Source organism: Lysinibacillus sp. NPDC047702 (assembly GCF_050272555.1).
Lineage (GTDB): Bacteria > Bacillota > Bacilli > Bacillales_A > Planococcaceae > Lysinibacillus.
This window is the reverse complement of record NZ_JBNNMG010000002.1, coordinates 115344-203973: the sequence shown is the minus strand read 5'-3', so window position 1 is coordinate 203973 and position 88630 is coordinate 115344. Positions and strand designations below refer to the sequence as shown.

Below are 88630 nucleotides of genomic sequence, written 5' to 3'. Positions count from 1 at the left end.
GAGGAGTGTGGCAATTTCAAAACGTGCCATCACAAGACCTTCTGTCACTCCAATGGAGCTTTCTGCTACCTCGACCAATTGCTTTGCCTTTGGTAGTTGGGGACTTTTCATTCCCTCTACTTGGCGATAAAGGAAGAGCAGTTCTTCCGGTGTTTTTCCATTGATATCCGATGGTAGAGGTGTTTTTTCAAGCACCGCATAGGCCATCTTCCCAAAGCTTTTAAATACTTGAGTAAATTCAGGAAAAAAGCGATCGAGCCAACGAATGATCCGATTTTGAAGCGCATTTAAGTCTTCTTGTATTTTGGTACGCAATGTCGCGCCGTTGCGAAGTTCTGCTTCTACACCCGCTAAAATACGTGGATAGCTGAAGCGTCCATCGCGCATTAGACGAGCAATCACTAGTGCATCCTTTTGGTCATTTTTCGTTTGCAGGTTATCATCGAGTTCCTTCGAGCGATTGACGTGCATCGGATTCACCATCACAAAAGGAATGCCGTAGTTTGTTAAAAACGCAGCTAAGTTCATCCAGTAGTGACCTGTTGGCTCGAAACCAACAAGGATTTCCTGTTTATCATGTATCGCCTTTAACGCAAGTAATCGTTCATAAAAAGCTTCAAATCCCATGTGTGATTGAGCAATCGGAAATGATTTTTGAAGCACACGACCACGATCATCGATGGCACATGCAAAATGTTTATACTTCGCGATGTCAATACCGATGACAAGCGTATTTTCAGAAACTTGATTAATTTTTTCATTCGTATTAAAATTCATTGTTATAGAGTCCTCTCTGTAGATGTGCGAGTCAATTGTCTGTTGATACTCAAGCATCATACAAGAGGGCTTTTTTTATTTCAAGTCCCCGAAAACGTTTCTAACAGGAATGCTCCCTTATCCTAAAGATAATAATAATATATAGAATGAAGTGAAGAGAAATGATAGCCTTTGAAGGATAGCAGGGACAAGTGACAGATTAACCCTATTATCTGCATAGCCTTCAAAAAATATTTTCTATTACTTGAGATTTTTTTTAATACTATGCGTTTTTAAGATAAAGGAGTGTATTTCATGAATGAGCAGCTTATCCAAAAGGTCTTGGCTGGTGATCAACAGGCTTTTCGTTTTTTATGGTCAAACAGAATTAAAATACGTATATTTCGATAAACCAATTTCTGTAGATATTCACTGAAATTATTTGAAATCATTCCACCTTCTGAAATGGATAAACCAATTTCAGAAGGTTTTTTAGATGGTCATGCATCAGGTTAAACTAATTTATTTCACAAAATAGTATAATATAATAGTAATCAATATATTAGGATCAGCCATTAGAAACGAATTAGCCTTAAATTTATTACGCTCATCCCTATGCTCCCTTGTTTCAGTAGCAAAGTTTGCGCGCATACGATCTCCACTCACCATTGAACCTGACATAATCATAGCTACTACAATTAAGATGCAGCCAATGATTCCTGAAATGAAATAAGCTCTCTCCATACCCCATAAAAGCATTGATATAGAAACACCTATGATGGATAAAATTGTGCCAATGAAGAAATATTTCATCTAAACACCCCCATTACCTATTATACGGTTGCCTCCCATATTTTGTTTCAACGATCTACTGGAAAATTTCATCGAAAAGACGATAATAGACAATGAAGAAGATAGTATATATTTACATAAAGTGAGGTGAATATCTTTGACGATAAGCTCATTATCTAGTGAAAATTTATTGATTACTCAAAAACTATTACAAGATGTTTCTGATAACAAAAAATTAAATTTATCTGCAGAACAAAAAATTGCCTTCAAGGAAGTATTAACGGAAGCTCTTTTAGGCAATGGCATTAATACCATTTCTGACATACAAAAACAATCCATCATCAATGAACTAAAAAATTCAAATGGTCTCAATAATTATCTTAATGGTCTTAATCCTAATACATTGGGTAGCAGCAGTGTATCGAGCATTCAACAACAGATTTTTAACAGTTTAGGACTAACGAATAGCAACACCCAATCCACTTCTAATCTTTTATTGGCTGCTCTTAGTAATCCTTCTGTAGCAAGTGAAAGTGCTACCTCAAAAATTGGGAACAATACTGCGGCAAAAACAAAAGCAATGGCATCCTATCAACAACAAACTCCTATGAATTTGAGTACAAATATGGGTGCGTTGGTCTCAAGGATTGGCGACATTAGATCAGGCTTTTTTATTTAAAAGGTTATCTTCTTCTCGTTAAAGAGACGGCATAATTACCTTCCCTTTAACTCTCTTTCCATCACACTAAAAAGCAGGAATCTCTTTTTAAAAGGGGAATCCTGCTTTTTAAGTTTTGTTTTGATTGGATTTTGTGTAAGTTTCCAAAGATTGTAGTAAAGGACTGTAGGATCCTTATTTAACATATTTTAAGTACTTTTTAACAAAATCTACGATGTAATACACTTCTTCTTCGGTAATATTTAATAGATTAGAAATTCTTTGTCGTTTTGCAGTTGATTTTAATTGTTCCTTCACTTGATCGATTCTCATATATTTACACTTCCGTGGATTAACATGATCTCTTATTTGCTTGTATCGAATGTAAGCGTAGCGAGCAAGTGCATTCAGCATTTCACGCTCCTGCTCATCTCGTTGCTGATTCTTTGCAACTACATCGATTACCTCGGTATCGAATGTCCATGTACCATCTGTAAATTGCATATTACCACCTCACTTAACACTGTCATGGTCCTTAAAACCCTTTTTGATTTTCAGCATTCTTTTAACCTTCTAATTATTAAATGCATTATAAAAAGCCACATCTAGTTAGATGTGACCCCTTTTTAATTTTTAATTGTATCTTACCTGAATGATTTTTCTGTGGAGTCGAGCGGTTGGAATTGGAGCATTTTCTGGGGAGACCCGAGCAGTTTTTCTGACAACCGAGCAACTTCTGGGTTTACCTGAGCAAATTTTCTGTCGAGTCGAGCAATTTCTAGGGGGACCCGAGCAGTTTTCCTGCCAAGCCGAGCAATTTCCGGGGGGACCTGAGCGGTTTTCCTGCCAAGCCGAGCAATTTCTAGGGGGACCCGAGCGGTTTTCTGACGAGCCGAGCAATTTCTAGGGGGACCCGAGCGGTTTTCTGACGAGCCGAGCAATTTCAAGAGGGACCCGAGCAAATTTTCTGACCAGCTGAGTAATTTCTAGCTGCTAAGCCGAGTTCTTGGTTTGCCTGAGCAGTTTCCACTGACCCGAGTAACTGTTAGTATGTAACTTTAAAAGCCCTTTATTCTTTATATAATTTTTAAATCTATTTCATAGACACTTCACTATACAAATATAGTTATCAAATCATAGTAATAGTAGTGTAAAGCTAATTTAGCTTTGCACCTCCTAGTTTAGTGGTTTAGGGTCACTTTGGTTCGAGTGACCCCTTTTTTATTTTATATCGTAGATGAATAACTCCCCTCCTATCAATTGCTTAACATATTATAGATTGTAGAAAGGAGAGGTAAATTATCGGTTACTGGCAATGTGGAAATGTAGGCAGCTGGAACGATATAATTGTGGAGGCAATAACAATGGCTACAGTCTAACATTTGCAACTTTTATTTGTTAACCATTCATATTTAGCTACGAATATGAATAGGAGAATTTTAGTACCTTCATCAATGTCACAAAAAATACTCCATACAAGCATTAACTAGTCAACCTTAACTACTACAGTAAACAGGGTCACTTTTAAATGAGTGACCCTGTTTTATTGAGGACGCACCATGAGCGCTGATTATTTCCCTTCTTTTGTATTTAACCTTTGTATCTCAAGAAGCTCTGAAATCGTGACAAATTTATATCCCTGCTGTTCAAGCTCTGGTAAAACTTTTTTTAAAGCTCTTACAGTTTGATCTCGATTTCCTCCACCATCATGAAATAACACAACACTTCCCGGCTTTGCCCCTTTTAATACAGTATTGATTATCTTTTTTTCTCCTGGACTTTTCCAATCAAAAGTATCCAAATGCCATGACCACATCACCACTTTATAGCCTTCTTTGTTGATTGCGTCGATCATAGCATCCGTGTATTGTCCTTCAACTGGTCTAAATAAAACAGGGGAGTATCCTGTAATCCCATAAATAGTTGCATGCGTTTGCTTGATTTCTTTTATTAAATTAGAAACATTTGTTTTAAAGGGATGTGTATACGTATGAATGGCAAGCTCATGATTTTCATCGTGTATACGTAAAGCAAGCTCCGGATATTTTTCTGCATTTTCTCCCACAATAAAAAAAGTGGCCTTTGCATCGTATTTTGATAATAGATCTAATATTTCAGGTGTATACTTTTTATGAGGACCATCATCAAAGGTTAGGGCAATTACTTTTTCATCCGTTTTTATTTCCCACAAAATTTGTCCTGCTTCTTCGTAATACCTTCTTCCTTTGTCTGCAAAAGATTTATCATTTATCACGAATACGAATAGTGCTAAAATACATAATGATAGTAAAAGATAACTTTTCCTCAAGTTTTCACCTCCTGCAAATACTTTCTATCCCTTATTATTTGAGATTCAAACTAAAAAATGCTTTGATTTTTGTTTTATTAAATGCCTAAAATGACAATTATTAAAAACAATTCTGCATAGTGTGCTGTTAAATGGTATAGTGGTAGTTAGGAGTAGTTTTTGCAAATAAAGGTAAAACGTCTTGAAAGAAAAATCTCTAGGTATTTACTTTTTATTACTTTTAGCAATTCATATTATTTCACAAAAGGAGTACTGTAATGGCAACTATAGAGGACTTTGTTAATCTTGATATTCGAATCGGTACTGTTATCCAAGCAGAAGAACTTCCAAAAGCTAGGGTTCCTGCAATTAAAATGAACATTGATTTTGGGGAGACTTTAGGAATTAAGCAATCATCTGCACAAATTACTAAACGCTATACACCTGAAGAGATTATAGGGAAGCAAGTTGTAGCTATTGTCAATTTCCCTCCTCGTCGGGTGGCAGGCTTTAAATCTGAAGTTTTAGTAATCGGTGGCGTTCCTACAGAAGGAGATGTCATTCTCCTAGTTCCCGATCAACTTGTCCCTAATGGAACTAAAATAAGCTAAAAACAATCTCCCTTAGCAAGAATTAGTGAAAAACACCAAAAATTATCATCATTTTTCACCATAATGAGCTATAATTTATGTAAAAAGGAGCTCGTTATGGAACTAATTTTTGCACTATTACCTCTTGTAGGCATTTTTATTTTTTATCTTATTCCTGCTATTTTTATCATTTGGTTTTTAATAAAATTTATTAAAATACAGCAGGAGCAGACTGCAATCCTTAAAAGTATTTCAGATAAATTAAATAAAAATATTTAAATTGATAGAAGACTGCAGCTAAACTGGAGGAGTTTGCTAACAGTCTTTTTATATGCATAGCCTCTACCACAATAATATGGATATTAGAAAGAAGGAGTTTGTATGGGCTTTGTTTTGAGAAAGGATTTTCAAGTAGGAACTTATGATCTTGTCTTATTGATTGTAAGAATCAGTACTGGCTTTGCTGGATGGGCTCTCAATTATCATTACTTTAGACTTCGATTCAAAAACACCAACAAACCATACATAATCGTTTGTCAGTGCTTTTGAATTGCATCATGTACACAGAGCCTATTTCTTCACTTTTGAAATTGCCATGCCATCACCGATTGGCATAATAACCGACTCTAGCTGAGGATGGTTTGCTACTGTGACATTGAATTCTTGCATTAATACTGTATAGCGTTTAGGTGCCACATTCGAATCAGCCACGCTGCCAGAAGCAAGGACATTATCAGTAACAATAATCGCATCATCATTTGCAAGCTGCACACAATAATGTAAGTAATTCTTATAATTTTCTTTATCCGCATCAATAAAGAAAAAATCAAATCTTTGTTTATCTTGAACTAACTTTTTTAAGCTTTGTAAAGCAGGTCCTGTCATATAGCTCACTTGTTCACCAAACCCTGCTTTTGATACATTATTATAAGCTAACTGAGCGTATTTTTCCTCTAACTCTAAAGACATTAATGTACCCTCACAATCAAGACCTCTAGCTAAACAAATCCCACTATATCCGCCAAGCGCTCCTATTTCAAGAATACTTTTAGCTTTAGTCATGGAAACAAGTATCGTTAAAAGCTTTCCAGATGAAGGTGAAACAGAAATAGCCGGCATTCCATGTTCTGTAATAGATGAAATGACCTCCTCTAAAATAGGATCTTTCCTATTAAAGACAGTATCAATGTATTGATTAACTATTTTCATTCAGGCTATTCCCTTCCATATCAGCAGCTGGTTTTAACGAAGAATTTTCCTTTTCTTCATTAGTATCAGAATTTTCCTCTGTTTCACTTTCATGAATATCAAATAATTGGATAAATTCATTAATAACCATATCAATAGCCTTTAACTCTCCTATTAAAATAGGCTCAATGGATTGAAACTCTGGTTGTTCTAATTGTTGCTTAATCGTCGCACGCTTTAAATTCATCATTTCTAAAAATGCAATAGCTCTTCCACGACGGAATGTTTTAGGACCTCGGTGTGAAGAACCATCCCTACCTCTATGACGCTCCCCGCGATGATGCCCTTCTTTTCTAAATTCCTTATATATCTCACTTCTCATATTAACAATCTCCCTTTCCGTTGTATACATATGTATACGTTAAATCACAACTCAATTGTATACATATGTATACATATTGTCAATTATCTTTACTACTCAATATTTGGATCGAACATTTTTAATAATTTTTATATCTAAGGCAAATGGCTGAGCTAAGAGTTTTTTTACATCATATTTATAGTAGTATACCAGCGCTTTAACCTTACAAAGGCACTCCTTTCAGACGGTCACTTTCTATCTTTGAAGGTGACCCTTTATGTTCGAATTCCAAAATAAAAAGACGTCATTTAGACGCCTTTAATGTCTTATCTATTTCCTCAATTAACCTATCAACATGTTCCTTTGTTATGTTTATTACATATAATTGTGTCGTTTCTCCAGTTTCATATAATTTTTTATGCATAGGATATTTGATTGCAATTGAAATATCTTTCTCCATAACAATCACCTCTTAAAAGATATATTCGACATAAAGTATAATTCACCTTCTATAAAAAGGAAAATATACGCTCCATTTTACTCTTTTTATAGCCATAAAACAACAGTTATAGGAGAGTATCATATTGAATTATAGGAAGTTTAATTGGGAATAAATTTTCTAAACTATAGGGCATCAGCTAATCTTTATTATACTACCCTAGAAAATGACCGCTCCGTTTGAAGGCACAGCTAAAATCCTTTTATGCTTCAAATATACTTGGCAAAAAACCTTCCATGAATAAAAAACATTATAGTAACACCCATTCTTGTGAAATATTAGTACGCAATTCCAACACGAGCTTTAAAATAATCAGTATTTTGGATTTGTTGGTAAGTAAATTCTGCCGTATCTGCTACAGATATCTCTGTCCCACCCTCAGGTAAAAAGCTTTGTTCGATCCGATAGTGACCAGTATACGCTCCATCAGGTAAATAGGTAGGGCAAACAATTGTCCAATCCAACTCTGATTGTTTCAATATTTCAAAGACCTGATGATGCTCCTGAGCGGAGAACGTAGTTGTTCGTCTTGATTCACTTGACTGGTAGCGTAATAAATTTGGATGCAGACGACTCTGTAAAATTCCAGCAGTTCCAACTGTTATAATTCGTTTAACATTTTCTTTTTTCATAACGTCAAGAATTACAGGTATACTTTTCGTTAGTGTGGTCGTCCCATCTGTACTTAAGGCACTGATGACAATATCTATATCTATCATAGCCTCTTCGATTATGTGTTTGTCAGTGACATCCCCTTTAATAATATGTAAATTTTCATGACATAAATTTAGCTTATTTGGCGTGCGAACTACAGCTGTCACATGGTGATTATCTCGTAACGCAAGTGAAACTACATGACTGCCTACACGGCCTGTTGCCCCAAACACTAAAATTCTCACAATACTCACCTCTTCAATCGATTATAACATACAATTATTTCACTATTTTTTACACAATAAGGATATATAATTCATTTTTAAAGCTTTTTCACCCTATCTTTGTATATTCATATCTACCAGTCGAACATTAACGATAAAGTTATGAAGATTATTATTTTTTGCAATACTATTTACAATATATTGAATTTCGCTTTCTGTACTCTTATCAATTTCATCAATGTTATGTAGGTGGATAGTCATTACTTGATTTGTTGGGGATTCGATTAAATAACCAATCGTACTATCTGGAGAATAGCCTGCTGCTCTAAGCGCGACAATCGTTTTTTTTGTAAAATCGGAGGCTTGTAACTTGTCACCAATTTCTTCAGCATAAACTGTAGTGGGAGGAGTTTGAATGGTAGGTACGTATAAGGGTTGTTTAGTTTCAAGCAGTACCAAACTAATGAAAATGATGAAAAATAAAATTGAAATACTTTTTATTAATCCTTTCATCAATTCTCTCCATTCCATCGATTATTACCCTAGTCATAATCTTTATTGAAAAAACAATCTATTTACTACAAAAGGATTTTAAGAGTAACTGTCATGATCACCTATAAATTGCCAGGCTACACATAAAGCTGCCTGGCAGATTCTTTATCGAAAAAGCTTTCTTGAACGGTTTTTTACAATTACTTTGACAACAGGTTCTAGTTTTCCAATAGATGTATCTCCTAAATAATCCACATCTATTACGATAGCGCGTGGCTCAAAGCGTTGGATGCTCTCAATAAGACGTGCCGTATTACGTCTTTTGACAAGCTGGAAAGGTGTAAAAGAACTTGATCTAAAATCAAATTCTCTTGAAAATGGGCAAGAAATTACGAAAGTAGATAAGATTAAAGCTACATTTTGTAAAATTTCTTCAACGCCTGTAGCACTGAAGTCAATATTACTTGCAGCGGTTACTTGATGTGTCATTCTATCAACCTTTCTTCTGCGATGCATACTATTATTCTGAAAAAAGAGCACTTAAATATGTATGCTAACTGCTCAAAAGATATGAACGATGTATCTTTTCTCTTTAAACTGTACCCTTCACCATTTTCCTTTAAACTCTTACCACATGCTAATGAATACACTGTTGCTAGCTTTCTACCTTACGAAAGCATAGTAGACAACATACAACCAGCTTAAACAGCCGTGTATAATAGCCCACAGTATTGAATGATTGACACTCCAAGAAATTGTAATAGCCAGAACAGAGCCAAATCCAATTCCGTTTTTCACAACTGTTTTATTTTCCAATTTTAGCACCTTCCTTGTTTTATTATTTTCTAACATATGACGCCTCATCATCTTTCCTCCTTTAGTAATTTTATAATAACTAACGTATGCACCTGCTATTTATCCACACATTTGATAAAGCAAAGGGAGGGGACCAACTTAAAATTCACTATTTAATTGGTCAGCTCTGTTGGAATTTCTTTGGTAAATGGTGAAGGAACATCAGGTTTATTATTTGGCATATCCAGAGGGAAACTAATGGTACTTGAATATTTATATCAAGCTCAATTTGCGTTAAAGCAATTTGATTTTCAAACGATTCAAGACGTTAACGGTTTCCCTCCCTGCCAAATGTAACTTACAAACCTTCGACTATTGCGAAGGCTTTTTGTTTATGCGTAACTGCCATGAATACATACTTTCAATTATCAAGTTAATGTAGAGAGTGTGGGATTTATGCCAGGTAAGGACGCTGTAAGCAGGGGATGATATTATGTTTAATAAAAATCACAATGAACACGCCATTCATTTAAAATTGGGTTAAAAAAGAAATAGAAATTCCCATCATCCACAATATTAAAATATGCCTTTTCGTCTGAGGCAATCTGTAGGACAAATGGATAGTCCCCGCCATAATCATGACCGCTTTGGCAAAATGCTGGATAGCCACCTATTTTATGAACAGCGTAAATTTCCTCCACAATATCATCAAAGTAATCTAGCTCTTCATCGTTTTCGAGCCTTAAAATTTCATCCTCCACATCACAAGGGATACCTCCCCCATCCCATGCTGGATAATCATTTACTATTAGCTTAGGCATAAGAGGAAATGCGCGAATATGGTCATGCTGCCAATTTCGCTGTATCAAACCCTCTAATGATGTATAGGCTCTAATTTCAAAAAATCGACTAAGATCAGCCTCTATTAAATGATGAAATATTTCCTCGTGGATAAATACAGTCAATAGCTCTATTGATTGTAGTGATTCTGGTACAAAAGGTAGCTCCTTCAAAAACAGTGTAGCAAGCGGCTGAAACTCTTTAGGTCTCTGTTCCTCAGGTAGTGACCATCCTACAAAGCCAATCCAGCTTTCAAGAAGGGCATGGGTAGGGCGAATACCACCTGTTACAAAGATTGTTGCCTGTCTCACTAGCTGTGCCTTAATATCATCAATGTTCATCATCAGACCCCCCTGTGCGACAAAAACAATCTGTTACATGATCATTGACCATCCCTATTGCCTGCATATAGGAGTAACAAATCGTACTACCAACAAATTTAAAGCCATCCTTTTTCAATTGCTTACTCATTCTATCGCTAATCTCTGTCGTGACAGGTACTTCAGCAATAGATGACCACTCATTTACAATTGGCTGGTGATTTACAAAGTCCCAAATATAATGAGAAAATGAGCCATATCTTTCCTGTATTTTTAGAAAAGCTTGTGCATTTGAAACAACACTCGCAATTTTTAGTTTATTACGAACGATACGAGTATCCTGACGAAGCTCCTCTAGCTTGTCCTCGGTATAGAGAATGATTTTTGAAGCATTGAATTGGTCAAAAGCAGCTCGATATCCCTTTCTTTTTTGAAGAATGGTCCACCAGCTAAGTCCAGCCTGAGCCCCTTCTAGACATAGCATCTCGAATAAATGCTGATCATCATAGACAGGAACACCCCATTCCTTGTCATGATACTCTACGTATAGAGGCTCCTCTAGCTTTACCCATTCACATCTTTTCATTTATAGTCCCCCCATTTTTCTATGTATCATTTAACGCCTATTATACAAAGACATCCTTTACGCGCATTTTCAATAATTTGAATCCTTTGAAACCCTACACATTCGAATAGCTGTTCAATTTCTGATTTTGTTTTATAGGCTTTCATATGATAATTAATTTTATAGAGCTCTGACATAATAATAAATTTTCCACCATGCTTTAATACTCTAAAGACTTCCTTCACATCATTTGCTAAATCTGGCCAAAAATAATGTGTTTGGAAGGCTGTAATCGTATCAAAAAACTGATCTGTGTATGGAATGTTTGAAACACTTGCTTGCTTAACAATGACCTTACCATTTGTCACATCCATTTTATTAGTTTTTATGGAGTCCTTGATAGCCTGCTCAGAAAAATCTATACCGTAGATTTTACCACTTGGATTAATCTTCGATAAAGTTTGAAGTGTTTTTCCACCTCCACACCCAATATCTAAGATCGTATCACCATCATATACATCACCATGCTTAATCAACCATGTATTCATACCACTATGTGCAAGATTCATAATGCGTAACATTACTGACCCTACAAATCCATTTGGCTTCTTAGCTTGTTCAATCAAGCGTTGTAAAAGTGTCAATTTCAACTTCCTCTCTCCCTAAAATCCGTTGTGACGTGCAGATTAAGACATCTTTTTTCGCTAACTTCAATAATGCAGCCGCTTTGCTTTTATCCGTGGCTCCCCCCACTGCATCATCTACAACAATTACCTTAAAGTTCCTTGCTAATGCTCCGTTAACCGTTGCATTGACACAGCCTTCAACAAACACACCCGTTACGATTAATTCATTAATTTTTTGTTGGGAGAGGTAAGTTGCTAAATCTGGATTACTAAACGCATCCGCTTTATTTTTTGAAAAATATGCACCATCCACCATGACTAATCTTTCATCAAATTCAGCCCCTTTCGTTCCTTTCAAAGCAGTGAATTTTCGGAAAAGGTTCGAGATTTGTGTTTGTTCAAATTCATTTCTAATATAGACAATTGGAATTCCTTGCTCTCGCGCCTTTTGGATGAGAACATTAATGCAACTTATGGTAGACTGCATTTGCTGCTTTGCTATAGGCAGTCTGGCTTGATCACTTATGTAATCGTTTTGAATATCTAGTATCAGCAAGGCTTTTTTCAAGTTCTATCCCCCTTACGTTTTATAACGCTTACTATCTTTACGTTTTAAAAAAATAATTAGTTTCATTATTTACCATTTCAATATCACGGCAGGCTATGATTTACAATAGCTGGTGTATAAATAGTGATATTATATTGGTCGAACTATTCAATAGAGGTACGAAACTGCTAATTGTATTGGAAAATGCAGCGGTATCAAGGCTTTACAAAGGGTAATTGCATTATTTTGCTTTATAAAAAAATAAGGTCACCTATAATGAAATGACCTTATTTTGAGGTTAATATTTATCTGTGATTACTCCAATTGAGGAGGCTTTTATAAAATCAAGATTCTTCAGATTCGTTAATGTCTTCTTATTACCAGTGACAACTGCCCCATAGATAACAAGGTCATTCACAGACAGCCCATCAACACCACCAATTTCTTTTTCCAATCGTTTATATTCATCTTTTAAACTTGATGATTGCCTTGCCCCACTTGATATAGCTTGGACAAATAGCTTTGCTGGGTTCTCTGCTACATCACCGTTCGCGTTTAAAAGGGAGAAACCATATACATCTTGTTCTGAACGAAACACATTGTAACTATCTATAACCTTTCCATTTTGTTCAATTTTGCCAGTATGATCGTCTGCTTCATTCACATCTTTAACCCATAGCCAAGTAGTACTCACATCTTTCGGCAGTTTCGCAAGTGCTTCCCGCATTGAATAACCTTTATCAAAAGATAAAGCAACTTCCATTACTTTTTGATCATTAATTTCGGGTAACAACTCTAAATCATTTTGCGTCTTTTGATAATTTATAAATGGATAGAAAAACAACATTTCACGCTGTCCAAATTCATTATAACGTAGAGAATTTAAATCTTGTTCACTGTTTCTCATTCCAAATGTTAGATGAGATTTAGCTCCTTCATATAACACCTCGTTTCGTAAAAAACCGTAGCCCAATGCGTCATCTCCAGTGAGAACAACCTTTCCTTCAATGTATTTAATTGTTTTATAATGCATTTCACCGCCTAAAATGCCAGGGTAATTCCTGATTGATCCAATAAATTCATTTGCACCTTTCACTTGATGCAAGGTGTAAAAGGAATTTTGAGCGTGACTTTGTAAAAATCTAGTAATTGCGTCATTAGCTATTTTCCCACCAAACAATGTCACAACCATTACGACAAACGTGATGATAATCGTTTTCCATGTTGCGCAACGTTGGGCTTTTTTCATTGTTTTTTTCATCTGTTCTGTATCAAAAAGATTGTCCATCTTCTAACATCTCCCACTGTTTTTTAAATGCTTTACGTGCTCGCTGTAAATAAGTTTTTACATGCGACTCACTCACCACTAGAATCGCAGCGATTTCTTTATAGGACAATTCCATATCGTATTTCATTAAAAGTAATTGCTGAAATGCTGGCTGTAGCCCCTGCAAGGCTTCATTAATCTTTGCATTTTGCTCTTTTTGTAAATAATGTTGTTCTGCATCATCCAATGCAATTTTTAATTTTTCGATTTCATTGTCACCGATTAATGTTGCGCGTTTTTGCTTGTTATACAACGTATAGTAACGATTAAGGGCAACCTTGAATAGCCAAGCTCGTAAATTATCATGTCGAATTGTAGACAAACACTCAATCGTTTTAATAATTGCCTCTTGTACAACGTCCTCTGCATCTTCTTTTGTAGCCCCTATTTTTATCAAATATTTGAAAACGACTTCTGCATGCGCAAGCAATAGACGCTCCCACTCTTTATTCATACTTCACCAACTTTTTTGGATATCCATTTCGTAGTTAACTCATCTATATAACCATTCAACCCCTAAAATGTATACAGTTAATTGGGATTAAAAGAAAAAAATCACAAGTGCTAGTTAAAAACACTTGTGATTGTTAAATTGAAAGACTATTAAATTCAAATATGTTGATTTCAATCAATAAATCAAGCCGAAGTCAAATTTCTCGTTCCTTCGACATTTTTTAATTTAGATATGTATTGTTTGAAATATTTCGTTCACGCTCATCTATGACTAGATGAATAATAAATGCCAGTTGTTGCTCAATTCGCATATTGTTAAGCTGTAGAATTTCAGCAATTGCACTTTTTTGATTCTCTTCTAACTCTGCCTTCTCTAGCATTAACATAATTTCTTCTTTCGAAAGCCCAAACATGCTCTTTCACCCCTAATTTACGCATAAATTTATTATTCCAAAATCATTATTATCTTTACAAACACAATGTTAAATGAACCGTTTTTACTAATTATAGGCTAAAACATGGAAATTAATCAATCCAAATTCTACATTTTCTTAATAATATTATTACTTTCTTCAAAAAATATTATTATTTTTAAAAATAACTTTCCTTTTAGGAATTGGAATAATTCTTTTCCTCGATTAATTCTCTTACACTACTAATTATAAAAATAATATACCTTTTTGTCGAATTTTGTGAATCTGCGTCATTTTGATAATTAAGAAACCGTTTACAATTTTAATTCCTCTATATTTTATCTATCCCGTTCAATAGTCATCTATTTAAAAAAGCTGTCGACGATTTTTTAAAAAGAACAGTAAAGGTACTTAATTTTACCCTCTTTTTTACCAGTCAAAATCAAGCAGAGATTTTCAATTTCGCCACTGTATTTTCACCACTTTGTTTCATGTCATAAAAAAAGTAATTTCAACAATAGTGAAACTACTTATCCTACTCATTTATTCGGTTATTATATTGTTTTTTTAATATTATTTTGTTGAAGTATTAAAGTTACTTGTTGCAATACCTCAATCGGTATTTGCAGCTTTTCATTGAGACTGTGCAAATTTATTGATTCTGCTTGATTGATTTGGTTCACCATTTGCTTCATTTTATCGTTAACATTTGCAGATATAGAAATGATTTTAGATGTGTCATCACTCTTCCACATAGTTCCTCTAGTTGTACCTTGAATAAATAATTGACTCTTCTCTTGCACGATAGCTGGTATCTTCACAGTCGTCAGATCAATACTCTCCATCTCCAGCATTGATTGATTAGACAACGCTAAAAATGTACGTTCCATTTCATCAACCGAACAATGTTTAATACGCCCCATCGACTTATCTGACCAAATGAGTGCATAGGGGCTTTGCTTACCGTTGTTTTTGAATGCACTATTGGCAATCTCAAAAATAGCCTTGATACATGTGATTGCGTGACCGATAATAGCGTCAAATGTACACCTATCTGCAAATAAACGAGCATTATTAATATAAAGATGATGTCCCTCAAGCTCCAGAATGGTCGTATGATGAAGCATTATTTTTGCGTGGTCATTACCAAAAATACCACCTGCTTTCCCATATTGAAGGACAGACTGATTGAGCTTTAGGTAACTAGCATCGACGATAAAATGAAATTGCTGATGGTCCTGGATCATACATTCTGACATAGATACATTTGCTTCATTTACAATTGTGACACCGGTTGTCTGTCCCTTCATCACACTGCATTTACAAATCTCTGCCTTACTGTTTTCAATGATTAGCTGTGACTTATAATGTTCATGGACCTTGCAATCAAACAGTTTTGCGTTAGATTGTTCTGCGATATAAATACCATGGCCCTGTCCATCAGAAAAGATAGAATCCATAAGCCAGACCTCACTGTTATGAACAACCAAATTTGTATCCAGATGCCGCTTTATTTCACAGCCATCCATCGTTAATGTCGATTGATCGAGTAGCTGAATCCCTAAATCTTGCCCCTGATGAATAAGTGTATTTGTCATCGTCATAGTACTGGCAGCTGCAACAATTTGTGTTTGCTGATGACCATGAATTTCACAATTCACAATATCTATTTTTACATTGCGAATCGCAAAAATACCATTTGTTTGTCCTTCCAAAAGCATGCAATTGGTTAATGAAATTTCACTATTCTGCACCATAATTTGAGCCTTTGTATGGTGCTGAATTGTCGTATCCACAAGAATAACGCTTGAGCCATTATCAATGTGCAAACCATAATGATTAACTGGACCAGCTAGGATATCGACATTTTTCATCATTAGACTACCAAAGCTAACAGTCACCTGTGTTTGCACCAATTGCTGTTCAATCACACAGTTTTCCAGCTGTAAATCTCCTTTAACATAAATCCCCTGCCCTTGTGTAAAGCGTAAATTACGCATATTGGCATGTCTATTATAGCGGATAAATACACCACCTTTAATCGTCACATTTCCAACTCCATAAAGGGTCAGCCTTTTGGAAATTTCAAAGCTTTCCTCATAGATCCCATCTCGAATTTCAATAAAATCCCCTGGTTCAGCATCTCGAATCGCATCTTCAATACGCTGGTAACGATGCATAATACTTCTCTTTACAACAAGCGTCGCCATCTCCACACTCCTCTGCCGCAATCAAGCCACGATTATTATTTGCCAGACCAAATCGTTCTCATGTTTTATTATATTTATATACCCATTGAACTTCCTATTATTCAATTTTGTACAAATAATTTAGAAGTAATTCTTATGAGGTAGGTGATTGCTAATAATTTTGAGCGTACTAAAGCTATATGGTGGTTAAAACCCGAATGTTAATTCTATAGGCATAGAGGACTCTTGAACACATTTTAAGGTGGAGAAGATGGTGTTATTTCAATTAATACTCTTCATGTAGAGAGTGACAATTTATCGTACAGCAATTTACCGTTTTGCAAAAATTTCAATCCACACTCTCCATGTAGAGAGTGACGCTGATTATTTAACTCCTCCAGTAACGAAAGTTTTATTTCAATCCACACTCTCCATGTAGAGAGTGACACGAAGCATCAATTCCTTTTAACACACGTTCATGATTTCAATCCACACTCTCCATGTAGAGAGTGACTGATTACATGGTTTGGACGTGTATCACTAAAATATTTCAATCCACACTCTCCATGTAGAGAGTGACATATATCACCCCTAAAGATTTATTTAATTAATCATTTCAATCCACACTCTCCATGTAGAGAGTGACCAATCCTTCTTGTTCTAGCCATTTACCAAATTCGTATTTCAATCCACACTCTCCATGTAGAGAGTGACGTGATTACGTTTTCTTTAGCACGTTAGCATGGACAGATTTCAATCCACACTCTCCATGTAGAGAGTGACACACAGTCGATGATAAAGAGGCGGTGCAATCCTTTATTTCAATCCACACTCTCCATGTAGAGAGTGACAGATGCTGAAATAGACCGTATCAAACGTTGGCAAATTTCAATCCACACTCTCCATGTAGAGAGTGACAAGCATTGGATATTCATTCTCCATCACGTATTTTCATTTCAATCCACACTCTCCATGTAGAGAGTGACACATTACGCGACACAATCGCGGCAATTCCACAAACATTTCAATCCACACTCTCCATGTAGAGAGTGACGGACCACATAGCAGCACACTATTATGATTTAACAATTTCAATCCACATGGTCTTCTGTCAAGAAAGTGGACATAAAAAAGTGAGAGCTTTAAAGCTACCGCACTGCGTTTGGTGGGCGATGGAAACGGTTTTGAGATTAACTTGCGTGTTTCTGTAACGTCAAGCGTTCAAATTGGTTCGGTGAACGATAGCCAAGGGTCGAATGTCTTCTACGTTCATTATAAAAATTTGAAATATAGCCGTTTATCGCTTTGAAGGCTGCTTTCTTTGTTTGGAATTTTTGACGATAAATCATTTCTTTTTTTATGGTCGCATGAAACGATTCGATGCAGGCATTGTCATACGGATCACCTTTTTTACTCATGCTAATTTGGCAACCATGCTTTTTTAAAAATCCGATATATTCCGTTGAACAGTATTGCGCCCCTCGGTCTGAATGATGAATGAGTCCTTTTTTTGGTCGGCGTATTAAGAACGCTTTTTTCAAAGCTATTAACACTAAATCTACTTTCATATGATCGGCCATTTCCCACGCTACAATTTTACGAGAATACAGATCCATAATACTCGCTAAATACACCCATCCCTCCAACGTTCGGATATAGGTAATATCAGCGACCCATACTTGATCTGGTTCTTCCACATAAAACATGCGTTTCAGTATATTAGGATACACCAGTGCGTCATGACTTGAATCTGTTGTCGTCACATAGCTTCTTGGTCGTGTTGCGCATAGTTCCAGTACCCGCATGATGTTTGCCACTGTTTTTTGTGAAAGAGGATAGCCCCATCCCAACAAATCTTTATGTACACGCGGGCTGCCATACGTACCATAACTTTCATGAAACGATTGTTTTATTTTTTGTGTGACTTTCATTTTATATTCTTCTTTTTCAGTTATCGGTGCAGCCTGTTTTGCCAACCATTTATAATAGCCACTCGTCGATACCTTTAGAACACGGCACATCTTTACAATCGAAAACTCCCGTTTATGCGCTTCAATAAATTCAAACACTACTGCGGGTTTTTGGCAAAGATGTGCATCGCCTTTTTTAGAATGGCATTCTCCTCTTCTAAGTCACGAAGTTTCTTTTCATAAATCGCTTCTAACTTCTTTAGCTCCGAAGGGGTTATATATTTCACGTCACCATTTTCTTGCTTTTTTCCATCACGATACTTTTTTACCCAGCGATGAATAGAAGATTCCCCAATCCCTAATTCATATGATAAATCTGTTACTTTTCGATTTTCTTCTACTACTAATTTCACAACATAATCACGATATTCTTGCGTTATTTTTTTAGTCATTCGGTACACGTCCTTTAAAATAGTTATTTCTATAATAGCTACTCTCAGTTTTCCGTGTCCACTTTTTATACTAACCTCAACACTCTCCATGTAGAGAGTGACGAAAACCAAGTTTGCGCGCTTCTGGATTATGATATTTCAATCAACACTCTCCATGTAGAGAGTGACGTACACCCATTTATGACCATCGCGTTCATTCTTTATTTCAATCCACACTCTCCATGTAGAGAGTGACAAGAGCAGCATAAGCAAAAAATAAAGATGTCATATTTCAATCCACACTCTCCATGTAGAGAGTGACAAGCACGTCATCATAAAATTCATCACCACGAATGTATTTCAATCCACACTCTCCATGTAGAGAGTGACGTACAACAATGATTGTCAATAAAGATGGGTCTGCTATTTCAATCCACACTCTCAATACAGAGAGTGACTATGTAATTGAAACTGGTACTAATCCTGCAACCGATTTCAATCCACACTCTCAATACAGAGAGTGACAAAAAGAAAGAACCTCGCCCCTCAAACCACCTACATTTCAATCCACACTCTCAATACAGAGAGTGACGCTTTCGTATGTGATACTGCGCCCAAATTCATTATTTCAATCCACACTCTCAATACAGAGAGTGACTCCACCCTGTTCATCCCCCTACCGCTTCTAAGTAGTATTTCAATCCACACTCTCAATACAGAGAGTGACGTTAAGTGCAGCACCATCTAAATTACCAAACATCGATTTCAATCCACACTCTCAATACAGAGAGTGACGAGATTGCAAAAATTGAAAAAGACAAGGCTACTATTTCAATCCACACTCTCAATACAGAGAGTGACTTTAAATAGATTGGCTTCAAATTGGTCACGTACTATTTCAATCCACACTCTCAATACAGAGAGTGACGATTTAAAGCAATCTGTAAGTAATGGTAAAGTAATTTCAATCCACACTCTCAATACAGAGAGTGACGGAACACAATATGACACGTGATGAGGTTAAAAAATTTCAATCCACACTCTCAATACAGAGAGTGACCCTTCCACAGATTTTAGGTATGTGTCGATTTCACCATTTCAATCCACACTCTCAATACAGAGAGTGACGGTGCTTGTTGCTTACTAAATCAAACAATCGCCAATATTTCAATCCACACTCTCAATACAGAGAGTGACTCTATTGCGAGTGACATTGTGGCTTGCTGTGATATTTCAATCCACACTCTCAATACAGAGAGTGACGTACCAAAAATAGTGACCACCTGGTGGTTCATCATTTCAATCCACACTCTCAATACAGAGAGTGACCAAAAGCGTCACCACCCATAACGTCATTGCTACTATTTCAATCCACACTCTCAATACAGAGAGTGACTCAACTGCTATCCTATCAGGTGATTTTAATGATATTTCAATCCACACTCTCAATACAGAGAGTGACTAGTTCGGCAATCATCTGTAGACCTACCCAATAAATTTCAATCCACACTCTCAATACAGAGAGTGACCTCGGTTAATCACTCGAATCACCCCAACTAACTTATTTCAATCCACACTCTCAATACAGAGAGTGACGTTACTGCAAAATATGGAACGTAGTATCCATACTCATTTCAATCCACACTCTCAATACAGAGAGTGACGATTGTGGTTCACTCCAAACCCATAAATTAGGAATTTCAATCCACACTCTCAATACAGAGAGTGACAAAAAGGCATACCCTGATAACGCCAATGTGGCAATTTCAATCCACACTCTCAATACAGAGAGTGACCTAATGCCTCATATACCTCGTCATTTTCATCAAAATTTCAATCCACACTCTCAATACAGAGAGTGACAATCATTGTTATTCTTCATCATCTCTAACATAAATATTTCAATCCACACTCTCAATACAGAGAGTGACAGCAAAATTTAATGTAATATTAACAAACATATCATTTACTTAATTTAATTAAATTTATTATAGGTAATAAGAATTGTGATTTTAAAAATAAAACATATATAATCCATTAAATTTCGGTGCGAATCTCTCTATATAAATATGTTTACTTGCTATTCGCACCTCTCCATACTATAACAAAATATCATACGTTAAATTTAATTTAGTTAGTATTTTATATTTAATTAGTATTATATATCCAAAATTTACATATCTCTAATATATTTTACATTCCAGTACATCTGTTGAAAAAATAAAACCAGCAATAACCGATTATTTCGGTGTTGCTGGTTTAGTCCGATTATTATTTTTTCCGTTTCACAAATAAAAAGCCCATTATGACAGCTACTAGAACAAGAATAGCTGCGATCCATATATTGTTTGATGAAGTTTCGTTTGACTCATTTGTAGATTGCTGCTGGTCAATAGGTGTAGCGTTTTCCGATTGTACTTGTGTCTTACTCGTAGCTTGTGCTGGCGAACTAATTTGGATGTACTGAAGGGTAGGTGTGTTGGCAGACTGTCCTTCATGATGGTTGTCGCCTTGATCATGCCCATGTTGATGACTACCACCTGTAGTTAAAATCGATTTTTCTACTGTTTGGCCTACCCAGCTTTTTGCGTCTGTTGAATCTGCGAAAATACGTGGATGCCCTGAAAGCATATAGGTTGTGCCTTTGATGACTACTCCTGTCTCATCGCCTGTCACGACATCTTCAATTGTTCCAGTTGGTCCTTCAGAAAAGCCTCCCATTTGAATTAATGAGTGTCCACCCATATCAACATCAAGATGATCTGTTAAAAAAGAAATATACTCTTCTTTCGTTAAAGTTGCATCTGGTTTTTCCAGCTCTAGTTTATGATGAAATAAGGCTGTATTTATTTCTTTATACGTAATGTCACCCTCCAACGAAGACACGTAGTCCTCATTTTTGGCTGCTTGTGCTAGCTCATCAACAGTAGCGCCTTCAAGTCCAAAGAAACCGCCTACCCAGCCAGCAAAATCTTTACGTGATAAATTTCCTGTTGGATTTAGATTCATATCTTTGCCATTATAGCCCAGTAATCCAATGCTATGAAGCACCATGATTTCCTGTATCGTTGGAGCAGTTTCTGATACATCCGCATAGAGCGTACTTTTATCCATAGTATGGGCGTAGGCTACTGGTGCCATAAACAATGTGCTCATTAGTATTAATAGTAAATATTTTCTCAAAATGATTCCACCTTCCAATGCAATAGTATACAAGCTAATTGTGATGAAAGTATGAAATTCCGATAGATTTAATACTAATTTTATAATTTAAATTTTTGAATGATTTCATTTAAATTTTCTGCCATCTCCGCTAAATTAGCTGAACTATTTTGAATTTCATCCATGGAGCTAGCTGCCTGTTCGATTGTGGCGGATGTTTCTTGTATACCTGCAGCGGATTGTTCCGATACAGCAGCAATTTCATCCACTGATTTATGAATGCTAGCCGTATTTTGGACTACCTCCTCTAGCTTCGTGGACATGCTGTCTATGTTGTCTGACATCGAGGAAACCGCCTCAGTAATTTGATTAAATGTTTCATTCGTTGAAGCTATTTGCGTTGTACCTTTTTCAACCTCGCCATAGCCATTCTCCAGTGAAGCCGTAACTGTCTTAGCATCTAATTGAACCTTCTGAACAATTTCTGTAATATCGTCAACCGAAACGGCTACTTGTTCAGCAAGCTTACGTACCTCATCAGCAACGACTGCAAACCCTTTCCCATGCTCACCTGCTCGTGCCGCTTCAATAGCTGCATTAAGGGCTAATAAGTTCGTCTGTGCAGCTATCTCCTGTATGACTGCAACGATTTTAGAAATATTCTGTGTTTGTTTACTTAACCCATCCACCTTTTGAACAGCATCTTTCACGATAAAATGGATTGAGGCCATCTGCTCTGTAGATGTGTTCATTAAATCCTTGCCTTCCTTCGTTAATGCCATGACATCCTGTGAATACTGATAAACATACTTGCTGCTATAATTGACATCTGTCATTTTCGTATTAAATTCCATCATATTTGTGGCTACATCTGATGCATTACTTGCCTGCAATTCTGTGCCACTTGCAATTTCAGTGACGGTATCGACAATTTGTTCTGTACCTGTCTTGACCTCTGTTGCTGATTGCATAAGCTCTTCACTATGAGCAGCTACATCGTTCGATACTCGTTGAATATGTGCTAAAAAACGATTCAAAATATCCGACATTGTATTGGTCGCTTCTGTTAGATGCCCTACCTCATCACTTGATTTCACTATCAGTGCAGGCTCACTTAAATCGCCGTCTGTAATACGTTGCATACGATTCGTCACTGTAATAATAGGTCTTGAAATGACACGTGCACTAATAAAGGCAATTCCAATTGACACAACAACAAGGATGATTCCAACGATAATACTGGTAATCTGCTTATTATCTCCGGCAGTAATAATGTCTTTGCCTACAGTCGTTATGGATTGCTTACGATTTTCTGCTAAGCCTTCATAGCCTTCTCTTATTTCGGTAGCCTTTGTATCCATAGTAGCTAAATTTTTAGTCGCCGTTTCAATATTGCCCTGATCATAAACATCAAAGACATCTTTTTCAACATAGCTACTCCATTCCTTGGCCATTGTCGCAAACTTGTTAAATTCTACTGATTCTGATAGAGCTAAACGAATTTTTTCATTTTTTAATGCACGTTCAACATTATCATCAAAAATATGCCTATATTTTTCATCACCCGAAAGCACATAGCCTCTCGCAGCTGCTATTCTTAGGCTAATCGTTGAAGCGAGTTCATAGTCTGTAATTAAAAGTTGTAATTCCTCTTCAATAATTTGCTCCGTTGCACTATTGCTCTGATTAACTGAATAAAAATTGTATCCTATGTACAAAATCACAATTGCTACTACAATGCTAAAGGAAAAAACAATTCTTTTACTAATTGACTTAAATTTCATGTATAAATTCTCCTTATTTTTTGAATGAGGACCTTCTTTATTACTATTAGTAATCTATCATTATTAAATTAAACAAGGGTAATTTAATAATTTTTTCTATATTTAAAGAAATAACTCAGCAATTTTTAAGTAATTTTCAGCATATTTCGATTTTATTTTACAAATCCAAATGCACTAATGAATTTTTATAACCGGGATTTTTGAACTAAAAAGAACAGCCCTACTTTGTAAAATTAAAGATAAGTGAATGTATGTTTTTATTATAAAAACAGTAACTTATCTTTAATGTCACACATTATATGATAATTAGTACATCACTTATATATTAGTGGTGTACTTTTTTATTTTGTAGACCTCTTAAATGACCCCATTTACTACTACATCAGTAGTGTTGTATTTGTTGAGTTTACAACGACATTTTTTGTATAACGAACAAGAGCATACATTCTTAGAACATATATTCTTTAAAGGTGGTGTAAGTGTTGAAAGAATACACTGTAAAAGAGGTAGCAGAACTCTTAAGTAAACATGAAGAAACCATTAAGCGTTGGATTCGAACGAGAAAGTTTCCTAACTCATACAGAAACAGTGACAAGGAAGGTTGGAGAATACTTGAATCAGATTTATTGAAGTTGGAATACTATTATCCCGAACAACAAAACAGAGAAACAGAACGATGAATTAAGTTTTTCTGGGTCTGATGAAACGAAGTTAGTTAAATTAGCATATGAAGCTGTCACTCTCACTTCTCCCACCAATGAAATTCTATCTATCCTTTCTGTTGTAGGTATAAAAAGAACTTTAGAGATACTCCTGATTATGTAACAATCAGCTACCAAGGTTAAAAATCCTGACGGCTTTATCCGTAAAGCCATTCGAGAAAATTGGAGTCCTACTTCAATTCCATTTAAACTAAAAAAAGAACAAAGTAAATCACTTTATGATTTAACACAACAAAATAATGACAATAAAATAATTGCTGTGCAAAATCAACAAGCAAGGGCTTTTTTCCTTTTTATGACTGGCTTGAAGAACGAGAGTGATAGGTAGGTGTTATTCCATGTTTGAATATTGGTATGATTATTATCCTGATGGTGTTGAAAGTCGTTTTGAGTTATTAGTTTTTAATAGTAACAATCAACCGTTTCTACCATTAACCGAGCATTATCATGATTCTCTTAGGAAAATCAGGAAAAGCACTGCTCTTTCGTATGTCCAATGCCTACTCCCCTTCTTTAGACCAATATAGCAACTATCAGGGTAGCCGAGTTAAATGGGATGATTCGCCAGACATCATACGAATAGCCGTTGAAGATTACCTTATTAAAGTAAGAGATAATGATACTTTTCGATTTGTAAATCGAACAAATAAAAGTCCGAATACAGTTAATCGTTTTCTTTCAGCATTAAAATCATTCTATAAATCTCTAATTCATTTAAAGCAATATAGGTATTTAAATCCTCTAATAGATTCATATGCAATTTTAAATGATTATAAGAGTAATACAGAAGGTGTGAGAAAGGATAAACCGTATGCCATCAGTAGCAGGAACAGAGGATACCACCATAGAAGATTAACAGATTCTTATTTCAAACTAATCAATGAAGAATGGTAACCTGAAATTATTGGTGATATTCACCTTCCTTATCAGGTTTATCAAGCAGGAAAAAAAGTAAATTGGTCATTAAGAAAAGTTGTGATAGCCCGTATGCTTTTTGAAACGGGGGCAAGAGCTTCGAAGTGAGTGGAATCGGTTAAATCGACTACGACAAGCATTTTTAAAAGCGTGTGGACAAGCTAAATCAACCAATTGCGATTTACCTTTAGACTTTCATTATGATGAACCGGAACGGGTAGGAGAACGTTTTTATTTTCACTTGTGGGACAAACCAGCATTCGTTTTAAATCATCAAGAGCAATTCCCTGCTTCATCGTTAAAATTAGCATATAAACAGTAAAAGTCGATAATAAAGTAAGATTTTCCTTTCATGCTATTCCAAAAGGACAAATAGTTTTGTAAGCTTATTACAAAACTATTTGTTCAATAAAGTTTTATTATTCAGCTTCTTTATTGTTTCTGTAATTCCCCCTATTCAAAGAACATAACTAGATCAAAAGCTTTACGTGAACTACCCACCACTTAGTAGCTCTTACAGCTTACTTGAACAAATCCCTAGCATTTCTATACAATTATTTAATTTTTAAAGGTATCGTTTCTGATTGATTATCCCATGTTAATGTTATTTCAATTTCTGAGTTTTCCGTTTCATATGTACATCCATTTGGTAGCACAAAAACGCCATGTTCATCTAATGGCGCAACACCTGATGCTTTATCATAAGAATATTCTACTTTTTCTGGAATAGGTTCATTTCCAATAAATTTTATTGTCCCACTGGTTGATTGACAACTATCCCCTTTCATAACTTCATATTTTACATTCCAATTATCACTTTCTCCCGAAAATATAAAAGTTTCTCCTGCACAAGCTGATAAAAGTGTAACAATGAAGAAAATGATCCAAAGTCTTACTCTTTTAATATTCATATAATTTCTCCCTCCAATTATTAATCTCAAAAAAATACATATAAATAAATCTACACTAACGTCGCGTGAATTTTAATTGAATTTTCTGTTTTCTATTTCTTCCGTTTTTAAAGAAAATGAAAGACACTTAAATAGAGATAGTAAACATCCATTTTTTTACTATAACCATTGACTGGGGCAACTTACAGTTCAAAATCCTTATGGTACTGTATTTCCTTCTATTTTCCGAAGCCAAATACGTGCCGGTTTCCATAGTACTGCTTTTAAGTACCTAGTAATTTGTAGATACGTCCGTGAACTGTTTGTGTGAAGCTGTGCTAGCACGTTTAAGCAGTATACGATCATTGCAATGTACACCTGATTGTGCACAGCTTGCTCACTTTGCCCGTAGAACTTTTTAATGTTCAGATGCTGTTTCATCCATTTGAAAAACAGTTCGATTGCCCAGCGTGACTTATAAAGTTCAGCGACTTCATCTGCACTTAAATCAAGACGATTCGTCATCAGATATAGCTCTTTACCAGTTGGATCCAGTACTTTGATACGGCGAAATACATTTTCAGCACGATTTTACGTGTTGCCAATCAGAATCATTTCATCCGATAACACAGATGACTGTTCAGGTACTTCGAATGATTCAATCACACGTGTTACAGCGTTTTTTCGTAAGCGTGAGACAAAGAAAAATCCATCATCTGTCATGCGGTCAAAGCGCTCATAATCTAGGTAGCCTCGGTCAAACACGTACATGCATTCCTTGTCATCAACGAGAATTTCAAGCTGACCACGATCATGTTCTTTCGCGTTCGTTAGCACCGCTTTATCAGGGTACGAACAACCTTTTTCTAGATAAACAAGGCGCAAATGCAACTTCACACCTGATTTTGTTTTACGGAATTCAGCCCATCTATGGTTCTTTAAGTTCAATGGCAGTGTGCTGGAATCGATGATTTTCAGTGGTGTTGTGATTTTTCGACGCTGCTCAAAATGTGTTTTCTTATGGATTTGCGTGACTAAGTCTAGAAAAATCTGTTGGAAAAACTCAGATGGCACTTGATTTAATCGACGGCCTAGCTGCGAAAAGCTGATGGACTCTAAATGCGTTGCTTTTTGTAAGTCGTCTGATAACAGCGTATCACTGATGGCACGTAGACTTTCGGTTTCATTCAGCTGGGCAAACAGTAATAATCTCAAGAATGAAGCGATGTGATGCTTCTTTGTATAGGTATTTAATTGATGATTTTCAACTAATTTTTCCATTTGTGTAGAAGAAATAGGTGAAAACCATTGTTCAAATGATGTTTTTCGTGTAAACTTATCCATGCTTATGTCCTTTATTTTGGATTTGGATGGTTTACTACCGCCAAACCATTATAAAGGCTTTTTTTATGCATGGATAATATTGCGGAAAATTCAGTTTTTTGAAATACGTTGAATTATTTTAATGCGACGCTAGTGACTTTTAATAAAATAAAAATTGGCTGCTCCTGTTATTTTTTCTCGATTTGATAATCAATTTGTAAAAAGGGTAATCCAAAAAAGCGCATTTTATGAACAGCTGTTAGTATTTCATCTTTTGCAGTTATCACAAAATGTTCCTGTAAGGGCAATTGAAATAAAAATTGATGGATGGCTAAATAAATGCCTGCATCCCCATTATGAGCACTAGTCAAGTGCAAACGTCCATTCCCTTCATATAAATACAATACCCCTATCATCGTTGAAAATGGTAATGGCAGTGCAATATTCATATAGGTTGTTTGATTTGTAGTATGCTTTGAATAAATGGCTACAAAGGTTGTTTGTTTATCGATTGCACGAATCCAGGCACGTGGGGCAGAACGCCCATCTTGCTGTTCGTCTACTTTTACAATCCTCCCTGTCATCTCTATTTGCTGGCTAGATAAGGGTAAATTTAGCTGTTGTATATAGCGACTAAAGCCTTGATAAATCAAAGCAAATGGTTTAAACCAGGCTTTCCATTTGACAGATGCCTTTAAACGATACTGTTCTGTTTGCTCATAAAAATGCGGGATTGCAGGAGGTAATGCTGTAGTATCAACAAAATCATGAAGTACATCAACTAATCCTGGATGAGGATCATTTTGCTCACGTAGTTTCCCGCGAATTTGACTAACTGGAAATTGTACAGGTTGATGACTGGTTTTAGGAACAGCGGCAGCCCACGCTAACACACCTACCGCTCCAAAGAAAACACCATTGATAACACCATGAAATTTTAGCATTTCTGGTATCCCAACAGAAAAATATCCAAGCAAATTACCTAATGCATACATGATTGACCATAAAATTGTGATACATAAAGAACCATAGGAGACACGTAATAGTAATCCTTGTATTGCAGTAAGCTTAGTTTTTAGCACAAGTATAAATAAGCTGTAAATAGCAATGATGTATAATCCCACAGAAAAAACCTCTAGTATTGTAGAGAACGTAATGCCTAGAGCAACAAGAAACGGTCCACTCCATATAACGACAAAAATCCAATTGAATAATCTGCTTTGATGAATACGTCCAAAAAGACCAATTGAAATGGCTAACAGGCAGGCTGAGTAATGAAAATGGATGGCTGTTAACCATGTAATTAATGGGGAAAAGCCTGTATCGATTTTTGCAATAAAAGCAAAAAACCAAAGTCCCCCTATAAATAAGTACATAAGTCCAAGATCAATCGAAATTTCCGCTAAATTTGTAAAGCCACGTTGTAAAAACCGATTTACCCCTTGGAGTGCTATAAACACTGTATAGAAAACATAGATAAGAGCTAGAACAATGGCTAGCCACCCTTCCGTCCACCAGTGAAGCATCGTAACTGCAACCATCATTGCGGCAATGATTACATCGCCGCCTCTAGAAATGTTCACCACCATTTTTATCATTGCAGGTATAAAAATTAGCTGTGCAATGGTAAGTAACAACATAAAGTTAGGCTGCTCGCTAAAGCAAAAACAAATAGCTGACAGCATAAAACCTAGTATTATAATAGGATTAGCCAGATTGTTGCGTAAATTCGCCAGCATCCATCATCAGCCTCCCTATCAACGGATTATGGATGGACACATGAATTGTAAACACATTTCTTTTGTCATCAAAACCTTCCTCCACCACAACATGCCCCTCCAAAAATTTTGGAAGCACACACTCTAATTTGGACAAAACCAGACGTTGAAGACCTGAACGAATGACCAATCGACCTTCACGCGTCACAGAAAAGTGCAAATCAGAATAAAAAAGAGCTGGTGCACCTAAATAATCCTTTACTATTTTATTAACTAAATCCACTGTCATTCTTGCATTAAAATATCTTGTTCTCTTTGGAAAGTGGAAGGCGCGTTCCCATTCAACTTCCAGCTCACCACTTGGTAGCGTTCGACAAGTATTACAAATTGTAAACGGGATATTCTCACCTGACTCAGGGAACAGGAATTTTGTTACAGTCGCCACGGAATAAAAGGGACGTAGCCACTTTGCTCCCGATTCAATTTTATGCATAACCCCTGTCGCATAAAATGGTTGATCTACTGGCAATGCATAACGCTCTTGAAGTTTTGGATGCAGTTTTGTAAAATCCTCACCTAATATGGTTCGATAAATGGTCATATTGACTCCCCTCTTTTCCGTATGCAGCTTCTGGCACTTGGCATATCTTTACTAATTATTAAACCGACTATGGACAATACCCATAACGCTAGATTAAAAGTCACTGGATTAAATGGTGCAGCAGCTATCGTCATATCTGTAAATACAGCCCCTATTGTTAAAAGTGGAAACAGAATAATTTGCGCTACAAACAATAAGCGCTTTCCTCGTGGTAATAGCCAGCAAAGCCCGAACAAAACCTCTGCTATGCCAATCCCAATGACAATTTGGTTAGCATTACTCGAAGAAACAGCTTCTTCGTTTGGCTTTACTGTTATTTTACTCAAATTCATCTCGATTTTGCTTGATTCAGCATTTGTTTCGCTCAGCTTGTTCTCGGATTCGCTCAGCTCTACCTCGGTTCTGCTCGGATTCACCCCAATTTCGCTCAGCTCCACATCAGTTTTGCTCGGCTCCACCCTATATCCGCTCAGCCCCACATCAGTTTTGCTCAGCTCTACCCTATATCCGCTCTGCCTCACACCAATTTCACTTGGCTCCAACTCAATTTCGCTCAGCCCCATCTCAGGCTCACTCAGTTGATGTAAATCTCTTTCTAGTATTTTCTCCATCAGCATGACCTCTGTGGGATGCTGCACAATGATTTTGGGAACAAGCCCGTGATATAACCATACAAAGCAAAAGAGGACGCTTATTAAGGTTGTTAAAAAGAATCGTCGATACTGGGAGGCAGGGTTTTCTCCCTTTTCAAGCCATCTCTTTAAAACATCGAAGCTCAGCGCTGTTGCCCAGCCCATAATTGGACGAAACATAACGTCCAATAACTTTCCTAATTTTCCATAGCGAACATCATAATCATACTGTGTTAAAAATGTCAGCCCCTTTTTATGAGGGATATACTGCCAATAGCCTCTTCCCTCCGCAATAGGAGAAATTTTTTGTGGTGTCCCAAAATGCAATGAGGATGTTTTAGTACCATCCTTTTTCTGATGCTCTCCCTTACTTTCACCCCAGCCACGCACCACTACACCTGATATTACCTTTGTTTCATAGGTAAATCGCTGAGGCTCTTCCACAGATTTTTTTTCAATGTAGGTAATGGAGGTAAAACGTAGATCCCACTGCTCATGAAGCTTCGGATTTTGTGTGTAGGTCCATGCCTCCTCAATAGGTGCAAGTATATCCACCTCCACATAAATAGGCTTTTTCTTCATGCCTTACCCCTCCTTAATGATCAGCCCTATTTAGATATATGGTCCTTTACAAGTGTAGTCGTTGCTTGAAGAAGCTGAGTATCTATTACAAGACTTCCTCCATTATTTTTCTTTGGGGCACTACCGTAAAATGATAGGCTATCCCTTTTTCGAAAGAATCAATCTGCTGTCCTTGTATTCTATATCTTCTATTGTGAATCTATCATTGACTCAAGATAGTTATTTTTCTCGTCTTCTTTAAAACTAACAACCTACAATCGCTAATCATATTAACTCTTTTAATTTGTTCATTCACTTTTTATGGATCGTTTTTTATGTAGACGCTAATATTATTTTTTTCATCATCGTCAAGACTATCCTCCATTTTCAAATCGATTTATACTACTATTAACATTATAGCAGTAAATTGATTTATCACCATAAACTGGACAGTATTATCAAATTTGGCTCTTCACCATAACTTGTGGTTGACTTCCGCTCCAGTCAACTACTATTACGATTAAAAATGTCAACCACATCTTTTGGTGATGAACCTCAAATTTACTATTTTTTAAAAAACTTGAATCGAAATGGGCGTTCGCGAAGTCTAATGGGTGGAAGGAGGCGATTTTCATTACTACACAGCGCGTTTCACTAGTAGAGTTAGCTCAAAACGGAGATGAGCAAGCATTTTATCAGTTGATTGAACAGGAGCAGCATAAACTTTATCGCATGGCTTATGTCTATGTACAAAATGAAAATGACGCCGTAGAGGTTTTCCAGCAAACAATCATTCGTGCCTATGAGGGACTGCCACAGTTAAAGGAGCCACACTATTTTTCAACCTGGCTAACGCGCATTATTATTAATGTTTGTAAAACCTATATAGCAAAGAAAAATTCGGTACAACTTGTCGAACCACATACTTTAGAGGATTTTACTAGTACAACACCTACATATATCGAGGAGGAGCTGGATCTTTGGCATTCTCTTTGTAAGCTTGAGGAAAAATATAAAACCGTTCTGCTACTTCGTTTTTATCAGGACTACTCAGTAAAAGATATTGCTACAATTTTACAATACCCAGAAGGCACTGTGAAAACAAATATACGACGCGGCTTACAGGCTTTACGACAACAATTAAAGGGGGCATATATAGATGAATGGGTGCAATCCGTTGAAAGAGGTCATTAATACGATTCCAATACCTGAGGGACGATTAAAAGAAGTGTTACGTGTTGAAGGGATGTCCAAAGTCTTTCAACAAAAGCATCATACAGTACAAGCATTGAAAAATATCCATTGTACCATCTATCAAGGCGAAATGGTGGCTATTATGGGGACAAGTGGTTCTGGTAAAAGTACATTACTGAACATGATTAGCGCCATCGATGAGCCAACTGAAGGTGCGCTATTTTTATTTGGCAAGGAAGCACATGATATTTATCAGGAGCCAAATGCATCGAAATTTCGCAAAGAAAATATCGGTTTTATTTTTCAATCCTTCCATCTGTTAAAAGATTTATCAGTTGAAGATAATATCGCACTTCCACTTATCCTCAATGACCTGCCAAGTAAAGACATAAAAGTGCGCGTCCAGCACATGATGGAAAAGCTTAATATTGCCGCATGGGCAAAGCATCGACCAAGTGAGCTGTCAGGGGGGCAAAAGCAACGAGTCGCTATAGCTCGTGCCGTTATAGCAAATCCTCCAATTCTGCTGGCAGATGAGCCGACTGGTGCACTGGACGTGAATACGACGGATGAAATTTTAGAGCTTTTAGTAGATTTGCAAAAAAATATGAATCAAACGATATTACTCGTTACACATGATCCTTATGTCGCAACCTACGCGAATCGTGTATTATTCTTCCAAGATGGGGCCATTGTGGATTCCTATCAGAATCAGCAAACGGCAGAGGATTTGGATTGTATTTTAGCGAAGTTCAAGCTCATTACTAGAGGTGATCTTTAATGTTTACGATGCGTAGCATTGCCGTGAAGCTATTTCGTGCAGCTTGGTCAAATGTATTAACGAGTATTAGTATTATTACAATTTCTATTTGTCTTGTGATGACAATGAGTGTTTATATATGGAATGCAAACACACAAATGAAGGAAGAAATTCAAGCACTGTTAGGTGAAATGGATTTGATGGTGGGTTATAATCCTGAGCAAAATAAGCTATTAACAAAGAGCCAAATTGAAAGTTTCGAAGAAATCTATGGTGTGACAAAAGTGTCAAGTGTATCTCTAGCTCATACAATCATTGAAAATGAAAAAAGCACAAGTTTTTATACGGTTGGCGTTGAAAATGATGTATTAGTAAAAAGCCGCTATCATTTTACTGTTAATCTTGGTCCAAAAGATGTTGTCATTACTGAAAATGTGGCACGCCTCTTTAAGAAAGAGGTTGGCGATACGCTAAACATTACTTTCAATAAAACAATTGGAGATGAAATTGAAGCAGACATAGTCAACTTTACGATACAAGAAATTCTTCCAGCTTTGAAAGGTACAGATAGCCCTAATATGATTCTTCTGCAAAATGAAGTCCTAAAAACATGGATGAATTATAGTGACGAACAAACCGCTGGTCAGTTTGCCTTATTTAAAACAGAAAATAATATGGCAACCTCTGTAGGGATGGAATTAAAGCTGCATGATGAAACTTTACGTGTTGATATTATGAGTGAATATGATGAATTTAAGAAAAATTTCCAGGCTTTAATGATTTTTATAATTGTCCTGTCATTCTTTATCTTACTTATTTCAAGTGTCCTATTGCTGTCAACGTTCCAGCTGTTATTTTACAAAATTAAAGAACAGTTAATGGTATTAAGAGCACTCGGTGCCTCCACAAAACAAGTACGAACTATTGTACAATTGCAGCTATCTTCCATTGTCATTTTTGGTGTGTTGCTCGGCACTACTGTCAGCTTGCTCGTTATTAAAAGTTGGTTACCACAATTGATTATCTTAATGAAATTACCAAGCGCACGAACAGATCTACCAATTGTTTTTGTACTCATCATAGCCGTGTCGAGTTTTTTAATTCTACAATTCATAACTCAGTGGCAGGTTAGAAAAAGTGCAAGTCTATTGCCTTTACAAATTGCAACAGAGAACGAAACATTAAGTCTGCGCTGGACAAAATGGAAAACAATCGTCGTGAGTGGCGTTATAGTTATATCCCTATTTTTATTTTTAAATGCACAATTTACAGATACAGAGAGCGGTAAAAGTGCCTTATTATTTTTAATAGCGACACTACTACTTTGTGGGATATTGTTGTTTATCATGCCATACCTGTTTACAGTATTGTTAAATATTTCATTAAAGCCTATACGGGCAGTTTTTGGCAAAGAAGCTTATTTAGCTTGTCAGCAGCTTATGCCACAAGTGCGTAAAAATATGCCAATTGTTCTAAGTATTATTGGATTAATGGTTATTTTGGTATTTGGTAGCTCATTATTTAAATCAGTTCAACAAACTTCCTATCAATATATTAATTCTCAATATGAAGCTTCCATTAAAATTGATAATGAATTATATGATCCAACCTTTAAATCTGATTTGGTTAAAGAAATTGAATCATTGCCGAGCGTGACCTATGCCTATGCTAAGAGTGATAATTCTTTTATTGCATTGCAGCTCGAGAATGAATGGATACCAGAAAACTATACAACCGTGGATTTCGAAAAATATACTCAATTGGGGAAGCTTAATAAAATTAACGGTAATTACAAAGATGGGGTCTTAATAGCTGAGAAATTTGCTAAAAAGCACCATCTATCTGTAGGTGACAGTTTAACAATTGGTAAATTTGATTATACACTGCAGCAATATATCACTTCTGGTCAATTGCAGATTATCGGTATTATTGATTCACCTATTCAGCATGTAAATTTAGTGATGGACTGGTCATCTACTTTGATAGAGATTGATAAACCCATAGTGACAACTATTATGGTAGAAGCTGATAATACTGAACAGGCTCTAGCTGACCTTGCCTATTTACAAGAACGATGGCCGGCATTGAAATTAACGGATAAAGAGTCAATTATTCTACAGAATGAAGAAATGACCTTCCAGCGCTGGAGTCTATTTGTTGGTGTCTTTGTGATTTTAATTGCTGCTACTTGTCTTGGTGTATTACAGACATTGCTGCATACCATTTATGCCAAACGTAGTGATTATGCTATTCAGCGACTTATTGGCCTTTCTCCAAATGGACTAATAAAGCTGATTTTGACACAAGTGCTGTCATTTGTATTGTATGGACTGGCAGTTGGCACCATTATTGGCTTAGTGTTGACAAGATTGCTGGGCTTTATTGATGAGGGCTCAGCAATCTATTATGATTTCTTTACTTTAGGTATGACGAGTCTCGTCTTTTTAGGTGCAACATTTGTTGTGTTCACTTTACAAGGTTACTGGATTAGTCGCAGAAAATTAGCAAATGAAATGATAGAAATGTAAAATGAAAGCAGACCCTCAACTGACTTGAAGGGTCTGCTTTCATGTTGTTGAAATACTATTATGTCAATGAAATCAAGGTGACAAATTAAAAAGTATAGCCCTTTTTCAAAACGAGGGGTTGATCTCCGTTCCGACTGAGTGCTTTCCTGGGGGCGTCCGATGAGCCGCTTCACTCGCATAGCTCGCTCCAGGGTCTCATCTGTGACGCTGAATCCCCGAGGAGTCACTCAGTCTACACTCCAATCAACCGTTGCTCATCGTATTTTCTTCTGGCAATTCACACAAAGATATAGTGATAAATTTGAAGTCTTAGCCATCATTTATTGTGCAAAAATGGAGTTTTGATAACATTTTTCTATGCGAAAACAGAGGAGTACTTTATGTAAAGTTACAAAGTAGTTTTACACATAAAATGTAGGTTAACTGCTGTAGAATTTGTACCAATATTCTATCCATTTAATGATGGTGAGTAACATGCTTTTACTTTACTTTTCTTTTGAGGGAAGAAAATATTTAAAGTTCTACACTATTGCTGATTGGAGTGCAAGGCTACTCGACTCCCGTGGGATAGCGAGACAGACGAGACCCTGCACGGAGCGTCAGCGCAGGAAGCGGCTCGTCGCTCGCCCACTGGAAAGCGAGTAGCCTGGAACGGAAATCACCTTCATATTGACTAAATATTTACAAAGAGTCCCTTGACTATTTAATTTTTCAACACTATGAAAGCAGACCCTCAACTGATTGAAGGGTCTGCTTCATTTATCACGACCATTTTAAAGTTTATCACCCTATAATTTAGATTTATCGCCCAACTTTTTCATTTTATCGATATCTACCACTTTTACGCTCCTACAAACAACACAGCCTGTCCAATCGCTATAAAAAAGGCTTCATGCTGAATCGGACTAGCGTCTTCAATTTGAAGCGTTATATCAAAATGCGTTTCCTGAAAAACTGCCTGCCAGCGCGCAATGAGTTGATCTTCAAGAGAAAATACTGACCAATCCTCCATTTCCTTGTTCAGTTTTATTTTTTTGGCGCCGCCATCTGTAATGATCAAATCAGGAAGCATGATTTGCCAGCCATCATAGGCAATCATATATTCTTTGCCTGTGACAAAATCCTTTCCTTGAAAATGCACGCGCCCACGACGGGACACCTTTTTGCATGTGAAAAGAGGCTGATTAGCGACATCACTGACATCAAAGCGTACAAAATAGCGATAGTCCATTGTATGGTCAAACGCTTTTTTCAATCCATTCGTATAAATACGTTGAACCGTAGAGGATACTTCCCCTGCATAATTAAATATAGCTATTTTTTCTGTTGATTCAATTGCTGCTGGCTGCTTATATGTATAAATTTTCAATACTTTCGCTCCTTCAAAACCAATGCTTCCTTAAAGCTAACATAAAATAAGCGCCACATACAAAGAATCTATGGGCGCTACTGTGATTATTTTATTGTGAAGGTACTTCTATTGTAAACGACTGGAATTTCACTTCTTTTAGCGATGACCCATCAAATGGAATTTCTGTTTCTGTACCATCTTCATTCATTTGCACACCACCTCCGCCTGTGGGAAGACTTAAATATGGCGTAACGATTAATTTTTGAACGTCTATTGAAATTGGATCAAAATTCTTCGTGCTACTAAATTTCCATTTATCATCTTCGAATTGCCCTTTTCCAGCTCCCGAGTATGAAGTGACCTCCTTACCATTTTCATCTGTAATATGGAATTCCATAAATGCTGAGCTCACTTGCGGGTTATCTATTGTTCCCTTTTCAATAGCTTGATAGTCCAGTGCAATACCTGTAGGACTTATTGACATTTTGGATACCTCCAGTTGAATGTTATCTACTATCTCCTGATGATTTACAGGAACATATACTATGTCAGTTATCTTTTTAATTGGTGTTGTAAACTTCCATTTCTCACCTTTTTCTCCTTCTAACGTAAGACCCATTTCAAAGGAATCAGGCATGTTGTCAATTTGTTTAACATCAAAGGTACTAATTGCTGTTCTAGTTGTAGGGCTTATAATTTTCTCAGAATAGCTTCCGCCACCTATAATTGGTTGTTCTCCATTAATCGTAAAATCCATTCCTGCTCCGAAATAGAGTTCGTTCAATTCTTGTTCAGATTCAATTGTCATTCCAACTGTTATCCGTGATTCATCATAGAGTACTTCATCTACCGTCACAGAAATACCATTAATTGTATGCTTTTCTCCAATAGTGCTTGTTAGCCCTAGTTCACTTGCTTGCTTTAGCCCAAGTACACCCGAGTCACTGAATACAGACCCAACAATCGGTAGCTTTGATAATGTATTTGCGAATGTTGGTGATACATATGCAGCGGAACCAACCATAATACTAAACGCAGCTGCGGCACTTGCTACATATAGTAATGGTTTACGTTTACTTTTTCTATTAATTTGTAAAGGTGTTTGTCTCATATTTGTTTGCTCCTCTGCTTGTTGTATGCCCTTTGTAATTGCTGCACGTACCTCATCTCTTGGGAATGCTGGAAGATTTCCATTTTCATTAAATGACTTTTTCATTGAACGTTGCACTCCTTTCTAATTCTCGCTTTAATTGTTTTTTTCCACGATGTAAATATATTTTAATCGTGCTAACAGGCTTTTCCATTACTTCTGAAATTTCTTTCATCGGCAAATCATGATAATAAAATAAAATAATGGCCATTTGCTGAGAATGATTTAATTGCTTTATGGCTTCCGGTAAGTCGATTGGATTCACAATGACATTTTCTTCATGTTGTAAACGATTTAATAATTCACTTTCTTCGTAAGGAATCATTTTTTGCCCTTTTTTTAGTAAGCGGTAGCATTCATGGATTAAAATGCGAAATAACCATGTGGAGAAAAATTCCGGTTGCTTTAGTTGGTGAACACTTATATAGGCTTTACAGGCTGCCTCTTGAATCGCATCCAGTGCATCTTCTTTTTGGCCAACATAAGAAAGCGCGGTATAAAATAGCTTTTCTTCCTCTAAAATGAGTAGCTGCTCAAACGCTTCCTTATTCCCTGCAATAGCCTGTTTGACGATAGCAATATCATGTTCCATGCTGCTTCCCTCCTTTCAATACTTAGAGTCATTCACTAACGCAAAAGGTTTCACTTTCATCGATTTCTTTTTTTCTTTCCGTCTATTTGCCTTTTCTATCGATCAGTATGGTTCTTCTATCCGTCACTTTGATGCTTCTATCCATCTCTTTTCAGCAAAAAAAGTAGACTACTTCATCTAAAGTAGCCTACTAAACTTCTATTTATCCAATTTAAAGGTTATATCGCCAACACCGATTTCCGAGTTGACTTCTAATACAACATCAGCATTTTCATAAGCTTCATTCACATAAACACCTTTGCCTTTTGAAATTAAGCCTTCTATGCTTGAAGAACCTATCCCTTCTTCTGTTGTTAGTTTTACCCCAACCGTTGATGGTAAAATGACAGTAGCTGCACCAACGCCTGTTTCAATGTTCGTTTCGAAGCTTTTCTTCCAATCGCCACTTAAATCTACCAGTAATTCACCAACGCCTGTTTCTATATCTAAATTTTCAAGCTGTAGGCCTCGTAAATCAAGCTCTGCTGTTGAAGCACCTGTTTCAATAGAGAGATCTATTGGAATATCCTCATTTAGTTCAATATCCCATGTATTTTTCATTTTTCCAAGACGAATGTTCGTTGAGCCTTTATGTTCAATCTCTACAGTTCCTGTTTTACCTTGTAGATCATAATGTACCTGTGGCGCCAATTTTTTAATATTATATTGAGCGGTACCTTCAACCCAATCCTTGGCGCCTTTTTTAACAATCAATTCTCCTACACCAAGATTGATATCAACCTCTAACTTTTTTGCTTTATCCTTCTCTACAAGAATCGTATCATCTCTGGTCTTTTCTGGTAAAACTGAGTAGCATCCCGATAAAAGTAATAACGAAGCACCCATCATTACACCAATTCCAATTATTTTTTTCAATTTTATTTCCTCCCACTATATAATTTACCAATAAATTCATTATATAGGAATACAAAATAATAAAAACGACCCTCCGCTTTAAATTCGTCTAAGACCTGAGACGTAGTAAAGACTCATTCAATATGAGAAAATATCTAAAGATTTGTAGGGAGAAAATTTATTTCCATCATGATCATAAGCATCGATTATTAGCTGTGAAGGAGCTACGGTTGCCTCCAATTCCACTGGCACTAATTGTGCACCATTTGAATCAATGGCTATCTCCATACGCTTTGGTCCAGTGTTTATTACTAATTTTTCGATATGATGATTTGCCAATAAAGGTAAAACAATAAAATGGTTTTCTCGAAAATAAATGATATTCATATAATCTAATTCACTTTGTATATTAAATTCTAATGCATACCCTTTCCCATCATGCTTGAAGATTGAAATACCCTTAATATTATCCCTTGAAAAGTAGCCTATTCTATAAGGGGGTATCGTTAATGTGTCATGCATTGTCATGGTATTGGGTTGAAAAGGACCCCAGTGAATTGCCTGTTGAATTTCTGCTTCATTTTGTACGTAAACACGATCACCAATTCGTTCAGACATATTTCCCAAAATGGCAATAATAATGATGATACATAGTAGTAATCGCCAATACCATTTTTTCATGATTGCCAATAAAGCAAGGATAGATAATATGAAGCTCGAAAATAATCCGACTACCATCCATGGTCGTTGTAATGCCGTATAATCTTTCACCACACCAGACTTTTCTGGATAAATAACCGCTGATGCGGACTGTATAACATTATCATGTTGTTCAAGCATTGTCTTCAAGCCGAACAACAGACATCCTGTGATAAAGATTGAAAGAATAACAGGCATAAACGACTTTCTAGTTGTTTTTTCATTGATTTTTTGAAAGGTTTTCAGCTGTAGCTCCTGAGAAAATGTAGCATCCTTATACAAATTGTTCATGGCACTACGAATCTGATCCATATTCAAATCCCTCCTCCATAAGCGTGATTCCTACCATTTGACGCGCTCGCCTTAATCTTGTCTTAACGGTATTTTCAGGTAGCTTTAACAGATTCGCAATTTCCTTTAACGAAAACTCAGCAAAATGAAATAATAGTAGTACATCTTTATATTTAATAGGCAGTTGCTCGATGGATGCAACAAGCATTGCCTCTGCTTCATTTTCAAGTACTTCCCACTCTGGATTATCGGAAAGGCTTATGAATTTGCCCCAAAAATCAATAACTTGAATTTTTTTATAGCGCCAGCTTGAAAGATAACTATGACAATTATTAATGGCTATACGATATAAATAGGTTTTAACAGAGGCTTCCTCTCGAAATTGCTCCATTCTTTCGTAATATTTAACGAATGTATCTTGAACTAAGTCCTCCGCCACGGTCCAATTTTTCACATATGTATAACATATGCGCAATAAATAATCGCCATAAGTTGTCATAGCACGAGATAGATGAGCATCTTTTTGCTCTTTTATCACCTTTATCATCCTCCCTCGCTCAACTTTCTTGAGAAGCATTTATAGTTAGACCCTCGACTAACGAAAAAGTTTCATGAAAAATAAAATTTCATGAAACTTTAAAAGTCTATTATTTAATTTCCTTCCACTAAAGCTTTTAAGTTGGCGAGTGATGCCTCATAGCCACTCATATTAAACGCAACAGTAGTACCATTTTGTGCTTCCTCTAATAATATAGCAATCAAGGTTTCTTTTATATCTAAATAAAACGAAAATTCCTGATTCTGTAATACATTTTCGATCGTTAATATCACCGGTAATTTTTCAGTTAGTCCATTATGAGTATTTGGCATTAATGTGAAGATTATTTTTTCACCGGCCGCCAATGATGAAATCTCCCATGTAGAGCCTGGAGCATACCATTGTGACAACTGCTCTTCTTCAGTAATAGCTTGCCATACCTTATCAATACTTGCATCAATCCAAATCGAACTATTTTCTTTCATTTCATGACGCCTCCATTTACAGCACATTCTTCTTCCCACTATTTTATCCCATTAATGGAATGGATAACAGCTAAAAGTTATCCCGATTAATCACAAGTTTTATTGGTAAACCTATATAAATTCAATGCACCGAGAGCAACGATTACTGCTATACTGTCCATAGCTAACTGATAACTAGATAAAATAGTGACCAAAAAGCCGTATAAGGATGGTGCAATCACAATAAATAGTTGATTGATGGTTAAAGCTGCACTCACAGTTAAGCCAACATAATGTGGATTGGATTTCTCTGTCACACATGTGATGAACAAAGAATACCAGCCAAGTGCTATAAATCCGAATAAAAAACTATAAATAATCATTAAGTTCTTTAAAGGAAGAGCCAGTGGTAAACTTATGGTAAATATCACCGTGCTCAGCATCACTAAAATTAATAATTGTTCACGCTTTTGTGCAAATTGGTCACTAATCCACGCAAGTCCTACTCTCCCTACCATCCCACCAAGCAAAACAAGGCTTAAATATATACCTGCCTCTGTTAATGAATAATGCCCTTCCTTATGTAAATATCCCATGAAATGGGCGATAAGAATCATTTGTAAGGTCATCATTACGATTCCTACTATATAAATCGGATATAAGTCTTTATTATTTTTTATGGCCTTGATCTTATCACTAAACGTATAAGACGAGCTTGCCATTTCTATACGATTTTTAGGTTCTTGATATATCAGTAAAAATAATAGACCACCGGCTATTGCCACAATGCCTTGCATAATGTGAACCGAGGATAGAGAAAAATGATTGTACATATATGTTAGAAATGCCGATGCTAAGGCACCACCGATTGGAATGCCTGTTTGACGAATGCCAATTGCCAGCCCTCGATGCTTGTCTGGAAACCATTTTACAATGGCTGTACTACCTCCAGTTTGTGCACTGCCATACCAGATTCCAACAACTACTAATACAAGTAATAATGTCGTATAATTGTTGACGGAGACAAGTAGCAATGCTGATAGCCCTAATAAAATAGAGCCCCAACCGATTATATGCTTTTCTCCCTTTTTATCCATGATATAGCCAAAAACAAGCATTGAGAAAATGGGACCTATATTAACGGCTGAAACAATCAGCCCTGTTTCAAAAGATGATAAATTCCATTCAATTTGATAAAACGTGGCAATTGGTCCCATGCCATATGTGACAAATGTTGCCGCTGTTTGAGAAAGCGTAGCCACTAGTAAGATAACCCATTTATAATAAGTATTCATAAAACCCTCCAAAAGCATTACACTGTTTTATTTGTGCAGTATAATTTTATTTACCTAGAGTTTACGCTCGTCACTTACGTGCGTAAAATGGAGGAAAATGATAGGGCTATCAAAATATTTAATAGGTGTGTGACAACAGACATGAATATAGAAGAAATCGCCTTAAAAATTGAGCTATTGGAAAGGCAAAATTTAAGTAAATCCGCTGAAATGACGAATTACACACAATCAGCATTAACATCAAAAGTGAAGAAAATGGAGGCGGAAATTGGGCAAGAGGTTTTTAAACGAACAACGCAAGGCTTAAAAATTACCGATGTGGGAAATCAATATTTACATTTTTTAAAGCTGGTTGCACAAGAATATGAGGAGTTTTTACAAGCTATTGGATCAACTCATACAACCATCCACTTCGGCACTTCTCATACTACGATCAAAATTTATGGCGCACCCATTATGAGCGCTCTCCAGACCAATAATAGTTCGATTGATGTAGATTTTACAGTTGAATCCAGTACATCTTTAAATCAAAAGGTACACAATACTGAGATGGATTGTGCACTAACGAGTAATCCAATTAAACATTATCCGAACTTAAACTATGACCTGATTGCGACGGAAACATTTGAAGTGATTTCAAATAATAATCAGCTGATTGATTTTCAGCAACGTACACCTGTTACATTGCTTGTGCTTAGTAAAGGCTGTATGTATTCACATGCAATGGTGGAATGGCTAAAAAACGAGCAAATTCCTTTTACAATCAAAGAAATTAAATCGGTCAGCAGTATTCTCGATTTTCTACAAATAGACAATACAATCGCTGTATTAAATACAAAATTAATTCATCTTTATAATTATTCAAACATTCACTTTTACGATTTAAAAGAGCTAAATAAAGTTATTGAAACTGTTTTTATTTATAAAAAAAATAATCAACAGTACTCACCCATTTTTCAATTAAAAAAGATTATTGAGTCATTACTTGAAGTTAGTTGAAAATTGCAAGGGCATAAATCATAGCTATGCTCTTGCAATTGTTTTATTATCTTAATGATATGGCATCATTAGTATATAAGTATTCTAAACTTTTATTTGTACTGATGATGCCATTCTATTCTAAAAATGCTAGGTTATTTGCTTATCGTACACTATAATGAATTTGGCATAACAATTACTACATAGGAGTACACACCATGAGATCTTTATTATCTTCCTACATCGCTTTATTCTTTGCAGTGTTTGCGTTATCTACCTCAGCTATTTTTGTCAAACTAGCTGATGCACCATCAGCAATTACTGCATTTTATCGGCTATTTTTTGCTATGCTTATGCTAGCACCCTTTTTAATATTTAATAAGCGTTTACGTCATGAACTTGTCACCCTGACTAAAAAGCAATGGGGACTTGGCATTACTTCTGGTTTATTTTTAGCATGTCATTATGTACTATGGTTTGCCTCATTAGAATACACATCTGTAGCTAGTTCGACAGTCATTGTGACACTACAGCCTTTATTTTCCTTAGTTGGCGGCTATTTTTTATTTAAAGAGCGCTTCTCAAAAGGTGCCGTTGTTGGATGCTTTGTAGCGATTATTGGTTGCTTCATTATTGGTTGGCAGGATTTCCAAATTAGTGGTAAGGCACTTTACGGTGATATTTTGGCCTTTATCGCAGCGGGCATTATTACCGCTTACTTTTTTATCGGTCAATCGGTGAGGAAGGATTTATCACTTGTTCCTTATTCTATTGTAGGCTATGGTAGTAGTTCTATATTTTTGGCTGTTTATGCACTCATCATGCAGGAACCTTTTTTCCCTTATTCAGCCGATACATGGTGGGCACTTTTGGGGCTGGCTTTTATCGCAACAATTTTAGGTCAGACGATCTTTAATTGGCTGTTGAAATGGCTGAACACAACAATCATCTCCATGAGTATTTTAGGAGAAACGATTGGCACATGTATCCTCGCCTATTTTATTTTAGATGAAATGATCTCTCTCCAGCAGGCTATAGGGATTGTAGTGATACTCATTGGACTAGCTATCTTTTTAATGCAGCAACGAAAGCCACATGCATAGCTAATTGAATCACACACTAAAGAGCTTGGTTTTTGACCAAGCTCTTCTCAGGTAATTATTCTTGAATATCTTCATTACGTCTGTATTCTAAAATATCCCCTGGCTGACATTCCAAAGCCTCACAAATCGCCTCTAAAGTTGAAAATCGAATCGCCTTTGCTTTACCATTTTTCAAGATAGATAAATTCGCCATCGTGATGCCAACCTTTTCTGAAAGCTCTGTTACGCTCATTTTCCGTTTAGCTAGCATTACATCAATATTAATTATCATCGCCATAATCGTCACCTCAAACCGTTAAATCATTTTCAGATTTGATATCGATGGCATTTTTCAAGAGCTTTTGAAGCACAGCAGCAAAGACTGCCACGATAAAGGAAGCAAAAATAATGACCATCCCGATAATTATGAGTCCAGGAGCATCATCTACTTCCGCAACATAGTATATCATTGGCATGCCTACCAAGTATAGACTACTAATAATGATTGCACAGTATTTGATATTTATTAAAGCTTTGACTGATCGTTCTGAAAAAGCAATATTTTGATCAATATAGCTTAAAAGTTTGATAGTCATATACAGGGCAACAAAATAAGCAATGGCCGTTGCATAGACAGCAATGACAGCGAATAAAGTTGCTTTTGGAAAATGCTGTGCTGCTTTCATTGCAACTCTAGGCACCACAAATATACATAAGGAAAGAACCGGCAATCCCATTAGAAAAACAGCAATCTTTAAAAAAAGTGTTTCACGTTTCAAAAAATACACCTCATCACGGATTTATTGTAAGTTTGATTGTAGCACCACTTTTATCGTTTTACAATAAATCATTATCGATTTTGAGATTATTTTTATTGTTTCCTCTTTCCCCTTTAGCATTTTACTATTCCATTTTTTAAACAAAACAAAATGAAGTGCCTTCTTTGTTTGACTCCAATGTATATTGTAGCTGAAGAACCCTTGCAATATCCTCAATAATCTGTAATCCTAATCCAAAATGTTCGTGGTTTTTTTCAAAGCCAATACCATTATCCATCATCTTAACCATTCCATTTTCAATCACAACCATAAACTTTGTGGCTTTGGAATGCTTTAAAGTATTTTGAAACACATTATCAAATAAACGCTGTAGCCATAATTCATTACTCATCCATAATAATTCTGATAAATCTTGATGAAAGCTTATTTCGATAGATTGAATGCTAAATAAATAACGCCATTTGTTTATCATTGTCTCCAATAATTTCGGCAAACTCACTTCCTCTTTTATAATATAGGAGCTTTCCACTTTATCAATGGATTGTAACGATAATTCATTGGTTAAGCTCGCAATATAGTGAATCTGCTCATTTAATGACTCTACCATATCTGGTTGGTCCTTAAGGGTTTCTTCTAAATAAAATAATTGTAATCGAATCGCTGTGAGTGGTGTATTGATATCGTGTCTTAGCTTTTGAAGAAGCTCCTTCTGCAACCTCTGTTGTTGCTCTAATTCTAGTTCTCGATAGGTTGTTCGTTCAATTAAAATATTGACCGATTGGATAAGCTGTCCTATTTCATCTTCACTGCCTACTTCTAATGTATGAGGTGTTCTTTCATCACTTGCTAAGTCACGAATTGCTTGATGAAGCATATTAATTTTCGTAAGCAATGAATTAATTGATTTCGAAAATAAAAAGGCCAGCACACATAATGAAAAAAAGAACACACCTAACATCATTGGGTATGCAAAGGATTCATGAAATGGAGTGTCCTGATTTTTTGTTTTAAAGGCGAACTCATAGATAATGGACATCAACACACTTATTCCTAATAATACAATTGGAACACTGATAATAGCAGAAAATAATAGAAAGCGATATTTTGTTTTTAATGTCATTGTCTTATATAGGTATTTAAACGATACCCTTCCCCGTAAATATTTTGAAGAATAGTACCTGCAGGATCATCCATTTTTGTTCTAATTTTTTTAATATGGACATTGATGATATTATGATTTCGATCCTCCAGTGGCCATAGATAGTCAAAAAAATGATCCTTGGTTAACACTCTATCTCGATTATCAAATAAATAAAAGAAGATTTTACGCTCAATAGCAGTCAAAACAATCTCCTCCTGAACATTATGCTTAAATACCTTACGCTGCTCTGTGTTTATCAAGAGATGCTGGATTTGGGTTAATGGTCCATAATGCTGCTTGAGCATTTTTTGCATTCGTAAGAGAAGCTCTCTCGGTTCAAAGGGCTTTGTCATATAATCCTCTCCAACCGTTAATCCCTCTAGCTTACTTTCAATGTCATTTCGAGCTGACAGAAAGATAATAGGAATAGGTAAGCCTAAGCCTTTAATAAACGTTGTTAGCTGATAGCCATCTTCTCCTGGTAGCATAATATCCATAATCACTAAATCAATTTGATGGATAATACTCTTAATATCTTTACCGTTTGTTTTCCACACTACATCATAGCCTTCTCGTTGGATTATTTTTTGCAGTAAATGACCAATCATTTGATCATCCTCTACGATTAAAATCGTAAAACCTTTCATTTTATCGACCTTTCTTTGCTGTCTACTTTTTCTTTCATAAATGCCATTGCAAGTTGATAAATCTCATCGGGTCTATATAAATAAATACTATGAGTACCTCTCACTTCTTTCACATCCGCCAAGTTTAATTGCTCAGCAAAATTTTTGTAATCCTTGCGCTTTTGTTTTGTATACTTATTTTCCTCTGCAACCGCATCAATAAATAATATCGGTATATGTTGAGGTTTTGGCAATTTTTCTGATTGTAAACTATTTTCGTAGACTTGTAATAGCTCATTCTTCATATTATCATTAAAAAATTGTTTATAGGACAATGCCTTATAAATAGCTTTTTCTTCATCTGTTAAAAAGGTTTGCTTCATTACTTGTGGGTTATAAACTTGTGAAGGCGTTAGACGATGCAAGCCTATTTTTGTTAATAGATTAACTCCCCTCACCATCCAAGTATCGATTACGCCCATTTTATGCTTCACATATTGATCTGGCAAACCAATATCAAGCGCAATGATTCCCTTGATTTCTTCAGGGTATTTTTGTGCCCAATAGATAGACTCAACACCGGAAATTGAATGTGGAACTAGTACATAGGGAGGCTTATTACCACTTTGTAGAAGAGCGGTCCTCGTTTGCTCTAATATAGTATCAATGTCTCGGTTATCATCTGTAATATCACTAAAACCATAGCCTGCTCTTTCTATAACGGCAATTTTATGCTCCTGCGAGAATTTGCTATAAAGCCCTTTCATCTCATAAGTGGGAGCTGCGATGCCAGAACCAGCCATAAAGACATAGGTTTCCTTACCGTGCCCCTCAATATAGATATTGATTTTATGATGATCAACCTCCACCAATGTTCCCTTATTTTTTAAAGTAGCTGCTTCTCTATGTAGCTGAATTTGATGAAACATACATACAGTGACTATACCAAGTAAAAGAAACGCTCCTATATACACTAAAATTTTCTTGATTTTTTTCATATAATTCTCCTTTCAATTGTTACTTGAAAGGATATACGGTAAAAATAAATTTCTGATTAATTTTTGTAGAATTTTAATCAAAAAAGCTGCCTAAAATTTTTTAGACAGCTCCTACTTATTGTTCTGGATAGATGGATTGAGTATAGTTCACAGTTTGCTTGATAAGCAATTTTAAAATCTCCACATCAATATCTGTGAGTTTATTAATATAAACACAGGCTTTTCCAGTTGTATGTTTGCCAAAATCCAATAATAATTTTTCCCGCTCAGGAGCATCTGGGGCAAAATACAGACTGATTTTAGCCTTTCGCGGAGAAAATCCAGTTAAGGGTGCATTACCCTCATGGCCAGTTTTATATTGATAATGATATTTGCCAAACCCGATAATACTTGGCCCCCACATTTTTGCTTCATAACCAGTGACCTCTGTAAAAATATCTAAGAGTCGATAAGCATCTTCTCGCTTTTTAGGATTATCAACATTTTCAATAAATTCAATGACACTTTGATCGGTTTCTTTCGTTTTTAATTCGTACATGTGGGTACCTCACCGTCTATGGAAGTATTTTCATTTATCATAGCATGACATCAATCTAATAAAAAACTATATATCCACATATTGATTCAGCGGCTGTTTATACGCCCACTGAATAGGAAAAAACCACATTCATCTTTGCTATCTATAGAGATAGAGGGATTCTGTACCTGACGTTTCGCTTTCGGTACAAAAACATCTGCTGAATCAAGATAAAATTACGTTTACTCTACTTGCTCAAGTAAAAGTTTTTGTTGGAGATTATGATAAATACCATGATATTGCATTAGCTGCTGATGATTACCCTGCTCGACAATTTCCCCCTGCTGAATTACGAGAATTTGATCGGCACTCTCGATGGTTTTTAAACGATGTGCAATTACAAAGCTAGTGCGTCCCTGCATTAAATGCTGCAAGCCTTTTTGAATATCGACCTCTGTTTGCGTATCTACGCTGGATGTCGCTTCATCCAAAATTAAAATATCTGCATTTTCCAAAATTGCCCGGGCAATAGCAAGTAATTGACGTTGTCCCTGACTTAAATTTGCGCCTCCTGCATGTACTGGCGTATCATACTGAGCTGGTAAATATTTTATAAAATTATGAGCATTGGCTATTTTCGCCGCTTCCTCTACCTCTGCATCTGTCGCATCTAGCTTACCAAAACGAATATTTTCCCGAATAGTCCCAGAAAATAAATACGTATCCTGCAAAACGACTCCTACTCTTTGACGGATTGTGGCCATTTTATAATTCTCGATGTTTTGACCATCAATCAAAATTTCACCGCCATCCACATCATAAAAACGTGTAAGCAAATTGATAATAGTTGTTTTTCCAGATCCTGTAGGTCCAACAAGCGCAATAGTATCCCCAGCCTTAGCATGAAAGCTTATATTTTTCAGGACTGGCTTCCCTGGTAAATAGCTAAAGGACACTTGTTGAAATTTCACTTCTCCTTTTAAAGATGGGGTATCAATAGCCTGTGGTTTATCTGCAATCTCTGATGGTTCATCTAAAATCTCAAAAACACGCTCGGCTCCTGCAATTGCTGATTGAAAGGTATTCAATAGGTTGGACAACTGATTTAGCGGACGGAAAAATTGACGTGTATACGTGACAAATGCTGCAATGACGCCAACTGACACAATTCCTTGCACCGATAAAAATGCCCCTGTACCAATGACAACTGCTAGACCTAGGTTATTCATAAAGTTATTGATTGGACCAAGTAGACCTGACGTAATTTCTGCTCGCTGTGCCGATTTGCGTAAGCTTTCATTTTGTTGATGGAATGTGTCAATTGTTTGCTGTTCCTTCCCAAAAAGTGTGACAACTTCCGCCCCTGTAATCATTTCCTCAATATAGCCATTAAGCTTGCCTAAATCACGTTGACGTGCTGCATAGTTTTTACTGCTACGTTTTACAATTTGCTTTGTCGTAAAAACAATAAGTGGAATAATAATTAATGTGACAATAGCTAACTGCCAGCTAAGTGAAAACATCGCAATGCTAACACCAATCACTGTTAAAATGGATGAAACAATTTGGGTCACACTTTGTGCAAGGGCCGTATTTAAATTATCAATATCATTCGTGACACGGCTCATTAAATCACCAAGTGCTCGTTGATCAAAAAATCTCAGTGTGAGAGTTTGAAGTTTTTTAAATAATTCCAGTCGTAGTGTGCGAATGGTTTTCATTGCTACATGAATCATGACATATGTTTGTAGCCATGTAAAAATAGAGGCGATTGTAAAAATGGCAGCTAGGACAACACCTAGACGAATCGTTCCAGCAATGTCCTTTTTCATAATATAATCATCAACGATATGTCCAATCATATATGGGCCTGCTAAGCTTAAAAATGTAGCGGCGATAACAAAAAATATAGAGAAATACAGTCCAATTTTTTGCAGCTTAACATATTGCCATACACGGTATATTGTGATCCTTTGATTTTTAGCCTTTTCAGCTGGGCCACCCATACGAGGACCACGTCCAAAATTCATTTGCTTTGGTTGACTTTGATTCATGATTGTTCACCAGCCTTTTGCTGTGAAGCATAGATTGCTTGATAGGTTTTGTTATTTTGCAATAATTGTTGATGTGTGCCTTGACCAACAATTTCTCCATCCTCTAGCACAAGTATGACATCTGCCTGCTGAATCGAAGCGATTTTTGAGGCAACGATAAATGTTGTGGTATTTTGATATTGCTCATGAATGGCTTGTTGCACATGTTTTTCGGAGGCACTATCCAATGCAGATGTTGTATCATCCAGCACTAAAATTGCTGGCCGCCTGATAAGCGCACGGCTTAAGGCTAGTCGTTGCTTTTGTCCACCAGAAAGATTCGTTGCTCCCTGTGACAGTTCGTGGGCGATGCCTTGATCAAGTCGTTCCACAAATTCAGTGGCGCACGCTGCATTCAATGCTTTTTGTATTTCTTCAGTCGTTGCATTTTCTTTTCCTACACGGATATTATTCTCAATCTTGCCTGAGAACAGTAATGCTTTTTGGGCTGTAAAGCCAATATACTCACGTAAAGCTGACAATGCATACGTCTTTATTGGCTTTCCATCCAAGCGTATTTCACCGCTAGTAGGATCGAATAAGCGTGGTAAAAGTTTTACTAGCGTGGATTTTCCACTTCCTGTTTTGCCGATGAGACCAATTGTTTGCCCTGGCTTCACGGAAAAGGTAATGTTTTTGAGGACATCCTCAGCTGTATCATAATAACGATAGCTGACATTTTGAAAATCAATTGCACCATAGATTGGAGTAGCAAGCGCATTTGTTGCTTCTTTCACTGTCACTTCCTTATTTAAAACGTCCATGATGCGTTCACCAGAAGGTATTGCACGGGCAATTTGCATCAGCACCATGCTCGAAGACATCAAGCCATTCAAAATAATTGTTAAATAATTGATAAAAGCTAGTATCACGCCTACCTGTAATGTTCCTGCCTCCACTTTAATTGCCCCAAGCCAAAGTGCTGCGACAATACCAAGGTTAACCACAAACATAGTAAAGGGTACAAGCACGCCAACAATTTGCTCGGCTGTAATAAAACGCTGTGTCAGTGCATCATTATGTTTACTAAATTGTTCAATTTGCTGTGTTTCACGACGAAAGGCTTTGACAACACGAATTCCTGCTAAATTTTCCTGTAACTTTGTATTCACACCATCAATCGCCTCTTGTACTTTACGATACAGCACACCTGAATACTTCGTGAAAAAGTACATGGCAATGATTAAAATTGGTACGATAATTAGCAGTATGGAAAATAGCTCGCGAGCAGTTACAAAGACAATAATAACCGCACCGATAAATAGCAGTGGTCCACGAACAAAAATACGCAATGTCATCATAAACGCACGCTGAATACTTTCCACATCACTCGTTAATATAGTAATTAGCTTTCCTGTTGTAAAGCTATCACGTTCCTTTGCTGAATACGTCATCATTTTCTCATACAATGACTGGCGAACATCTGAAGCAAAATGAATCGCTGCCTTTGAACTATAATATGAACAACCAATTCCTCCAAAAAGTCCTAGCACTGCACTTATCAGCATCCAAACAAACATTTTCAGCACATATGGATTATCGCTATTAGCAATGCCTGTATCAATCATATGCTGCATAATTGTGGGCTGAAGTAAATCCATCGTTACCTCTAGCACCATCAGCAGCGGTGCAATCAATGTAAAAAATTTATAGGGTCCTAAATAGCGCCCTAATTGTTTAATTGCCTGCATTCCTTCGACTCCGTTCCTGTTAAATCATTCGTTTCTCATTATAACTGAAAATCATTCCCAATTGCGAAGAAGTTTTTCGAGTCACGTAATACTTTGATATTATTGTAGATTACAATCAACTGAGGTTTAGTTCTATCTGTATGTCACAGTGTACTCTTGATTTTATTGCCGAATCGTTAACCTCCCAGATCATTAGATTGCTACTACTATGCCCAGTCAGCAACCAACCGCTCTACATCCAACCCGAAGACTATCGAGAACTTCTCTACAGCATACAATTGTATACAAAAGTATACAAATCGTCAATATCAACCTAATTGCTAGCTAAAAAACCACGCAAGCTTGTGCTCACGTGGTTTCATCTTCTAAATCATCAAAGCCGTTATCTTCTACATTAACTTTTACATATTGATTGGATCACTGCTCAATGATATCCGTTTTTTAGGATGTAGTTTAACATAGTTTTTTAAAATTTCTAGAAAAAATTTTTTGTGCCAGCTGCTCTTTTTCTGGATGTATCCCAAGTAATATTACAGTACAAGGCCCAGCACTTTTCTCAATATTTAATACACTTTCAACCTGTACTTTGCCAAAAAGCTGGGTAAATTCTGCTTGTAGCCCCTTTGAACCAACAGGCCAAACCTGCTGAACAATTTCCTCTTTCCATGCATGGTATATAGCTTGAAGCTGTGCAACATCCTCTGGCTGCGCAAGAACTTCATTGCCTATAAGTGGCAGTCCATACGTATACCAACTAAGGTGCTCAAGCTCGTAAGATGTACGTTTTTGCGTCTCACCAAGCATTGTAACCGATAAAGCAGATTGTAAAGTTGGCATATTGGATTCCGTACTACCATCTATCTGCGGGCATATTAGACCAGCCTCCTCAAACACTTGCTGTATGCCAGCCACATAACGAGACCATTCAGCATCTCCTGAAAAATTAGCTAGTATAATATGTGTAGGTAAAGCATTTGCTGCAAGCTGCTCTAAAAATGTAACACGCGCTGTAAAGTAAGCCGTGAGTTTATCTGAAGCTGACACAATATCATGTGGCTTTTCACCAATCGCTGCAGCATTATCAGTAGTCGCAATAAGCCCGCCTATTTTAACAGCATTTCTCAATGTACTCGCCCATCCTTACGTAGAAACACCTTAGAGAGTATCGGTATGACGATGGCAACAATAACTAAATTAATAAGAGTTGCCAACGGAAGACTAGTCAGCGACGCCCAATAGAAAGCTGGACTTATGATAAAGTAAAATGGTAACGGTGCTACTACACCATTTAAAAAAAGTGCCACAGGCCATTTCCAGAAATGCATACCTTTTTTATGCATCATCCCAAATATCCAGACAACGAAAAACATTTCTGCTGCGATTATGATATGTAATGGTCCGAATGGGAATCCAGTCGTTAAGGCTGTTATAAAATGCCCAATGCTCCCTGCAACTCCCGCTAAAACTGGCGATAAAAATACGACACTTAAAAATGCAGGAGCAGAGTCTAACGCAGCAGTCGATATAATTGTTGGTATTTTAATCACCGCTCCAACTGCACAAATGGCGGCTACCATGGCTGTGAGCGTCAATTTCGTCAATCTTTGTCGATTCATTCCATTTCCTCTCTTCTGTCTTATTTAATTTGTTCTGCGATTCCGTACCAAATGCGCACGACACGTTCTGCTTCAGCAAATAAAGCTTGGTACAACCGCCCACAAGTATCACGTAGTAATCGTGCCTGCTTTTCCATCGGCACAACTCCGCGTCCCATATCAGTAACTATGATATACAATGTCCTATTTTCTTCTAGAGCCTGTAGTCTTGTTAGAATGGCTTTGACAAGAGCCTCATCCTCCTCTAGATTTTGTGTGACAAGCCACTTTTCCAAGCCTTTTATAACTAATACATCACACACAGGAATAGATTCAGGCAGATAACCATCAACTAACTCAACATCTTGATCTCCAAGTAATGTCATAACATAGTCGGTTTTTCCATTATAGGCGCCTCCGATAAAGACATGCATCTATTTCCCTCCTCCCAAGCTTTCCTTGAAAATGTTAAGGTAAACATTTTATCATGTGGTACATTGTACGACCAAAAGGGCTTCTCCACTGGGGCAAAATATACAAGCAAGGCTCGTATAACACCACCATGTACAACAACATAATAGTCATCCTCATTCTTTGGTAACGAAGAAAAACCATCCTTCACACGCTGACAAAATGCAGCAAAGCCCTCCCCATTTGGGGGTGGAGACAGCACAGGATCATCTAACCATGCACAATAACGACAATCAGATTTTAACTCCTCATACGTTTTTCCTTCAAACTCCCCAAAATTGCTCTCTCGAAATCGCCAATCAGTTATGTAAGCAGCATTCGGAAAATAATGAGCAGCCGTTTCTCTACAACGTCGTAAATCACTGCCATATACTTTCATAGCGTTTTTATCTACAATTGGTAGTATAGATGTATCAGCTAATGATGAGTCAGTCCAGCCAAGATAACGCTTTTCCAAATTCTCTTTTGTTGGTGCATGCCTCATTAAGCGCACAATAACAGTGTTACCCATAATACTACCTCCATCCCCTCAATGGAAGCGCCGAGTAAATCACCAGAAACGCCGCCAAAGTTGCGTAGTGTAAATTGCCGAAAAACTACAAGAGCCATAGCTAAAACCGCTAGAAGCACAATTGGTACAAATGTAAAGCCTGCAATAAGGTATACGATTGTATAGGCTACCATTAATGAGATAAGCATGAAACCAACAAGTACATATTGCTTAATATTGGATTTAAAAAAGTAGGCAAGCCCTTTTTCTTTTGAACATTTCAGTGACATAAAATAAAAGCTCATGCCGACTCTCGTTAATAATGGAACAAAAATAAGCATCCAAAGTGCGAATTTCTGCTGCATGAATAATTCATGCAGTATCACAAATTTTCCTAGCACTAAAAATAACACAGAGAGCACACCAAATGCACCGACACGCGGATCATCCAAAATTTCTAACCGCTTCTCACGATCCCGATACGAAAAATAGGCATCTCCCATATCAATAAAACCATCTAAATGTAAACCCCCAGTGAATAAAGCGAATAGTCCAATAATCACAAAGGACAGTAATATCTCACTGCTCGCAGTCCATTCGGTTAAGCTGTAGATCACTGCCGCTGTTGCAGTACCCATTAATGCACCTACCCATGGTAAAAAGGCGAACATTCCTGTAACAGTTCCTTTTGTTAAAGATAATTCTTTATGTACTGGCAAAACCGTAAAAAATTGAAATGCAAGTAATAGACTATGCCAGAAATTTTTCATCGTCTTGCCTTCCTTCATTTTAGTTTCAAGGACATCATTTCCATTTTTTTACGATACTATAATTTATTTCATAAGCTTCATCCGCCATCAAAACAAACCATTGATGTAAATCCCCTAGCATTTGTCGGTATAATTCTACCTCCTCATTGAGATACGGGGGCTCATCAAATAATTCATTCGAAACAACTATAAGCGTGATATTTTTATCAAGTAACGACCTTACAGCTATTTTTAAAACACTTAGCTTCTCCTCTAAGCAGCCCGACTGCTCTACACATGGCGTTCCCTTATCAAAGCCCTCATAAAAAGCATTTGTTAGCCATGTTGTGACGCAATCCCATAATACAACGTCACCATCCCTTAGACTTTGAAACGAATCTACCATCTTATAAGGGGCTTCAATCGTCAGCCATGGGATTTGATGAGACTGTCTATCAGCCTGATGACGTCGTATTCGTTTCTCCATTTCACGATCCAGTGCAATTCCAGACGCAATATAAATAAGACGCAATGCCTGCACCGATCTCGTCTGATAATGCTCTATCGCAGTTTTTTCTGCAAAATGGGATTTACCACTGCGTACGCCACCAGTAATGAAAATCAATGGCAATGTAAACACCTCCTATTGCAGATGATTAATGGTACCTATCTCTTTCACATGCCATTGCTGTTCAACGTGTTCTACTATCGTAACGCTTGTACCGTTGATAAACGGCTCTGCCCATAGCTGATTTATACTACGCTCTAAAATGGCATTAATAATGCATTTAATTGTGACAGCATGAGAAACAATTAAGACATTGTCTTGTGGGTATTTTTCTGCAATTTTCTTAAGCGTAAACATTGCCCGTTCTGTCACTGCACCGAAGCTTTCGGTATGAGTAGCAACGAACTGAGCAGGATAATTCGTATATAATTCATACTCTGAACAGTGTGTTTTTAGAATATCCTCAACCGTTTTACCTTGCCAGTCTCCTAAATAAATTTCTCTTAGATCATTCTCATAAAATGTTGAGAGCTGGCGATCATCAACAAGAATGTGCAGTGTCTCCATTGCCCGACCACTTGAACTACTAAAAGCTGCAGCAAAAGATATCTTCTTTAAATATTTTTGTAGCTTTTCCGCATGTAAAACACCTACTTCAGATAATGGTGAATCTAACCACCCCTGCAAACGATGTTCCTTATTCCACATCGTTTCGCCATGTCTTACTAGATAAAATGTTGTCACTCTTCTCACTCCTAATTTGCTTTAAACCAAGTCTGCAAACAGTTATGTAAATAAGTCATAGCCGTAATATCTTTTATACCAATACGGAACCATTCGCCATTTAATCCTAGAAAATTTTTAGTATGGCGCAGTACAACACCCTTCGATAAACAATACGTAAAAAATGCATCTGCTGACTGATTTTTGGGTAATGCAAAACATACATAATTGGTTACACTGTTTGTCACCTGACAACCATTTTCTTGTAAATAACTTTGTACTGTTTCTCGCTGTTTTTTTGCATAAGTAATAGCTCGCTGACAATAGTGGTGCTCATCTAAGCAGCCCGCACCTATAACAAGCGCAAAGGCATTTAAATTCCAATGAGCAAGCATACCCTTTAGCTCTCCTACAACTGCTGGATTCGCAACTAAATAGCCCAATCGCAATCCTGGAATAGCATACATTTTTGTCATCGATCGCACAACAAGCACATGTGGATTTTTCGATACATGTCCAATTAATGAACATCCTTCATCCACCCAGTCAATAAAGGCTTCATCAATAATAAGCTCACAGTTTACGTTTGCTCCGTGTATAATCAACTGTTCTAGCTCTACTTTTTGAGGTAGCACGCCTGTCGGATTATTGGGTGTACAAATATATAAAGCATCAGCGTTCACCATTTCTCGCTTTAGTTGCTCTATCGGTAATGCATATTGAACGATATCCTTTACGATAATCGATACAATATCTGCACCAACAGCTTGCAATGTTCGTTCATATTCTGAAAAAGTTGGATGGACAATGATGACACGCTTACATGCATAGCGTCTAGCAAGTACAGTAAAAAGCTCAGATGCCCCATTTCCAAGTAAGATAGAATCTTTTGCTACATGATGAAAAGCTGTAACCTTTGTGAGGAATGGCTCACCATCTGGATCCGGATATCGTTGAATAAGCGGATAAAATGTTCGCCAGCGTGCCTCCACAAACGGAGGCGGCCCTGCAGAATTAACATTTTCGCTAAAATCATAGACCTCTTCTGGCATAACAAGCCCTAGCTGCCGATAGACATTTTGTGGATTCGCTCCATGATTAGGTAATTGCAAATATTAACACCTCCACTGCTAACATAATAAGTGTAAAGAGTAATGTCGCTATTCTCATATGTATAACGGATGTAGCGATATGCTCCTTTGTTAAGGGAACTAATTTTTCTCCCATAATTGCTCGGTGTGATACAACCCCTTGATAGGTGTTTCTACCACCAAGCTGTACCCCTAGTTGTACAGCTGTTGCTGCTTCTAAATAACCACTGTTTGGACTGGGATGCTTCTTGGCATCCTGTGCCCAGCGTTCTAGGCGTTTTCTAAGGGGTACATCCGTTTCATTTTTTGTACCAAATACAATGAGTAGGCCTGTGATACGACTCGGAACAAAATTAAGAACATCATCGAGCTTCGCAGAGAACATGCCAAAATCTTTATATTTATCATTTTTATAGCCAACCATCGAATCTAATGTGTTTACTGCCTTATAACCCCATAAACCAATGGCGCCAAATAAAAAAGCATAGAATAATGGTGCTGTTACACCATCACTTGTATTTTCTGACACTGTTTCTACAACACCGCGCACAATCTCATCCTCACCTAGGTTTTCGGTATCACGGCCAACAATCCAAGATAGCTTCACACGAGCTTCTGCAAAATCCCCCTTAACAAGGGGTTCATACACTGCCATTGCAGCCTCCTTTAAGCTGCGCTGAGCCAGTCCAATACCAATAAGAAGCCCTTCCACCACAATCCCTAATAGCAAGCTGATTTGGTAGCTTATTAGGAGAATAGCCGTCACTACAAACATAGTTGTGCCCACTACAGCAAGTGCCATGACCATGCCGCGGAATTTTCTCATTTTCCCTTTATTCCATAATTCCGTTTGAGATTGAATCAGCTTTCCAATCCAACGAACTGGATGTGGCAATTTTGGAGGATCACCCACTAATAAATCATAAACAAGCCCAATGATACAGGCAACGACCAATGCCATCATCATGAATTCTCCTCTTTATCTTTTTTATATTTTTGAATCGCCTCTCGCATTGTCGAATACACACCATAACCTATAACTTTTCCTAGCATCGTAATCGGGCCAGCATATTGATGGTACTCCCCTTCCTCTGTTGACGCAATAAGCAAACTATCTGTTGAGGTACCAGTAGCTTGTGTACCAGTTGTAGGATCAATAATACCTTCATCGATAATGGCCTTAACCTTTGCCTCTGTTGTAGAGATCATCGCCTGAAATAAAGCTTCATCTGATAGTTTCCCATTAATTAGTACCCAAGTATTAATTGTGCCCACATGATACTGCTCCTGACGATGATAGGCACGTGTAATATCTACGGCATTGCCGAGTCCAGCCGTTATCATAACGATTAGGTGGATTCCTTCATTGGTAAATTCCCGAATTGTAGCAAATTTTGCATAGACAGCTGTCATCATTGCCACAGTGTTATCGATTGGAAAGCCCTCTTTTTGTAAAAATTGTTGTAATTCCAGATGTGGCTTCCGTTCATCATATGTATACGGTACTGACCGATTCATGAAATGTGTGTAATAACCAAAGCCTGCATTGTGCATAGCTGAGGATACGACCTTCATCGGTGAATCTGTCTGTAGAGCAACATAATGTTCGAAAATATGAATATCCTCTTTACGAAATATTGGCATTATATCGCCTCCTAGATCAAAATTAGAACAATTACTTATGGCGATTACAGCCATAAAAAAACAAATTCTTACAAAGAAGAATTTGTACTGTCCATTTTTTATATTAATAATCAACCTCAATTTGAAACTTCTGAATTTTCGCACAGCATCACAACTTCAAACTACTCAAATTATTCATTTTCTTTGAAATTGTATCATAAATTTATGTTTTAAAACAATTTAATTTCTTGATATGACTTATTGTCTTTGTTTTAAATTTTTAAACCGAATAACGGACCCAGCAATGATGAATATCCAGCCAATGCCGATATAGACAAATTTCATAGTTTTTGTCGAGGATGGTAAAACATCCATGATTGTAAGACACACAAATAGTATCCCAATCACTGATAACAGCATACCAAATGATAAATTTTTCAACAGAAAGCCCTCCTATCTATGTACGTCCTCGATTTTACCGTATTCTAGCTAAAAAGAAAACACTAATCCAGGTAAAAGGATTAGTGTTTATTTCCTTATGCTTGCACATGTGCAAAAAATTCTCCATAAAGCGCTTGTAAAATTTTGTTTTCAAATTCTTGGAGCACACCGAAAACTAGACTTACTTCAGATGAACCCTGATTAATCATCTCAATATTTGCACCTGTTTTGGAAATCGCAGTAGCTGCACGTGCCGCTAAACCTGTATTGTTTCGCATGCCTTCGCCCACAATAACAATCATTGAAAAGCCATGACGCATTTGCACATCATCTGCCTGCAATTCATTTTTCACGCGTGTCAAAATGCGTGCTTCATTGTCTGGTGTTAATTGATTGGAACGCATAATGACAGAAATATCGTCTAAACCAGACGGTGTGTGTTCATATGAAATATTTTCATCCTCTAAAATTTGTAGCAGCTTACGTCCAAAGCCTACTTCACGATTCATTAAATATTTAGAGACATATAAAGTTGAAAAGCCACTGTCTGCCGAGATACCTGTAACCGGACGACCTGTTACAGGACGGCTTGGTACGATACGAGTACCTGGGGCTGATGGATTATTTGTATTTTTTATGTTAACTGGCACCCCAATCTTGTAGACAGGCATCAACGCTTCATCATGGAACACGGAAAAGCCTGCATAGGATAATTCGCGCATTTCGCGATACGTAATTTCTTTAATTTCCACTGGATCATTCACGACTTTCGGATTCGCAGAGAACACACAATCCACATCCGTAAAGTTTTCATAAAGCTCTGCTTCCACAGCTGCTGCGAGAATAGAGCCTGTAATATCAGAGCCACCACGGTCAAATGTACGCAATACGCCCGCTTTAGTGTAACCGAAGAAACCTGGGAAAACAATAATTTCTTTTGTGTTTTTAAGTGGTGCTAAATTGATATATGCCTCAGGTAATGCATAAGTGCGTTCAGGTAAATCATTGACCACTAATCCCTCTTTTGGACTTACATATCGTGCCGGCATACCAATCGAATTGAAATATGCTGCAATAAGCTTAGCATTATTGTCTTCACCTGCCGCTTTAATGCTATCAATAAATAATTCCTTATTGGATTTATCGCCCTGTACACGTTCACGTAAATCATCCGCAATCACGTCACAAATGGCATTATCTAATGCCAAACCATCTGCAATTGCCTTAAAACGGTTGACTACAGTTTGGACTTTCTCTTCAGTATCATCATTTTTTACGGCTGCCATTGCTAAATGAATTAATAAATCAGTTACTTTTATATCATCCCCAGAGCGTTTCCCTGGTGCTGAAACGGCAACGATTTTACGTGCCGGATTAGATTTTACAATGTTTGCTACTTTTTGAATTTGTTCTGCACTTGCTACAGATGTTCCACCAAATTTACATACGATCATATCTATCAAATCCTAACTATTTAAAATAATTGTATTCCTCCAAAAAACAATTGAATGTACACAGTGTACAAATTATCGTTCCTCACGTCAATACAATTTAAAAAATTCACGCAATTTACCGATAGAAAATGGACAATTTTCGCACTGTTTGATTTATTATACGGATTTCATATGAAATAGTTAAGGTTTTTACAAATATTTTTTATGAAATTCATATATTCGTACAAATCTTTGTCTGAATTAGCTTAAATCGTCTAGTTTTCGGAAATTATCGTCATTAGGACATGTGTTGATTTTACTAAATTTTTTGCAAGATTCTTCCCCTGATTTTGTTCCCATTTTGACAGAAATGTAATGGCTTTCTTCTATATAAATAAAAGAAAACGCTTACCTCATTATGATATGCTGAGAAAATAGTGATGTTTGTGCTATTTTAAACTTTGGCGAGCTATAGTCTTTTAGCTATTTGAAACTGTTCGGCAGTGATTAACTTTGGGGGCTGAGCGGTTCTTTGATTGACCCGAGCGATTTTCTCGGGGACCTGAGCGGTTCTTTGGTTACCCGAGCGGTTTTCCCGGGGAGCTGAGCGGTTCTTTGGCCTACCCGAGCGGTTTTCTTGGGAACTGAGTAGTTATTTGGCTTACCTGAGCAGTTTCTCTGGGGCCTGAGCACTTCTTTGATTGACCCGAGCGATTTTCTCGGGGACCTGAGCGGTTCTTTGGTTACCCGAGCGATTTTCTCGGGGACCTGAGCAGTTCTTTGGCTACCCGAGCGATTTTCTCGGGGACCTGAGCACTTCTTCGGTCTACCCGAGCGATTTTCTTGGGAACCTGAGCACTTCGGTCTACCCGAGCGGTTTTCTTGGGAACCTGAGCACTTCTTTGACAGATTCCTCTTAAGCCAAGTAATTACTCCGCTTCTTAACTTTTTCCCTTGATTTCTCTCCCGCGAATTTTACAGATAAACAAAAAAACTAGGCTCACATTCTGTGACACCTAGTTTTATTGTTCTACTTTAATTTTAAATAGCAGTCCAACCACCATCGATGACTAATTCTGCACCTGTCATAAAACGAGATTCATCCGATGCTAAAAAGACTACACCATGAGCAACATCCTCTGGTTCACCGAAATAAGGGAGTTGTGTATATGTTTGATAGAATGGTAGTGCTCCTCCTTCTTCCATTGTTGGAGCCGTCATTGGTGTAACGATAATCCCTGGGTGTACAGAATTGACACGAATTTTATCTTTACCATATTCAATAGCCGCAGATTTTGATAGAACACGAAGTGCTCCTTTTGCTGCTGTGTATGGGCTTGTACCTGCCATCCCAACAATGCCACCAATTGAAGAAATATTGATAATTGAGCCGCCTCCTGCTTTTTGCATTTCAGGAATAACATATTTCATGCCTATGATACAGCCATTTAGGTTAATATCCATAATTTTATTCCACTCCGCCATTTCCATGTTGGCAATCGTTTTTGGTGAAGAAACACCAGCATTGTTTACTAGCACATCTACTTTTCCATATACCTTAACAGCCTCAGCAATAACAGACTTCCACTCTTCTTCTGATGTCACATTATGTTGGATGCCAATTATATCGCCACCGCTTTCTTTAATTTCCTTGACCAACTTGTTCAATGGCTCGATTTGAACATCTGTAGCGATTACCTTTGCCCCTTCTTTCGCAAATAATGTTGCTTCTGAAGCACCCATTCCCATTGCTGCACCTGTGATAATAGCTACTTTACCAGCTAAACGCCCCATATAAAACATCCTTTCTAGATTAGCATTCATTCTAAAAAAGTGAATGCACGATTTATTGTATTTCATAAAATGACTAATTCGTGAACACATTAACAACTAGTTGTATTATCGACACTGTGTCGTTAAGATAATTATATCAGCCATCTATTAAAGGGCAATCAACACAATTTAGCCATTTGATGCATTATCAACAATAAAATTGTTAGTGTTGCTAAAATAGAAAAAATAATACAGGGAGCATGAAAATGTCGAAGAAAAAACAGAAAATGGACCCTCGTGTCATTCGAACACGCCAATTACTAAGGGATGCATTGGTGGAGTTAATTGATGAACGAGGCTATGACAAAATTACTGTACAAGATATAACAGAACGAGCAACCTTAAATCGCGCTACCTTTTATTTACATTATCGTGATAAACTCGATTTACTTTATCAAAGCTCAGAGGAAATACTAGGTGATTTAGTCGGAAGTATAAACTTTACATTTGATGACAAGATGAAATTGGATTTTTTTAAAGTTGAGGATCAGCCACATGATACATTTATGCACTTATTTGAACAAATTTCTTTAAACAGCAAATTATACAAAGTATTTTTAACAGAAAAAAACATTCCCTATTTCTCCTCAGGTATGAAGGATATAATCATTGATTTTGTATCAAATGGCATAAATTATATGCAACCTGATGATAAAAAGCTTACAGTTCCCCATGAAATGGCCATCAGATATTTCGCTGCTGCCTTTCTCGAGGTTATTGTTTGGTGGTTAGAAAATGATATGCCTTATTCACCTAAATTTATGGCTGCCCAGCTAATGACGATTACAGTGACAGGACCTTATATTGAAAATCCTTTTGTAAAATAATAGTTAAATAAAAATCATACAAATACACCCCAATTGTCAGATTGGCGAGTCTGAACAATCGGGGTGCAATTCAATAGGATTGTGCTAATTTTTCACAATCGTTCTTTGAGCCTTTTTAATGATCCTCTCTGTTGCCTTCGATGGAGAATCTTTTTGCCATTCGTCACAAAGGTTTTTGACCCAATCTGGTTGCGTTTTACTAGCATCATTTAACCAATTACCAACAGAATCTTGAACATACTTGGATGAATCTGATTTTAATAAATTTAAAATGGGGAGCGCAATGTGGGGCTTTTCTTTTAAAATTTCAATATGCTTGGTCCATACTCCACGAGGACGAATTGATTCCAAGCTAAATCTACGAATGTTTTCGTCTTCACTTTTCGCCCACTCAATTAGCAAATCTACACTATTCTCAATATTTGCTGAAAGATCCTCTCTAATTGCCATCCAAGCAATTTCTCGAACACCAAAATGATGATCTGCGGCAAAAGGCTGAATATACAACAATTTCTCTTCTAAAGTATAATCATTACTTTTATTCATAAATGCTGCCCAACATCGTACACTATCCGATACATGATGAGAGCATTTTTTGATAATATTCTCTTTGTTAGTAGCACTTTCATCTTTGACGATTGTATCTAATAAACTTCCAATTAAACGTATTGCCTTCATTCCTGTTTCTACTTTTTGCTTTTCTATTTCAGTTAAAACAAATTCTAATTTTTCTTCCAACCCTATGTATGGTAGAACATCTTTTAATAAAGTAATATGGTGAACAGCTTGCCATTCCGTTAAATTAACACTCTCTATTTTACCTTGATTCAGCAGCATTAATACTTCTTTCGGAATATCACTAGCCTTTCTAGCTCCCTTTCTATTTAAAACATCCGCTAGTACTTCCATTCAATAACCTCCTGTAATTGCTGAACATTACATCTTTAATTACTATTAATATTTTTTCTTTGGAATTAATCCCACTATAACATAATGTTCCCTTTCAAATAAATAGAGTCAAGGAACACAATAATAAAACATCAGTAAATTATCATTTTCGTATACATTTAAAACTGATGAAACTGGAGCCCGTACTTACTTTGAACCTGTATTTTCATCAAACTCCATCTTCCAGCTAAAATATTCATTATCGGGGTTTTTCTCATATTTTAAATAGGCATCACCCTTAATAATGTTTTTTCAGTATGATGTTTTGGAGGAGTTGTGACATGGGATGTAATTTTATGCTCTACTATAGAAACTAGTTCATTTTGATTGATAAGAGGAGAATGACATCAGTCGATTGAATGTCCTCTACCTTTTTCCAGCCTTCCACTAATTGAATGCTCCCTTTTGTTTCGAACATTCCTTTTATCTCGCTACTGTTCACTTTCGTTGAAATGCGAGTTTCCTCAAATTCTGCAACTGGCATAAACTGCATTATAAAACGATTTTTTATTGCATGATAAACAATAGCCTCATCATTTGATAGTTTTTTTGGAATAACATATGTCGGTATAATCGCACTATGGCTTTCTACTTTCAAATTGTCAAAAACCCTTTTCTTTTTGGTAAATTGAATTTCATGCTCGTAAGGTAATCCTTTTTTCAAGCTATCTAATACTTTTGCCGTTTTCTCCACTAAGCTTTCCTCTAAAACGACACTTGCTGTACGTTATCTACATAAAAATGGACTTAATTACAATGTATAATAGCCTAGATTAGTTATCAAAATTGGATTCCCTAACAATAGATGGACATAATTATTTGCATAACTGTTATACTGAAAATTAATTTATAATTATTATATAAGAAGTTGTAATTATTATTAATAGGAGAAGGATATATGAAAATAGTAATTGCAGAAAAGCCAGACCAAGCAGCAAAATTAGCTGCCCCCTTTTCTTTTACAAAAAAAGCTGGTTATTTTGAAGTTAAGCCAAACACATATTTTCCAGATGGGGCACTAATTACATGGGCGATAGGGCATCTATGCGAGCTGAAAGCACCTGAGGAATATAATCCAACATGGAAGAAATGGACTTTAGAAACATTACCGATTATTCCAGATCGATTCGAATATAAAGTGACAAAATCAAAATATAAACAATTTAATGTAATCAAAGGTTTAGTAAAAAGACCCGACATTCAAGAAATCATCATTGGTGGTGATGCTGGGCGTGAAGGTGAATTAATTATCCGCACCATTTTGAGAGTGTGCGGTGTTAATAAACCGATGAAACGTCTATGGATATCATCTTTAACAGAAAGCGCAGTAAAAAATGGGTTTGCAAACTTACTACCTGAAGAGAAAACACGTGATATTTATTTTGAAGCACTAAGTCGTTCATGTTCAGACTGGCTAATTGGCATCAACACATCCAGATTATACACTGTACTCCTTAAACGAAATGGTGTGAAAGATGTATTTTCAATTGGACGTGTACAAACACCTACACTTGCACTAATTGTTAAGAGAGAGCATGAAATTGCGAATTTTAAATCAGAAACATTTTGGGAAGTGGAAGCTGAGTTTAATTTTGATGGAGAAATGTTAAAAGCCAAATGGCAGAAGAACAATATTTCAAGACTTCAAGAGGAACGACAAGCAATTGCTACAGCCAATTTTTGCATCAATAAGAACGTAGAAATTACAAGCATCAAAAAAGAAACAAAGGAATATGCACCACCTTTGTTATTCAATCTATCGGCGTTACAGGCTACAGCAAACAAAGCCTATAAATTCTCACCGCAAATGACGCTCGATATTTTACAAAAACTTTATTTGAAAGGCTTAGTTTCATACCCACGATCTGATTCACAATTTTTAACGGATGAAGAAGCAAAAACATTACCAACGATACTAAGGCATTTAAGTAATATCGATAAATATAAAGGTATTCTTCCACCACCGATTCGTTCAATTATAAATAATAAAAGGTATGTGAATGAAAAAAAAGTAACTGATCACCATGCCATTATTGTTACAGAGCAAGTACCAGACATAGCAAAGCTAAGTACAGAAGAAGAAAAGATTTATGATTTAGTCGCCAGACAAGTCATTGCAGCACATTACAACAATGCCATATTTGCTTATACGACAATTCATTCACTTGTGGATAAACGTGCAGAATTCATCTCTAAGGGCAAAGTGCTAATGGAAGAAGGTTGGCGTAAGGTTATTTATCATTCTAAAGATAGCTCATCTATAGACAAAGATGAACTGCTCCCCTTACTACATGATAATGAGCAAGGAATCGTTGCGAAAGTGAACGTTAAAAAAGGTGAAACCCAGCCTCCAAATCGTTATTCAGAGGGTAATTTAATTACCGTAATGAAAACAGCTGGTAAACATTTAGAGGATGCAGAATTAGAAAAAGTTTTATCGAAAACAGAAGGATTAGGCACGGAAGCTACACGCGCAGGCATTATTGGTACGTTAAAAGATCGAAACTATATCGAGGTAAATAAAAACCAAGTCTTTGCAACGGCTAAAGGTATGTTACTAATTGAGGCACTAGGTGAAAGTATCTTAACGTCCCCTTCCATGACAGCCAAATGGGAGCAACGACTTTCTGAAATTGGTGAAGGCAATGCTTCACCTAAAGTATTTATGGAACAAGTAAAAAAGCTTGCTTACAAATTGATTACAGATGCTAATGATCGTGAAAAGATATGGGAATTTAATCAAAATGAAGTGGATAAAATTACTGAAGATAATCCTTTTAATAAAAAATATAAAAAAGTAAAAAAAGTTGTTGGAAAATGTATGCTTTGTGATGGGTCAATAATAGATCATGGTACTTTTTACGGTTGCTCAAATTATAAAACTGTAAACTGTAAATTCTCAGTTTCAAAAAAAATACTCAGTAAAACCATTTCACAAGCTAATTTGAGAAAGCTGTTGGCTACTGGTGAAACTGACTTAATTAAAGGACTAAAAAAAGGCGAAAAGACTTTTAATGCTCACCTTATTTGGAATGAAAAAGAACATAAGATTAATTTTAAATTTCCTCAATAACCACCAATACCAACATGCGTCAAAAAAATAAATGGGCAGGCTGCGACAAGCACTGGAGAAAATCGTCTAGCGTGCTTGCCACGCGTAGCTATTTTTGAAGCGACTCGAGCAGCTAGCACTTTAGCCTAGACGTCATTTTATCCATAACGGCAAAATCTATAGTTTCTTTTACAACAAAAAATGCTCAAGCACGATAGCGAGATAGCTGCTACTGTCCTTGAGCACTGTTCATGTCTACCCTGCCAAAGCTGTTGCAGCGTTTAGCCAATAAATAAACTAATTCTAAAACTCAAATTCTTGAATTTCTTGAATCAGTGTTCGAATGTCTGCAATTATATAGTCAAGCTCGTTTTGAGAAATATACAGTTTTTGATGAAGCATATAGAAATTTAATGCACCGATAATGTAATGCAAGCAATAAATCAACGTTTCAAATGAAGGGCAACCAGTTTTATCTGTCTGTTCCCTTGATTGAATAATACCGGCATCGATAAATATTTTGGCAATTGAATCTATCTGTTCTGTCCACTTTTTTAAGGTTGCAGCTGCTGGAGAATCTTTTTGGATTTGCATTAAAATAATCTCAAATAAATAAGGGCTGCTATAGATGAAATAGTCTAACGTTATTAAAGACGGAAGATCATCAATATTTTCTTCCTTTTCTAACTTAAGTAAATGTTTAAAGCCTTGGTCTAATAAAATATGCTTATTTAAAATATGTTCGTCGTATCGAAGCCATTCAGATACAAAAGCATAGTATTCCACAAGTCCAGATTTTTCCGCACATTCATAGCTAATTGGATTTTGAGCATGAAGATAAGCGAAGGCCTTTACTCCAAGCTCCACATCTGGTTGAATTCTTTCAATATATTTCGGCTTCATTTCTTTAAAATAATTGAAAAGTAAACAAGCAATCGAGCCAACTTTTTTTGCTAATACTGGATTTTCGAAGATTGCTTTATTTAGTTGAATTTCCGTTATACGACCTTTGTAGGCTGGAATTTTTTTCAAAGAAAAGCGTTTCTCTCGAATCGGTGCGCCTTCCATAAACAGATTCCTATGTATTGTCATACATTCCACGTCAAATTCTTCAGGATCTATAGGAATTAACGTTTCCTTCTTAACATATGCGTAATATTGATTCAGCGCATTGATGTAGTCGATTGCCATCAAAAGTTGATCGAAATCGAGCGTTTCGGCACGATAATTCGGTAATTTAAAAGAAGTTAATATTCTCTTAAATGAATAAGTATCCTCATATATGCTTGAAAAATATCCATCTAAGCTTTTTAAAATTACTGTAGCAAGCTGTCCAATGTCAAATAATGGTATATGAAAAGGGAATGGTTCTTTAAAGCATTCGATTTTTAACTCATAGCGTTTAATCAATTGCTCTAACATGAGTTCCAATTTATAATCACTATATTTCTTCTGAAGCTGATGAGCAAGGAATGGCACTGCATTGCAACTAAGTGGATTTTCAAGTTCCTCTTTCATTGGTGAATCGAATTGCAAAAACGCCTTTTGTGTTAAATTTTTTTCACAAAGCGCAATAATTTCCTGCTCCATTAAAGGCAGCTCGGATAATACATCATCTTGCGTATTCGCTAAGACCATTAAATTTGTTCTTAAATTTTTTAAGTATGTTTTCCTATGCGTAAGCCTTTCCAATATATACACCTTCCATTTCTAAAATCTTTTATAATTATTACATATTTTTAGGGAATAATGAACTTATTCCTAGTATTGACGTAAAAATAAGTGGGGATGTAGGTAGATTAGCTTAAAATTCGGGTGTTTGATTAATTTAACGTTATTCAACTAATTTGCATTACAAAAAAGCTTAAGTGCGCGCTAGCATTCCATTTTAGTAACGCTCCTAACTTTTCAAAAAATTAGGAAATGGAATCGTTGAAGGTGTACCATACTTATTACCAATGATTTCTTTTTAAAATAATAAACACGCTGATCCTTTGCTGCTTCTCCTCCAAATGTAAATCGCTTTCCTATTTGTTTAATTGTTTCTTTTATACCTTGTGACAAATAATTTCCATAAAAAATTGAAGGTTCTGTTGATGTATCATAGACGAACTTTACAATTAGCTTGAAAGAAATTTTGCATATATACCATGCTCTCAAATATCATTACGCTTTAAAAAAAGTATTTAAATTATTCCATACTCATTAAAAAAATGATATCAAATAATGGATATTTAACATTCCGAAGTACTAAAAAAGCTCATTTTGAAAAATTTATCAAAATGAGTTTTTTATTAGTTTTTAAATCCTGGTATTTGAACTTAAAAATTACGCTAATAACTTTTTCAGGAGTAAAGTTATCATTTTCACTGTAAAATATAACGTTTATTTACTATCATTTTTCTTCGTATTAAACCATAAGAAAACTATTTATTAGTAACACTCCAAGTTTTATTAGACTTGCTACAAATCTTTTAGGACCACTTTTGAATAAGGGTGCCAATTATTATTCGGCTTTTTTCACCATAAAGCAAACGAGCATACATGGTTCACTGCTATTATTAACACACCAGTGCTCTTCGCCAGCAGGTATTAGTGTTGCATCTCCAGCCTTTTCCACACTGTACTCACCATTACTGTATGTTTCAATTTCTCCACTGAAAATATAAGAATACTCATCTTCATCATGACGGCTCATGCCCACAGCTGGAACTCGTTCGCCAGGTGTTAGTGAAATAACACTCATGCTCACTTCTTGAAAATTCCCTTGCTTTGTAAAAAATTTCTTCATTTCATACATTGGCATACCAATGGGCTCGACTTGATTAATATTAATTTTTTCCATTACATTTACCACCTATTCTTTTTGAAGTTTTGGATCTAAGAAGTCTCGTAAACCATCCCCTACGAAGTTAGCACCAATAGAAATAGAGAAGATAGCTAACCCTGGGAAAGTAGATACCCACCAATTTTGAATAACCTTTGCCCCATCTGATACCATTGAACCCCACTCAGGTGTAGGCGGCTGTGTTCCTAGTCCAAGGAAGCTTAATCCAGAAAACATCAAGATTGCATTCCCTAGGTCAAGTGTTGCCATAACTAGTAAGGGACCAAAGCTATTCGGTAAAATTTCTAAAAACAGAACTCGAACATGTGAAGCACCCATCACGCGAGAAGCAGTAACATACTCGCTTTCTTTTAAGGAGATCACCATTGAACGCATCAATCTTGCATAGTTTGGCCACCATATAATGGCCATTGCAATTACTGAGTTTATAATACTTGGACCAAGCGCTGCTGCAATTACCATCGCTAAAATAAGTGGAGGAAATGCCATAATAAGCTCTGAGAAACGCATCATTACTTCGTCTACTTTCCCGCCTTTATATCCTGCTATTCCCCCATAGAAAATACCAAAAGAAAAGGCAGTTATCACGGTAATTATACCTGCTGTTAGAGAAATTCTAGAACCATACATAACACGTGAGAATACATCACGTCCCAACTCATCAGTACCAAAGAAATGTGATAAGCTCGGTGGCTGGTATCGAATGGTTAAATCTTGTACAGTTGTACTGTGTGTAGCGATTAAAGGTGCACAAATGACAACGATAATCCAAAATGCACAAATGAATAATCCCAATTTAAAAAGAAATCCTTTTTGAGTGATAAAAGAGCTAAATTTTCTCATTATTTATACCTCACCCTCGGATCAATAATCCCATAAAGGATATCAATTAGTAGATTAATAACAACATAAATAAAAGCAATTAATAATGACACACCGCATATAGCTGGGAAATCAAGTGAAACGGCAGATAGGTAGGCATATTGTCCAATTCCTGGCCAAGCAAAAATATTCTCAACTAGCACCATTCCACCTAGTAAATTACAAAATCCTATTCCAGCTACTGTAATGACTGGTATCATTGCATTGGAAATCGCATGTTTAACGATAATTCCAGATTCCTTCAGACCTTTAGAACGAGCTGTGCGTATGTAATCCATTGACAACACTTCAAGCAAATTAGATCTTGTTTGACGAGCAATTAGTCCCATAGTAAAGAATCCTAATACCGTTCCTGGCAGAATCAAATGCATAGCCACATCACCGAATAATTGAAAATTCCCGTTAATAATTGAATCTAGAAGAAGTAATCCTGTTCCTCCCTCAGGAGTTGTTGCTCGTGCATCAATTCGTCCTGGTCCAGGCGTAATGCCTAAAACTGAAGAAAAAATGTTAAGCATGATTAAAGCAAACCAAAAGCTTGGTATAGATACCCCACTAATAGAAACAGTACGAATGATATGATCAATAGCCTTATTTCTGAAAATAGCAGAGATTGCCCCAAATAGAATACCTAATACTAAGGCAATCACCATTGCCACTATCGATAATTCCAATGTTGCTGGGAAGAACTGCATTAAATCATCAAACACAGGTCTGCCTGTTCGTATTGATGTACCCAAATCACCCGTCAATAAGTGTTGGAAGTACAGAAGTAATTGACTAAAAAGCGACTGATCTAGTCCCCACTTTTCTTTAAAAGCAGCAACAATTTCAGGATTATTCATTGCACTTTGGCTCAAATTCGCAGCAACCGGATCACTCGGTACTAAATGCGAAAGAATAAAAACGAAAAGTGCCACACCAAATAATAAGAAAAGCAGAAACACTAGACGCCTAGCAATAAATCTAAGCAATTCGGATCACACTCCCAACTAAAATACAACTTCCTAGTAAATCTCAGGTAAGTAGCTACCGTATGTAGTTACCTACCTACGAGTAGCTGCTTAATTGTAAAAAATTATTTTGAAAGCTTTAATTCATTTAATCGTAATTTATAAAGGTCGTTGTAAGTAACACCTTCAAGGTTCGCACCTACAGCAAATGATTTAGGGTGCTGTACTAAGAATGCATATGGACTATTTTCAGCAACTATTTCCTGCATTTTCTCGGAAATTTCTGCACGTTTTGTAACATCAATTTCCACTTTCGCTTGTTCAGCTAAACTTACTAATTCTGCATTTGCTGAAGACTCCCAGTTTGCACGTTTTCCTACTATATCACCTGGAATAAATGCTAATTGGTTGCTTAGATCGTAGTAGTCAGGTGACCAGTGCATCACTAGGAATGGTGTTTTTCCATTTCGATAGTCTTCGATAACAACCCCAACATCTCCAGTTTGAATTTCTACATTAATATTAATTTTCGCAAGATCTTCTTTTACTTTTTCAGCAATTGTTACCCACGAAAGTCCTTCTGAATCATAATTAGCAGCTGTTAGAGGTACTGTAAAGCCTTTTTCATATCCTGCCTGCTTCATCAATTCCTTTGCTTTATCTAAGTTTTGATAATTATCTGGTCTAGATTTTGCACCAACAAAACCATCTTGAACAAATGACATTGGTAATAATGAGCCATCGCCTGCTAATAGCTGGAAGCCTTTATAGTCAAGTGCGTAACGAACAGCTTGCTGAACAAGTGGGTCCGCCATTTCTTTTCCTATTTCAGTACTATTATTCATTAGTAAGAATGAAATTGTTGAAGTTGGTGAAGATACTACCTTGGCATTTCCACCCTCTTTGATGCTTTTCACTTGGTCAGGTCCAACGCTTAATGCTACGTCAATTTCACCTTTTTCAAGTGCTTTAATTTGTGTATTTGGATCCGGAATTTCTTTGATGATAATCTTACTCGCATTCACAGTACCTGTATAATTCGGATTCTTTTCAAGAACCATCTCTGTATTTGGAGTCCACTTCGTTAATACATATGGACCACTGCCTGCTGATGCCCCATCTAGATAAGTAGTGGCTGCATCTGTTGAACTTGCATCAGCTGCATCTGAACCACCTTGTTCCTTCACAACTTTGCTATCTACAACTGCAAAGGCATTACTTGTAAGTTTTGAAAGGAATGATGCATCCTTTTCTTTAAGATTGACAACAACAGTCTTGTCATCTGGTGCTTCCACGCTAGCAACTCCTTCTGCAAGTGCAGAGGCATTATCTTTTAAATTTATTGTACGATTAAAACTAAATACTACATCCTCTGCAGTTACAGCATTACCGCTCGAAAATTTACGACCCTCATCTAGCTTAAATGTATACACAAGTCCAGATTCGTCTACCGTATATTCCTTTGCAAGTGCTGGCTTTGGTGTAAGATCTGATCCTTCCAACGTGTATAAATTCTCATATGTTGCATAGAAATAGAAATTCCCAAACACTTCATAAGCACGAGCTGGATCTAATGTTTTCCAGTCGGAAGCAACCCCAATAACGATTGTATCCGTGTTAGATGTGCCTCCAGATTCATTTGTTTTTTCTTCTTTATTGCTACAGGCGATAAGTGATAGAGCCAATACCAATAGGATAGAAAGTAAAGAAATTTTTTTCATCATCCAAATTCCCCTTTTATAATAAATTTATAGTTTACTTTGTATGCAAATGACATGCTGCAAAGTGCTTACTATCAGTTTGAATAAAGTCAGGCTCCTGTGTTTTACAAATATCCATCGCTACAGGGCATCTTGTATGGAACCGACATCCGGCAGGCGGATTAGATGGACTTGGAACATCCCCTTTAAGAATAATTTTCTCTCGATGTTCATCGCTAATATCTGGAACAGAGGAAAGGAGCGACTTTGTGTAAGGATGTTTCGTTTTATCATATAGTTGATCACGAGTAGACAATTCAACAATTTTACCTAAATACATTACTGCGACTCGGTCACTAATATGGTGTACAACGCTGAGATCATGTGAGATAAATAGATAAGTAAGGTTCAATTGTTTTTGTAAGTCCTCTAGTAAGTTAATGACCTGTGCTTGAATTGACACATCTAAAGCTGAGACAGGTTCGTCACACACGATAAGCTCTGGATCTAGTGCCAATGCTCTAGCAATTCCAACCCTTTGTTTCTGACCTCCTGACATTTCATGAGGAAATCTATCGAGGAAACGATTTGCTAGACCAACCATATCCATTAGTTCTTTAATTTTTGCTTCACCATTTTGTATTTTATGAATTTTGAATGGTTCTAATAAAATTTGCTTAATGGTTCTACGTGGATTTAAGCAAGCAGATGGATCTTGAAAAATCAGTTGTGCCTTTTTGGCAAAATTTTTCCGTTTTGATTTTGAGAACTTTGTAATATCCTCGCCATTAAATAAAATTTCAGATCCTTGGTCAGGTGCATATAGACCAAGTAATGTCCTGCCTAATGTACTTTTACCACATCCACTTTCACCGACAAGACTAAAAGTTTCACCCTTTTTTATCGTAAAAGAAACATCGTCTACTGCTCTAAGCAAGCCTTTTTTCCCATCTGGGCTTTTAATATGAAAGGTCTTTTTTAAGTGTGAAACCTCTAAAATGTTTTCTGTGCCATTGCTGTTCGATACTGTAGCTATATTATTGGAATTATTTTGAACCATTCACATCACCACCCTTTTCAGATCCGTCATAAATAAAGCATTTTACTTCACGACCATCTTCTAGTTTAAATAATGGTGGGGCTTCCAATTTGCATTTCTCTGTTGCATATTTACAACGAGGATGAAAACTGCAACCTTTTGGCATATTCAGTGCATCAGGGACACTACCTTCAATCGCTTCAAGTCTTTCCACTTTACTAGAAATTTTAGGTATAGCATTAAGCAATCCTTTTGTATATGGATGAAGAGGATCGGCAAAAACTAACTCAGTTGGACTTTTTTCAACAATTTGTCCAGTGTACATGACTACTACTTTCTCACACATTTCTTTCACGACACCCAAATCATGGGTGATCATAATAATACTCATATTCCTCTTTTTCTTCAGACTGTTCATTAAATCTAGAATTTGAGCTTGAATAGTAACATCTAATGCAGTAGTAGGCTCATCGGCAATTAATAGTTTAGTATTACAAGCTAAAGCAATGGCAATCATAATTCTTTGTCGCATACCACCAGACATTTGGTGTGGGTATTCATGAAATCTCTGCTCAGGAGAAGGAATTCCTACCATTCTTAGTAATTCAATTGCTTGGTTTTTTGCCTCTTGTTTACTTACATCTTTTTGGTGAATCAAGATTGGTTCCATAATTTGCTTACCACAAGTATGTAAAGGATTAAGTGAGGTCATTGGCTCTTGAAATATCATTGATATAGAATTCCCTCTAATTTTCCGCATTTCATGAGGTGAGAGTTTTAACAAATCTAAACCATCAAAATCAATATTTCCAGTGATTTCAGTATTAGCATTTTGTAAAAGTCCCATTATAGTAAGGGAGGTAACACTTTTGCCACTACCACTTTCACCAACGATTCCTAATGAACTTCCTTGGTCTAGTTCAAAGCTTAAATTATCTACTGCTTTGACAACACCTTGGCGTGACTTGAATTTAATCGTCAAATCCTCCACTTTTAGTAATGTCATCAGTTTCACCTCTTTCAAAAGTATTGTTAAAAATAATTGCTAGAATAGTACTGCAGAAATCAATAGATTCACAATTCAAAAAATTGAATATATTAATTTTTAGCACGCAATTTGGCTTGAGGAACATTCAATTAATTATTGCTCGATTGTCGAAAGATCAAGTAATAGTGTATAAGATCTTTAAAATGAATGGATTCGTTTTGAAATTCTAATATTCCTCAAGTAAATAAATCTTAAAACAACTAGATAAATTTCCCTTTTATCTATTTAACTAAAAATAACTGGAGTGATTACGGAAAGTAATACAGTTTCCTGATTTAAAGGATTTTCCCATATATGAGTGAGATTTGAAGGGAAATGTATTGCTTCTCCTTCACGCAAGTAATATTCTGTCTGGTCAATAGTGAATAATACTGCACCTTTTAGAACGTAATAAAACTCTTCACCCGGATGTTTAAATGGTTCGTTTTCTTTTTGAAGAGGCTTTATTGTTACGAGAAATGGCTCTATTTTTCTATCTGGAAAGTTATTGCTTAACCTAACATAAGTAGAATCAGAGCTTTCTATTTTAAAAGGTTTTTGATTTTGCTTTTTCACTGCGTAATTTAGATCTTCCGTCTCCTCGAAGAAATGAATCATCTTCACACCAAACGCGTCAGCAATTTTTTTTAATGATGTGATAGCTAAAGATGATGTTCCTCTCTCAATTTGGGATAAAAAACTGACAGATAATTCTGTCTTTTCACTCAATTCTTTCAAAGTCATACCCTGTTCAAACCTTAATTGCTTTATCTTTTGAAAAATTTCTTCCATAACTGAATTCCTTTCTCTTAACAGAAGAATAATTACTGTATAACCGTAATTTATTACAATCTTATCATAATTTTTATAAATGTAAATTAAATTTTAAAATATTCTTTATATTCTTACTATAATATTTTTTTAAGATATCTTTGTAATATAGCAGTAATACCATAAAAAATTTGTTGATTTTAGATAGATAATAATCGTTTAGAGGCACCGAGAATGCTGACTACTAAAGAAAAAATCTAAATTTTAAATGGATGAGTGGTAATAAAGGATGGATGTATTGGTTTATAATCTATTCGAAAGAGTAGGCTGTCAGAAATTATAGTGAAAACAGAAAGTGGAAAAGAGCAAATTTAATAAATAATGTACTTTTCGGTCATTGGAAGGAGTTATAGCCCTATTTTATAGCAGGTGGGTTTTAATGAAGCTGTAAAATGGTGCATGTTAAACGAAAAAAATTAGAAAAGCTGCACTATGTGAACAGATTAAATATGAACTTGTAAACGAAGACTACTAACTTAAAGATCTTGTAAACACTAATACAGGAGAATTAAAATTGTAAATGGTGAATTTTTATGAAAACGGGACTCAACTACCAAGACCATATTTTACGAAAAAAAAAGAATCTATTTGATAAAAATAGATTCTTTCATAGTGTTGAAAAATTAAATAGTCAAGGGACTCTTTGTGAATATTTAGTCAAAATGAAGGTGATTTCCGTTCCAGGCTACTCGCTTTGCCGCTGACGCTTCGCTTTCGCGCAGAGCAAGGCTTCCTGTGGGCGAGCGACGAGCCGCTTCCTGCGCTGGAGGAACGAAGACTAAATGCGTCACGTCCTGTGACAATTTATCTGTGCGAAAGCGTAGCGACAGCAACAACGCCTTCGTGACCAACATCGTGTTGGCCTCAGTTTCTCGTCTGTCTCGCTATCCCACGGGAGTCGAGTAGCCTTGCACTCCAATCTGCAATAGTGTAGAACTTTAAATATTTTCTTCCCTCAAAAGAAAAGTAAAGTAAAAGCATGTTACTCACCATCATTAAATGGATAGAATATTGGTACAAATTCTACAGCTATTAACCTATATTTTATGCATAAAACTACTTTGTAACTTTACATAAAGTACTGCTCTGCTTTCGCAAAAAAAATGTTATCAAAGCTCCATTTTTGCATAATAAAGTGATGGCTAAGACTTCAATTTATTACTTTAAATTTGTTTGGAATACCAGAGAAAATATACTATGAGCAGTGGTTGATTGGAGTGTAGACTGAGTGACTCCTCGGGGATTCACAGCGTCACAGATGAGACCCTGGAGCGAGCAGATTAGGGGAACGAAGGCTAAAACCGTCACGTCCTGTGACAACGCCTTCGTAACCAACCTCCTGCTGCTGCCGCTTCGCTTTCGCGCAAAAAACATCTGTTGCCCCAAGCGGCTCATCGGACGCCCCCAGGAAGCTTTGCTCTGTGCGAAAGCGAAGCGACAGCAACAAAGCACTCAGTCGGAACGGAGATCAACCCCTCGTTTTGAAAAAGGGCTATACTTTTTGATTTGTCACCTTGATGTCATTGACATAATAGTATTTCAACAACATGAAAGAATCTATTTGATAAAAATAGATTCTTTCATAGTGAGGTATTGTTCAATTTTCATAAAGTTCAACTACTTTCTTCTGATTGAACTTCAACAAATGCGCTCTTCAACATTTTCTTATCTATTGTATTGATTTCCTAGCAGATGCTTTTGGCACAATAAAGTATACGACTGTAATATTTTATCCCCTACTATGAGTTGGTCGTCTATTATAAGTATCGTAGCCATAGGAATGGGTTTGTTCTCCTTCATATACCTTAATTCGAATGGACATTCCATCTCCAATATTGGTATTGATAGAAAACTTGCCATTAAAGGCCCGTACCCTCTCTTGCATCCCCCTGATTCCCATTGAATCCGCAAGAATGATTTCATCCATTTTACATCCTACACCATCGTCAGAATAATTGATTTCAAAGCCACCATCTGTTTCTAAGAGATAAATTTCTACAATGTTGGCATGTGAATGCTTCAACGCATTGTTTATTAACTCTTGAAAAATCCGATAAATCATCAAGTTTAAACGCTCATCCTCTAAATAAAGACGATCAATGGTGTAAATCAAAACAAATTCAGCACATTTATGAACTTTTTGAATAAGTTTCTCAAGCGCTGCATTTAATCCTAATGTATCTAATAGTGGAGGTTTTAAATTTTCACAATAACCTCTTAAATCAGTCAACGATGCAATCATATGGTCATGTACTTTAGATAGGTTCGTTTGTACATTTGTTGTTTTCTTTGCATGAATCACTTCATGCATTTCTCTAGCAATATGGAGCTGCTCTTGTAAAATCGTATCATGAAGCTCTTGCGCTAATTGATATTTTTCTTGTTCAAATCGTAGCCAAAGTAGCTTATTGAGCCACGGCAACTGATTATTATCTGCTTCTTTCATCTGCTTTAATTGTTCTAAAAGTTCTTCCACCATTTTAGTATTTTCTATAAAATTATTTAAATATAAAAGCAATAATTCTAGCCATAATAATTCCTCATCCTTTAGATAGATAGATTTATTATGATCTACGACTAGTATCCTTTTATAATTTATATCTTGGTGAATAAAAGCAATATAAAAATGCTCAGTTTTCTTTATATCCCCTAAACGTAGTTCTTCTAGTAACACTTCATCCATTTGATTTTGTGTATATTCTTTTGATTTGCTTAAAAAAGTAACTTGTTGTGTTTGTAAATCATAAGTTAGTACGTCTATATGATTAATCTCAAGATGTAAAGCAACTTCGTGAACAAATTTCTCCAATAAGTCTTCAATCTTTACGACTCTTCCAATACTATCAATGGTCGTATACATTCTATGAATATAATCCCCTTTTGTTGAAAAAAGGATTTTTCGCTTATGATAATCTATTTTTTCTTTAATATAGAAAAGTGCTATTAAAGAGAAGAAGGAAAAAAGGAAAATTTCTGTCATTCCTGAAATAGATAAATCAGTTATCAAGTAGAGACCTATTAATAGCCACACTGTAAAAGCAAATGAAAAATTAAAATAATGACGTAAGCGAGTTATATAGTACTCCATATCAAATATGCGTTCCGTGAGCTGTGTACATATGAAGCTGTATGGTATAAGCAACAAAAATAAGGAGCATATTTCGGCAGAGAGTATATATTTATGAATAATAATTTGCGGTAAAGCAAACAAAAAAAGGAATGGTAAGAAAGGGCTAATAATACTTAATAAAAAAATTTTCAATTGAGGGGTTTTATATTTTAAATAGCCTATCCCTAAAATACCAAAAATTATTATTAATAAAATAAAAAATAACCACAGGGTAAAAATAGAGAGTAAAGTATTTGTAAATGGGTAGATGATACTGAAAATACTAAAAGAAGAAACTATAATTAAAGGAAATATATATATTATTTTAATGTTGTAGATAAATAACCATTTTAAATTCAAAAATAAAAAATAATTTCTTAAAAAGTGAATCAAAAGAACAAGACAAAGTATCATACTACTTCGATTCACAACTGTCCCAACATTATCTAACATTCCTGATGCACCAATACTAACATAAGCCAATGATACGGTAAGAATAAACAGAATAAGTAAATTTATTAAACTCGAATTCTTTTGTTTTTTATATAAGTAGAGAGAAACAATTAAACTTAATAAAAAATAACATGCTGGTAAAAAAAATATATACAAAAATTGTTCAGGAATGTCAGATGGTTCTAGTTGTAAATGAATTAACTGTCCATCTTCTTGGTTCACAAACTTTAACTCTTTAGCCACTCTAATTACAGGATCATATTTAATAATATTTAGTTCATTAATATTGTTACCATCAATTTCTAAAATAATATCCCCTGCTGAAATCCTTTGCTTATTTGCCCATTCCTTATAAAATGGCTCAATTATTAACCATTGTCCATTCTCTTCTTTCAGTTTAATTCCCAAATAAGGCGTGCTATAAGTAACAGATATCAAATAACTTCCTAATATAAGATAAGTACTTATAGCAAGCCAAAGCCAATTACTTTTCAAAAAGTTTAGTGCCAAAAGCCCGTTTCTAAACATGTCTCTTCATCATCAAAGGATGTTATGATTGCCTTCTGCTCAAGCTCTGTAACACCAACTAGAGAAGCCTTATTTTCTTTTAACAATGTAAGTAGTGACGGGTTTTTTTCCAAATATTGAATCATGTTAATCATAAAATCTCCTCATTTCATTAGTTTTTATAGTTACATTTTTCGGCATATTCAATTGTATTTCAATCTCTATTAATAGTATTTTACCATTCAATTTTTATAAGGGATTAATAACCATAAATGCAACTATACTTACATTATACTTTTATTATCCAATTTATCAACATTATTTTCTAATAATTGCTAAAATTCAATATATCGAGAGCTGATTTTGCTAAAAACAGGCTTTATCTTCTTCATTTTTTGACAATTTAATTTTAGATACTGATATTGTAGGCTTGGAATAAAGTGCAAATGGAAAAAGCATGTTTTGAAAAAATCTCTCAAAACACGCTCTTAATAGAATTTTGTGGAAGATCATCAGTACGTGGTCTTATTAAACTAACGTATCATTGTCTATTTACAAAAATGTTATACACTAAAACCCAATTAATCCTTAGAGTATAATTAATCCAAATCAAATATATTATTTTGGAATATCCTTCTATTTAAACATTCATTTGTAAAAAGGTTAATCAAATTCAAAATCTATGTCCTCAATATGCCTAATTAATCTTTCATCGTTCCTAATAAACTCGCTCAATTTCAAATATCTCAATAACCATCACTTTTTAAAGCTCATCTTTATAATAGTGTGAGCAAGCTGTTCTAATCCTTCCCCTTACCTACTGTTAAAAAAATCCGTTGTCATCAAACTGTATATCAACAACAAATCGGAGTATCCAGTCAAATATTGTGGTTTGGTTCCAAATCTAATAAGAACTCAAGCTGCCTATTTATTTTAATTAAAATGCATTTCGGAATCATCAGTGAAGGCTATCAAACACTAAATACCTATCTCATTAATCTTTTTTGGACTCTTAATGATATTGGAATAACAACAAAATGGGAGCACCTTTTTCGCTTTCCCAAAGCTCAACAAAAAAGCAGTATCCATTAGGGAAATCATTCAAATACGCTTTCTCATCAAGGCAGATATTATATTTATACTTTGAATACCATTCAGACTTAACATCATTAATCGGTACTTGCTCTAACTTGCTTTTCTGTTCTGTTTGATAGTTACAGATAAATACAGCATTTGTGTCAGATGATACAGTTTAGTATGTTCGTTACAAATTTATTTTTCAGGCAGTACAGCTCCAAATGGGTTAAATCCTTTACAATTAAAGGTTCAAGCCACTTAAAGCATTTTTATTATCTTCACTATTTACTTAACAAGTTCATAGATGGAGAAGTGCCAAATCATAAAATATATTATGATAGGATTTAATCTAAATTAAAAAAACCCTGAGTAATTTCACTTTTTAAAGTGTCGATTATACAGGGTTCAATTCAAACGGCTGTCTGTCTTCTTTATTGATTAATTTTAATGAAGAACTCCGTTATTACTATTTGTAATAACAATATTCTCTGTACGAATTGTTACCCTTGCATCTGTTTGGTTAGTAATTGCTTCGACTATCTCCTCAACTACTTTTTGAATCCTTTCATCGCCTAATGCTAGTTCTGAATTGAGCAGGACAACCGAACAAGATACATCTAACATTCTATTTTCCCCAGTAGCAATAGGTGCTAATACCAGTTTAACATTCTTACGATCTACCTTTAATTGATTCGTAATATTGGTCGTTAATTCTTCGCCTTTTTTATTGAGCCAATTTTGCATTTGCTCATCAATTTCGTAAATGGGCTTTACAACCTTACTCTCTCCATTTGGTAATTCTTCGCGCATCTCTACCTTAACATTTGGAGTGATTGAACCTGCTACAGCTTGTTTTTCAATAAGAAAATAGATCGTACCAGCTAAGGATAGTAACAAGATTAGAATTAATATAGTTTTATTTTTCATGTACATCACTTTCATCCATTTTTAGTTAACATCATATGAATAGTCTACTACTACTTTGCTTCCTACAACACTACCAAGACTAACTTTATTAAAATTAACAGTTTTATCTGCCCAAAGTACACGTGTATATTTTATATAACCACCTGTATCTACTATTAGGTTACCGTTTGTATTTCCAATCCAAGTATCATTATTTCCTAAACTATAACCTGAAGGTGCAGTCCCTTTAATGGAAACCTTATTAACAGTTAGCCTATACGCGTCTTTCCCTGAAGATATAGGGTCTCCAGTAGTATAATTTACAGTATAAACTGTAGTGTCTCCAGTACCTACTATATTATTTAATGTAAGTGTGTAATTGTATGTTGTATTTGCACTTACTGAATAAGAACTACTACCAATTACTCTTGCTTTTAATGCTTCTTGATTGGAGATTTTAGCATATACTACAATATTCTCTTCAATAGGTATCTCAAATATTAAATGGCTTTGTCCATTAAAATCTACATCATTGGCATATTCATTAAGATAATCAAAGACAACCTTCAATCTTCTATCAATTTCTTGTTGATCAATATCTTTTTCATCAGTTATTTCATAATTAGCATCATTCTTTTCTGGCTCAATTGTTTTAGCAAAGCCTGCGTTTGTGGTAACTCCCATTAAGATTACTAATAATAAAGCACATAGAACTTTTTTCATATTCATCATTACCTCCTTTTATTATATAAACTTTAATCTAGATGGTTTCACTAGCTTGTTAAGCTAATCTTAACATTACTTATTTTGGAAATTCAACAAAATATTACCGCCACTTTTTGGCGCTCTATACAATAAAACACGCCAAATACCGCCATTGGTATTGGCGGTATTTGGCGTGTTATTATTTCAATTCAATTAATCCTACAAAAACTATTGTTAATATATAATTAATAAAACAAAGGAGGTTATGAAAATAATTAATGCTATTGATGTTGTAATTGGAGTTATGTTCATTGGGTTAATAATTCTCGGCGTATACAATTTTGTTGTAAAGAAAAAGAAAATCACCAATATGTATACACCATTTGACGATTTATCTAGAGGAACTAACAATACTAACAGTGATAAAGATTTACAGGAACAGACAAAGTATATAGATCCTGATGATAAGGATGAATCAAAATAATTTACATAGTATGTTTGTTCTACTTAAGAAAAGTATTATTGAATAATAAGACGATGTAATGAAAAGTTGGGTTAAGAGTTTCATCTAGTATAAGAGAAAGATTAACTATATACTACATCTTTCTCTTTTTAATTTTAGTTTTAGACTCTATGATAATACCTTGTGACTATTGCTACCCTTCAGAAACGCTCTCATGACGAAATATAATCAGCAAATTACAAATTTCCTTGGATAGCAATTACATCTACCTGCTCCAGTATTATAATTACCTGCCAAATTACATACAAGAAATTCAGCGCTGGATGGGACACCGATTGCTAGTTTAGACCGCAGATTCAAGATTATTTTTCCATCCCCTTTTACAAATCAATTTCTCCTTGGCGTAATTGCGTTCAGATTTTGAATTGTGCCAAGGCCTGCACGAGGGCCGATACGATTTCGGTAATGCCACAGGACGTGGCGTTTTTACCGATGCAGGTCAGTTAGCCGTTTTCGCAGGATGCGAAGATTTTAGGCTAACATCCTTTTATTCATTCCTTTGAAAATCCGTGAAGAACCAAAACCACATTCATCTCACCACCTGTAGAGGTGGGAGTCTTCTGTATCTGCCGCTATACTTTCGATACAAAAACATTTGCTGAAAGAAGATAAAATTTATGCTTATTAAAATTCTCAACGTCACTCACCTTAAGTGGATATTGGTATTCCACTACACCCTATCTAACATACTGACAGCCTCAGTAGTCAAATATCGACAGCATTGCTAGCCAAATTGGTAGGTGCACACCGCACGAGGGACATTTTGTGTCACCAGCCAAATATGGCAAATCGCGGGTCAGTCCATGTTCGCCAATCGCCGTCACTTGATCTGCCAACACCACTTGATCCGCATCCGAAAATTTAGACACAGGTATAACTATATGGGCCTCTTGTTCCTCTTCGAACACAGGGTCTTGTGCAAATGCCTGTATGCACTCACCCTCTCCATTCGGCCATAAATATACATCCTGTTTGCACTCTTGACACACTGCAATGTACTCATCCCCCGACACAAACGTCAACAGCATATTTGCCAACTTGTACGATTCCCGAAAAGCTGCATCAGCGGCAAGAATATAACGCTTCTCCACATCATCAACTGGAGCACGAGCAGCATGAATACGTACCTCTTCTCCTAATGACGCTACATCACGTATTGCCTCTATATATCCACTATAGATGTCCTCACAGATGGATGCTCCCACGTTCTCAGCGAGCTCCACCCAAGCTGCAGGATATGGCGCAGAGTCGTTCTTGTCACGGCTCGCTTCGATGATACCGCATGTAATAAACAGCTCTCGCTGCACTTTCGGATCTTTCGTTGAACGAGCAATCTGGGCTAAATAAGGAACAGCCGCATATGTGACTGTATAAATCGTATTTTGATGAAACAAGTATTCCTGAAAGAGCTCATCAGCCGTTTCTTGGTCATACTCCTGCATCAACTGCTTTAGCAGCGTCGGCACGTTCTCACCAGAGCCATATGGTCCCATCAGCTTCCCCCATGTATCACTAGTCCATTCAAGCAATGCAAACTCCTCCTTTTTTCCCTTCCTAATTACCTGCCTCCAAAATCTTTGAATCAATTAACATCTTGATGATCTGTCCCATCTCCTCACGAATGGCTAGATATTCCCTGTAGCTATTATTTAGGAATCCCTTTGTTATGATCTGACCTCAAAAATTTGTACTTTTATAAGAATCCATTCGATATTCAACGGGACATTTTCTGTTGAGTTTTTTCGATTTAAATAAATAATACAACCCACAAATGCTAATTTAAATTCTTTATAGCCTTTTCATATTATCTGAAAATTATATCAAAAAAAGCATATATTAGAAAATAAACTCCTAACATATTAAAATTTTTTTCTTTAATGAATTAGGGTAGAATCTATGTCCACTCTAGTTAAAACCTAATTTTTCATCGCATGTCTATAGGAAGGACGAAGTTGGAATGAAGATTATCCCCTCATTTTGGAAGAGCAATCTTTTTCACATCTGGATTTTCATTGACATAATCGTTTTTCAACAATATGAAAAGGCATTAAGAAATCCATTCTCAAATGCCTTTTACAATTGCCAAATATGTATTTAACATTTCAGTTGGAGCCATAATTGCTCCAAAAAAGTCTAACTTGGTTCACTGTAAAAAATCAGTAATCCTATTTGATAAAAGTATTGTCCTCTTTATTGCATACATGAATTACTCCAGTTCTACTGACATGTACAAGCACATCTTTTATTTCTTTTTCTAAAACCTGTTCAATTGCATATCTAATTTCCCATTCCTTAACTTGACCATTAGCATTAGAAATACTTGCATGACTAGCCTTCTTATCTTCAATGTGTACAATTATTGTTCCTTTGCGTTCGTAGACTTTTACAACGCTTCCAATAAAATCAGCTGCAACTTTTTCTACGTCAACTACCCCTTCATTTGTTATATCTCGAAATGTTCTATTTGAAAACTGATAGATTATAGCCATTTTATCCCTCCCCCCGCCGAAAAACGTTTATTCGTTACAACTAAAATGTTCAGACTCTATTAAATGCTTGGAAATACATAGCCAAATTGCTATATTAAATAATCTGGGATGTATAGTTCTTGTTAAAAATCTAAAAAATGATTCTTATAGAAACAAAAAAATTAGACTCAAATCTCACATCATTTGAGTCCAATCTTTTTTGCGCAATGAATAACATTTGTCATGTTACATTACTAAAAATAACATACCGTTCTGAACAATTTCTAAACAAATTTGCTGATAATACAGTAAGAAAAAAAGTGACTCATTTGAAATGTAAACAAACCAATTTTAAAAATTAAATAAAATATTTATATTCACCGTCAGTAAAAGAACAGCTTTCTGCAAACTGGACACTCACCGTGATAGTGTTGAGGCATATCATTTCCTAGACTCAATCCATTTTAGCTATGACAATAAAACAAAAACTAGAAAATATTATTGTAAGCTAGCAAAAATCAGTATAAAAATGATAAAATAATCTAATAAAGGGGGATGCAAATATGAGGAAATTAAGCAAAAGGAATATATTGTGGATTGTGCCAATTGGGATTTTAGGGGTATTTTGGTACTTTTATGGTCCACAAAAGGACATTACAGATAATGAATATATTACATACGTTAAAAACTATTCATTTGAAAACAGTCAAAAATCGTTAGAATCTGGATTGGCAAGTGCTTGTAAAAATCCATACTGGGTATATTTTGAAACACAAAAAGGACAGAATGTTGTAGAGTTTAAAGGAGATTGTCCAATCAGTAATAAGGAAAAGAAAGTGAATATTCAATTTTTAGTGGATCATGATATGACAAAGGTATGGTACGGAGCTATGCTGGTTGATAATAAAATGCAAGATGAAAAGGATCGAGAC

Annotated in this window: 87 protein-coding genes, 3 pseudogenes and 2 CRISPR repeat arrays (1 of these 92 running past the window's edge); of the genes and pseudogenes, 17 read left to right on the top strand and 73 right to left on the bottom strand. The window is 36.0% G+C overall.

What is annotated here, in order from left to right; genetic code table 11:
* A partial coding sequence (locus ACQKIM_RS02215; RefSeq protein WP_427538381.1) for an IS110 family transposase occupies nt 1-777 on the bottom strand: 777 nt, incomplete at its 3' end.
* A 501-nt stretch (nt 778-1278) separates the two neighbouring features.
* A complete protein-coding gene (locus ACQKIM_RS02210) occupies nt 1279-1569 on the bottom strand; it encodes a DUF5316 domain-containing protein (RefSeq protein WP_427538378.1) in 291 nt (96 codons plus the stop codon).
* Nucleotides 1570-1705: 136 nt separating this feature from the next.
* Here ACQKIM_RS02210 and ACQKIM_RS02205 point away from each other — a divergent pair, with 136 nt between their 5' ends.
* The gene (locus ACQKIM_RS02205; protein ID WP_427538375.1) at nt 1706-2227 is read left to right on the top strand and encodes a hypothetical protein; all 522 of its coding nucleotides are present in this window, start codon (nt 1706-1708) and stop codon (nt 2225-2227) included.
* Nucleotides 2228-2401: 174 nt separating this feature from the next.
* Here ACQKIM_RS02205 and ACQKIM_RS02200 read toward each other — a convergent pair whose 3' ends face one another.
* Together ACQKIM_RS02200 and ACQKIM_RS02195 are read right to left on the bottom strand one after the other, a co-directional pair.
* The gene (locus ACQKIM_RS02200) at nt 2402-2710 is read right to left on the bottom strand and encodes a hypothetical protein (protein ID WP_427538372.1); all 309 of its coding nucleotides are present in this window, start codon (nt 2708-2710) and stop codon (nt 2402-2404) included.
* A gap of 1066 nt (nt 2711-3776) precedes the next feature.
* Nucleotides 3777-4514, bottom strand: coding sequence for a polysaccharide deacetylase family protein (locus ACQKIM_RS02195; RefSeq protein ID WP_427538369.1), 738 nt, complete (start codon nt 4512-4514; stop codon nt 3777-3779).
* 257 nt (nt 4515-4771) lie between these two features.
* On the opposite strand from ACQKIM_RS02195, the gene csaA reads away from it, so the two are divergent.
* Together csaA and ACQKIM_RS02185 are read left to right on the top strand one after the other, a co-directional pair.
* The gene (csaA, locus tag ACQKIM_RS02190) at nt 4772-5104 is read left to right on the top strand and encodes a chaperone CsaA (RefSeq protein WP_427538366.1); all 333 of its coding nucleotides are present in this window, start codon (nt 4772-4774) and stop codon (nt 5102-5104) included.
* Between the two features lie 96 nt (nt 5105-5200).
* Entirely contained in the window at nt 5201-5362 is a 162-nt protein-coding gene (locus ACQKIM_RS02185; protein WP_427538363.1) for a hypothetical protein, read from the top strand.
* Between the two features lie 291 nt (nt 5363-5653).
* On the opposite strand, the gene ACQKIM_RS02180 is transcribed toward ACQKIM_RS02185, so the two are convergent.
* The 7 genes from ACQKIM_RS02180 to ACQKIM_RS02150 all read right to left on the bottom strand — a co-directional run bounded on the left by ACQKIM_RS02180 (nt 5654) and on the right by ACQKIM_RS02150 (nt 9365).
* On the bottom strand, nt 5654-6292 hold the full coding sequence (locus tag ACQKIM_RS02180) for an O-methyltransferase (protein ID WP_427538360.1): 639 nt from the start codon (nt 6290-6292) through the stop codon (nt 5654-5656).
* The gene (locus ACQKIM_RS02175; RefSeq protein WP_427538357.1) at nt 6279-6653 is read right to left on the bottom strand and encodes a hypothetical protein; all 375 of its coding nucleotides are present in this window, start codon (nt 6651-6653) and stop codon (nt 6279-6281) included. The genes ACQKIM_RS02180 and ACQKIM_RS02175 overlap by 14 nt, the downstream gene beginning before the upstream one ends.
* Nucleotides 6654-6936: 283 nt before the next feature.
* Nucleotides 6937-7092, bottom strand: coding sequence for a hypothetical protein (locus ACQKIM_RS02170; RefSeq protein WP_427538354.1), 156 nt, complete (start codon nt 7090-7092; stop codon nt 6937-6939).
* 317 nt (nt 7093-7409) lie between these two features.
* The gene (locus ACQKIM_RS02165) at nt 7410-8030 is read right to left on the bottom strand and encodes an NAD(P)-dependent oxidoreductase (protein ID WP_427538351.1); all 621 of its coding nucleotides are present in this window, start codon (nt 8028-8030) and stop codon (nt 7410-7412) included.
* A 93-nt stretch (nt 8031-8123) separates the two neighbouring features.
* Nucleotides 8124-8540 (bottom strand): hypothetical protein, encoded by a 417-nt coding sequence (locus ACQKIM_RS02160; protein ID WP_427538348.1) that lies wholly within the window; start codon nt 8538-8540, stop codon nt 8124-8126.
* A 126-nt stretch (nt 8541-8666) separates the two neighbouring features.
* On the bottom strand, nt 8667-8990 hold the full coding sequence (locus ACQKIM_RS02155) for a hypothetical protein (protein WP_427538345.1): 324 nt from the start codon (nt 8988-8990) through the stop codon (nt 8667-8669).
* A 174-nt stretch (nt 8991-9164) separates the two neighbouring features.
* A complete protein-coding gene (locus ACQKIM_RS02150) occupies nt 9165-9365 on the bottom strand; it encodes a hypothetical protein (protein ID WP_427538342.1) in 201 nt (66 codons plus the stop codon).
* A 38-nt stretch (nt 9366-9403) separates the two neighbouring features.
* Between ACQKIM_RS02150 and ACQKIM_RS02145 the strand changes: the two are divergent.
* A pseudogene (locus ACQKIM_RS02145) lies at nt 9404-9653 on the top strand (hypothetical protein).
* 140 nt (nt 9654-9793) lie between these two features.
* Here the strand turns inward: ACQKIM_RS02145 and ACQKIM_RS02140 are convergent.
* From ACQKIM_RS02140 to ACQKIM_RS02085, 12 genes are all read right to left on the bottom strand, one after another.
* Complete coding sequence (locus ACQKIM_RS02140; protein WP_427538339.1) at nt 9794-10480, bottom strand: DUF1963 domain-containing protein; 687 nt, start codon at nt 10478-10480, stop codon at nt 9794-9796.
* On the bottom strand, nt 10467-11042 hold the full coding sequence (locus tag ACQKIM_RS02135) for a DNA-3-methyladenine glycosylase I (RefSeq protein ID WP_427538336.1): 576 nt from the start codon (nt 11040-11042) through the stop codon (nt 10467-10469). The genes ACQKIM_RS02140 and ACQKIM_RS02135 overlap by 14 nt, the downstream gene beginning before the upstream one ends.
* Nucleotides 11043-11068: 26 nt before the next feature.
* Nucleotides 11069-11665, bottom strand: coding sequence for a class I SAM-dependent methyltransferase (locus ACQKIM_RS02130; protein WP_427538411.1), 597 nt, complete (start codon nt 11663-11665; stop codon nt 11069-11071).
* Complete coding sequence (locus tag ACQKIM_RS02125; RefSeq protein WP_427538334.1) at nt 11640-12215, bottom strand: cysteine hydrolase family protein; 576 nt, start codon at nt 12213-12215, stop codon at nt 11640-11642. Before ACQKIM_RS02125 ends, ACQKIM_RS02130 begins: the two co-directional genes overlap by 26 nt.
* 277 nt (nt 12216-12492) lie before the next feature.
* A complete protein-coding gene (locus tag ACQKIM_RS02120) occupies nt 12493-13482 on the bottom strand; it encodes an anti sigma factor C-terminal domain-containing protein (protein ID WP_427538331.1) in 990 nt (329 codons plus the stop codon).
* Nucleotides 13466-13975, bottom strand: a complete 510-nt coding sequence (locus ACQKIM_RS02115) for an RNA polymerase sigma factor (RefSeq protein WP_427538328.1) — start codon at nt 13973-13975, stop codon at nt 13466-13468. Before ACQKIM_RS02115 ends, ACQKIM_RS02120 begins: the two co-directional genes overlap by 17 nt.
* A 220-nt stretch (nt 13976-14195) precedes the next feature.
* Complete coding sequence (locus tag ACQKIM_RS02110) at nt 14196-14387, bottom strand: hypothetical protein (protein WP_283872256.1); 192 nt, start codon at nt 14385-14387, stop codon at nt 14196-14198.
* 554 nt (nt 14388-14941) lie between these two features.
* The gene (locus ACQKIM_RS02105) at nt 14942-16597 is read right to left on the bottom strand and encodes a right-handed parallel beta-helix repeat-containing protein (protein ID WP_427538325.1); all 1656 of its coding nucleotides are present in this window, start codon (nt 16595-16597) and stop codon (nt 14942-14944) included.
* A gap of 325 nt (nt 16598-16922) precedes the next feature.
* Nucleotides 16923-17630: a CRISPR direct-repeat array (repeat unit 33 nt).
* Between the two features lie 136 nt (nt 17631-17766).
* A complete protein-coding gene (locus tag ACQKIM_RS02100) occupies nt 17767-18645 on the bottom strand; it encodes an IS3 family transposase (RefSeq protein ID WP_427538322.1) in 879 nt (292 codons plus the stop codon).
* Nucleotides 18645-18938: a transposase gene (locus ACQKIM_RS02095; protein ID WP_427538319.1), complete on the bottom strand. Its 294-nt coding sequence runs from the start codon at nt 18936-18938 to the stop codon at nt 18645-18647. The genes ACQKIM_RS02100 and ACQKIM_RS02095 overlap by 1 nt, the downstream gene beginning before the upstream one ends.
* A gap of 134 nt (nt 18939-19072) precedes the next feature.
* Nucleotides 19073-20848: direct repeats of the CRISPR family, unit length 33 nt; unit sequence ATTTCAATCCACACTCTCAATACAGAGAGTGAC.
* Nucleotides 20849-21188: 340 nt separating this feature from the next.
* Nucleotides 21189-22100, bottom strand: a complete 912-nt coding sequence (locus ACQKIM_RS02090) for a hypothetical protein (RefSeq protein ID WP_427538316.1) — start codon at nt 22098-22100, stop codon at nt 21189-21191.
* 80 nt (nt 22101-22180) lie between these two features.
* Nucleotides 22181-23863, bottom strand: coding sequence for a methyl-accepting chemotaxis protein (locus tag ACQKIM_RS02085; RefSeq protein ID WP_427538313.1), 1683 nt, complete (start codon nt 23861-23863; stop codon nt 22181-22183).
* 482 nt (nt 23864-24345) lie between these two features.
* Here ACQKIM_RS02085 and ACQKIM_RS02080 point away from each other — a divergent pair, with 482 nt between their 5' ends.
* The 3 genes from ACQKIM_RS02080 to ACQKIM_RS02070 all read left to right on the top strand — a co-directional run bounded on the left by ACQKIM_RS02080 (nt 24346) and on the right by ACQKIM_RS02070 (nt 25822).
* On the top strand, nt 24346-24543 hold the full coding sequence (locus ACQKIM_RS02080; protein WP_427538310.1) for a helix-turn-helix domain-containing protein: 198 nt from the start codon (nt 24346-24348) through the stop codon (nt 24541-24543).
* A 489-nt stretch (nt 24544-25032) separates the two neighbouring features.
* Entirely contained in the window at nt 25033-25479 is a 447-nt protein-coding gene (locus ACQKIM_RS02075; RefSeq protein ID WP_427538307.1) for a hypothetical protein, read from the top strand.
* 100 nt (nt 25480-25579) lie between these two features.
* Nucleotides 25580-25822 carry a hypothetical protein gene (locus tag ACQKIM_RS02070; protein WP_427538304.1) on the top strand — a complete coding sequence of 81 codons (243 nt, stop codon included), beginning with the start codon at nt 25580-25582 and terminating at the stop codon, nt 25820-25822.
* Between the two features lie 232 nt (nt 25823-26054).
* Here the strand turns inward: ACQKIM_RS02070 and ACQKIM_RS02065 are convergent, their stop codons facing one another.
* The 5 genes and pseudogenes from ACQKIM_RS02065 to ACQKIM_RS02045 all read right to left on the bottom strand — a co-directional run bounded on the left by ACQKIM_RS02065 (nt 26055) and on the right by ACQKIM_RS02045 (nt 31246).
* Nucleotides 26055-26411 (bottom strand): hypothetical protein, encoded by a 357-nt coding sequence (locus ACQKIM_RS02065; RefSeq protein WP_427538301.1) that lies wholly within the window; start codon nt 26409-26411, stop codon nt 26055-26057.
* Between the two features lie 198 nt (nt 26412-26609).
* A pseudogene (locus ACQKIM_RS02060) lies at nt 26610-27734 on the bottom strand (IS4 family transposase).
* Between the two features lie 167 nt (nt 27735-27901).
* Nucleotides 27902-29452, bottom strand: coding sequence for a YndJ family protein (locus ACQKIM_RS02055; protein WP_427538298.1), 1551 nt, complete (start codon nt 29450-29452; stop codon nt 27902-27904).
* Nucleotides 29421-30032 (bottom strand): DUF4166 domain-containing protein, encoded by a 612-nt coding sequence (locus ACQKIM_RS02050; protein WP_427538295.1) that lies wholly within the window; start codon nt 30030-30032, stop codon nt 29421-29423. Before ACQKIM_RS02050 ends, ACQKIM_RS02055 begins: the two co-directional genes overlap by 32 nt.
* A complete protein-coding gene (locus ACQKIM_RS02045; protein ID WP_427538293.1) occupies nt 30029-31246 on the bottom strand; it encodes a DoxX-like family protein in 1218 nt (405 codons plus the stop codon). The genes ACQKIM_RS02050 and ACQKIM_RS02045 overlap by 4 nt, the downstream gene beginning before the upstream one ends.
* 678 nt (nt 31247-31924) lie before the next feature.
* Between ACQKIM_RS02045 and ACQKIM_RS02040 the strand changes: the two genes are divergently transcribed.
* From ACQKIM_RS02040 to ACQKIM_RS02025, 4 genes are all read left to right on the top strand, one after another.
* Nucleotides 31925-32419, top strand: coding sequence for a sigma-70 family RNA polymerase sigma factor (locus tag ACQKIM_RS02040; protein ID WP_427538290.1), 495 nt, complete (start codon nt 31925-31927; stop codon nt 32417-32419).
* A gap of 52 nt (nt 32420-32471) precedes the next feature.
* On the top strand, nt 32472-33200 hold the full coding sequence (locus ACQKIM_RS02035; protein ID WP_427538408.1) for an ABC transporter ATP-binding protein: 729 nt from the start codon (nt 32472-32474) through the stop codon (nt 33198-33200).
* Nucleotides 33200-35707, top strand: a complete 2508-nt coding sequence (locus ACQKIM_RS02030; RefSeq protein ID WP_427538287.1) for an ABC transporter permease — start codon at nt 33200-33202, stop codon at nt 35705-35707. The genes ACQKIM_RS02035 and ACQKIM_RS02030 overlap by 1 nt, the downstream gene beginning before the upstream one ends.
* A gap of 159 nt (nt 35708-35866) precedes the next feature.
* Nucleotides 35867-36052 (top strand): hypothetical protein, encoded by a 186-nt coding sequence (locus ACQKIM_RS02025; protein WP_427538284.1) that lies wholly within the window; start codon nt 35867-35869, stop codon nt 36050-36052.
* 496 nt (nt 36053-36548) lie between these two features.
* Here the strand turns inward: ACQKIM_RS02025 and ACQKIM_RS02020 are convergent, their stop codons facing one another.
* From ACQKIM_RS02020 to ACQKIM_RS01985, 8 genes are all read right to left on the bottom strand, one after another.
* On the bottom strand, nt 36549-37076 hold the full coding sequence (locus ACQKIM_RS02020; RefSeq protein WP_427538282.1) for a tubby C-terminal domain-like protein: 528 nt from the start codon (nt 37074-37076) through the stop codon (nt 36549-36551).
* Nucleotides 37077-37167: 91 nt separating this feature from the next.
* On the bottom strand, nt 37168-38274 hold the full coding sequence (locus tag ACQKIM_RS02015) for a DUF4179 domain-containing protein (RefSeq protein ID WP_427538279.1): 1107 nt from the start codon (nt 38272-38274) through the stop codon (nt 37168-37170).
* Nucleotides 38258-38800: a sigma-70 family RNA polymerase sigma factor gene (locus ACQKIM_RS02010; protein WP_427538276.1), complete on the bottom strand. Its 543-nt coding sequence runs from the start codon at nt 38798-38800 to the stop codon at nt 38258-38260. The genes ACQKIM_RS02015 and ACQKIM_RS02010 overlap by 17 nt, the downstream gene beginning before the upstream one ends.
* Before the next feature lie 198 nt (nt 38801-38998).
* Nucleotides 38999-39715 (bottom strand): toast rack family protein, encoded by a 717-nt coding sequence (locus ACQKIM_RS02005; RefSeq protein ID WP_427538273.1) that lies wholly within the window; start codon nt 39713-39715, stop codon nt 38999-39001.
* Between the two features lie 117 nt (nt 39716-39832).
* On the bottom strand, nt 39833-40705 hold the full coding sequence (locus ACQKIM_RS02000) for a hypothetical protein (RefSeq protein WP_427538271.1): 873 nt from the start codon (nt 40703-40705) through the stop codon (nt 39833-39835).
* On the bottom strand, nt 40689-41222 hold the full coding sequence (locus ACQKIM_RS01995; protein ID WP_427538268.1) for a sigma-70 family RNA polymerase sigma factor: 534 nt from the start codon (nt 41220-41222) through the stop codon (nt 40689-40691). The genes ACQKIM_RS02000 and ACQKIM_RS01995 overlap by 17 nt, the downstream gene beginning before the upstream one ends.
* Before the next feature lie 113 nt (nt 41223-41335).
* A complete protein-coding gene (locus ACQKIM_RS01990; RefSeq protein WP_427538265.1) occupies nt 41336-41707 on the bottom strand; it encodes an SRPBCC family protein in 372 nt (123 codons plus the stop codon).
* Between the two features lie 86 nt (nt 41708-41793).
* Entirely contained in the window at nt 41794-42981 is a 1188-nt protein-coding gene (locus ACQKIM_RS01985; RefSeq protein ID WP_427538262.1) for an MFS transporter, read from the bottom strand.
* Nucleotides 42982-43122: 141 nt separating this feature from the next.
* On the opposite strand from ACQKIM_RS01985, the gene ACQKIM_RS01980 reads away from it, so the two are divergent.
* Together ACQKIM_RS01980 and ACQKIM_RS01975 are read left to right on the top strand one after the other, a co-directional pair.
* Complete coding sequence (locus tag ACQKIM_RS01980) at nt 43123-43980, top strand: LysR family transcriptional regulator (protein ID WP_427538259.1); 858 nt, start codon at nt 43123-43125, stop codon at nt 43978-43980.
* A gap of 197 nt (nt 43981-44177) precedes the next feature.
* A complete protein-coding gene (locus ACQKIM_RS01975) occupies nt 44178-45062 on the top strand; it encodes a DMT family transporter (RefSeq protein WP_427538256.1) in 885 nt (294 codons plus the stop codon).
* 55 nt (nt 45063-45117) lie between these two features.
* Here ACQKIM_RS01975 and ACQKIM_RS01970 read toward each other — a convergent pair whose 3' ends face one another.
* From ACQKIM_RS01970 to ACQKIM_RS01870, 21 genes are all read right to left on the bottom strand, one after another.
* Complete coding sequence (locus ACQKIM_RS01970) at nt 45118-45339, bottom strand: helix-turn-helix domain-containing protein (protein ID WP_427538253.1); 222 nt, start codon at nt 45337-45339, stop codon at nt 45118-45120.
* Between the two features lie 10 nt (nt 45340-45349).
* The gene (locus tag ACQKIM_RS01965; RefSeq protein WP_427538405.1) at nt 45350-45778 is read right to left on the bottom strand and encodes a DUF2975 domain-containing protein; all 429 of its coding nucleotides are present in this window, start codon (nt 45776-45778) and stop codon (nt 45350-45352) included.
* Between the two features lie 178 nt (nt 45779-45956).
* Nucleotides 45957-46940 (bottom strand): histidine kinase dimerization/phospho-acceptor domain-containing protein, encoded by a 984-nt coding sequence (locus ACQKIM_RS01960; RefSeq protein WP_427538250.1) that lies wholly within the window; start codon nt 46938-46940, stop codon nt 45957-45959.
* Nucleotides 46937-47608 carry a response regulator transcription factor gene (locus ACQKIM_RS01955; RefSeq protein WP_427538247.1) on the bottom strand — a complete coding sequence of 224 codons (672 nt, stop codon included), beginning with the start codon at nt 47606-47608 and terminating at the stop codon, nt 46937-46939. Before ACQKIM_RS01955 ends, ACQKIM_RS01960 begins: the two co-directional genes overlap by 4 nt.
* Nucleotides 47605-48585, bottom strand: a complete 981-nt coding sequence (locus tag ACQKIM_RS01950; protein WP_427538244.1) for an alpha/beta fold hydrolase — start codon at nt 48583-48585, stop codon at nt 47605-47607. The genes ACQKIM_RS01955 and ACQKIM_RS01950 overlap by 4 nt, the downstream gene beginning before the upstream one ends.
* Before the next feature lie 115 nt (nt 48586-48700).
* On the bottom strand, nt 48701-49123 hold the full coding sequence (locus ACQKIM_RS01945) for a DUF1801 domain-containing protein (RefSeq protein WP_427538241.1): 423 nt from the start codon (nt 49121-49123) through the stop codon (nt 48701-48703).
* A gap of 221 nt (nt 49124-49344) precedes the next feature.
* A complete protein-coding gene (locus ACQKIM_RS01940) occupies nt 49345-51156 on the bottom strand; it encodes an ABC transporter ATP-binding protein (protein WP_427538238.1) in 1812 nt (603 codons plus the stop codon).
* Nucleotides 51153-52886 (bottom strand): ABC transporter ATP-binding protein, encoded by a 1734-nt coding sequence (locus ACQKIM_RS01935; RefSeq protein ID WP_427538235.1) that lies wholly within the window; start codon nt 52884-52886, stop codon nt 51153-51155. Before ACQKIM_RS01935 ends, ACQKIM_RS01940 begins: the two co-directional genes overlap by 4 nt.
* Nucleotides 52887-53339: 453 nt before the next feature.
* A complete protein-coding gene (locus ACQKIM_RS01930; protein ID WP_427538232.1) occupies nt 53340-54011 on the bottom strand; it encodes a hypothetical protein in 672 nt (223 codons plus the stop codon).
* A complete protein-coding gene (locus ACQKIM_RS01925; protein ID WP_427538229.1) occupies nt 54008-54502 on the bottom strand; it encodes an ECF transporter S component in 495 nt (164 codons plus the stop codon). Before ACQKIM_RS01925 ends, ACQKIM_RS01930 begins: the two co-directional genes overlap by 4 nt.
* Before the next feature lie 20 nt (nt 54503-54522).
* A complete protein-coding gene (locus ACQKIM_RS01920) occupies nt 54523-54915 on the bottom strand; it encodes a bifunctional adenosylcobinamide kinase/adenosylcobinamide-phosphate guanylyltransferase (RefSeq protein ID WP_427538226.1) in 393 nt (130 codons plus the stop codon).
* Nucleotides 54864-55463 (bottom strand): histidine phosphatase family protein, encoded by a 600-nt coding sequence (locus ACQKIM_RS01915; protein WP_427538223.1) that lies wholly within the window; start codon nt 55461-55463, stop codon nt 54864-54866. The genes ACQKIM_RS01920 and ACQKIM_RS01915 overlap by 52 nt, the downstream gene beginning before the upstream one ends.
* Nucleotides 55436-56212 (bottom strand): adenosylcobinamide-GDP ribazoletransferase, encoded by a 777-nt coding sequence (cobS, locus tag ACQKIM_RS01910; RefSeq protein ID WP_427538220.1) that lies wholly within the window; start codon nt 56210-56212, stop codon nt 55436-55438. The genes ACQKIM_RS01915 and cobS overlap by 28 nt, the downstream gene beginning before the upstream one ends.
* A gap of 34 nt (nt 56213-56246) precedes the next feature.
* Nucleotides 56247-56831, bottom strand: a complete 585-nt coding sequence (locus tag ACQKIM_RS01905; protein WP_427538217.1) for a bifunctional adenosylcobinamide kinase/adenosylcobinamide-phosphate guanylyltransferase — start codon at nt 56829-56831, stop codon at nt 56247-56249.
* Between the two features lie 3 nt (nt 56832-56834).
* Nucleotides 56835-57443: a histidine phosphatase family protein gene (locus ACQKIM_RS01900; protein WP_427538214.1), complete on the bottom strand. Its 609-nt coding sequence runs from the start codon at nt 57441-57443 to the stop codon at nt 56835-56837.
* Nucleotides 57444-57454: 11 nt separating this feature from the next.
* A complete protein-coding gene (locus tag ACQKIM_RS01895) occupies nt 57455-58534 on the bottom strand; it encodes a pyridoxal phosphate-dependent aminotransferase (RefSeq protein ID WP_427538211.1) in 1080 nt (359 codons plus the stop codon).
* The gene (gene cbiB / locus ACQKIM_RS01890; RefSeq protein WP_427538402.1) at nt 58521-59477 is read right to left on the bottom strand and encodes an adenosylcobinamide-phosphate synthase CbiB; all 957 of its coding nucleotides are present in this window, start codon (nt 59475-59477) and stop codon (nt 58521-58523) included. Before cbiB ends, ACQKIM_RS01895 begins: the two co-directional genes overlap by 14 nt.
* Nucleotides 59477-60157 carry an adenosylcobinamide amidohydrolase gene (locus tag ACQKIM_RS01885; RefSeq protein ID WP_427538208.1) on the bottom strand — a complete coding sequence of 227 codons (681 nt, stop codon included), beginning with the start codon at nt 60155-60157 and terminating at the stop codon, nt 59477-59479. The genes cbiB and ACQKIM_RS01885 overlap by 1 nt, the downstream gene beginning before the upstream one ends.
* A 237-nt stretch (nt 60158-60394) precedes the next feature.
* On the bottom strand, nt 60395-60577 hold the full coding sequence (locus ACQKIM_RS01880; protein WP_427538205.1) for a hypothetical protein: 183 nt from the start codon (nt 60575-60577) through the stop codon (nt 60395-60397).
* A 95-nt stretch (nt 60578-60672) separates the two neighbouring features.
* Nucleotides 60673-62031, bottom strand: coding sequence for an aspartate kinase (locus ACQKIM_RS01875; protein ID WP_427538202.1), 1359 nt, complete (start codon nt 62029-62031; stop codon nt 60673-60675).
* Between the two features lie 1020 nt (nt 62032-63051).
* A complete protein-coding gene (locus tag ACQKIM_RS01870) occupies nt 63052-63804 on the bottom strand; it encodes a glucose 1-dehydrogenase (protein WP_427538199.1) in 753 nt (250 codons plus the stop codon).
* 245 nt (nt 63805-64049) lie between these two features.
* Here ACQKIM_RS01870 and ACQKIM_RS01865 point away from each other — a divergent pair, with 245 nt between their 5' ends.
* Nucleotides 64050-64670, top strand: coding sequence for a TetR/AcrR family transcriptional regulator (locus ACQKIM_RS01865; protein ID WP_427538196.1), 621 nt, complete (start codon nt 64050-64052; stop codon nt 64668-64670).
* A gap of 84 nt (nt 64671-64754) precedes the next feature.
* On the opposite strand, the gene ACQKIM_RS01860 is transcribed toward ACQKIM_RS01865, so the two are convergent.
* Both ACQKIM_RS01860 and ACQKIM_RS01855 read right to left on the bottom strand, forming a co-directional pair.
* Nucleotides 64755-65579, bottom strand: a complete 825-nt coding sequence (locus ACQKIM_RS01860) for a DNA alkylation repair protein (RefSeq protein ID WP_427538193.1) — start codon at nt 65577-65579, stop codon at nt 64755-64757.
* A 269-nt stretch (nt 65580-65848) separates the two neighbouring features.
* Nucleotides 65849-66345, bottom strand: a pseudogene (locus ACQKIM_RS01855) (DNA topoisomerase); the annotation flags it as partial.
* A 171-nt stretch (nt 66346-66516) separates the two neighbouring features.
* On the opposite strand from ACQKIM_RS01855, the gene ACQKIM_RS01850 reads away from it, so the two are divergent.
* Nucleotides 66517-68691 (top strand): DNA topoisomerase III, encoded by a 2175-nt coding sequence (locus tag ACQKIM_RS01850; RefSeq protein WP_427538190.1) that lies wholly within the window; start codon nt 66517-66519, stop codon nt 68689-68691.
* Nucleotides 68692-68973: 282 nt separating this feature from the next.
* On the opposite strand, the gene ACQKIM_RS01845 is transcribed toward ACQKIM_RS01850, so the two are convergent.
* The 12 genes from ACQKIM_RS01845 to ACQKIM_RS01790 form a co-directional block, all read right to left on the bottom strand.
* Complete coding sequence (locus ACQKIM_RS01845) at nt 68974-70362, bottom strand: hypothetical protein (RefSeq protein WP_427538187.1); 1389 nt, start codon at nt 70360-70362, stop codon at nt 68974-68976.
* Nucleotides 70363-71176: 814 nt separating this feature from the next.
* Complete coding sequence (locus tag ACQKIM_RS01840; protein ID WP_427538184.1) at nt 71177-71515, bottom strand: cupin domain-containing protein; 339 nt, start codon at nt 71513-71515, stop codon at nt 71177-71179.
* Nucleotides 71516-71527: 12 nt separating this feature from the next.
* Nucleotides 71528-72361 (bottom strand): ABC transporter permease, encoded by an 834-nt coding sequence (locus ACQKIM_RS01835; RefSeq protein WP_427538181.1) that lies wholly within the window; start codon nt 72359-72361, stop codon nt 71528-71530.
* Nucleotides 72361-73374 (bottom strand): ABC transporter permease, encoded by a 1014-nt coding sequence (locus tag ACQKIM_RS01830; RefSeq protein WP_427538178.1) that lies wholly within the window; start codon nt 73372-73374, stop codon nt 72361-72363. Before ACQKIM_RS01830 ends, ACQKIM_RS01835 begins: the two co-directional genes overlap by 1 nt.
* 104 nt (nt 73375-73478) lie before the next feature.
* Entirely contained in the window at nt 73479-75077 is a 1599-nt protein-coding gene (locus ACQKIM_RS01825; RefSeq protein ID WP_427538175.1) for an ABC transporter substrate-binding protein, read from the bottom strand.
* Between the two features lie 31 nt (nt 75078-75108).
* Entirely contained in the window at nt 75109-76113 is a 1005-nt protein-coding gene (locus ACQKIM_RS01820) for an ABC transporter ATP-binding protein (protein WP_427538173.1), read from the bottom strand.
* A complete protein-coding gene (locus ACQKIM_RS01815; protein ID WP_427538170.1) occupies nt 76100-77098 on the bottom strand; it encodes an ABC transporter ATP-binding protein in 999 nt (332 codons plus the stop codon). The genes ACQKIM_RS01820 and ACQKIM_RS01815 overlap by 14 nt, the downstream gene beginning before the upstream one ends.
* 267 nt (nt 77099-77365) lie before the next feature.
* The gene (locus ACQKIM_RS01810; protein WP_427538166.1) at nt 77366-77911 is read right to left on the bottom strand and encodes a helix-turn-helix domain-containing protein; all 546 of its coding nucleotides are present in this window, start codon (nt 77909-77911) and stop codon (nt 77366-77368) included.
* A 1768-nt stretch (nt 77912-79679) separates the two neighbouring features.
* Nucleotides 79680-82040 (bottom strand): ATP-binding protein, encoded by a 2361-nt coding sequence (locus tag ACQKIM_RS01805; protein ID WP_427538163.1) that lies wholly within the window; start codon nt 82038-82040, stop codon nt 79680-79682.
* A complete protein-coding gene (gene comX, locus ACQKIM_RS01800; RefSeq protein ID WP_427538160.1) occupies nt 82013-82174 on the bottom strand; it encodes a competence pheromone ComX in 162 nt (53 codons plus the stop codon). Before comX ends, ACQKIM_RS01805 begins: the two co-directional genes overlap by 28 nt.
* Before the next feature lie 1366 nt (nt 82175-83540).
* On the bottom strand, nt 83541-84023 hold the full coding sequence (locus tag ACQKIM_RS01795) for a hypothetical protein (RefSeq protein ID WP_427538157.1): 483 nt from the start codon (nt 84021-84023) through the stop codon (nt 83541-83543).
* Between the two features lie 21 nt (nt 84024-84044).
* Nucleotides 84045-84725 (bottom strand): hypothetical protein, encoded by a 681-nt coding sequence (locus tag ACQKIM_RS01790; protein WP_427538155.1) that lies wholly within the window; start codon nt 84723-84725, stop codon nt 84045-84047.
* Nucleotides 84726-84972: 247 nt separating this feature from the next.
* On the opposite strand from ACQKIM_RS01790, the gene ACQKIM_RS01785 reads away from it, so the two are divergent.
* Entirely contained in the window at nt 84973-85191 is a 219-nt protein-coding gene (locus tag ACQKIM_RS01785; protein WP_427538153.1) for a DUF3951 domain-containing protein, read from the top strand.
* Nucleotides 85192-85928: 737 nt separating this feature from the next.
* Here ACQKIM_RS01785 and ACQKIM_RS01780 read toward each other — a convergent pair.
* Together ACQKIM_RS01780 and ACQKIM_RS01775 are read right to left on the bottom strand one after the other, a co-directional pair.
* Nucleotides 85929-86759 carry a hypothetical protein gene (locus tag ACQKIM_RS01780; RefSeq protein WP_427538150.1) on the bottom strand — a complete coding sequence of 277 codons (831 nt, stop codon included), beginning with the start codon at nt 86757-86759 and terminating at the stop codon, nt 85929-85931.
* Between the two features lie 636 nt (nt 86760-87395).
* Nucleotides 87396-87719, bottom strand: coding sequence for a DUF1827 family protein (locus tag ACQKIM_RS01775; RefSeq protein ID WP_427538147.1), 324 nt, complete (start codon nt 87717-87719; stop codon nt 87396-87398).
* Between the two features lie 542 nt (nt 87720-88261).
* Between ACQKIM_RS01775 and ACQKIM_RS01770 the strand changes: the two genes are divergently transcribed.
* Nucleotides 88262-88630, top strand: the 5' portion of a protein-coding gene (locus ACQKIM_RS01770; RefSeq protein WP_427538144.1) for a glucosamine 6-phosphate synthetase. 30 nt of this gene lie beyond the right edge of the window; the window shows 369 of its 399 coding nt (coding positions 1-369); its start codon is at nt 88262-88264; the stop codon falls past the right edge of the window.

Excerpts from the sequence above, each read along its gene's own strand:
- ACQKIM_RS02000 (WP_427538271.1), bottom strand. The coding sequence starts at position 40,705 with ATGGATCAGATTCGTAGTGCCATGAACAATTTGTATAAGGATGCTACA.
- ACQKIM_RS01915 (WP_427538223.1), bottom strand. The coding sequence starts at position 55,463 with ATGGGTAACACTGTTATTGTGCGCTTAATGAGGCATGCACCAACAAAA.
- ACQKIM_RS02055 (WP_427538298.1), bottom strand. The coding sequence starts at position 29,452 with ATGCTGGCGAATTTACGCAACAATCTGGCTAATCCTATTATAATACTA.
- ACQKIM_RS02185 (WP_427538363.1), top strand. The coding sequence starts at position 5,201 with ATGGAACTAATTTTTGCACTATTACCTCTTGTAGGCATTTTTATTTTT.
- ACQKIM_RS02135 (WP_427538336.1), bottom strand. The coding sequence starts at position 11,042 with ATGAAAAGATGTGAATGGGTAAAGCTAGAGGAGCCTCTATACGTAGAG.
- ACQKIM_RS02065 (WP_427538301.1), bottom strand. The coding sequence starts at position 26,411 with ATGAATATTAAAAGAGTAAGACTTTGGATCATTTTCTTCATTGTTACA.
- ACQKIM_RS01975 (WP_427538256.1), top strand. The coding sequence starts at position 44,178 with ATGAGATCTTTATTATCTTCCTACATCGCTTTATTCTTTGCAGTGTTT.
- ACQKIM_RS01970 (WP_427538253.1), bottom strand. The coding sequence starts at position 45,339 with ATGGCGATGATAATTAATATTGATGTAATGCTAGCTAAACGGAAAATG.
- ACQKIM_RS01870 (WP_427538199.1), bottom strand. The coding sequence starts at position 63,804 with ATGGGGCGTTTAGCTGGTAAAGTAGCTATTATCACAGGTGCAGCAATG.
- ACQKIM_RS02110 (WP_283872256.1), bottom strand. The coding sequence starts at position 14,387 with ATGTTTGGGCTTTCGAAAGAAGAAATTATGTTAATGCTAGAGAAGGCA.
- ACQKIM_RS02075 (WP_427538307.1), top strand. The coding sequence starts at position 25,033 with ATGATTCTCTTAGGAAAATCAGGAAAAGCACTGCTCTTTCGTATGTCC.
- ACQKIM_RS02050 (WP_427538295.1), bottom strand. The coding sequence starts at position 30,032 with ATGACCATTTATCGAACCATATTAGGTGAGGATTTTACAAAACTGCAT.
- ACQKIM_RS01835 (WP_427538181.1), bottom strand. The coding sequence starts at position 72,361 with ATGAGAAAATTTAGCTCTTTTATCACTCAAAAAGGATTTCTTTTTAAA.
- ACQKIM_RS02015 (WP_427538279.1), bottom strand. The coding sequence starts at position 38,274 with ATGAAAAAGTCATTTAATGAAAATGGAAATCTTCCAGCATTCCCAAGA.
- ACQKIM_RS01955 (WP_427538247.1), bottom strand. The coding sequence starts at position 47,608 with ATGAAAGGTTTTACGATTTTAATCGTAGAGGATGATCAAATGATTGGT.
- ACQKIM_RS02160 (WP_427538348.1), bottom strand. The coding sequence starts at position 8,540 with ATGGAATGGAGAGAATTGATGAAAGGATTAATAAAAAGTATTTCAATT.
- ACQKIM_RS02150 (WP_427538342.1), bottom strand. The coding sequence starts at position 9,365 with ATGAGGCGTCATATGTTAGAAAATAATAAAACAAGGAAGGTGCTAAAA.
- ACQKIM_RS01875 (WP_427538202.1), bottom strand. The coding sequence starts at position 62,031 with ATGATCGTATGTAAATTTGGTGGAACATCTGTAGCAAGTGCAGAACAA.
- ACQKIM_RS01960 (WP_427538250.1), bottom strand. The coding sequence starts at position 46,940 with ATGACATTAAAAACAAAATATCGCTTTCTATTATTTTCTGCTATTATC.
- ACQKIM_RS01850 (WP_427538190.1), top strand. The coding sequence starts at position 66,517 with ATGAAAATAGTAATTGCAGAAAAGCCAGACCAAGCAGCAAAATTAGCT.
- ACQKIM_RS02025 (WP_427538284.1), top strand. The coding sequence starts at position 35,867 with ATGAGCCGCTTCACTCGCATAGCTCGCTCCAGGGTCTCATCTGTGACG.
- ACQKIM_RS01840 (WP_427538184.1), bottom strand. The coding sequence starts at position 71,515 with ATGGAAAAAATTAATATTAATCAAGTCGAGCCCATTGGTATGCCAATG.
- cbiB (WP_427538402.1), bottom strand. The coding sequence starts at position 59,477 with ATGATGGCATTGGTCGTTGCCTGTATCATTGGGCTTGTTTATGATTTA.
- ACQKIM_RS02140 (WP_427538339.1), bottom strand. The coding sequence starts at position 10,480 with ATGATGAACATTGATGATATTAAGGCACAGCTAGTGAGACAGGCAACA.
- ACQKIM_RS01825 (WP_427538175.1), bottom strand. The coding sequence starts at position 75,077 with ATGATGAAAAAAATTTCTTTACTTTCTATCCTATTGGTATTGGCTCTA.
- ACQKIM_RS02010 (WP_427538276.1), bottom strand. The coding sequence starts at position 38,800 with ATGGAACATGATATTGCTATCGTCAAACAGGCTATTGCAGGGAATAAG.
- ACQKIM_RS01945 (WP_427538241.1), bottom strand. The coding sequence starts at position 49,123 with ATGTACGAATTAAAAACGAAAGAAACCGATCAAAGTGTCATTGAATTT.
- ACQKIM_RS02105 (WP_427538325.1), bottom strand. The coding sequence starts at position 16,597 with ATGGCGACGCTTGTTGTAAAGAGAAGTATTATGCATCGTTACCAGCGT.
- ACQKIM_RS01935 (WP_427538235.1), bottom strand. The coding sequence starts at position 52,886 with ATGCAGGCAATTAAACAATTAGGGCGCTATTTAGGACCCTATAAATTT.
- ACQKIM_RS01965 (WP_427538405.1), bottom strand. The coding sequence starts at position 45,778 with ATGGGATTGCCGGTTCTTTCCTTATGTATATTTGTGGTGCCTAGAGTT.
- ACQKIM_RS02085 (WP_427538313.1), bottom strand. The coding sequence starts at position 23,863 with ATGAAATTTAAGTCAATTAGTAAAAGAATTGTTTTTTCCTTTAGCATT.
- ACQKIM_RS02155 (WP_427538345.1), bottom strand. The coding sequence starts at position 8,990 with ATGACACATCAAGTAACCGCTGCAAGTAATATTGACTTCAGTGCTACA.
- ACQKIM_RS01810 (WP_427538166.1), bottom strand. The coding sequence starts at position 77,911 with ATGGAAGAAATTTTTCAAAAGATAAAGCAATTAAGGTTTGAACAGGGT.
- ACQKIM_RS01950 (WP_427538244.1), bottom strand. The coding sequence starts at position 48,585 with ATGAAAAAAATCAAGAAAATTTTAGTGTATATAGGAGCGTTTCTTTTA.
- ACQKIM_RS02045 (WP_427538293.1), bottom strand. The coding sequence starts at position 31,246 with ATGAAGAAAAAGCCTATTTATGTGGAGGTGGATATACTTGCACCTATT.
- ACQKIM_RS01815 (WP_427538170.1), bottom strand. The coding sequence starts at position 77,098 with ATGACATTACTAAAAGTGGAGGATTTGACGATTAAATTCAAGTCACGC.
- ACQKIM_RS01980 (WP_427538259.1), top strand. The coding sequence starts at position 43,123 with ATGAATATAGAAGAAATCGCCTTAAAAATTGAGCTATTGGAAAGGCAA.
- ACQKIM_RS02120 (WP_427538331.1), bottom strand. The coding sequence starts at position 13,482 with ATGGACAATCTTTTTGATACAGAACAGATGAAAAAAACAATGAAAAAA.
- ACQKIM_RS01795 (WP_427538157.1), bottom strand. The coding sequence starts at position 84,023 with ATGAAAAATAAAACTATATTAATTCTAATCTTGTTACTATCCTTAGCT.
- ACQKIM_RS02170 (WP_427538354.1), bottom strand. The coding sequence starts at position 7,092 with ATGGAGAAAGATATTTCAATTGCAATCAAATATCCTATGCATAAAAAA.
- ACQKIM_RS01885 (WP_427538208.1), bottom strand. The coding sequence starts at position 60,157 with ATGCCAATATTTCGTAAAGAGGATATTCATATTTTCGAACATTATGTT.
- ACQKIM_RS02095 (WP_427538319.1), bottom strand. The coding sequence starts at position 18,938 with ATGACTAAAAAAATAACGCAAGAATATCGTGATTATGTTGTGAAATTA.
- ACQKIM_RS02200 (WP_427538372.1), bottom strand. The coding sequence starts at position 2,710 with ATGCAATTTACAGATGGTACATGGACATTCGATACCGAGGTAATCGAT.
- ACQKIM_RS01775 (WP_427538147.1), bottom strand. The coding sequence starts at position 87,719 with ATGGCTATAATCTATCAGTTTTCAAATAGAACATTTCGAGATATAACA.
- ACQKIM_RS01925 (WP_427538229.1), bottom strand. The coding sequence starts at position 54,502 with ATGAATCGACAAAGATTGACGAAATTGACGCTCACAGCCATGGTAGCC.
- comX (WP_427538160.1), bottom strand. The coding sequence starts at position 82,174 with ATGATTAACATGATTCAATATTTGGAAAAAAACCCGTCACTACTTACA.
- ACQKIM_RS02180 (WP_427538360.1), bottom strand. The coding sequence starts at position 6,292 with ATGAAAATAGTTAATCAATACATTGATACTGTCTTTAATAGGAAAGAT.
- ACQKIM_RS02035 (WP_427538408.1), top strand. The coding sequence starts at position 32,472 with ATGTCCAAAGTCTTTCAACAAAAGCATCATACAGTACAAGCATTGAAA.
- ACQKIM_RS01785 (WP_427538153.1), top strand. The coding sequence starts at position 84,973 with ATGAAAATAATTAATGCTATTGATGTTGTAATTGGAGTTATGTTCATT.
- ACQKIM_RS01990 (WP_427538265.1), bottom strand. The coding sequence starts at position 41,707 with ATGAAAGAAAATAGTTCGATTTGGATTGATGCAAGTATTGATAAGGTA.
- ACQKIM_RS01920 (WP_427538226.1), bottom strand. The coding sequence starts at position 54,915 with ATGCATGTCTTTATCGGAGGCGCCTATAATGGAAAAACCGACTATGTT.
- ACQKIM_RS01860 (WP_427538193.1), bottom strand. The coding sequence starts at position 65,579 with ATGGAAGTACTAGCGGATGTTTTAAATAGAAAGGGAGCTAGAAAGGCT.
- ACQKIM_RS01985 (WP_427538262.1), bottom strand. The coding sequence starts at position 42,981 with ATGAATACTTATTATAAATGGGTTATCTTACTAGTGGCTACGCTTTCT.
- ACQKIM_RS02210 (WP_427538378.1), bottom strand. The coding sequence starts at position 1,569 with ATGAAATATTTCTTCATTGGCACAATTTTATCCATCATAGGTGTTTCT.
- csaA (WP_427538366.1), top strand. The coding sequence starts at position 4,772 with ATGGCAACTATAGAGGACTTTGTTAATCTTGATATTCGAATCGGTACT.
- ACQKIM_RS02030 (WP_427538287.1), top strand. The coding sequence starts at position 33,200 with ATGTTTACGATGCGTAGCATTGCCGTGAAGCTATTTCGTGCAGCTTGG.
- ACQKIM_RS02115 (WP_427538328.1), bottom strand. The coding sequence starts at position 13,975 with ATGAATAAAGAGTGGGAGCGTCTATTGCTTGCGCATGCAGAAGTCGTT.
- ACQKIM_RS01805 (WP_427538163.1), bottom strand. The coding sequence starts at position 82,040 with ATGTTTAGAAACGGGCTTTTGGCACTAAACTTTTTGAAAAGTAATTGG.
- cobS (WP_427538220.1), bottom strand. The coding sequence starts at position 56,212 with ATGAAAAATTTCTGGCATAGTCTATTACTTGCATTTCAATTTTTTACG.
- ACQKIM_RS01820 (WP_427538173.1), bottom strand. The coding sequence starts at position 76,113 with ATGGTTCAAAATAATTCCAATAATATAGCTACAGTATCGAACAGCAAT.
- ACQKIM_RS02175 (WP_427538357.1), bottom strand. The coding sequence starts at position 6,653 with ATGAGAAGTGAGATATATAAGGAATTTAGAAAAGAAGGGCATCATCGC.
- ACQKIM_RS01865 (WP_427538196.1), top strand. The coding sequence starts at position 64,050 with ATGTCGAAGAAAAAACAGAAAATGGACCCTCGTGTCATTCGAACACGC.
- ACQKIM_RS01790 (WP_427538155.1), bottom strand. The coding sequence starts at position 84,725 with ATGAAAAAAGTTCTATGTGCTTTATTATTAGTAATCTTAATGGGAGTT.
- ACQKIM_RS01940 (WP_427538238.1), bottom strand. The coding sequence starts at position 51,156 with ATGAATCAAAGTCAACCAAAGCAAATGAATTTTGGACGTGGTCCTCGT.